The 112288-nt window shown below is 65.9% G+C and carries 108 protein-coding genes (1 of these 108 cut by a window edge); 56 read left to right on the top strand and 52 right to left on the bottom strand.

The annotated features are described in order from the left end of the window. The 3 genes from ACT3HL_RS09575 to ACT3HL_RS09565 all read right to left on the bottom strand — a co-directional run. Positions 1–970, bottom strand: partial view of a tripartite tricarboxylate transporter permease gene (locus tag ACT3HL_RS09575; protein ID WP_445086608.1) — the 5' portion only. Its footprint begins 551 nt before the window's first position; only the first 970 of its 1521 coding nucleotides appear in the window; it begins with the start codon at positions 968–970; its stop codon lies beyond the left edge, outside the window. Between the two features lies 1 nt (position 971). After that, a complete protein-coding gene (locus tag ACT3HL_RS09570; RefSeq protein WP_445086607.1) occupies positions 972–1301 on the bottom strand; it encodes a hypothetical protein in 330 nt (109 codons plus the stop codon). A gap of 267 nt (positions 1302–1568) precedes the next feature. After that, positions 1569–2603 (bottom strand): tripartite tricarboxylate transporter substrate-binding protein, encoded by a 1035-nt coding sequence (locus ACT3HL_RS09565; RefSeq protein WP_445086606.1) that lies wholly within the window; start codon positions 2601–2603, stop codon positions 1569–1571. Between the two features lie 315 nt (positions 2604–2918). On the opposite strand from ACT3HL_RS09565, the gene ACT3HL_RS09560 reads away from it, so the two are divergent. Beyond that, positions 2919–3773, top strand: coding sequence for an MBL fold metallo-hydrolase (locus ACT3HL_RS09560; protein WP_445086605.1), 855 nt, complete (start codon positions 2919–2921; stop codon positions 3771–3773). Positions 3774–4695: 922 nt separating this feature from the next. Here ACT3HL_RS09560 and ACT3HL_RS09555 read toward each other — a convergent pair. The 3 genes from ACT3HL_RS09555 to ACT3HL_RS09545 are packed head-to-tail and all read right to left on the bottom strand — an operon-like array spanning position 4696 to position 6729. After that, positions 4696–5715, bottom strand: coding sequence for an FAD-dependent oxidoreductase (locus ACT3HL_RS09555; protein ID WP_445086604.1), 1020 nt, complete (start codon positions 5713–5715; stop codon positions 4696–4698). Positions 5716–5768: 53 nt separating this feature from the next. Then, on the bottom strand, positions 5769–6266 hold the full coding sequence (locus ACT3HL_RS09550) for a hypothetical protein (protein ID WP_445086603.1): 498 nt from the start codon (positions 6264–6266) through the stop codon (positions 5769–5771). A 43-nt stretch (positions 6267–6309) separates the two neighbouring features. Next, positions 6310–6729, bottom strand: a complete 420-nt coding sequence (locus ACT3HL_RS09545) for a hypothetical protein (protein ID WP_445086602.1) — start codon at positions 6727–6729, stop codon at positions 6310–6312. Between the two features lie 159 nt (positions 6730–6888). Here ACT3HL_RS09545 and ACT3HL_RS09540 point away from each other — a divergent pair, with 159 nt between their 5' ends. Together ACT3HL_RS09540 and ACT3HL_RS09535 are read left to right on the top strand one after the other, a co-directional pair. Continuing rightward, entirely contained in the window at positions 6889–7158 is a 270-nt protein-coding gene (locus ACT3HL_RS09540) for a hypothetical protein (protein WP_445086601.1), read from the top strand. A 94-nt stretch (positions 7159–7252) separates the two neighbouring features. Further along, positions 7253–7936 carry a haloacid dehalogenase type II gene (locus ACT3HL_RS09535; RefSeq protein WP_445086600.1) on the top strand — a complete coding sequence of 228 codons (684 nt, stop codon included), beginning with the start codon at positions 7253–7255 and terminating at the stop codon, positions 7934–7936. Positions 7937–7962: 26 nt separating this feature from the next. On the opposite strand, the gene ACT3HL_RS09530 is transcribed toward ACT3HL_RS09535, so the two are convergent. From ACT3HL_RS09530 to ACT3HL_RS09520, 3 genes are read right to left on the bottom strand one after another with little or no spacing between them, the layout of a single operon-like run. Then, positions 7963–8571 (bottom strand): hypothetical protein, encoded by a 609-nt coding sequence (locus tag ACT3HL_RS09530; protein WP_445086599.1) that lies wholly within the window; start codon positions 8569–8571, stop codon positions 7963–7965. Beyond that, positions 8564–9700: a DUF3179 domain-containing (seleno)protein gene (locus ACT3HL_RS09525; RefSeq protein ID WP_445086598.1), complete on the bottom strand. Its 1137-nt coding sequence runs from the start codon at positions 9698–9700 to the stop codon at positions 8564–8566. Before ACT3HL_RS09525 ends, ACT3HL_RS09530 begins: the two co-directional genes overlap by 8 nt. Before the next feature lie 60 nt (positions 9701–9760). Next, positions 9761–11305 (bottom strand): ATP-binding protein, encoded by a 1545-nt coding sequence (locus tag ACT3HL_RS09520; protein ID WP_445086597.1) that lies wholly within the window; start codon positions 11303–11305, stop codon positions 9761–9763. A gap of 350 nt (positions 11306–11655) precedes the next feature. Between ACT3HL_RS09520 and ACT3HL_RS09515 the strand changes: the two genes are divergently transcribed. The 3 genes from ACT3HL_RS09515 to ACT3HL_RS09505 all read left to right on the top strand — a co-directional run bounded on the left by ACT3HL_RS09515 (position 11656) and on the right by ACT3HL_RS09505 (position 14016). After that, positions 11656–11901, top strand: a complete 246-nt coding sequence (locus tag ACT3HL_RS09515; protein ID WP_445086596.1) for a glutaredoxin domain-containing protein — start codon at positions 11656–11658, stop codon at positions 11899–11901. Between the two features lie 87 nt (positions 11902–11988). Beyond that, positions 11989–13272 carry a methyl-accepting chemotaxis protein gene (locus ACT3HL_RS09510; protein WP_445086595.1) on the top strand — a complete coding sequence of 428 codons (1284 nt, stop codon included), beginning with the start codon at positions 11989–11991 and terminating at the stop codon, positions 13270–13272. A gap of 15 nt (positions 13273–13287) precedes the next feature. Further along, positions 13288–14016 (top strand): NAD(P)H-hydrate epimerase, encoded by a 729-nt coding sequence (locus tag ACT3HL_RS09505; RefSeq protein WP_445086594.1) that lies wholly within the window; start codon positions 13288–13290, stop codon positions 14014–14016. Positions 14017–14050: 34 nt separating this feature from the next. Here ACT3HL_RS09505 and ACT3HL_RS09500 read toward each other — a convergent pair whose 3' ends face one another. The 3 genes from ACT3HL_RS09500 to ACT3HL_RS09490 all read right to left on the bottom strand — a co-directional run bounded on the left by ACT3HL_RS09500 (position 14051) and on the right by ACT3HL_RS09490 (position 16099). Further along, complete coding sequence (locus ACT3HL_RS09500; protein WP_445086593.1) at positions 14051–14803, bottom strand: carboxymuconolactone decarboxylase family protein; 753 nt, start codon at positions 14801–14803, stop codon at positions 14051–14053. A gap of 256 nt (positions 14804–15059) precedes the next feature. Next, a complete protein-coding gene (locus tag ACT3HL_RS09495) occupies positions 15060–15551 on the bottom strand; it encodes a redoxin domain-containing protein (RefSeq protein WP_445086592.1) in 492 nt (163 codons plus the stop codon). Positions 15552–15706: 155 nt separating this feature from the next. Beyond that, positions 15707–16099 (bottom strand): winged helix-turn-helix transcriptional regulator, encoded by a 393-nt coding sequence (locus ACT3HL_RS09490; RefSeq protein ID WP_445086591.1) that lies wholly within the window; start codon positions 16097–16099, stop codon positions 15707–15709. An 832-nt stretch (positions 16100–16931) separates the two neighbouring features. On the opposite strand from ACT3HL_RS09490, the gene ACT3HL_RS09485 reads away from it, so the two are divergent. Both ACT3HL_RS09485 and ACT3HL_RS09480 read left to right on the top strand, forming a co-directional pair. Beyond that, positions 16932–17570, top strand: coding sequence for a TetR family transcriptional regulator C-terminal domain-containing protein (locus ACT3HL_RS09485; protein ID WP_445086590.1), 639 nt, complete (start codon positions 16932–16934; stop codon positions 17568–17570). Further along, entirely contained in the window at positions 17567–19033 is a 1467-nt protein-coding gene (locus ACT3HL_RS09480) for an MATE family efflux transporter (protein ID WP_445086589.1), read from the top strand. The genes ACT3HL_RS09485 and ACT3HL_RS09480 overlap by 4 nt, the downstream gene beginning before the upstream one ends. Positions 19034–19095: 62 nt before the next feature. Here the strand turns inward: ACT3HL_RS09480 and ACT3HL_RS09475 are convergent, their stop codons facing one another. Then, positions 19096–19335, bottom strand: coding sequence for a DUF7120 family protein (locus tag ACT3HL_RS09475; RefSeq protein WP_445086588.1), 240 nt, complete (start codon positions 19333–19335; stop codon positions 19096–19098). A 155-nt stretch (positions 19336–19490) separates the two neighbouring features. On the opposite strand from ACT3HL_RS09475, the gene ACT3HL_RS09470 reads away from it, so the two are divergent. The 6 genes from ACT3HL_RS09470 to ACT3HL_RS09445 all read left to right on the top strand — a co-directional run bounded on the left by ACT3HL_RS09470 (position 19491) and on the right by ACT3HL_RS09445 (position 24710). After that, complete coding sequence (locus ACT3HL_RS09470; protein ID WP_445086587.1) at positions 19491–20537, top strand: thiamine pyrophosphate-dependent enzyme; 1047 nt, start codon at positions 19491–19493, stop codon at positions 20535–20537. After that, positions 20537–21556: a pyruvate dehydrogenase complex E1 component subunit beta gene (locus tag ACT3HL_RS09465; RefSeq protein ID WP_445086586.1), complete on the top strand. Its 1020-nt coding sequence runs from the start codon at positions 20537–20539 to the stop codon at positions 21554–21556. Before ACT3HL_RS09470 ends, ACT3HL_RS09465 begins: the two co-directional genes overlap by 1 nt. A gap of 4 nt (positions 21557–21560) precedes the next feature. Beyond that, a complete protein-coding gene (locus ACT3HL_RS09460; protein ID WP_445086585.1) occupies positions 21561–21833 on the top strand; it encodes a biotin/lipoyl-containing protein in 273 nt (90 codons plus the stop codon). A 20-nt stretch (positions 21834–21853) separates the two neighbouring features. Beyond that, a complete protein-coding gene (locus ACT3HL_RS09455) occupies positions 21854–22561 on the top strand; it encodes a 2-oxo acid dehydrogenase subunit E2 (RefSeq protein WP_445086584.1) in 708 nt (235 codons plus the stop codon). A 310-nt stretch (positions 22562–22871) separates the two neighbouring features. Then, the gene (locus tag ACT3HL_RS09450) at positions 22872–23306 is read left to right on the top strand and encodes a type IV pilin (protein WP_445086583.1); all 435 of its coding nucleotides are present in this window, start codon (positions 22872–22874) and stop codon (positions 23304–23306) included. A gap of 237 nt (positions 23307–23543) precedes the next feature. Beyond that, positions 23544–24710: an MFS transporter gene (locus ACT3HL_RS09445; protein WP_445086769.1), complete on the top strand. Its 1167-nt coding sequence runs from the start codon at positions 23544–23546 to the stop codon at positions 24708–24710. 41 nt (positions 24711–24751) lie between these two features. Here ACT3HL_RS09445 and ACT3HL_RS09440 read toward each other — a convergent pair whose 3' ends face one another. Further along, a complete protein-coding gene (locus tag ACT3HL_RS09440; protein ID WP_445086582.1) occupies positions 24752–25393 on the bottom strand; it encodes a helix-turn-helix domain-containing protein in 642 nt (213 codons plus the stop codon). A 122-nt stretch (positions 25394–25515) separates the two neighbouring features. Here ACT3HL_RS09440 and ACT3HL_RS09435 point away from each other — a divergent pair, with 122 nt between their 5' ends. Further along, the gene (locus ACT3HL_RS09435; RefSeq protein WP_445086581.1) at positions 25516–26388 is read left to right on the top strand and encodes a halocyanin domain-containing protein; all 873 of its coding nucleotides are present in this window, start codon (positions 25516–25518) and stop codon (positions 26386–26388) included. Positions 26389–26561: 173 nt separating this feature from the next. On the opposite strand, the gene ACT3HL_RS09430 is transcribed toward ACT3HL_RS09435, so the two are convergent. Continuing rightward, a complete protein-coding gene (locus ACT3HL_RS09430; RefSeq protein WP_445086580.1) occupies positions 26562–26930 on the bottom strand; it encodes a DUF7342 family protein in 369 nt (122 codons plus the stop codon). A gap of 201 nt (positions 26931–27131) precedes the next feature. Here ACT3HL_RS09430 and ACT3HL_RS09425 point away from each other — a divergent pair, with 201 nt between their 5' ends. Continuing rightward, positions 27132–28286, top strand: coding sequence for a multicopper oxidase domain-containing protein (locus ACT3HL_RS09425; protein ID WP_445086579.1), 1155 nt, complete (start codon positions 27132–27134; stop codon positions 28284–28286). 62 nt (positions 28287–28348) lie between these two features. Here the strand turns inward: ACT3HL_RS09425 and ACT3HL_RS09420 are convergent, their stop codons facing one another. Beyond that, the gene (locus tag ACT3HL_RS09420) at positions 28349–28651 is read right to left on the bottom strand and encodes a HalOD1 output domain-containing protein (protein ID WP_445086578.1); all 303 of its coding nucleotides are present in this window, start codon (positions 28649–28651) and stop codon (positions 28349–28351) included. Positions 28652–28810: 159 nt separating this feature from the next. Between ACT3HL_RS09420 and ACT3HL_RS09415 the strand changes: the two genes are divergently transcribed. The 4 genes from ACT3HL_RS09415 to ACT3HL_RS09400 all read left to right on the top strand — a co-directional run bounded on the left by ACT3HL_RS09415 (position 28811) and on the right by ACT3HL_RS09400 (position 31499). After that, the gene (locus tag ACT3HL_RS09415; RefSeq protein WP_445086577.1) at positions 28811–29071 is read left to right on the top strand and encodes a DUF2249 domain-containing protein; all 261 of its coding nucleotides are present in this window, start codon (positions 28811–28813) and stop codon (positions 29069–29071) included. Positions 29072–29172: 101 nt separating this feature from the next. Further along, complete coding sequence (nirK, locus tag ACT3HL_RS09410) at positions 29173–30249, top strand: copper-containing nitrite reductase (RefSeq protein ID WP_445086576.1); 1077 nt, start codon at positions 29173–29175, stop codon at positions 30247–30249. 115 nt (positions 30250–30364) lie between these two features. After that, complete coding sequence (locus tag ACT3HL_RS09405; protein WP_445086575.1) at positions 30365–31066, top strand: DUF2071 domain-containing protein; 702 nt, start codon at positions 30365–30367, stop codon at positions 31064–31066. 1 nt (position 31067) lies between these two features. Then, positions 31068–31499, top strand: a complete 432-nt coding sequence (locus tag ACT3HL_RS09400; RefSeq protein ID WP_445086574.1) for a DCC1-like thiol-disulfide oxidoreductase family protein — start codon at positions 31068–31070, stop codon at positions 31497–31499. Here ACT3HL_RS09400 and ACT3HL_RS09395 read toward each other — a convergent pair. Next, positions 31496–31798 (bottom strand): cupin domain-containing protein, encoded by a 303-nt coding sequence (locus tag ACT3HL_RS09395; RefSeq protein ID WP_445086573.1) that lies wholly within the window; start codon positions 31796–31798, stop codon positions 31496–31498. The genes ACT3HL_RS09400 and ACT3HL_RS09395 overlap by 4 nt on opposite strands. An 88-nt stretch (positions 31799–31886) precedes the next feature. Here ACT3HL_RS09395 and ACT3HL_RS09390 point away from each other — a divergent pair, with 88 nt between their 5' ends. Next, positions 31887–33305: a hypothetical protein gene (locus ACT3HL_RS09390; protein ID WP_445086572.1), complete on the top strand. Its 1419-nt coding sequence runs from the start codon at positions 31887–31889 to the stop codon at positions 33303–33305. 175 nt (positions 33306–33480) lie between these two features. Here ACT3HL_RS09390 and ACT3HL_RS09385 read toward each other — a convergent pair whose 3' ends face one another. The 4 genes from ACT3HL_RS09385 to ACT3HL_RS09370 all read right to left on the bottom strand — a co-directional run bounded on the left by ACT3HL_RS09385 (position 33481) and on the right by ACT3HL_RS09370 (position 38465). Then, positions 33481–35457 carry a TRAP transporter fused permease subunit gene (locus ACT3HL_RS09385; RefSeq protein WP_445086571.1) on the bottom strand — a complete coding sequence of 659 codons (1977 nt, stop codon included), beginning with the start codon at positions 35455–35457 and terminating at the stop codon, positions 33481–33483. A gap of 27 nt (positions 35458–35484) precedes the next feature. Next, positions 35485–36627 carry a TAXI family TRAP transporter solute-binding subunit gene (locus ACT3HL_RS09380; RefSeq protein ID WP_445086570.1) on the bottom strand — a complete coding sequence of 381 codons (1143 nt, stop codon included), beginning with the start codon at positions 36625–36627 and terminating at the stop codon, positions 35485–35487. 100 nt (positions 36628–36727) lie between these two features. Continuing rightward, positions 36728–37585, bottom strand: coding sequence for an MBL fold metallo-hydrolase (locus ACT3HL_RS09375; protein WP_445086569.1), 858 nt, complete (start codon positions 37583–37585; stop codon positions 36728–36730). 109 nt (positions 37586–37694) lie between these two features. After that, on the bottom strand, positions 37695–38465 hold the full coding sequence (locus ACT3HL_RS09370; RefSeq protein ID WP_445086568.1) for an IclR family transcriptional regulator domain-containing protein: 771 nt from the start codon (positions 38463–38465) through the stop codon (positions 37695–37697). Between the two features lie 489 nt (positions 38466–38954). Between ACT3HL_RS09370 and ACT3HL_RS09365 the strand changes: the two genes are divergently transcribed. The 3 genes from ACT3HL_RS09365 (at position 38955) to ACT3HL_RS09355 (ending at position 42549) form a co-directional block, all read left to right on the top strand. Further along, positions 38955–39752: an SDR family oxidoreductase gene (locus ACT3HL_RS09365; protein WP_445086567.1), complete on the top strand. Its 798-nt coding sequence runs from the start codon at positions 38955–38957 to the stop codon at positions 39750–39752. Between the two features lie 55 nt (positions 39753–39807). Beyond that, a complete protein-coding gene (locus ACT3HL_RS09360) occupies positions 39808–41304 on the top strand; it encodes a potassium transporter TrkG (RefSeq protein ID WP_445086566.1) in 1497 nt (498 codons plus the stop codon). Between the two features lie 120 nt (positions 41305–41424). Next, positions 41425–42549: an MFS transporter gene (locus tag ACT3HL_RS09355; protein WP_445086768.1), complete on the top strand. Its 1125-nt coding sequence runs from the start codon at positions 41425–41427 to the stop codon at positions 42547–42549. Between the two features lie 126 nt (positions 42550–42675). Here the strand turns inward: ACT3HL_RS09355 and ACT3HL_RS09350 are convergent, their stop codons facing one another. Continuing rightward, positions 42676–43083 (bottom strand): desampylase, encoded by a 408-nt coding sequence (locus ACT3HL_RS09350; RefSeq protein WP_445086565.1) that lies wholly within the window; start codon positions 43081–43083, stop codon positions 42676–42678. 6 nt (positions 43084–43089) lie between these two features. Next, positions 43090–43488 carry a rhodanese-like domain-containing protein gene (locus tag ACT3HL_RS09345; RefSeq protein ID WP_445086564.1) on the bottom strand — a complete coding sequence of 133 codons (399 nt, stop codon included), beginning with the start codon at positions 43486–43488 and terminating at the stop codon, positions 43090–43092. Positions 43489–43576: 88 nt separating this feature from the next. Between ACT3HL_RS09345 and ACT3HL_RS09340 the strand changes: the two genes are divergently transcribed. Beyond that, on the top strand, positions 43577–44062 hold the full coding sequence (locus ACT3HL_RS09340) for a dihydrofolate reductase (protein WP_445086563.1): 486 nt from the start codon (positions 43577–43579) through the stop codon (positions 44060–44062). Between the two features lie 85 nt (positions 44063–44147). After that, entirely contained in the window at positions 44148–44696 is a 549-nt protein-coding gene (msrA, locus tag ACT3HL_RS09335) for a peptide-methionine (S)-S-oxide reductase MsrA (RefSeq protein ID WP_445086562.1), read from the top strand. A 12-nt stretch (positions 44697–44708) separates the two neighbouring features. On the opposite strand, the gene ACT3HL_RS09330 is transcribed toward msrA, so the two are convergent. The 8 genes from ACT3HL_RS09330 to ACT3HL_RS09295 form a co-directional block, all read right to left on the bottom strand. Then, positions 44709–45755 (bottom strand): ATP-binding protein, encoded by a 1047-nt coding sequence (locus ACT3HL_RS09330; RefSeq protein WP_445086561.1) that lies wholly within the window; start codon positions 45753–45755, stop codon positions 44709–44711. A 160-nt stretch (positions 45756–45915) separates the two neighbouring features. Continuing rightward, complete coding sequence (locus tag ACT3HL_RS09325; RefSeq protein ID WP_445086560.1) at positions 45916–47262, bottom strand: glutamate-5-semialdehyde dehydrogenase; 1347 nt, start codon at positions 47260–47262, stop codon at positions 45916–45918. Then, a complete protein-coding gene (gene proB / locus ACT3HL_RS09320) occupies positions 47262–48089 on the bottom strand; it encodes a glutamate 5-kinase (RefSeq protein WP_445086559.1) in 828 nt (275 codons plus the stop codon). Before proB ends, ACT3HL_RS09325 begins: the two co-directional genes overlap by 1 nt. Beyond that, positions 48086–48871, bottom strand: coding sequence for a pyrroline-5-carboxylate reductase (proC, locus tag ACT3HL_RS09315; RefSeq protein WP_445086558.1), 786 nt, complete (start codon positions 48869–48871; stop codon positions 48086–48088). The genes proB and proC overlap by 4 nt, the downstream gene beginning before the upstream one ends. Positions 48872–48949: 78 nt before the next feature. After that, positions 48950–49843 carry a HEAT repeat domain-containing protein gene (locus ACT3HL_RS09310; RefSeq protein ID WP_445086557.1) on the bottom strand — a complete coding sequence of 298 codons (894 nt, stop codon included), beginning with the start codon at positions 49841–49843 and terminating at the stop codon, positions 48950–48952. A 26-nt stretch (positions 49844–49869) separates the two neighbouring features. Beyond that, on the bottom strand, positions 49870–50088 hold the full coding sequence (locus tag ACT3HL_RS09305; protein ID WP_445086556.1) for a YgaP-like transmembrane domain: 219 nt from the start codon (positions 50086–50088) through the stop codon (positions 49870–49872). 222 nt (positions 50089–50310) lie between these two features. Next, a complete protein-coding gene (locus ACT3HL_RS09300) occupies positions 50311–51321 on the bottom strand; it encodes a DUF7544 domain-containing protein (RefSeq protein WP_445086555.1) in 1011 nt (336 codons plus the stop codon). A gap of 414 nt (positions 51322–51735) precedes the next feature. After that, positions 51736–52962 (bottom strand): CARDB domain-containing protein, encoded by a 1227-nt coding sequence (locus ACT3HL_RS09295; RefSeq protein ID WP_445086554.1) that lies wholly within the window; start codon positions 52960–52962, stop codon positions 51736–51738. 242 nt (positions 52963–53204) lie between these two features. Here ACT3HL_RS09295 and ACT3HL_RS09290 point away from each other — a divergent pair, with 242 nt between their 5' ends. Continuing rightward, entirely contained in the window at positions 53205–54467 is a 1263-nt protein-coding gene (locus tag ACT3HL_RS09290; protein ID WP_445086553.1) for a DUF4397 domain-containing protein, read from the top strand. Between the two features lie 28 nt (positions 54468–54495). On the opposite strand, the gene ACT3HL_RS09285 is transcribed toward ACT3HL_RS09290, so the two are convergent. Beyond that, the gene (locus ACT3HL_RS09285) at positions 54496–54675 is read right to left on the bottom strand and encodes a DUF7511 domain-containing protein (protein WP_445086552.1); all 180 of its coding nucleotides are present in this window, start codon (positions 54673–54675) and stop codon (positions 54496–54498) included. A gap of 311 nt (positions 54676–54986) precedes the next feature. On the opposite strand from ACT3HL_RS09285, the gene ACT3HL_RS09280 reads away from it, so the two are divergent. The 3 genes from ACT3HL_RS09280 (at position 54987) to ACT3HL_RS09270 (ending at position 58628) form a co-directional block, all read left to right on the top strand. Further along, positions 54987–55265 (top strand): winged helix DNA-binding protein, encoded by a 279-nt coding sequence (locus tag ACT3HL_RS09280; RefSeq protein ID WP_445086551.1) that lies wholly within the window; start codon positions 54987–54989, stop codon positions 55263–55265. A 2-nt stretch (positions 55266–55267) separates the two neighbouring features. Further along, positions 55268–56677, top strand: coding sequence for a hypothetical protein (locus ACT3HL_RS09275; protein ID WP_445086550.1), 1410 nt, complete (start codon positions 55268–55270; stop codon positions 56675–56677). Between the two features lie 88 nt (positions 56678–56765). Then, positions 56766–58628: a DUF6541 family protein gene (locus tag ACT3HL_RS09270; protein WP_445086549.1), complete on the top strand. Its 1863-nt coding sequence runs from the start codon at positions 56766–56768 to the stop codon at positions 58626–58628. A 104-nt stretch (positions 58629–58732) separates the two neighbouring features. On the opposite strand, the gene ACT3HL_RS09265 is transcribed toward ACT3HL_RS09270, so the two are convergent. After that, positions 58733–58945, bottom strand: a complete 213-nt coding sequence (locus ACT3HL_RS09265; RefSeq protein ID WP_445086548.1) for a hypothetical protein — start codon at positions 58943–58945, stop codon at positions 58733–58735. A 9-nt stretch (positions 58946–58954) separates the two neighbouring features. Continuing rightward, positions 58955–60760 (bottom strand): right-handed parallel beta-helix repeat-containing protein, encoded by a 1806-nt coding sequence (locus tag ACT3HL_RS09260; protein ID WP_445086547.1) that lies wholly within the window; start codon positions 60758–60760, stop codon positions 58955–58957. A 502-nt stretch (positions 60761–61262) separates the two neighbouring features. On the opposite strand from ACT3HL_RS09260, the gene ACT3HL_RS09255 reads away from it, so the two are divergent. Beyond that, positions 61263–62732 (top strand): oligosaccharide flippase family protein, encoded by a 1470-nt coding sequence (locus tag ACT3HL_RS09255; protein WP_445086546.1) that lies wholly within the window; start codon positions 61263–61265, stop codon positions 62730–62732. Positions 62733–62777: 45 nt separating this feature from the next. On the opposite strand, the gene ACT3HL_RS09250 is transcribed toward ACT3HL_RS09255, so the two are convergent. Then, a complete protein-coding gene (locus ACT3HL_RS09250) occupies positions 62778–63929 on the bottom strand; it encodes a glycosyltransferase (RefSeq protein ID WP_445086545.1) in 1152 nt (383 codons plus the stop codon). Between the two features lie 111 nt (positions 63930–64040). On the opposite strand from ACT3HL_RS09250, the gene ACT3HL_RS09245 reads away from it, so the two are divergent. Further along, positions 64041–64550, top strand: coding sequence for a DapH/DapD/GlmU-related protein (locus ACT3HL_RS09245; protein WP_445086544.1), 510 nt, complete (start codon positions 64041–64043; stop codon positions 64548–64550). Here the strand turns inward: ACT3HL_RS09245 and ACT3HL_RS09240 are convergent. Beyond that, positions 64538–65575, bottom strand: coding sequence for a Gfo/Idh/MocA family oxidoreductase (locus ACT3HL_RS09240; RefSeq protein WP_445086543.1), 1038 nt, complete (start codon positions 65573–65575; stop codon positions 64538–64540). The two genes, ACT3HL_RS09245 and ACT3HL_RS09240, sit on opposite strands and share 13 nt — an antisense overlap. 282 nt (positions 65576–65857) lie before the next feature. Further along, on the bottom strand, positions 65858–66955 hold the full coding sequence (locus tag ACT3HL_RS09235; protein WP_445086542.1) for an aminotransferase class I/II-fold pyridoxal phosphate-dependent enzyme: 1098 nt from the start codon (positions 66953–66955) through the stop codon (positions 65858–65860). 190 nt (positions 66956–67145) lie between these two features. Here ACT3HL_RS09235 and aglF point away from each other — a divergent pair, with 190 nt between their 5' ends. The 3 genes from aglF (at position 67146) to ACT3HL_RS09220 (ending at position 68407) form a co-directional block, all read left to right on the top strand. Further along, positions 67146–67883, top strand: coding sequence for a UTP--glucose-1-phosphate uridylyltransferase AglF (aglF, locus tag ACT3HL_RS09230; RefSeq protein WP_445086541.1), 738 nt, complete (start codon positions 67146–67148; stop codon positions 67881–67883). A gap of 63 nt (positions 67884–67946) precedes the next feature. Next, complete coding sequence (locus ACT3HL_RS09225; RefSeq protein ID WP_445086540.1) at positions 67947–68240, top strand: HalOD1 output domain-containing protein; 294 nt, start codon at positions 67947–67949, stop codon at positions 68238–68240. A gap of 44 nt (positions 68241–68284) precedes the next feature. Continuing rightward, entirely contained in the window at positions 68285–68407 is a 123-nt protein-coding gene (locus ACT3HL_RS09220; RefSeq protein ID WP_445086539.1) for a hypothetical protein, read from the top strand. 177 nt (positions 68408–68584) lie between these two features. Here the strand turns inward: ACT3HL_RS09220 and ACT3HL_RS09215 are convergent, their stop codons facing one another. Together ACT3HL_RS09215 and ACT3HL_RS09210 are read right to left on the bottom strand one after the other, a co-directional pair. Beyond that, complete coding sequence (locus ACT3HL_RS09215; protein WP_445086538.1) at positions 68585–68866, bottom strand: helix-turn-helix domain-containing protein; 282 nt, start codon at positions 68864–68866, stop codon at positions 68585–68587. A gap of 6 nt (positions 68867–68872) precedes the next feature. After that, complete coding sequence (locus ACT3HL_RS09210) at positions 68873–69391, bottom strand: DUF7344 domain-containing protein (protein WP_445086537.1); 519 nt, start codon at positions 69389–69391, stop codon at positions 68873–68875. Positions 69392–69739: 348 nt separating this feature from the next. On the opposite strand from ACT3HL_RS09210, the gene ACT3HL_RS09205 reads away from it, so the two are divergent. The 4 genes from ACT3HL_RS09205 (at position 69740) to ACT3HL_RS09190 (ending at position 73550) form a co-directional block, all read left to right on the top strand. Continuing rightward, the gene (locus ACT3HL_RS09205; protein WP_445086536.1) at positions 69740–70735 is read left to right on the top strand and encodes a DUF1616 domain-containing protein; all 996 of its coding nucleotides are present in this window, start codon (positions 69740–69742) and stop codon (positions 70733–70735) included. 2 nt (positions 70736–70737) lie between these two features. Next, positions 70738–71319: a metal-dependent hydrolase gene (locus tag ACT3HL_RS09200; RefSeq protein ID WP_445086535.1), complete on the top strand. Its 582-nt coding sequence runs from the start codon at positions 70738–70740 to the stop codon at positions 71317–71319. A 165-nt stretch (positions 71320–71484) separates the two neighbouring features. Beyond that, complete coding sequence (locus ACT3HL_RS09195) at positions 71485–72570, top strand: aminotransferase class I/II-fold pyridoxal phosphate-dependent enzyme (protein WP_445086534.1); 1086 nt, start codon at positions 71485–71487, stop codon at positions 72568–72570. Continuing rightward, a complete protein-coding gene (locus tag ACT3HL_RS09190) occupies positions 72567–73550 on the top strand; it encodes a Gfo/Idh/MocA family oxidoreductase (protein ID WP_445086533.1) in 984 nt (327 codons plus the stop codon). Before ACT3HL_RS09195 ends, ACT3HL_RS09190 begins: the two co-directional genes overlap by 4 nt. 94 nt (positions 73551–73644) lie before the next feature. On the opposite strand, the gene ACT3HL_RS09185 is transcribed toward ACT3HL_RS09190, so the two are convergent. The 3 genes from ACT3HL_RS09185 to ACT3HL_RS09175 all read right to left on the bottom strand — a co-directional run bounded on the left by ACT3HL_RS09185 (position 73645) and on the right by ACT3HL_RS09175 (position 79583). Further along, positions 73645–76488 carry a PKD domain-containing protein gene (locus tag ACT3HL_RS09185; protein WP_445086532.1) on the bottom strand — a complete coding sequence of 948 codons (2844 nt, stop codon included), beginning with the start codon at positions 76486–76488 and terminating at the stop codon, positions 73645–73647. 441 nt (positions 76489–76929) lie between these two features. Further along, a complete protein-coding gene (locus tag ACT3HL_RS09180) occupies positions 76930–77925 on the bottom strand; it encodes a GNAT family N-acetyltransferase (RefSeq protein WP_445086531.1) in 996 nt (331 codons plus the stop codon). Beyond that, positions 77922–79583 (bottom strand): alkaline phosphatase family protein, encoded by a 1662-nt coding sequence (locus ACT3HL_RS09175; protein WP_445086530.1) that lies wholly within the window; start codon positions 79581–79583, stop codon positions 77922–77924. Before ACT3HL_RS09175 ends, ACT3HL_RS09180 begins: the two co-directional genes overlap by 4 nt. A 522-nt stretch (positions 79584–80105) precedes the next feature. Between ACT3HL_RS09175 and ACT3HL_RS09170 the strand changes: the two genes are divergently transcribed. From ACT3HL_RS09170 to ACT3HL_RS09155, 4 genes are read left to right on the top strand one after another with little or no spacing between them, the layout of a single operon-like run. Beyond that, positions 80106–80708 carry a DapH/DapD/GlmU-related protein gene (locus ACT3HL_RS09170; RefSeq protein WP_445086529.1) on the top strand — a complete coding sequence of 201 codons (603 nt, stop codon included), beginning with the start codon at positions 80106–80108 and terminating at the stop codon, positions 80706–80708. Then, a complete protein-coding gene (locus tag ACT3HL_RS09165) occupies positions 80705–82153 on the top strand; it encodes a nucleotide sugar dehydrogenase (RefSeq protein ID WP_445086528.1) in 1449 nt (482 codons plus the stop codon). The genes ACT3HL_RS09170 and ACT3HL_RS09165 overlap by 4 nt, the downstream gene beginning before the upstream one ends. Beyond that, entirely contained in the window at positions 82150–83295 is a 1146-nt protein-coding gene (locus ACT3HL_RS09160; RefSeq protein ID WP_445086527.1) for a DUF354 domain-containing protein, read from the top strand. The genes ACT3HL_RS09165 and ACT3HL_RS09160 overlap by 4 nt, the downstream gene beginning before the upstream one ends. Next, the gene (locus tag ACT3HL_RS09155) at positions 83288–84241 is read left to right on the top strand and encodes a polysaccharide deacetylase family protein (RefSeq protein WP_445086526.1); all 954 of its coding nucleotides are present in this window, start codon (positions 83288–83290) and stop codon (positions 84239–84241) included. Before ACT3HL_RS09160 ends, ACT3HL_RS09155 begins: the two co-directional genes overlap by 8 nt. Here ACT3HL_RS09155 and ACT3HL_RS09150 read toward each other — a convergent pair. After that, a complete protein-coding gene (locus ACT3HL_RS09150) occupies positions 84220–84477 on the bottom strand; it encodes a DUF5789 family protein (RefSeq protein ID WP_445086525.1) in 258 nt (85 codons plus the stop codon). The two genes, ACT3HL_RS09155 and ACT3HL_RS09150, sit on opposite strands and share 22 nt — an antisense overlap. Before the next feature lie 214 nt (positions 84478–84691). Here ACT3HL_RS09150 and ACT3HL_RS09145 point away from each other — a divergent pair, with 214 nt between their 5' ends. The 4 genes from ACT3HL_RS09145 (at position 84692) to ACT3HL_RS09130 (ending at position 89191) form a co-directional block, all read left to right on the top strand. Next, positions 84692–85711, top strand: coding sequence for a GNAT family N-acetyltransferase (locus ACT3HL_RS09145; RefSeq protein ID WP_445086524.1), 1020 nt, complete (start codon positions 84692–84694; stop codon positions 85709–85711). A gap of 3 nt (positions 85712–85714) precedes the next feature. Continuing rightward, positions 85715–86638 carry a glycosyltransferase gene (locus tag ACT3HL_RS09140; protein ID WP_445086523.1) on the top strand — a complete coding sequence of 308 codons (924 nt, stop codon included), beginning with the start codon at positions 85715–85717 and terminating at the stop codon, positions 86636–86638. 430 nt (positions 86639–87068) lie between these two features. After that, positions 87069–88088, top strand: coding sequence for an NAD-dependent epimerase/dehydratase family protein (locus tag ACT3HL_RS09135; protein WP_445086522.1), 1020 nt, complete (start codon positions 87069–87071; stop codon positions 88086–88088). After that, on the top strand, positions 88085–89191 hold the full coding sequence (locus tag ACT3HL_RS09130; protein ID WP_445086521.1) for a DegT/DnrJ/EryC1/StrS family aminotransferase: 1107 nt from the start codon (positions 88085–88087) through the stop codon (positions 89189–89191). The genes ACT3HL_RS09135 and ACT3HL_RS09130 overlap by 4 nt, the downstream gene beginning before the upstream one ends. Before the next feature lie 60 nt (positions 89192–89251). Here ACT3HL_RS09130 and ACT3HL_RS09125 read toward each other — a convergent pair whose 3' ends face one another. After that, positions 89252–90229 carry a hypothetical protein gene (locus tag ACT3HL_RS09125; RefSeq protein WP_445086520.1) on the bottom strand — a complete coding sequence of 326 codons (978 nt, stop codon included), beginning with the start codon at positions 90227–90229 and terminating at the stop codon, positions 89252–89254. 554 nt (positions 90230–90783) lie between these two features. Here ACT3HL_RS09125 and ACT3HL_RS09120 point away from each other — a divergent pair. Together ACT3HL_RS09120 and glmS are read left to right on the top strand one after the other, a co-directional pair. Further along, complete coding sequence (locus tag ACT3HL_RS09120; RefSeq protein ID WP_445086519.1) at positions 90784–91353, top strand: DUF7344 domain-containing protein; 570 nt, start codon at positions 90784–90786, stop codon at positions 91351–91353. Between the two features lie 612 nt (positions 91354–91965). Next, complete coding sequence (gene glmS / locus ACT3HL_RS09115; protein WP_445086518.1) at positions 91966–93822, top strand: glutamine--fructose-6-phosphate transaminase (isomerizing); 1857 nt, start codon at positions 91966–91968, stop codon at positions 93820–93822. Between the two features lie 21 nt (positions 93823–93843). On the opposite strand, the gene ACT3HL_RS09110 is transcribed toward glmS, so the two are convergent. Both ACT3HL_RS09110 and ACT3HL_RS09105 read right to left on the bottom strand, forming a co-directional pair. Then, entirely contained in the window at positions 93844–94065 is a 222-nt protein-coding gene (locus ACT3HL_RS09110; RefSeq protein WP_445086517.1) for a DUF7563 family protein, read from the bottom strand. A gap of 267 nt (positions 94066–94332) precedes the next feature. Then, positions 94333–94611, bottom strand: coding sequence for a HalOD1 output domain-containing protein (locus ACT3HL_RS09105; RefSeq protein ID WP_445086516.1), 279 nt, complete (start codon positions 94609–94611; stop codon positions 94333–94335). Between the two features lie 387 nt (positions 94612–94998). Here ACT3HL_RS09105 and ACT3HL_RS09100 point away from each other — a divergent pair, with 387 nt between their 5' ends. Further along, on the top strand, positions 94999–95346 hold the full coding sequence (locus tag ACT3HL_RS09100; protein ID WP_445086515.1) for a DUF7344 domain-containing protein: 348 nt from the start codon (positions 94999–95001) through the stop codon (positions 95344–95346). Between the two features lie 326 nt (positions 95347–95672). Here the strand turns inward: ACT3HL_RS09100 and ACT3HL_RS09095 are convergent, their stop codons facing one another. The 3 genes from ACT3HL_RS09095 to ACT3HL_RS09085 form a co-directional block, all read right to left on the bottom strand. After that, positions 95673–97775, bottom strand: coding sequence for an FAD-dependent monooxygenase (locus ACT3HL_RS09095; RefSeq protein WP_445086514.1), 2103 nt, complete (start codon positions 97773–97775; stop codon positions 95673–95675). 86 nt (positions 97776–97861) lie between these two features. Beyond that, positions 97862–99343 (bottom strand): sodium:solute symporter family transporter, encoded by a 1482-nt coding sequence (locus ACT3HL_RS09090; protein ID WP_445086513.1) that lies wholly within the window; start codon positions 99341–99343, stop codon positions 97862–97864. Further along, the gene (locus tag ACT3HL_RS09085) at positions 99343–99639 is read right to left on the bottom strand and encodes a hypothetical protein (protein ID WP_445086512.1); all 297 of its coding nucleotides are present in this window, start codon (positions 99637–99639) and stop codon (positions 99343–99345) included. The genes ACT3HL_RS09090 and ACT3HL_RS09085 overlap by 1 nt, the downstream gene beginning before the upstream one ends. Before the next feature lie 256 nt (positions 99640–99895). On the opposite strand from ACT3HL_RS09085, the gene ACT3HL_RS09080 reads away from it, so the two are divergent. Further along, positions 99896–101602, top strand: a complete 1707-nt coding sequence (locus ACT3HL_RS09080; protein ID WP_445086511.1) for an AMP-binding protein — start codon at positions 99896–99898, stop codon at positions 101600–101602. Between the two features lie 386 nt (positions 101603–101988). Beyond that, on the top strand, positions 101989–102753 hold the full coding sequence (locus tag ACT3HL_RS09075; protein WP_445086510.1) for an IclR family transcriptional regulator domain-containing protein: 765 nt from the start codon (positions 101989–101991) through the stop codon (positions 102751–102753). A 95-nt stretch (positions 102754–102848) separates the two neighbouring features. Here ACT3HL_RS09075 and ACT3HL_RS09070 read toward each other — a convergent pair whose 3' ends face one another. Beyond that, positions 102849–103664, bottom strand: a complete 816-nt coding sequence (locus ACT3HL_RS09070; RefSeq protein ID WP_445086509.1) for an IclR family transcriptional regulator domain-containing protein — start codon at positions 103662–103664, stop codon at positions 102849–102851. 386 nt (positions 103665–104050) lie between these two features. Further along, complete coding sequence (locus ACT3HL_RS09065; protein WP_445086508.1) at positions 104051–105298, bottom strand: allantoate amidohydrolase; 1248 nt, start codon at positions 105296–105298, stop codon at positions 104051–104053. Positions 105299–105433: 135 nt separating this feature from the next. Here ACT3HL_RS09065 and ACT3HL_RS09060 point away from each other — a divergent pair, with 135 nt between their 5' ends. Genes ACT3HL_RS09060 through ACT3HL_RS09045 form a run of 4 tightly spaced genes read left to right on the top strand, consistent with a single transcriptional unit; the run spans position 105434 to position 111161 of the window. Continuing rightward, entirely contained in the window at positions 105434–107101 is a 1668-nt protein-coding gene (locus ACT3HL_RS09060; RefSeq protein WP_445086507.1) for an ABC transporter substrate-binding protein, read from the top strand. 12 nt (positions 107102–107113) lie between these two features. Further along, entirely contained in the window at positions 107114–108073 is a 960-nt protein-coding gene (locus tag ACT3HL_RS09055; RefSeq protein WP_445086506.1) for an ABC transporter permease subunit, read from the top strand. Then, positions 108073–108984 carry an ABC transporter permease subunit gene (locus ACT3HL_RS09050; protein ID WP_445086505.1) on the top strand — a complete coding sequence of 304 codons (912 nt, stop codon included), beginning with the start codon at positions 108073–108075 and terminating at the stop codon, positions 108982–108984. The genes ACT3HL_RS09055 and ACT3HL_RS09050 overlap by 1 nt, the downstream gene beginning before the upstream one ends. Then, a complete protein-coding gene (locus tag ACT3HL_RS09045) occupies positions 108981–111161 on the top strand; it encodes a dipeptide ABC transporter ATP-binding protein (protein ID WP_445086504.1) in 2181 nt (726 codons plus the stop codon). Before ACT3HL_RS09050 ends, ACT3HL_RS09045 begins: the two co-directional genes overlap by 4 nt. A 176-nt stretch (positions 111162–111337) precedes the next feature. Here ACT3HL_RS09045 and ACT3HL_RS09040 read toward each other — a convergent pair whose 3' ends face one another. Then, positions 111338–112027 (bottom strand): DUF1028 domain-containing protein, encoded by a 690-nt coding sequence (locus ACT3HL_RS09040; RefSeq protein ID WP_445086503.1) that lies wholly within the window; start codon positions 112025–112027, stop codon positions 111338–111340. Positions 112028–112288 lie beyond the last annotated feature (261 nt).

The following is a 112288-nucleotide window of genomic DNA, read 5'->3' as shown; positions in this document are numbered from 1 at the left end:
TCAGGGTCGCCGCTGTCGCGGCGTTATTCGAGGTTTCAGCGGAGATGAGCCCTTCGATGGCACCCGTCCCGAACTGATCTCCATTTTTGCTAACCGTCCGCCCGATGTAGTAGGAGACGAAGTTCGAGATGATCGACCCGGCACCGGGAACGATTCCGATGATAATGCCGATCGCAGCAGAGCGCACCACGTCCAAGGGACGCCGAAGCGTCTCGACGATACCCCCGTTCAACTCGCCCAGCCGCGTTTTGAACGTGCTGATCTCGGGGGATCCTTCGGCTTCGATGCTCCCGCCTTGGTAGATCAACATCAGTACCTCGCTGATGGCGAACAGCCCTACGATCAGCGGAACGATCGGAATCCCGCCCTCGAGGTAACTGTTATCGAACGTGAACCGGGCTGTTCCCCTGACAGGGCTGTATCCGATAACCGCCAGCAGTAGACCGATGACCGCGCCGATCAGTCCCTTCAGCATCGATCCACGCGAGATGAGGACGAGGATGACGACGCCGAACAAGCCGATCGCGAAGATGATGGCCGGGCCGATACGCAGCGCGAGCTGGGCGAATGGCGGGGCGATCAAGAGGAGCGCGAGCGCGCTCAACAGTCCGCCAATCACGGAGGACGCGAGTATGACACCGAGCGCGAGCACCCCATCGCCCTGTTTCGTGAGCGGATACCCGTCGAACGTCGTGACCGTCGAGGACGGGTCACCGGGCGTGTTTATCAACACCGCGGTGACTGACCCCCCGTAGACTCCTGCGGGATACACTGCGGTGAGCATTACCACAGCGGGCAGTGGGTCCATCGCGATCGTCAGCGGGAAGAGCAACACGATGGCGATCACCGGACCGAGGCCCGGAATCGCCCCGAAAATGAAACCGAACAGGACGCCGAAGAGAATGAAGACCAATACGCTCGGCTGGAGTATCTGTGCCAACGCCTCGAGGAGATACGCAGTCGTCGCCATATCAGAACAGGTCCAAGGGCATCTCGATGATGACGACGAACACGAGATACACGAATCCAACTAACAGCGCGGTACTTGTGGCAATGGCTCTCCTGTCGCGCACCCCGAGGGCGTACACTGCGGCTGGATAGATCACGACGACGGCGGCGAGGACGTTCAGCGTGGCTATCGCGAAGAACCCGACAGTAACGACACCGGTAATCGCCAGTCTCTTTGCCCGCTCACCGACAGAGAACCGGCTCTCGGCTCCTTTTAGGTGTTCAGTGACTTTGTCGTCGACGTCACCGAACAGATCGGGTCGATAAAACGTCGTCACGACTTCTTTGATCACGAGCGCCGCCGCGATCGGGATGCCGATCCGAATAACGGTCAGCGGGAATATCCGCGGCGTTTCGGGAAAGCCACCCGCGATTCCGCGTAGATACAGCAGTGACAACAGTGCCACGATCGCCGAAAGCACTGACCCATACGTCGTGATCTCTCCCTCGATACGGCTCAGGTGTTTTTCTAGGCTGCTCAGCCGTTGATACAATCCAATACGGTGTTTCATTGTTTGCTGGAAGTTCGTGCGGTCAAAATCGAATCCGAACGCGGGTGGTTACGAGTACTGTTCGAAGAAGTCGACTAACTCCGGAATATACGACTCGATTTCCGGGAGGATGTCCTGTAACTGCTGTTCGACCTCGTCGCCGACGGTCGGATCGGGATACGCGCCGAGGTCGACCATATCGCTTCGCCACTCCTCTCCGTCCAGCACCGTTTGGAGGCCGCCTTCGAGCGTGTCTTGCACGTCGGACGGGAGCTCCGGTGGGCCCATAAGTCCCTTGACGACGTCCAAGCGGACCGGATCGTCGATCAGGTCCGGGTGCTCCGTGATGAACATCGACGTCTGGATGTCGATATCGAGGTTCTCCTCGTAGAATGAGATCAAGTCCTCTCTCGGTTCCGAGAGGATACCGATCGGCTTTGTCCGCTGCTCGGCGAAGTTCGAGGCGGTCGTCCCGAACGTGTTCACCGCGGCGTCGACTCGGCCGGCCTGCGCCTCGAGAGCGAGCTGTTCTCCCCCGCCGACGATGACCGGGTCGAGGTCGATACCGAACTCATCGCGAATCTGGAGGAACGGGATTGCCGCCGGCGCTGCCGGACTCGCGACCGCAATCGTGAGCGACCCCTCCTCCTGGCCCAGTTCGACGAGGTCAGCCAGCGATTCCACGTCGGAATCGTACCCGGTCATCAGCGTGAACGGGATCTGCGAGTACCGGGCCAAGAACGTGAATCCGAACGGGTCATAATCGAACGGGGGGAGCACCTGCGGGTGCGTGTACAGCAACGGGTAAAAGAACGATGCGAGGGAGTACCCGTCGGGATCGACATCACCGGCGAACTCCTGATACAGGACCGCTCCTCCGGCCTCGGGTTGGTTAGTCGCCGCCAGCGAACCGCCGAGTGCCTCCTGCAGGTGTTCGATCAGGATTCTCGTCTCCAAGTCGGTCCCACCGCCTTCGGTAAACGGAATACTCACTTCGATGCTTCCCGAGGGGTATTCGTCGCTCCCCGACGTGAGGCTCGAACACCCGGCGACGCTCGCCAGTCCAGCCGTTGTCGACGCGGCGAGGAATCCGCGGCGTGGCATACTATATCCTGACATAGGATATGAGATGGTTAATATACAACGTTATAAATTTTACTCATAATACAGACGCCGACGGATGTACTAACAGATAATACCAGTACGCGAACGCGTCACTGTCGGGCCGAGCTCCGTCTGGCGAGACAGACATACGGTTGCTGTCGTGAACGAAACGAATGCTGTGAATCCGCACAACTGCGCGCGGCAGATGCTGGTGGTAATTAAGGGAAAGAGTATAATTAAATATCTGGTTTGCAAGAGTCGATACCGTATGCAAGGTCCGAACAGTAACTGGGCTCGCTGTCTCGGTGAGGACGTATGAACGTGACACTGTTGGGGACGGGCACGCCGCTCCCCCATCCGGAACGCGCCGGAACGGGGCTGCTCGTCGAGATGGGCGACGCGGCGCTCCTCTTCGATTGCGGGCCCAAATCGATCGACCGAATCCTCGATATGGACGTCTCGCTCGCGGATATCGAACACCTGTTTTTCACACACCACCACATCGACCACAACAGCTCCTTTTTCAATTTCCTCATTATGGGGTGGATGCTGGGCCGCGACCGGCTGACCGTTGCCGGTCCCGACGGGACGGAATCGCTGCTCGAGGCGTTCTTCGAGGTCTACGACGAGGACATCCGCTACAAGGAACGCGTGACAGACCAGTCGGTCGAGAACATCGAGAACACGGCGTTCGAACTCGTTTCGGAGGGGTTCTCATACGAAACAGCCGACTGGACCGTGGAGGCTATGGAGGTCGATCACTCGATCGAAACGTACGCCTACCGCGTGACTGACCGCGAGACCGACAACACCGTCGTGTTCGCCCCCGATTCCGGGTACTACCCCCCACTCGCGGAGTTCACTGCCGGCGCGGACGTGTTGATCCACGATTCGATGGTCGCCTCGCCGTTGGATCCGATTCCGGACTCAGAGGTACTGGCGGAGTACAGCGATCGATATCCACTCGGAGAGTCCGATTGGGAGGTGTTTCGACAGACGCACAGCACCCCCCGCGAGGCGGGCAAAATCGCGGCGCAAGCCGGCGTGGACACCCTCGTTCTCACCCACATTATGCAGTTGCGAGACACCGATCGAATGAAAGCCGAGGCGGAAGCGGAGTTCGACGGCAACGTCATCGTCGGGTCGGACGGAATGACACTCCCCCACTGACACCGGTTTCGGTCCCCACGCTGGGGCGTTGCAACCGATCCGATATCGATACAGCCTGACGCGTCACTATTTCGCTCGATAATACGTGGAAGACAGAGGAGAGTTTTATAAACAGCGGAGTAGTGATCTGTGTATAGAATAGATTATTAATCTCCGATACTATAAATTCAATAATAATAACTAATATATTACTTAACAGGATAAATCGGAAAATGCGTCAAAAATATCGGGTGATGGGGCCCTAACTCAGAATAATTCCATTATTGATTGATATTAAATTAAAAATTCATAAATTATAAGCTATTATCTAATTAGGCATACTTCGGCTGAACTCCACCTCGACGGCCGCGAAGTGCCGCAAGACCGATTCCGGCACGGTTGTGTAATCCGCTCGCAGAGCGGGGGACCCGTTAACACCTTCCGCTGCGTCCCACGAGTATGGATTCCCCAGCGTCGACGTCGCGCTCCACAGTACCGCCCGAGATGCGAACGCTCCCACCGAGCGCTAAGCAATTGTAGCGTTTGCAACTGATTGCACATCCGACCGCACGACGTCGTGCGGTCGAGTGTTCAAAGACTTGCAAACGCTACTATAGTCGTCAAAACGCTCGAATACGATGGGGATCTCACGCAGTCGCAACTCGCCGAGGCGACACGACTCCCGGCTCGGACAGTCCAAGACGCGCTGTCGGAATTGGGGGTCCGAGACCTCGTGACGTCTCAGATCTCCTTTAGCGAAACCAGAAAACGAATCTACTCTCTCGCGCGTCCGGAGCACGGCGATCGGTGCCGTGGTAGATGTCCCGCGTACGCGTTCGATCGAACACCGTCGTGTGCCCGAGGCGTCAAGGCGTGCGAGCGGGACTCAGTACCGGACGGGGATACGCACCGTGCGTGGTGCTAGTATGTGATGACTCCGCCGTCACTCGTAGGTGTGGAAATCAACCGCCTGCTCGAGGAGTTCGTCGGGAATTCCGGGAACCGATTCGGAACGGACGGGACCCGCATCCGCGATCGCGTCCGGGTCTCGGGGAAAGTCCCGGAGAGAAAAGTGGATCGAGATTCCGGCTTTCGCCCCGTCCGCGAGCGCGATCGGGACCTGATTGTGGCCGGGAGTCAGGTCACCCACTGCGTACACGCCGTCGGCGGTGGTCTGCCCGTGGTCTTCGACGACGACTGAGCCGTCGTCGTTTATTTCACAGCCGAGCTCCCGAGCGAGTCCGTTGTTGTACTCGGCCCCGTACATCGCGAAGCCGCCCCGGTACTCGCGTACGGTTCCGTCATCGAACTCGATGGCCTTCAGCCAGCCGTCCTCACCGTTTTGGATCCCGGAGACCTCCTCGCGAATCACGTCGATCGGATGGACCCCCAGCATCTGCGTCGTGTCGTCGCTCCACTCGGGCTCGGCCCCGCGAGTGAGCAGGTCGACCTCGTCAGTGAAATTTAGCATAATCGCGGCGACGTGGGCGGCGCTCTCGGCGTGTCCCATCACGTACACCGATTCGTCGACGAACATATGCGCGTCGCAGTGAAGGCAGTAGTGGAGTCCGCGTCCCGTCCGGGGGAGCGGTGGGTCCGGCCGAACGTCGTTGAATCCGGTAGCGAGAACGACGCACTCCGCGCGGTAGTTCGCGTTGTTGCCGTGAAGGATGATCCCCCCGTCGCCGCTGCGCTGACACGACGTGAGCATATCCCGGTGGACGTCGCAGCCGTATTCCCCGAGCTGGTCTTTCCCGACACCGAGGAGTTCGTTACCGCTCGTCTCCTCCCGGACGCCGATGAGGTTGTGGACCTCCTGCATCATCGCTGCCCTTCCACCGCCTCTATCGACCAGCGCGGTCCGATGCCCGAGTCGCGTGCTGTACAGCGCGGCTGTCTGTCCGGCGGGTCCGCCGCCAACGACGACTACTTCGTACGCTTCGGTCGGGAGTTCGTCCGCCATAGCGCGGCCGTCGCTCCCCAGCGAAAAAAGCGTATCCCTCGTGGTCTCGGGAGTCAGCGCTTCCGGTACAGCGCGCCCAGTACACCGATCAGGACGATCTCGGCGGCTTTCGACGCTGCCGCCCATCGATCGGTGGCAAGGTGGGTGAGGACGTTTTCGACGGGTGAGAGCCCGTGAAAGAGCGGTTCTCGGCCCGGAAGAAACCCGCCGTGACCGGTGAAGTGCCAGGCGAAGTAGCCGAGGAGGTACACGGCGGCGACCGCGACGCCCGCGACGTAGTAGGGCCGTCGGTTCGGTGCGTTTCGACTCAGCGAGAGACCGACCGAGAGCACGGTGCCCGAAAGCACGAACGCGAGCGGCCGCGGGTCGAAGACGAGGGCCTCCGGAGCCGTGTTCAGGATCTCGAACAGCCCGAGCAGCCCGTACTCGGGGTGAAGCAGGTGCAGGCCGGCGACTATGCCGGTCAGTAGCGCACCCCCATACAGCAGTGCGCGCGGCGGTGATTCCCCGTCTCCGTTCGCCGCCTCCGACGGGCCGTCAATCGGACTCATTTTTCCCTCCGCGCGAAGCCCCTTACTGTGCTCGGGTGATGCGTCACTGGCGCCCGTCCTCTGTCATCGAGCCGCGGCGCGTCATAATCGCTCCGCTGAAGAGCATCAGCACGGCGAGGGCGACCATTCCCGCGTCCCATCCCATACTCGCCGTCGGGCTTTGTGCACCCATCCCGCTCGTCATTCCCATCCCGGAACCGTCGTCGACCATCCCCGTTCCGAGCAACGCTTGGTTGAGCAGCATCACCGCGGCGTACACGATCATCAGCGGACCGCTGGCGCGTCCGAGACGTCCGAACCCCTCCGTGAGCAGGAGCCCTCCGTGAACGATCACGACGACCCCGAGCACCCCCATCAGCCACCCGCTCGTCGTCGGCCTCGACGCCATCGAGGCGCTCCACACCGAGTAGGCTCCCGAGATGAACGCGATCGCAGCGGCGTAGTGGCGCGTCCCCCGATTCATCTCGTCCCCCGACGACCCGGCCCTCGACGTCTCCGCGTGTCCCTGTGACTACTCGTCATTGTGGAGTAGTTCGTCCACGGTTATTTAAACCTCACCCGGTCGTGTGCCACTGGCTCTCTCACGGTATAGTTTGATTCTCCGACCGCCCCATCTTCGGATATGGGCAACACCGAAACGCGGTCGCCGACGCCCCCGAGAGAGGACGTGATCCCGGGGTCGTACGCCGTCCACGTGGGCGAGGATCGGGTCCACGTCTGGGAGTTCCGAGTGACGGCGTCAGACCGAGACGGCGCGTGGTCCCACTGTGAGATGCTCGCACACGAGAGCGGCCCGTTCCTGTCGCTGGAGTACGCGGAGTTCACTCCGGCCGGCGACGAGGGATACTGGGTGTACTGTCGCAGTTACGAATGTAACTTCGACTGCGAATAGCGGCCCGTCCGTTCCCACGAGCCGATGTCTGACGTTCCGGTGGCGGCAGCGGCACACCCGATAGTTATGATCCCGGCAGTCGTTCCCTACGCCGATGACCTTCGATCCCGAACGCGTTACGACACTCACCTTCGATTCGTACAGTACGCTCGTCGATGTGGACGCGGCCGAGCGGGCGCTCGCGGACACGGTCGCCGATCCCGAACCCGTCTCGAAGCTCTGGCGCGCGCGCTCGATCGAGTATACCTTCGTCGCGAACCACATCGACGCGTATCAGCCGTTCTACGAGATGAACCGGGCCGCGATCCAGTACGCGCTGGAGGCGCACGACGCCGACGTGTCGGCGTCCGAGCGCGACGAGATCCTCGCCGTGTACCACGAACTCGACGTCTTCGACGACGTCCGCGAGGGGATCGAGCGCCTCCGCGCGGGCGGCTACGACTGCTACGTCGTCTCGAACGGGAACCCGGAGATGCTGTCGTCGATGATCGAACACGCCGACATCGGCGATCTCATCGAAGACGCGATCAGCGCCGCGGAGGTGCGGACGTTCAAACCCGACGCCGAGATCTACCGCCACGCCGCCGCTCGAACCGGGACGCCGATCGACGAGATAGCGCACGTCACCGCCGGCTGGTTCGACGTCCTCGGGGCGAAACACGCCGGTATGCAGGGCGTGTGGGTCGACCGGAAGGGAACGCCGAAAGAGCCCTTCGGCGGCGCTCCACACCTGACCGTCGAGACGTTCCACGACCTCGCGGAGGCCCTCGACGTCTGATCCGCCGTGTGACCGTTTTCCGCCGTCTACAGTAGCGTCGGGTCCACCTTCCGACCGATCAGCAACAGGCTCCCGACGAGCAGCACGAACGCGACGGGTATCAGGAGCCGAAACACGGTGACGGCCGTGGCGCTGGCCTGAATGCCGACTACGAGGAGGATCGTCGGTCCGCAACACGCCGCGCCGGAGAGCAGTCCCGGCACTCCAGCGAGCACGCCGGTCGAACTCTCCAGCCCGCAGGCTTTGGGCTGGACGAGCCCCAGATACGTGAGTGCCACGTTCGCCCCGACGAGCACCCCGAGGAGCAGCGCGATCAGCGCGTTGAGCGGCGAAAACAGGTACGTCACCGGACCGACTGTGACGATGGCGATGGCGTCGAACCGGAAGAAGCCAAGCGACGCGAACATTCGCGATAGCTCGTCTGCGGTTCTGACGGTGAGTCCGCGTCCGCCCGCCGCCGCCACCGTCAGATCGCCGACCGTCGCGAGATAGACCGCGACGTAACCCATAGCCGCCGCCAGAAAGATGAGCCGCGTGTCCCATCGCTCGCTGGCCGCACCGAGCGCGTTTACCGCGCGTCTCGCGGTCCCGTCGTCGGTTCTCTCTGCACCATCGAGGCGGACACGTTCAGGCATACAGTCTCGTATCGGGGTAGAAGCCGCTCCAGGCGAACCACATCGCGTCGAACGCGAGCGTCCGATCCAGCGGGAGCGCGTCCGGGCGGTGGACCTCGCCCGTGTCTGCCACGACCTGATCGTCGCGGTACTCGAACGCTCGCTGGTCCGGGTTCTCGAAGACGTAGCCCGTGTCGAGGGCCGAGTCGTACGCCGCGATCACGGGCGTCTCTCCGAGCGTCCCCGAGAGGACCCCGGCGTCCCGGAGTTCGTCCTTCGAGAAGGCGACCGCGCCCTCCGGGGTTCGCGCGCCGAGCACAACGGCCTTGGGCCGGAGCTGTTCGTCCTCGGACAGGGCGGGGAACATCGGGGGCGATCCCGGGTCGTAGTACCCCCTTCGGGGGTTGTAGGCGCCGTAGGGGTCTCGATCGTAATTCTTCGCGAACCCCGTCTCCCGCGAGAGCACCCGCGTCTCGGGATGTCGGTTCGACCACCGCTCCCAAGTGGTCCAGACCACCCGAAATTCACGGAGTGATCGGATCGGCGGGTCCTCGTTCCACGCGCCGGGCATCGCGGTCGCGAGCACCTGCGACCACCACGTCTCCGTGGAGCGGTCGTACATAATCAGGTTGTTGTTCACCAGGCGACCGGAGACCCCGAACGTCGTCTCGCCCCGCTCGAATCCCATCGCCGTCCCGGTGAGGGGACAGTAGGTCACGCTCACGGGGGTCCCGTCGACGACGTCGTTACAGATCTCGTGGTGGACGAGGATCGACTGCGGGTACGCCTTCGTTTCTGCCCCCGTCGCGAGCCCGAACACCGGATCCCCCGGGTCGAGACGCTCGGCGGCGACGTCCGGCGGTACGAACCGCGGATCGTCGATCGACGGGATACCGTCTTTCGGCGGGCCGCCGGATACTGACTGATCCCTGAGCGACGGCGGATCCGCGGGGAGCGGGAGCCGATCACTCCTCGTGGGAGGCCCCGTCTGCCCCCGATCCGCCGCCGTCGCAGAGCGCGGACTGTTGCTCGCGGTGTCGTCCTCGGTCGCGGCCTCGGACCCCGGCGCCGGGCCGCCGCCGACGCAGCCCGACAGCGCGGCGGCTCCGACACCGGCGAGGACGGCTCTCCGTGTTACGGAACGGCGCATACCTGAACAAACGTCGCGGACGGGCAAAAGCGCGCCCTAACCGATCCGTAACCTCGACAGTCACTCCCGCCGCAGCGGGCTCGGTACGTCGAGCTCGCCCAGCGTCCAGTACGAGACGCCGAGGACGGCCCCCCAGACGGCGTGAGCGAGGAACCCGGCCGGCGAGAGCGTCGGGATCGCGGTCGGGACGCCCGACAGCGTCAGCCAGACCGGCATAACGATTCCCGCCGCGACGAGCCAGAGGAACGCCCCCCAACCGATTCCGAGGAGCCCCGACCGGATCGGGTCAGCGGCGATCTCCGCGAGTCGTGGCACGTTGATCGCGGCCCCAAACAGCAGTCCGAAGACGGCGCTGTGAAAGAGGTGCGTTATCCATCCGATCACCGGGCTCTGGATTCCGTACAGCGATCCGACGACCGGAAGCAGCCCGGTGAAAAAGTGGTAGAACCCGCCCATCGCGACACCGCCCAGCAGCCCGCCCGTAATCGCGTGCTCGAGACCGGGGAACGAGATTCCGATCGTTTCGGCGGTCACCTCCCCTCGACCGCTCCGCGGGAGCACCACCGTCACGCTCGTTCCCGTCTCGCGTCCGTCATCGCCGTCTCGAACGTGAATCTGCCCGCCGAACTGGACGACGAGCAGGCGGACGATCTGGAGGCCGAACCCCGCGGCGGGGTCGTCGAACTCTGGGAACTCGCCACGCTCGACGACCGCCCGCTGTCGCGTCGGCAGCCCGGGACCGTCGTCGGTGACCGATACCTCTACGGTGTGTGGCATCCCGCGGACGTGAACGTCGACCTCTCCCCCCGATCCGTGCGTCGCGGCGTTGCCGAGCAGTTCGCGAACGACGACGGCTAGCCGGTCGTCGGCCGGCACTTCGGCGCCGTCGATATCGGTGGTGAGACTGACGACCGTCTCGGTATCGGACTCGAAGCGCCGTCGTTCCTCGCGGACGATCCGCTCTACGTCGACGCGCTTCGATCGGTCCTCCGAACGCGCAATCGTCCCGACCTCGCCGACCGACGAATCGATCCGCTGGACCGCTCGGCGTATCGCCGACACCGACTCCGGCCGTACGTCGCCCTCGGTGTCGAGTAACTCGGCGTGCCCGCCGATGATCGCGATGGCGTTCAGCACGTCGTGTTTGAGTAGCCGGTGGACCAGAAGCGCGCGGTTCGCCGCGCGCCGGAGTTCCTGCCGTTGCTGGTGGGCTTTGCCGCTACGCATTCCGGTCAGCGTTCCGCCCACCGCGCCGCCGAGGAGGACGTTCGCGACGAGTATCGACGTGCCGTTACCGAAGCCCAGCGTCTCGCCCCGGAGGAACTGATCGAGGGCGGTAATCGCGAAGACGACCGCCATCGCCGCGACCCCCAGAACGTGCCAGCGGGCGATGGTGTTCACGTACGTGGCGGTGAACGGACCGATCGCGAGCGCGACGCCGTACACCGCCAGCGACAGCCCCACGAGGAGCGGGAGCAATCCAACGAGCAGAAACGGGAGCGCCGCATCGATCACGAGGGCCTCGGCGACGAACAGCCGCGTGATCGCGAACCCGGTGAGCGCGATCACGAGACCGCCGGGGCGTATGCGTCGGTTGTCGTTCATCGTGTGGCGGTTAGCGACACGTCGATATCGTCGAGTGCCTGGAGGACCGATTCGCGGGTCGCAGCTCGCGTCTCCCTACATATCGCGGGCACCGTCCGGTGTCGTCTGTCATCGTGCCGGGTTGATGGGGGCTCCTAATAAAATCCCGAGAGGATTTGTGAACGCGACGCATTGCAGTCGTGGTCCTCGGGTGCTCGTACGCGGGAGTGGACTGCTCGCGTGGCCCCGTTGGTCCGGCCCCCCGGACGAAACAGGCGGGTCCGTCGATGAGCGGGCCGACGGCAGACTGTGTAATCGGATTACACACCAGACGTACAATTAATATCCATACGAACCGTCGGTGAAACACAATGTCAGAACTCACACTGTACGACAGGCGGGACTGTCCGTACTCAGAACGCGTTCGCGACAAACTCGATCAACTGGGACTGGACTACGACGAGACCGTCGTTTCCGACAAACACACCGACCGGGAGGAGCTGTACGAACTGACTGGACAGCGCGGGGTCCCGGTGCTGTTCGATCCGACACTCGAGTCGGGATGGCTCGCCGACAGCGACGAGATCGTCTCACACCTCGAGCGGACGCACGGGTAAGCCCCGCGTGTCGCGTATGTTCCCACCGCACGAGATGAACGTTTCAACCCACCCCGCCCGGCGCGGGCCGCGGCCGACCGGACTGAGATGAACACCGCAACTCCCACGCACCCGAACCGAGCCGAGTTCGAGGCGCTCCTCCCCCAAGAACGGGAGCGGATGACCGATTTCGCGGCCGAGTCGATCCCCGCGGACCTCGTGGCCGCGAGCGAGTGTACCGAGGCGCAGCTCGCAGACCTTGCGCACACGTATCTCGCAGACGTGTTGCCGCGGGGCACAGACGAGACTGTGGCCGAGTTCGTCCGCGTCTGTGGCGAACTGGAGGTCACCGAGGAGACTCTCGACTCGCTGCTCGCCGAGCTACAGTCGTCTCTCCTCTCCGTCTTCGGCCGACGGGAGGCGTCTTCGGTTCCGCAACTGGCCCGAGCGACCGGACGGGACATCGCAGCGATCAGCGCCGAATTCGTCCGCGCCGACGGCGCCCTCGCAGCCGAGGCCGTGTCCGGTCACGGTGGCGGGGTCGCCCCCCGCGACGGCTATTCGGTGGTTCAGCCGGAGTCCGTCACCGAGATACACGATCGAACGCAGCGGGTAACGACGCGGTCGACCGAGATCGAGTCGCTCACCGAACAGCAGTCGTCGAACATGGACGAACTGAGCGCGGAGGTCGGAGACGTCAGCGCGGCCGTCGAGGAGATCGCCGCCTCGACCGACGAGATCAACGACCAGAGCGACGATGCGGCGTCGCTCGCGGCGGAGGGCTGCGAGCGGGCACGCGCGCTGGAAGAGCGGATCGACGAGGTACACGCGCGGGCGGCCCGGGTGTCCGAGGCGCTCGACGTCCTCGTCGCGCACGTCGGCGAGATCGACAGCTTCGTCGACACGATCGACGAGATCGCCGATCAGACGAATATGCTCGCGCTGAACGCGTCAATCGAGGCGGCCCGCGTCGACGGCGGTGACGGGTTCGCCGTCGTCGCCGACGAGGTGAAATCGCTGGCGGAGGACAGCCAGCGCGAAGCCGCGCGGATCCGCGAACTGGTCGAGACGATCTCCGAAGCGACCTCGCGGGTGAAAACCGACGTCGAGGGCGTGTCCGAGCGGACGGAAGTCGGCCGGCGCGCGGTCGCCGAATCGGTCGATACGTTCGAGGAGATCGAGGCGATCAACGCGGGGCTCTCCGCGAGCATCGACGAGATCGCCACCGCGACGGGTCAGCAGGCACAGAGCACCGAGGAGCTCGCGATGATGTCCGACGAGGCGAGCCGGAAGGCGGGGATGATCCTCGAGGAGGTCAATCAGATCCGGGACAGCAACCGGGAGCTGCTGGAAACGCTCGAAGAGTCGTTGGTGGCGGACGCGGACCGATGAGCCGAGTCGAGACAGATGTCTAAAGCGCTATTTCGGACCGCACCGGGCGTCCGCGTCCCCGCCGTGACCGCCGATGAGATGCGCGCTGTCGACCGCGTCGCGACCGACGAGGTCGGAGTCACGCTGCTTCAGATGATGGAGAACGCGGGGCGGGTCCTCGCCGACCACGTCCACGAGATGGGCGGCGAGTCAGCGGTAGTCGTCGCCGGCAACGGCGGTAACGGGGGTGGGGGCCTCGCCTGCGCTCGGCACCTCGCAAACCACGGCGTCGACGTGGAGGTCGTATTGGATCGTGCCCCAGAACGCCTGAGAGACGCGGCCGCCCATCAGTACCACACGCTCGAAGAGATGGGTCTCCCCACGCGAGTCGGCGGCGACGCGCTGGCTGCGTCGCGCGACGCTTCAGTCGTGGTCGACTCGCTCGTCGGATACGGGCTCCGCGGCGACGTGCGAGCGCCCGCGCGAGAACTGATCGAACGGATGAACCGACTGCGCGCTCCGACGGTGTCTCTCGACGTCCCCTCGGGGACCGACGCGACGACCGGAGACGCCCGCGGTGCTACCGTCGACCCCGACAGGGTGGTGACGCTCGCCCTCCCGAAAACGGGGCTCGTGCCGTACGATGGAGCGCTGTTTCTCGGAGACATCGGCGTCCCACGAACGGTGTACGACCGGCTCGACATCGAGTACGAACCGCCGTTCGGGTCACAGCAGTGGGTCGCGCTCCGCTCGGAGACGTCGTAACCGGTCCGATACCGGCAGCGGGGCGTCAGTCGGCCTACTCGCCGCTGGGTCCCGCGTCCAGTTGCAGGCCGCTCGTCCACGCGTTGTTCTTCTGGAATATCTCGATCGCTTGGAGCGCCTCGAACAGCTGCTCGTCCGTCTCGCCGAGTTCCTCGAGCGTCTCGCGCCGAGTACGAGTCGAGTAGTCGGCGTCGTTGGTGATCGAGACCGCGAGCGCGACGTACTCGGCGGTTCGACGGTCCAGTTCCCCTTCCAAGACGGTCACCCGTTCGCGGTTCCAGATCGTCTCGAGATACGCCTCGTCGTTCGCCATCACGCGGTAGTAGTCGGGGAGTCGGCCGAGGCGCGCTTCGATCTCACCGAGTAGCGGCACCTCGTCGGCGGACTCCTTCGGGAACGGCATCGCCGGACTGTCGCCGAGAACCGCCTCCTCGAAGGCGTTGATCCCGTTGACGTGGCTGACCACCCCGGCGAGTCCGACGAGTTCGGGGTCGCTCGCGTGAAACATCTCTTTCAGCACCGTCACGTGCGCGCCGATGCAGTACGAGCAATTGTTCGTCATCGAGACCGCGACCGCGAGCGTCTCTTTCAGCTCGCGACGCAGTTCGTCCGTCAGCATCACGGTCAAGTGCTCGGTCCCCATCTGCGCCAGCAACGGCGGGTAATGCGCCGCGGCCTTGACGTACGGCGTCATCTCGGGCGCCTGTGTGTACTGCCGGACCCGCTTGTCGAGTGCTGCGACTTCGTCGGCGTACGCCTCCTTCTCTAGTAGATCAACGATCGCCATAGACTGGGATATTCGTCCGAATTAATGAAGGTATGTGATCACACACCGCGGCACGATGGCCTTCCAGAGCGGGACCGAGACGGAATCCGACCTGAACCCTCGGCGTACGCTTACCCTACTGCTCGGAGACGACACTCGGCGCCGAGGCCTGTGGAGGTCGTCTTCCGGTACGTCATAGTCCTCGAAGCAGCGATGCTCTGGATCAACGTCTTACACGGATGAGGGACGAGCCGGTACGGCCCGGTCCGTTCACTCCCTACGTCTCGATGGTCCTGAGCGCCTCTTCGATCTCGATCCAGTCCGGTTGCTCCCCCGGATCATCCGCACTCCACGCGTAGCGGATCACCCTGTCGGTATCGACGAGAAAGACCGATCGCTTCGCGATACGCCGATGGCTTTTGAACTCCTCGTAGAGCGCGTCGTACGATTCGGCGACGCTTCCGTCGCTATCGGAGAGGAGGGTGTATCCGAGCCCCTCTTTCTCCGCGAACGCCCGGTGGCTGAACGAGCGGTCGCTCGAGATTCCGAACACGGTGAGCGACTCGTCGATGTCGAACCACGCGAGATCGTGCAGATCACACAAGTGCTCGGTACACTGCGGGTGAAAATCGAACAGGTAGAAATTAATGAGAACCGGGCCGTTCGCGAGCTCATCGGTCAGCTGGTACCGTTCGATCTCTCTTCCGTCCTCGTCCGCGGACGTACCGGGAAGCGTGAAGTCGGGTGCGATTGTCCCATTCGCTAGCATTCCTACCTATACCGTGGTAATTGATCAGTATTTAACTATTGTGTTCGTCTCACACGGCCTCGGTGAGGGATGGGGTGCCGATCTCCGAGAGGTACGAGTGAGCGCCGGCGATCACAACGCGTTCCGCGCAGAAACCAGTCGCGTCGGTCTCGCGCTCAGGACTGTGCGACGCTCTCGTCTGTCGGCTCCGTCAGATGTTCGAGCCCCCAGTCTCGCATCTCGTATATCACCGGCTTGAGCGACCGTCCGTGCTCCGTGAGCGAGTACTGTACCCGGAACGGCTTTTCGCTGACGACCTCACGGTTTATCAGGTGGTTCTCTTCGAGGTCGTCGAGGCTCTCAGAGAGAACTTTACTCGATATACCGTCGACGTCGGCTTTGAGTTCGTTGAACCCGCTGGGCCCGTGTTCGAGGAGTCGGTGGAGGATCACTGGGTGCCACTTCTTGCAGATGAGCGACGACGTAGTCGTTACCGGACACCAGTCCTCGCCGGCACACCACACTTCGAGCTGTCCGACTGCGTCTGGCTGCTGTGAACCGTCTCCCATACCCGAAGCACAGCCCCCGTCGGCATAATAGTTACCCATCGAAATTAAGTTACGTAATGAAACTTGACTTCCCTCAATCCGACGGGGCAGGCTGGGTCACGGCTCTCTCGCCGGTTTCGGGTTCGGTGAGCGGACGACGTCGAGCGTACCGGTCACTCCCCCGTCGTTGTGTCCACTCCGAGGCATTACACGGATAGTTACGTAATGGTAACTGCGTTACGGATACCATACCAATCCGTATTATATAAATATTAATAGATATATGTGTAACGTATGATTTATCGGACTATTCGTTATATTATTAAATAAAGTATTTAAAATATGCTCCTTCTAATATCATGTTCTACGAGAGAAGAAGACAATATATTATTTTTATATCAATTTGGACGAAGTACGTACGTCCCTCCCGCTTTCCACCGAATAGATACGGGCTATCGCAACTCCCATTGGAGCTCATACAGCCGAATATGACGACAATACAACGAGACGCCGACCGTGGAACCGACCACGACACATCCGACGCAGGTTTCGTCATACGCACACTATCGGCTCCTTTCGGGCGTGGAACGGGCTTTCTGACCGACACGCGCACGACCTCGTCCGCGATCGCGTCCACCCGATGCACCACGATGCCGCGGAGATCAAACGACGGCTGAGTGAATTAGAGACTGACCTCCGCGAAACCGGTTCGATCGAGTAAGCGGCTCGGTGTGTTTCGATCCGCCCGGGCGCTGCTTAATGGGCAGTGCCAACTGGGAACACTCTCGGCAGCGATCCGAACCGCTTTTGACTGACCAGACAGTCAGTACGAACAACGATTGGAACTCACCGAATGACCAACGCTCCGACAGACATCCTCCACGCGACTCACAGCGCCCTTCGAAAAAACGGCTACGCGGAGCTGACGATGCAGGACATCGCTGACGAGACCGACCTGAGTAAGGCCTCGATCCACTACCACTACGACTGCAAACACGACCTGCTCGTGGCGTTCTTAGACCACCTCTACGAGCGGTTCACGGCGCGCATCGAAGACCCGGACGGCGAGTCGCCGTCCGAGCGGCTCCGGTCGCTCGTCGACACGGTCGTGACGGATCGTCCCGAGAACTCCGCGTTTCAGACGGCGCTCTTGGAGATCAAAGCCCAGTCCCCCTACGACGACGCGTTCCGCGAGCGACTCCGCCGGTTCGACGACACGTTCGCCGCTGCCGCTCGGGAAATCGTCGCCGAGGGCGTCGCCGAGGGTGCGTTCCGCGACGACGTCGACCCCGACGCCGTGGCGTCGTTTCTCACCACGTACGTCAACGGGGCGCAGGTGCGGTACGTGAGCGTCGGTCACCCGCTGGAAGTCTCGGCCGCCGAGGTGCACGCCTACATCGACGAGACGGTGCTCGCCGAGAGCGACCCCGCCCCCGGAGAATCGGCCACCCCGCCCCCTGAACGAGCGGACACGGGGGGCTCGAGCGAATGAGACTGCGTGAGAGAGCCGCCTCGCTGTTCAAGGGTCCAGCGGAGCTGAATCTGACCAGCGGCGGCATCGGGAAACCGCTCTTTTACCTCTCGTTGCCGATCGTCATCACGAACCTCCTGCAGACGGCGTACAACCTCGCGGACACGTTCTGGCTCGGGCAGTTCAGCACGGAGGCGCTCGCGGCGATCAGTTTCGCGTTCCCGATGGTATTTCTCCTGATCTCGCTCGGGATGGGCCTCTCGGTCGCCGGCAGCGTGCTGGTCGCCCAGCACATCGGCGCCGGCGAGGAGTCCGAAGCCGAGTACGCGGCCTCCCAGACCGTCGCGTTCGCGACGCTCGGGTCGATACTGCTCGGGGTGTTCGGGTACTTCGCCGTCGGTCCGTTCATCGCCTTTCTGGGCGCCTCGCCGGAGGTGCTACCGCTCGCGACGGGTTACATGCAGGTGATCGCCGCGGGGATGCCGTTCATGTTCGGCTTCTTCGTCTTCGTCGCGCTGATGCGCGGCTACGGCGACACCGTCACGCCGATGCTCGTGATGTTCGGGTCGGTCGTGCTGAACATCGCGATGGACCCGATCCTCATCTTCGGGTTCGACGGGAATCCCCTCTTCGGGATGCTCGGGCTTCGCGGGGTCGAAGCGTCGCTTCTGGCCTCGACCGGCTACACGGGGTCGGGGATCACCGGCGCCGCGATCGCGACGGTGTTCTCCCGCGCGCTCGCGTTCGTCGTCGGTATCGCGGTGATGCTGCAGGGCGTTCGCGGCGTGATGATCCATCCGAGCCAGATGCGCCCCGACTTCACGTACCTCCGTCGGCTGCTCGACATCGGCCTTCCGGCGTCCGTCGAGCTCACCGGGCGCGCGCTCTCGGTGAATCTGCTGTTACTCGTCGTCGGGATGTTCCCGACCACGGTCGTCGCCGCCTTCGGGATCGGCGTCCGCGTCTTCTCGGTGATCTTCCTACCGGCGATCGCGGTCGCTCGCGGCGTCGAGACGATGACCGGGCAGAACATCGGCGCCGGAAAGCCGGACCGCGCGGGGACGGCCGCGGACTTCGCCGCGAAGGCGATGTTCGTCATCCTCACGGCGCTGGGCGTCGTCGCCCTGCTCGCTGCGGGACCGATCGTGGCCATCTTCACGAACGACCCCGAGGTCATCAGCGCGGGCAGGAGCTTCCTCCGGTGGGTCGCGCCGTCGTTCGGATTCATCGGTGTCCTCCGCGCCTACTCGGGGAGTTTCCGCGGGGCGGGCAAGACGCTCACCGCCGCCGCCATTTCGGTGGTGATGCTGGGGTTCATCCGGATCCCCGTGGCATACTTCGCGTCGCTCGATCTGGGCTCGACGGGAATCTGGCTGGCGTTTCCCATCTCGAACGTCGCGGGCGCGCTCATCGCTTACGCGTGGTACCGGCGGGGGACTTGGCGGACGGGCTCGGTTCGGCGACCGACGCCGGCCGACGACTGATCGCGGCGAGCGCTCAGTGTGGCGATCCCGTTTCCGAAATACTCTGGCGCGGACCGGCCGGCTTAGAGTCGGTCGTCGTCGATGCCGCCGGGGTCTGACGCCGTATCGAAGAGGTTGTTCTCCGCGCCCTCCATAAAGTCGTCGCCGGGTTCGCTCTCGTCGACGACGTCGACGTTGTAGGCGTCGATGCCCATACTGAGGAGCTCTTCGACCGCCTGTTCCTGGGTGACGAACTCCTCGTCGACTAGCTGTTCGAACTCAGTCAGCAGTTCGTCGGGGAGCGTCACTTCAACGATTGGCATTATGGCGGGGGTTCGTCCTCAGGGTACTTGAGTTGCGGGTTCCGTGAAGGAGCTACAGACAGTTGCGACAATTCCGGTGACAACAACCGCCCAACCATACGCGAGTATCCTGTGCATCCGTAATTATAATACGTGTTAAACCGTTGATTCTCACGATGTCACTCGTTAGCGAACCCACACTAAAAGAGCTGTACGGGAATATGGTGACCGCCCGCCACTACGAAGAGCGGTTGCAAGAGGAGTACCTCGAAGGAAAACAGCCCGCCTTCGACATCTCCGCGGGGCCGATCCCCGGCGAGTTGCACCTCGCCGCGGGACACGAGGCGGCCGCGGTTGGCGTCTGTCAGCACCTCCGCGACGACGACGCGGTTACCGCGACCCACCGCCCGCACCACGTCGCGATCGCGAAGGGAGTCGACCTCAAGCGGATGACCGCGGAGATATTCGGCCGCTCGAGCGGCCTCGGAAAGGGGAAGGGCGGACACATGCACCTGTTCGATCCCGAGGTGCGGTTCGCGTGCAGCGGGATCATCGCCGAGGGCTGCCCGCCGGCCGTCGGGGCGGGCCTCGCCGCGAAGAAGCGAAACGAAGACAGCGTCGCCGTCTCGTACCTCGGCGAGGGCGCGATCGACCAGGGCGCGTTCCTCGAGTCGCTGAACTTCGCGGCGGTGTTCGACCTGCCGGTGGTGTTCGTCATCGAGGACAACGACTGGGCGATCAGTATGCCGAAAGACCGCGTGACAGACGTCGAGAACGGTGCCAAGCGCGCAGACGGCTTCGAGATGCCGGGCGTCCGCGTCGACCACGACGACGCCCTCGAGTTGTACGAGGTCGCCGGGGAGGCGATCGGCCGCGCCCGCGACCGCAACGGGCCGACGGTCATCGAGATACAGGTACATCGGCGGATGGGACACTTTATGGGCGACCCGGAGACGTATCGGCCCGAGGAAGATCAGACGGCCGCCGCCGAACGCGACTCGATCGCCCGCTTGGAAGCGGATATGCGATCGGCCGGCATCGCGGACGAGACGATCGAGGAACTGCGCGACGACGCCCACGCGCGCGTCGAGGAGGCCATCGAGTGGGCCAAAGACCAGCCGGAGCCGGAGCCGGAGGCGGCGTACGAGGACATGTTCGTGAACCCGCCGAGCGGGGTAACCGACAGCGAGCCGGACGTCGAGGTCGCCGGGGGTGACGAGTGATGTCCGAGGAGGCGGGCGCGTCCACCCGCGAGCTGACGATGAGTCGAGCGATGGTCTCGGCCATCGCACACGAGATGCGCGAGAACGACGAGGTGTTCTACATGGGCGAGGACGTCGCCGACTACGGCGGCATCTTCGATTCGACGCAGGGCCTCCGCGAGGAGTTCGGCTACGACCGCGTGATGGACGTCCCGATCAGCGAGACGGCCTACTTGGGTGCGGCGGTCGGGGCCGCCCAAGTCGGAATGCGTCCCATCGCCGAGTTGATGTTCGTGGACTTCTTCGGCGTCGCGATGGACCAGATCTACAACCAGATGGCCAAAAACACCTACATGAGCGGCGGCAACGTCCCGGTGCCGATGGTGCTCACCGCCGCGGTCGGCGGGACGTACAACGACGCCGCCCAGCACTCCCAGACGCTCTATGGGACGTTCGCCCACATTCCCGGGCTGAAGGTGGTCGTGCCGTCGACGGCGTACGAGGCGAAGGGACTGATGCACAACGCCATCCGCGACGACGACCCGGTGCTGTACATGTTCCACAAGCGGCTGATGGGCATCGGGTGGCTCCCCGCACCCGAGGGACCGAAGACGCCGGTCCCGGAGACGGACTACACGATCCCGTTCGGCAGCGCCGACGTCAAGCGCGACGGCGAGGACGTCACGATCGTCACGCTCGGCCTCCACGTCCACCGCGCGCTCGACGCCGCGGAGACGCTCGCCGGCGAGGGGATCAGCGCCGAGGTCATCGACCTGCGGTCGCTCGTCCCGCTCGACACCGAGACGATCGTCGACTCCGTGCAGAAGACGGGGAACCTCGTCGTCGTCGACGAGGATTACCGCTCATACGGTGTGACCGGCGAGATCGTCGCGAGCGTCGCAGACGAGGCGCTCGAAGCCCTCGACTCCGTCGAGCGGGTCGCGCTGCCGGACGTGCCGATCCCGTACTCGCGGCCGCTCGAAAACGAGGTCGTCCCGGACGCCGACGACATCGCCGCCGCGGTCAAACGGACACAGTGACACGATGAGCCAGCAAAACGACCGCGTCGCGGTGACAATCGAGGAGTGGCCCGACGATGTCGACAGCGACGAGGGCGTCGTCGTCAACTGGTTCGTCTCGGAGGGAACCAACGTCGACGACGGCGAGAGCCTCTGTGAGGTACAGATCGAGAAAGTCAGCCTCGACGTGTACGCACCGGCCGGCGGCACGCTCGCGGAGATCGTCTGCGAGGAGGACGACGAGTTCGCGCGCGGCGAAACCATCGCGTGGATCGCCCCGGACGAGGCCGATGCGTGACACACCCCCCACCGAGACAGATGAGTGAGAACGACCCCGCAGCGCGGACCGTCAGCGAGGAGCGATCGCTGACGCCGATGCGAAAGACGATTGCGAGCCGCTTGACAGAGAGCTATCAGCAGGCGGTCCACGTGACGATCAACCGAACGATCGACGCGGAACCGCTCCTGGCCGCCGCCGACGCGGCCGGCGAAGCCGACGGCGAGGCCGACCCCTCACTGACCGACGTGTTGCTGTGTGCGCTCTCCGACACGCTGGCGGCTCACCCGGCGTTCAACGCCACGTTCGAGGACGGGACGCACCGGCTCTTCGAGGAGCACAACGTCGGCATCGCGGTCACGGTCGAGGACGGATTGGTCACACCGGTCCTCGCGGACCTCGGCTCGAAGTCGCTCGCCGAGGTCGCTACCGAGCGCCGGCGGTTGACCGAGCGGGTCCAACGCGGGGAGTACACGATGAGTCTGTTCCGCAACGGGACGTTCACCGTCTCGAATCTCGGACCGCTCGGTGTCGACTCCTTTGACCCGATCATCAACCCCCCGGAGGTCGCGATTCTCGGCCTCGGACGGACCCGAGAACGCGCCGTCGACGCCGACGGCGACGTCGCGTTTCGGCGCCACTTGACCCTCAGTCTGAGTTTCGATCACCGCATCGTCGACGGCGCCGACGCGGCCCGGTTTCTGGACACGCTCGCCGACAACGTCGCCGCCGCGGACGCGTACGTGTGAGAGCCAGCGGTGCACCGTCGTTGAGAGGTTGACGGAGTGGTCCAAACGCTGGCACCGGCGTCTCTCTTTCCGTTGCACCGGAACAGAAATGTATGTTAGCGAATAACTCTGGTTTCATTTTCTCGTTTGATAACGGTGATGGCGAGATGGTCGAAAGATCGTCGATGTAATGAACGGGTGAATCTCCTGCCTGATGCGCAGATCCCTCTTTGTCACCCCGTTTCGAGAGTTCGAAATTCTCAACAGTGATATTTAAGTCAATAATCTTATATAATTTGCGCTCAAATCTCTAATTAGAGGCCAAAAAACGATGAACATCAAACACTTATTCACAGAAGAACGGGCGGTCAGTCCAGTTATCGGCGTCATCCTGATGGTGGCGATTACCGTCATCCTCGCGGCCGTCATCGGGACGTTCGTGCTCAATCTCGGACAGGGGATCCAGCAGACGTCGCCGCAGGCGACGTTCGATATCAACACGACCGATCTGACGAACGGGGACAACGCGACGATCACGCACGCGAGTGGGGACTCCATCGAGGCGGCGAACCTGTACGTGAGCGGTGACGTCAGCCACAGCGGTGATTCCGTGACGTCGCTCGCAGGCAGTGGGCTCGGTGACGGCACCGTGAGCGCCGGCGATAGCTTCGAGGTGGACGCCAGTGGGTCCAGCGGGACGATTCGGGTCACGTGGCAGTCGGACGACGGCAGTAGCTCCTCGACGCTCCGGACGTTCGAGTACTAAGCCGACGCCCGACCTTCGCGAATTTCTCTTCGTCTTCACAGACTCGATTCAGCGCGGTCGGCCCTCGCGAGGAGTGAGCAGCGCGCTCGCCGGTCCAAGGCGGTGATCCCGCTACCGGCTCGAGACGCATCGTATTGTATATCCCACCGGCCGTCGCACGGTGAGGCAATGACGGAACGCGGCCGACGCGCGGAGGGGTCGGACGAGCGGGCGGCCGAAAGCGATCGCCCCGCTTGGATGACCTACGGACTCGTCGGCGGCGCGAGCCTCATCTCCACGGGGCTGGCGGCCTACGAGATCGTTCCGGCGAGCGTCACGCCGGTGATCCGCGAGTCGCTCGGCATCGGGTCGACCCTCGCGGGGTTCCTCGTCGGCACGATGTTCGGGGTCGCCGTCGTCGCGAGCCTCCCCGCTGGCGCGGTCCTCGATCGGACGGACTCGCGGCGGATGATGGCGCTTGCCGTCCTCGCGCTGTTCGTGGCTGGCGTCTGGGGATGGGCCGCGGGCCGACGCGGGAGCTTCTGGTCGGTGATCGCCTCGCGGGCGGTCGGCGGCGTCGCCTACGTCGTCGTCTGGAACGCCGGCATCGACATCGTGAGTCGGGCCGCCAGCGACGCGAACCGCGCGACGGCCGTCGGCGTCTTCACGGCGAGCGGGCCGGTGGGGTTCGCGATCGGGCAGGGGACGGGCCCGCTCGTCGCCGCGCGGTACGGCTGGCCGGCGATCTTCCTCGCGTTCACCGGAGTCGCGCTCGTCGGACTGCTCGTGTTCTGGCCGACGAGCCGCGGACTCGGCGGCGCGCGCGGTGACGCACCGACACTCGGAGAGTTCGGTACGGTTCTTCGCAACCGGACCGTCTGGTTGGTCGGGACCCTCGGCTTCCTCGGCTACGCGCTGTATCTGTTCATCAACAGCTGGGGGTCGTCGTATCTCACCGAGGAGATCGGACTCTCGCTGGCGGCGAGCGGGCTGGTGGTCGCCGTCTTCCCCGCCGTCGGCGTGGTCTCGCGAGTCAGCAGCGGGCTGCTTTCGGACCGCGTCTTCGGCGGTCGACGCCAGCCCGTCCTGCTGGGCTCGTTCGTCCTCACGGCGCCGCTCGTGTTCGCGTTCACGTCGATCGGAACCGTTCCGGTTCTGATCGCCGTGTTGCTCCTCTCGGGCTTCGCGATTCAGCTCACGCTCGGACTGTCCTTCACGTACGTCCGGGAAGTCGTCGATCCCCGCGTGGCAGCGACCGGAGTCGCGTTCCAGACGAGCGTCGGACTGGCCGGCGGGTTCCTCTCACCGATCGCCGGCGGGGCCGTCGTCGACGCGGCGGGCTTCGACGTGGCGTTCCTGCTGGCCGGCGCGCTCGCGGCGTGCGGTATCGCACTCGCGTGGCGAGCGCCCGAGCCGATGACGTGAGCGAGAGGACGTGGGGCCTCAGCGCCGGCAGCGCGACGGTCTCATTCCAGCCCTCTGCCGTCGCGGGTCACGAACTCCTTGATCACCTTCCCCTCCGCGCGGTGGAGCTTCTCGCTCGTCGTCGATTTGGCGCGGCCGATCGCCTCGGCCAGCTCCGTGAGCGTGCACGTTCGCGGCGTGTCGTAGTAGCCGCGCTCGATCGCCTCCTCCAACAGCTCGTACTGCTCGTCCGTCAGCAGCGACTGGGTGTCGACCGACTGCGTGATCGACACGAGATCGAAGGGGATTCCGAACTGCTCTAAGAGCTCGCCGAGCTCCGAGAGCTTCTTCCGGGGGGCGGTCAGTTCGACCGTCACCTCGCCGTCGACGATCGTGATCGGCAGTTCTAGGGGAATTCCCGCCTCGCTGAGCGAGCGGATCAAGAGCGGTTCGGTCGTCTCGAACTGCACGAGCGCGCGCTCGGGCTGGGCTTCGAGGACCGTCACGGAGACGACCGAGTCGTAGCCGTCGATCGTCGTCACGATCGGCTCGATGTCGGCGGCCGCGATCTCGACGAGTCCGACGCCGGTCTCCTCGGCCGGCATCGCGGCGAGGACCCTGAATTCCGCCGCGGGATACTGTCTCGATAGCGCCGAGACCCACACCTGTTCGGGGAGTTCCAATGAGAGTGTCGCCCGTGGCATCGTATCGATCACGTCTCGGCGCCCCGAGACCAAAGTACCCGCGAATATGTTCGCCCCGTGGCGACGATTCAGGAACGGTCAGTCCCCGTTTTCACCCCGCCAGCCGTCTCGCCGAGTGTACGATGACTCCGACAACGCCCGCGACGACGACGCAGACGGACCCGACGGGACGAGCGGATTCCGACGCGCCAGCGACGGCAGTCGACGGCGACCCATCCGTCGGGACGGGAGAAACGAACGGCGGAACGGGCGCGACGAGCGCCGAGACAAGCACAACAGACGTCGGGAAAAACGCAACGAGTGACGCCGAGACGGGGCCGAGCCACGCCGCGGCGGCCGCCGGACTCTCCCGGCGCGCCGCGATCCGAGCGATCGGCGGCGGCGTCGCGGCTGCCGCGGCACTGGGAAGCGCGTCGGCGAGCGCGACCGCGCAGTCCGACGGGGCAGATCTGGAATCGTGGTTCGAGAACACGTCGAACTTCGACGGGGTCGTCGATCGGACCGACGGCGACGCTGTGGCCGTCGACGTCGGCGCCGACGCCAACGGCGGCGCGTTCGGGTTCGGTCCGGCCGCGGTCCGAGTCACGCCGGGAACGACGGTCACGTGGTCGTGGACGGGTGACGGCGGCTCTCACGACGTCGTCGACACCGACGGCGCCTTCCAGTCGGATCTCGTCGGGGAGGCCGGCCACACGTTCGAACACACCTTCGAGACCGAGGGAACGTACACGTACTCGTGCACGCCGCACGAGACGATGGGGATGAAGGGAGCGGTCGTCGTCGGGGAGAGCGAGCCGGGCGAGAGCGCCGACGGCGGGTCCGGTGGCGGCTCAGAGCGAGTCGCGGCCCCGTTCGGCGACGACGGCGCGCGCGAACTCGGCGGGCTCGCACTCGGGGGCGTGTTCGGTCTCGCGCTCGCCTCGCCCGGACTCTTCGGGGCGTTCCTGTGGCTGCGGGAGCGCTCGGGAGCGGACAACGAGCCCCGCAGTGAGTGAGATACCAGCGTTTGCACCTGTTCGCGCATCCCATCGCACGCAGTCGTACGATCGAATGTGCAACGGCGTGCAAACGCGGCGATAGGGACAGCGGGCGACACTGCGTATCGACCCGAACCCTCACTCGCGACGAGTCATCATCGCGGTACGTCCTCACTCGCGACGAGTCCGCCTCATTCGCGCCCGGTCTCCGAGCGGACCTCGCCCCACAACTCGGAGAGCTGCTCCGCGGCCGATCGGCTGGGCGGCGTGATACTGAGCTCGAGCCCGTCGGCGGAGTTCCGGACGACGATCTCCTCGAAGTCCAGCGAATACCGGATCGACTCGCCGCTCTCGTGCTTCCGCAACAGACCCGCCTCGACCATCTCCTCGAGCTTCTGGTACGCCGTCGACCGGGGGACATCGCAGGCCTCGGCGACCGCTGTCGCCGTCATCGGACGGTCGAGGGCCCGTATCACGTCACGGCACGGCTCTCTCGTGAGCGCGCCGAACACCGCTTCGGGGTCCGTTTCGAACGCGTCGACGAGTGGATTGGTTGACATCGGTTCGTGTGGGCTCCGTTCGGTGGCGCTGTGAGAGAATCTGATTCGGTCGACTGTAAGGCTTCGTACTCTCCGTGTCGTCTCGGTGAGGTGTATGTCCGTCTCGTAGGACCGCAATTCCCCGAACATATTCGTCCACCTCCGACCGGACTGGAACGACGGGTCCCTTATACGGGACTGCTCCTCCCAGAACCGAGTGTAATGACTGACTACGTAGGCGCACCCGGTTCGACGATGTCCCGCCGCGAGTTCCTCGCAGCCACCGGCGGTGCGGGGATTCTCGGGCTCGCGGGGTGTACGGCGCCGACGAACGACCGCACGCCGGCGTCGCTCAGAGGGGAAACCGGTACCGCCGCGGCACAGAACGCGTCGCTGCCGTCGACGAGCCCGCCGGAGGTGGTGAACGTCGACGAACAGGGCGGATCGGTGACGCTGCAGTCCGCGCCGGCGCGGCACGCGGCCCACCCGCTCGACTCGATGGGGGGACCGGTCGAACTCCCGCAGGTGTGGGCGTTCGCCGCCGACGATGGCGACCCGAGCGTTCCGGGGCCGATCCTCCGGACGACCGAGGGCGAGGATATGGAGGTGACGCTCGACAACACCGAGGGGAAGCGACCGCACACGCTGCACTTCCACGGCGTCCGCAAGGCGTGGAAGGACGACGGCGTCCCGACGACGACGGGGATCCGGGTCGATCCCGGCGAGGAACACACCTACACCATCCCGGCGAACGTCCCCGGGACACACCTGTATCACTGCCACTACCAGACGCACAGACACATCGAGATGGGGATGTACGGCATCTTCCGAGTCGATCCGAAGGGGTACGAGCCCGCCGACCGGGAGTACTTCATGACCGTCAAAGACTGGGACTCACGGCTCTCGCGGATGTCCGCCGGCGAGGACGTGAGCTACGACCCGCAGAACCGCAGGCCCGACGTGTTCACCGTCAACGGTAAGAGCGCGCCGCGGACGCTGCACCCCGAGGACGGCTCGCCGATCATCGTCAGCGAGGGTGATCGGGTGCGGCTCCACTTGGCCAACAACGGCTACATGAGCCACCCAATCCACATCCACAACCACCGGTTCGAGCGCGTCGAGAAGGACGGCGGCGCCATCCCGGAGGCCGCGCGCCACGAGATGGACATCACGAACATCGCGCCCGCCGAACGGCACACGATCGAGTTCACCGCGGACGCCGAGCCGGGAATCTACCTGCTGCACTGCCACAAGGTCAACCACGTGATGAACGGGGGCTTTTACCCCGGCGGAATGCTCGGCGGCGTCGTCTACGAGAGCGTGATGGATACGGACATCTTCAAACAGCTGATGGAGTACGCCGGCTACGAGCCGTGAGCGGGAGCGAACGCTGAAGCAGCGAGCGGTGCGACGGCCGGAGTGGTACGTTGCGGTCGAAATCAGCGTGAACGCTCGGACGAACGCCCGCCGTCGACGTCGACGGCGACGTTGACGGTTGCGCCGTCGATCCAGACGTGGTACCCGGCGACGGAGAGCGAGACGGAGTACAGGTCGCCGTTTCTGAGGAGCGAATCCAGCGCGTCGGCGTCGACGTACTCGTTCAACGGGCGGTCGAGCGCCTCCTCCCAGTTCGCGTACCGGTCCTCGAAGACGGCGATCGATTCGACGATGGCGACACTCGGCGGCGTCCGCGACCACTGGTATTGGCGCTGTACCCGTCGGCGTTCGCTGGCACTGCTCATACGCAGCCAACGGGACACCCGCTTATCACTAACCTCCGGTTAATACGGTATCCACGGCTGATCACTCGGGCGTCGCTTTCGGGCCGTCGGAGAGACGACCCCGTGAAGAGAACATATTCGGCGTCGGTTACGTACTGATTACGCCCGTCTCCACCACGTATGGACCCCGAACGGTATCTCGCGGAGCTCGGTCTCGCAGAGGACAGGGCGGTTGACTTCCTCGACGCGCGCGAACTCCCGCCGCCGGAACCGCTGCAGCGGACCATGAATCGACTTGCGGAGCTCGACGAATCGACGGTATTCATGCAGTTGAACGACCGGGTCCCGCAGTTACTGTTCCCGAAACTCGACGAACGGGACATCGCCCACAAGACGCTCGAGACGGACGACGGCGTCATCACCGCGATGTGGCGGGACTGATCGTCCGTCTGAATATGTTCGGTCGGTGTTCGCCGGCGGAGTAATCGCCGACCGCTTATACGGTGCGTGGATGCGTCCGTCCAACTGGAGGATGAAGGTAGATGCTCGCTACGACACGACGACGGACGCTTCAGGCCCTCGGTATCGGGGGCGCCGCATCGCTCGCCGGCTGCGCCGCGAGCGCGCCGACGGCTGACCAATCGACGGCGACGGACCCCCCCGAACAGGTGTCGACGCCGAAGCCGGTCGACGTCGACCGGATCGCCGCCGACCCAACCGATATCCCCGAGCCGATCGATCGCGACGCGCCCGCGGAGGTGGACGTGACGCTCCGCTCCGAGGAGGTGACCGCGGAGGTCGAATCGGGTGTCACCTTCACGTACATGACCTACGACGGCCAAGTCCCCGGCCCGTTCATCCGGGTTCGACAGGGCGATACGGTGAATCTGACCTTCGAGAACGCGGCGTCGAACTCGCTGCCGCACAACGTCGACTTCCACGCGGTCGCCGGCCCGGGCGGCGGCGCGGAGGCCACCACGACCGCCCCCGGCGAGACGGCGGAACTCCGGTTCCGAGCGACGTACCCCGGCGCGTACATCTACCACTGCGCCGTGGCGAATCTGGATATGCACATCAGCGCCGGGATGTTCGGTATCATCCTCGTCGAACCGCCCGAGGGGATGCCCGCGGTCGACGAGGAGATCTACCTCGGCCAGCACGAACTCTACACGGACCGGGCCGCCGGTGAGGACGGCCACCACGGGTTCGATATGGCGTCGATGCGGGCCGAGGACCCGACCTACGTCCTGATGAACGGCGAGAAGTACGCGTGGACGCCCGCCGGTCGAGGCCCCGCTGCGACGGTCGGCACCGACGAGACCGTGCGAGTCTTCTTCGTCGACGGCGGTCCGAACCTCGCGAGCAGCTTCCACCCGATCGGGAGCGTCTGGGAGGAACTCTACCCCGACGGATCGCTCAGCATGGACCCGCAGACGCACATTCAGACGCGCGAGGTCCCACCGGGGAGCACCGCGATCGCGACGATGAACTCCCCGGTCCCCGGCGACTTCAAACTGGTCGATCACTCCCTCTCGCGGGTCGCACGGAAGGGCTGTATGGCCGTCGTCCGAGCGGAGGGCGACGAGCGCCCCGAGATCTTCGATCCCGAGCCGGCGTGAGCCGCCTCGAACCGGCGGGGGGACTCCCCGCCTCTCGACTGCTCCGCCGCGTCCGTACCGGGGAGGCAGTTCTCCCCGGCCGAACGTTCTTCTGTCCACCGCCCCGAGAGACCGTATGGTGGTCCCCCTTGAGATGGGCTGGCGACACCTGCTTTTCGAGAGCTGGCCGGTCGATTCCGACCTGATAGACGCACACCTCCCCGAGGCGCTGTCTCCCGACGAGTACGACGGGTCGGCGTGGCTCTCGGTCGTGCCCTTCACCAACGTGTCCGTCCGTCCGAGCGGCCTTCCCGAGCGCGTCGGCGTCCGGCTGCCGGAGATCAACGTCCGAACGTACGTCGCCCGCGACGGCGTCCCGGGCGTCTACTTCTTCAGTCTGGACGCGCAGGGGCTCTCGAGCGTCGTGGGCGCGCGGCTGTTCCATCACCTCCCCTACTACTACGCGCGGATCACGCTGGAGCGGGCCGACGGTCGCGTGGCGTTCAGCAGTCGTCGACGGCACCCCGGCGCGCGCCCCGCTCACTACGAGGCCACCTACCGGCCGGCCGGTGAACCGTTCGACGCACGCTCGGACCCGCTGGCCACGTTCCTCCTCGAGCGCTACCGGTTCTACACCGAGGCCCCGGACGGATCGATCCGCTACGCCGACGTGCGCCACGACCCTTGGACGCTGTACCCGGCCGAGGCGCGCGTCGAGACCGAGACGCTGCTGCGTTCGGACGGCTTTCGACGGCCGGACTCGGAGCCGGTGACGTACTACAGCCCGGGACTCGACGTCGTCGCGTCCCGGAGCCATCGACTGAGCGGGGCTGGCTGAGATGGCCGATGACCGAGACGAGGGCGTCCGGGCACCCGACGGTCCCGTCGTGCTCTTCGACGGCGTCTGCAACCTCTGTAACGGCGCCGTCGCGTTCCTGCTCTCCCGCGACCGAACGGGTCGACTGCGCTTCGCCTCGCTGCAGTCTGCGGCCGGACGAGCGCTGCGATCCCGTCACGGCCTCCCGACCGAAGGCGTCGAAACGATCGTTCTCGTCGACGGCGAGCGGGCGTACACGAAATCCGACGCGGTGATCCGGATCGCAGAGCTGCTCGGCTGGCCGTACCGTCTCCTGTCCCTCGCCCGACCCGTTCCCCGGTCGGTCCGCGATCGGATCTACGAGTTCGTCGCCGACAACCGGTATGAGTGGTTCGGTCGAAAAGACCGGTGTATGGTCCCCGACGAGGACGTCAGCGACCGGTTCCTTTCCTAGCGCTCCGCCCGCTGTGCCAACACGAGAAGCACCGTGCTCGCCTTCCTCGCGACGGGCGAAATCTCCCGCTCGCCGTCGAATCTGACGACGTCACCGGCCGCGAGAGCGTGCGGCTCGCCGTCGAGTTCGAGGTCGAGCGCGCCGGAAATGAGGTACAGCACGATATCGCGTCCGGGGTGCGTGTGCGGGTCGACGCGCTCGTCGGCCTCGAGCGTCAACCGGACGGTCTTCGGCTCCGACTCGGGGAACACGTTCGCGTGGGGGGCGCCATCCAGCGACGGAAGGTGCTCGCGTTGCATCGTCGGAGAGACGAGAGCGGCTGGAGTAACCCTGACTGCGAACATATTCGGGCCTACACGGAGGGTGCTCCCGGCGTAATCGACCTGTATGAGCGCGATACCGACCGACATCGACACGGAGACACAACCCCCGATGGCGATCCCGCTTCGGCACTTCGTCGTCGGGCTCGGCTTTCTCATCGCTGGTGCCGTCCTCGGCGTGCTCTCGCCGCTGGGGGTGCTCCCCGGCCAGTCGGACCTCGCACACGTCCACCTCCTCCTCGTCGGCTGGGTGTGCGTCACCATTATGGGCGCGATGACACAGTTCGTGCCCGTCTGGTCGGGCACGACGCTCCACTCGCGTCGGCTCGCGAGCGCGCAGCTATGGGCGGTGGGGGCCGGACTCGTTGGACTCGTCGGCTGCTTTCTCGGCGGACGGTACGCGTTGCTGCCGGCTTTCGGGGCGGTTTTGCTCGTCGGTTTCTGGCTCTTCGCGTACAACGCGGGACGGACGCTCCTCGGCGTCCGCCCGTGGGACGTGACCGAGCGTCACTTCGCGCTCGCGCTCGGCTTCTTTCTCCTCGTGACGCTGTTCGGGCTCGTCCTCGCGGTGGGATACACGCGGCCGGTCCTCGCCGCCGTCCCGGCAGAGATCAGCCGGAGCGCGCTCCGGGGATCGCACGCGACCCTCGCGGTGTTCGGAGCGGTGCTGACGACGGTGTTCGGCGCCCTCTACCAGCTCGGAACGATGTTCACTCAATCGGAGCTCCACGGAGTCGACCACGCGCTGCGGCGCGTCGAGGAGGTCGGCTACCCGGCCGGTGTCCTCGTTCTCGCCCTCGGGAGGTTATTCGAGAGCGCGGCGGTCGCCCGCGCCGGCGGCCTCCTGACAGCGCTCTGCGTCGCCGCGGTGGGACTCATTCTCGCCCGCCGACTCGTCGAAACCGCGGTCCCGTGGAACCCCATGCTCCGCCGTTACGCCGTCGGGGCGGCGGCGATGCTCGCGTGGTCGCTCTTGACAGTCCCCGCGTGGATCGCGGACCCGCTCGCCTCGACGGCGACGTTCGGCGCGCCGGCCGCCGTCCACCTCCTGCTCGTCGGCGTCGTCGGCTTCGTCGTCGCCGGGACGCTGTATCACGTCGTCCCGTTCATCGTTTGGGTCCACCGCTACAGCGACCGGTTAGGGCTAGAGGCGGTGCCGATGATCGACGACCTCTATGACGACCGACTGGCGCGGATCGACCTCGCGGCGCTCTCGGTCGGCGGGGTGCTGCTCGTTCTCGCGGAGGCGCTCCCGGCGGCGGACGGCGCCGGCGGTGCAGTGGGCGGGTACGGAGCGACGGCGTTCCTCGTGGGCGGTCTGCTCACCGCGGTCGGGTTCGCCGTGTTCGCGCTCAATCTCGGTGTGACGATCCGCCGACACGGCCCGGAGTCACCGGGGGACGAGACGGCTTCGGACGCTGCCGCCCGTCCGGGCCACGCCGACGAGACGGCCGCCACGGACCGATCGACCCGGCCGCAAGAGTGAGTCTACTATAACAAAATAATACCGTTTCCAAATACAAATTATAAGATATATTTATAAAAATGAATGGTGGTTTGTAAATCACTGAGATACAGCGCTAAGTCATCAAATAGAGTCTATTTGTATTCACTTATCATATTCCAATGTTATATTTAAGATATAATTCAATAATACATTGTCACGTGATATCTAGCTTCTCTCTGCCGAAGATCGACGCACGCGAGGAGTACACGAGCATCCCGACGAACAGGGTTGCGGCGGCGATCCGAACGGGAGTGACTGCGACGAATCCGATGACGACGAACAGCGCGAGTGAGAGGCCACGCGCCGGGAGCGAGATGTCTTCGGATCCGCTGAACCCGGTGAGGCCGACGACGAGCGCGAGCACCGCGACGACGAGGAACGCCGCCGTCGGGAGCGTCGTCGCGAGGTCCCACTGGAGGAGTTGGGGATTCAACACGAACATGAACGGAATCACGTACGTCGGTGCGCCGAGGATCAGCGCCTCCTTGGCGGTCTCGACGAAGTCCGTCTTCGAGATGCTCATCGCGACGGTGACGGCGAGGGCGACCGGCGGCGTCAGCGCAGAGAGGAGCGCGAAGTAGAAGATGTAGAAGTGCGCCGCCATCTCCGTCACTCCAGCCTGCACCAGAACGGGCGCGAGGATGGTCGCCACGAGGATGTACGCCGCGGGCGTCGGCATCCCTAATCCCAGCAGGAGGCTCACGACCATCGCGATGGCCAGGATGAGGACGAAGCTCCCCCCGGCGAGATCGACCATCTCGAAGGCGATCCGCTGTGCCAGCCCCGTCACGCTGAAGATGTTGATGACGATGCCCAGCGAGGCCAAGATCGCGAGGAAGGGCGCGAGGTTCTCGCCGCCGGCGCGGAGGCCGGACACGGTCTCTTGGGCGAACGCCCGCACCTCACCGGTGAGTACCTGGTACGCACCGCGCGCGACCACGGCGGAGGCGATGGTGTACAGACCGGCCGCGAGCGGCCCGAACTGTTCGATGATCAGCACGTAGATCAACACGAGGACCGGAACGACGTACTGCAGCCCTCGGAGGAGGAACGCCCACCCCGACTGCTCGGAGACGTCGACGTCGAGGCGGTCGGCCATCGGACTGTCCGCGTCGACGTCGGATTCGCCCTCGGCGTCGTACCAGCCGTTCCCGACGACGGTGAAGTGGACGCCGATCGCGGTCCCGACGTAGAACAGCAGCGCCGGGATCACGCCGGCGATAGCGATCTCGGCGAACGGGACGCCGAGGATGTCCGCCATCAGGAACGCCGCGGTCCCCATGATCGGCGGGAGGATCTGGCCGCCGGTACTCGCGACCGACTCCGTCGCGGCGGCGAACCGGGCGGGAACGCCGTGCTCTTTCATCAGCGGGATGGTGAACGATCCGGTCGTCGCGACGTTCGACGCCGCAGAGCCCATCATCGTCCCCATGAACATACTGGTGACGACCGCGGCCTGCGCGACGCCGCTCCGCGAGTAGCGCTTGATGTAATTTCCGACCTCGACGAGGTAGTCGAACCCGCCGTACCCCTCGATGAGGCCCGCGAAGACGATGAAGATAGCGATCCACGTCGCGCCCACCTGGAGCAGGAAGCCGTAGATGCCGTTGAGCGAGATCGTCTGCCGGCGGACGATCTCTTCGAGGCCCAGCCCTCCGTGCTGGAGGACGCCCGGGAAGTGCGATCCGAGCAGCCCGTACAGGAGCGTTCCGACGACCACGAGCCCGAGCACCGTCCCGTACTTCCTGAACGTCGCGTCGGTCACGACGTAGACGAGCGTCCCGCCGACGAGGAGGTCCATCTCGGAGTAGACGAGGAGCCGTCCCTGTTCGAGCCACCGCGTGTACGACACGTGCACGTACGCTGTCGCCGCGAGCATCACGACGCCCAAGAGGACACACAGCGCCACATTCAGCCGGGACCACACGGAACTCCCGCGCCGGTCGAGCAGTTCGCTCGCGTGCATGAAATAGTACGCTGCGAGCCCGACACCGAGCACGACGTTCGCGTGCTGGCGCTGCGGCAGTACCGAATCGTACGCGTAGAGGATCACCCACAGGGCCAGCACGATCGCGAGGACTCCGGAGACCGGGGTGAGTATCCGATCGGAGATCGTTTCGTTGTCTATCATGTCTGGTAGGGTCTGCGTGGTCTTCGCTTAGAGCGATCCCGCGGTGTACTCGTCGCTCCACACGTCGATCTCCTCGAGGAACTCGACCGCTCCCGGGTGTACGGGGACTTCCGTCGTCATGTTTCGAGTGAACCACGACTCGTCAGCCCAGACCTCGTAGGCTGCGTGTGTCTCGCCGAGGGCGTCGGTGTTCTCCCACGCCGTTTTGAGAAGCGTGTACACCGCGTCGGCGGGGACCGCATCAGAGGTCCAAAGCACGTAGTTCGCCGACACCATCGGTGTCGTATCGCCGTCGGCGGCGAACTCGTCGACGTTATCCAGCCGCGATTTCTCGACGTCGTCGACGGGCGTCATCGGGTCGTCTTCGATCGCTTGCAGCGTCGAGTCCTGATACGAGAGCATCCGGACGTCGTTCTGTGAGAGCGTCTGCTGCATAAACCCGGGCGTGACGTAGTTCGACAGCGTGGGACCGCCGACCGCGGCGACGCGGCCCGCCGAGAGGAGGTCAGAGAGCTGATTGACGCCTGAGTTCTCGATCTCCAGTGCGTCCATACTCATCCCTTTCTGTAGGGCCAACTCCCACACGTCCCAGTAGGAGGCGCCCGATGGTCCCGGGGCGAACGACGCCCCCTCGAGGTCGCCGAAGTGCTCCACGTCGGAGTCGACCCCGACGAATCCGCCGAGTAAGATGAAATAAAAGGAGGGAAGCTGCAACAGCGTCTGTGACTTCTCGACCTGACTGAACGTCCCCTCGTTGTTCTTCGCGCGGGTCCCGACGAGCGTCGTGCCGAACCCGAGATCGGACGCGCCGGTCACGACCGAGGCGACCGACTGTCCGCTCGTTCCGGACGCGATGTTGATCGTGAGATCGGAGTTGTCCTGGATGACCGACGTCATCGCGTTCCCCATCCCGAACGCGAGCGAGTTCGAGGGCCCCGACGTGAACGATAGCTCTGCACCGCCGCTACCTGACGAGCCCGCCGATCCGGTCGAGCCGCCGGCGGTCGTATCGCTGTCCCCGTCGCCGCCGGTTTCCGAGCCTCCGCTGTCTCCCCCGAGACACCCTGCCGCAGCCCCGATCGCGCCGAGGGCCGCGGTTCCGAGGAACTGTCGCCGGGTCGAGTTCGAGTACCGACTCTCTGTCACGCTGCTATTGCGGTCACTTGGCATAGCTTGCTCAAGCAATTCGTCTTACCTTATTTATTACTTTTGTTCAGGGACGATAGTGTGTGTCCAGTGGCCCCGTTCCTCTCGAACCACTGCCGAGTCGTCACCCGGAGTACGGGACCTCGATCGAGAGGCCGTCCTCGGCGACGAGCACCCTCCCGTCGAACGCCGCCTGTGCGTGTTGTTTCACTCGTTCGACGTCGAGATAGGGCGTCAGATGCGTCAGTACGAGGGTGTCAGCGTTCGCGTCCGTCGCGATCTCCCCGCACTGCTCCGGCGTGCAGTGGACCTCGCCCAGTCGATCGAGATACCCCTCGTCGGGGTCGAAGAACTGCTCCCACGTGGGTTTGTCTTCGGGGGGCTCTGTCAGCATCGGGCCGAGACAGCAGTCGTGCAACAGGACGTCTGCGCCCGCGGCGAACTCCGGCAGACCGTCGACCGGCGCGGTGTCGCCCGTGAACACGAACGAATCGCCGGTGTGCACGTCGTCGAGGCGGTAACCGTACGTCTCGATCGAGTGATCGACCGGCAACGCCGAGACGCGGCAGTCGCCGAGGCGGACGGAGAACTCCTCGTCGACGGTGACGGTCTCGATCTCCGTGACGCCGTCCGTCGAGCGACCCAGCGATTCCCGATACTCGAAATCCGTCTCGTAGACCTGATACATGGCGTCGACCAAGTCCGAAGTCCCCTCGGGACCGTACACCGTGAGCGTCTCTCGGCCGAGGACCCAACTGGAGATCGCAAAGTGGAAGAACGACGCGTTGTGGTCCATGTGTTGGTGGGTGAACAACACCGTGGTGATCTCCTTGGGGTTGATGCCCTCCTCGAGGAGGCCCTCCACGGCGTTCGGTCCGCAATCGATCAGCACGAGTTCGTCGCCGGTCTCGACGACGAGCGACGTGCCACTCCGCGTCGGGTCGGGGATAGGGCTCCCCGATCCCAGTATCGTCACATCCATATCTGCCGGTTCACCTCACCATATATAATGGTTTTGGACCATCCGAGTGCGGTCGGTCGGTAGCGGTACGTTCGAACGGTTCGAACCACGAGCTGTCGGCGGCTCGCAGTCACAGCGGCGAGGAAAGCTGCAGTTCGATCTCGTTTCTCGCGCCGGTGACCGACTGCGGGAGCTCCTCGGTGAGGCGGTCGCCGCGGAACCGGTGTGCGGGCCCGGAGATACCGATCGACCCCACCGGCGACCCATCCAGCAGGACCGGGGACGCGATCGCGTTCCCGCCGTCGAGGTGTTCGCCTCTATTGAGTGCGAAACCCCGTTCGCGAGTCCGTTCGAGCGCTTCGAACAGTTCGCTTCGAGACGTGATGGTCCGGTCAGTGTAGGCGGGGAGGCCGTTCTTCGCGAGGATCCCCCGCACCGCCTCGACCGGGAGGTGTGCCAGAATCGCTTTGCCGGCCGCGATCGCGTGTGGAAGTCGTCGCGCGCCGAGGTCCCCGTAAGCTTGGATCGCGTTCTCCCCGCGCGCGTTACAAATGAAATAGACGAACCCGTCCTCCAGCGTCGCGACCCACGCGGCCTCTCCCGTTTCCCTCGCAACGTCGTCGATAACCGGTTGGGCGACTCGGATCAGCGGCGATTGGTTTCGAACGGACATCCCCGTCGTCAGAAACCGCAGGCTGAGCCGGTACTTCCCGTCCTCTTTGATGACGTAGCCCAGCCGCTGGAGCGCGCCGAGGTGGTTGTGGACGGTGCTTGCCGCCAGTCCGACGCTGTCGGCGAGCTCGGTCACCGTCGTCTCGCCCTGCTCTTCGATAGATTCGATCACTTCGAACGCCGTCTGCGTCGTTTTTGACCACTGTTTGGGGAGCCCGGTTTCGTCCATAGGAGTTCTGTGGGTCGCTCGTACATAAAATCAATCCGGTTCCGCACCCGACTGGTTCCGCTCCAAATAACAGAGGTACGGTTGTTATTATTTCCCGATACGGTCCGCCTCACTCACGTCTCGGTTCCCGCAGCCAGTACGATACCGACTTCGAGACGACGCCAACACTGTCAGCTCTCGTCAGCGGATAGCTCTGCCACCGCATTGATTCGACTGTTTCGAATTTACGGAACTACTGTATTTATACTATATATAACAAAATTATATAATTTATACTACTATATCTTTTAAACCCAAAATGACGTATTCAATCGGGATTTATTCACGAATACAGCGATAGTAAAAAGCAAATTAAATTTTATATTTAATAAAGAATATCACAGATGAAGTGCGTTCCTTCGATCTCGGATGCGTGCGGATACGCCGCATCCGGGCCCGACCGAATCGGGGCTATCAACGCTTTTGTCTCCGCCCCACGACCGACGCCGTATGGATCTGGGACTCGCCGGCGACGCGGCACTGGTGACGGCATCGAGCAGCGGGCTCGGAAAGGCCTCCGCCCGGGCGCTCGCCGCCGAGGGGGCGAACGTGGTCCTGAACGGACGCGACGAGGACCGACTCGCGGCGGCCGTCGCGGACGTTCGCGCGGACGTGGCCGCTGACGCGACCGTCGTCGGACACGCGGCCGACCTGACAGATCCGGACGCGATCGAATCCCTCGTCCGGCGGCCGGTCGAGGAGTTCGGCGGTCTCGATCATCTCGTCACCTCCGCCGGGGGACCTCCCGCGAAGCCGTTTCTCGAAACGACCGACGAGGAGTGGTACGAGGCGTTCGACCTCCTCGTGATGAGCGTGGTCCGGGCGGTTCGAGCGGCCGAACCGCACCTCCGCGCCGACGGCGGCGGGACCATCGTGACGATCACCTCGCGGAGCGTCAAGGAGGCGTTAGACGACCTCGTTCTCTCGAACGCGGTGCGGATGGGCGTGATCGGCCTCGAGAAGACGCTCTCGAAGGAGCTCGCACCGGAGGTCCGCGCCAACGCCGTGCTCCCGGGGACGCACGAGACGCCGCGGGTCGCTGCGGTCGTCGAGGACGGCGTCGAACGCGGCAAGTACGACTCATACGAGGACGGCCTCGACGAGTTGGCCGGGGGGATTCCCGCCGGCCGTCTCGGCGATCCGATGGAACTGGGGCGGACCGTCGCCTACCTCTCCTCGCCCAAATCGGACTACATCTCCGGGGCCGCCCTCTCCATCGACGGCGGCGAGGGCGCGTCTAATCTATGACTCGAGGCAGTCCCGCTGTGAGCGGTATCGAACACACTGACGGCGGGGTCGAACCGTGACTGCACTCGTCGACTGGCGTGTGAGCGTCGGGCTCGTCGGCACGATCCTCAAGTGGCTGTGGATCCCGCTCGTGCTTCCGCTGGCCCTCGCGATCTACGACGGAACCGCGGTGATTCCGTTTCTGGTCCCGATGCTCGGCAGCGCAGTCCTCGGTGCGGCCCTCGAACGCCTCCCCGACAGCCGGGAGCTGCAGGCTCGCGAGGCGTTTCTGATGGTGGCCTGCACGTGGCTGGGAATCGCACTCGTCGGGGCGGTCCCGTTTGTCCTCGCCGGAACGGGGACGATCGCCGAGCCGGTAAACGCGCTCTTCGAGAGTATGAGCGGCATTACGACGACCGGCGCGACCGTCGTCGTCGACTTCGAGCGACACTCGCGGGCGATCCACCTGTGGCGCTCGACGCTGCAGTGGCTGGGCGGCCTCGGTATCCTCGTGCTGGCGACGGCCGTGCTGTCTCAGCTCTCGGTCGGGGGCGCGAAGCTGATGGAGACCGAGACGCAGACGCGGGACGTCAACAAGCTCACGCCGCGGATCACGGAGACAGCGGCGCTGTTGTGGAAGCTCTACATCGGGCTGACCGGCGCGATGATCGCGGTTCTCGTCACGCTCGGACTCGTCGGCCTCGCGCCGGAGATGACGCCGTACGATGCGGTCGCCCACGCCTTCACCGCGGTCTCGACGAGCGGGTTCTCGCCCCGCGGCGACAGCATCGCGGCCTTCTCGCCGGCGGTGCAGTGGGCCGTCATCCCGTTTATGGCGCTCGGCGCGACGAGCTTCGTCCTCCTGTACTTCGTGCTGCAGGGCGACTTCGACCGGTTGCGCGAGAGCGACGAATTCCGGTTCTACGTCGGGACACTCGGCGTCTTCAGCGCTGCCGTGGCCGCGGTGCTTCTCACGAGCGCGTCGCCGACGTTCACCGCGGAGGAGACGGTCCGCCACTCGGTCTTTCAGGTGGTCTCGATCGTCACGACGACGGGCTATGCGAGCGTCGACTTCGACCTCTGGTCGCCGGCGGCCAAGCACCTCCTCTTCGTGTCGATGTTCATCGGCGGGATGGCCGGCAGCACCACCTGTTCGATCAAGGCCTTCCGGTGGCTCGTCGTGATCAAGGCGTTCCGACGCGACCTCTTCGTCGCGACGACGCCGAGCGCGGTCCGCCCGGTCAGGCTGAGCGGCCGCGTCGTCGACGAGGAGACGGTGCGGGACATCTACGCGTACACGCTGGTGAGCCTCGTATTCTTCATTCTCGGGACCGTCTTCGTCGTCATCGACGCCTCGCGGGCCTCGGTCACCGTCACCGAGTTCGAGGCGATGAGCGCCGTCTCGGCGACGTTCTTCAACGTCGGACCCGCCTTCGGGATCGCCGGCCCGCTCGCGAGCTACGAGTCGTTCCCCGCGTCGACGAAAGTCGTGATGGCGCTCCTGATGTGGATCGGCCGCATCGAGATCATTCCCGTGCTCGTGCTGTTGTTGCCGTCGTACTGGCGGTCGTAGTCGCCGCCCCTGCGACCGTCGCTCGATTCGCGCGTCGAAATCGGAAATCACGTTACTGTCCGGTCCCGAGCACGCGACGTGACCACCTCGACGGCCGAGACGAGAGGGTACGCACGGCGGATGCTGGTGACGGTCTCGCTGGGATGGGCCGTCCTCCAGACCGGCCGCTACCTCCTCTCGCCGCTGCTTCCGACGATCATCGCCGATCTCGCCATCACGGAGGCGACCGCCGGAATCGCGCTGGCGGTCTTTCAGGGCTCGTACGCGATCGTCCAGTACCCGAGCGGGGAGTACTCCGACCGCTGGAACCGAACGACGCTCATCGTCCCCGGACTGCTCATCCTCGCCGTGGGGTACGCGCTGTTCGGCGTCACGACCGGGCTGGCGACGTTCCTCCTCGCGGCGACGGTCGTCGGCGTCGGGAAAGGGCTCTTCTCGATCCCATCGCGGGCGCTCCTCTCGGACCTGTTCACGGAGAACCGCGGCCGCGCCCTCGGTATCTACGCGGCCGGCACCGACGCCGGCGGCCTCGTCGCCTCTGGGGTGTCGGTCCTCGCGCTGACGTACTTCACCTGGCGGACGCCGTTTTTCCCCGTCGCGATCGCGCTGGGCGTCCTCACCGTCGCGTACGCCGCGACGACGCGCGAGGGCTACCACGTCGGCAGTACGGCGCTCGACGTCCGCGGGACCGTCGGTCGACTCGTCGAGAGCTCTCAGCAGCGGGAGACGCTCGTCGCGTTCGCCCTGTTTTACTTCATGGTCGGCGGCGTGATCAACTTCGTTCCGACGTATCTCGCGCAGGCGAAGGGGTTCTCCGAGGGCCTCGCCGGGCTGACGTTCGCCATCCTCTTCGCGGTCGGATTCGTGGTCAAGCCGGCGGCCGGCACGCTCGGCGATCGGTTCTCCCGTCGCGGCATCGCCGTCTCGGGGATGCTCGTCGCCGCCGCCTCGCTCCTCGCGCTGGTGGCGTTCTCGTCGAACGCCGCGATCTGGCTCGCGGTGGCGGTCTTCTCGCTCGGCTACAAGGCGGGCTTTCCCCTCGCGGACGTGATTATCCTCGACGGCGCGCCCGACGACGATATGGGAGCGGATCTCGGCGCGGCGCGGGCGCTCTTTCTCAGCGCGAACGCGATCGGTCCCGCGTACGTCGGCGTCGTCGCCACCTACGCGAGTTACGACCTCGCGTTCGGCGGGCTCGTGGCCTGTCTCGTCGTCGCGTCCGGCCTGCTTCTCTGGAGTGCCTGAGGCCGGCCTGCGTCTCTGGAGTGCCTGATACTGACGGTTCTCGTCTCGTACCGTTGAGCGCCCATCCCGTTGGCGGTGCTCACCGGTACACAGCGAGAACGATCAGTGTGAGAGCGTTCCCGTCCGCTATTCGAGAGCGACGACTTCCGGTTCGAACCCCTCTCCGCGCCACCGCCACGACCCGAGGAACGGGCGGCCGCCGAGCGCGCAGATCGCATAGGAGTAGTCCGTCCACGTCGCCTCGGCGGCGTCCGTCTCGCTCGGGGCCGGCGGACCGGCGGGGTGGCTGTGATAGAAGCCGACGACGTCGAGACCGTCTGCGTCGACGCGGTCCAGCACTCCGAGCAGCTCCGCGGGGTCCATCGCATACCGGATCTCTGGCGCGTCGGCGGCGTTGGCGATGGGACGGAGCTCGGTGACTCGGCTCTCCTCGTCGCCGTATTCGCCGATGAGCACACCGCAGACCTCCTCGCTACCGCCCTCGACCCCGCGACTGACGAGGTCGTCGTACGCGTCCCTGCGGAGCGTGAGCACGGTCGATCACGCGTCCGCGTCGCTGGAGTGGTCGTTCTCCTCGGGGCCGTCGGCGCCACTCGTCTCGCCGGTATCGCCGCCCGCTCCCGACTCCAAGTCGTACGTCCACGCGTTGTATCCGCCGGCCATGCTCTTGACCGACTGCCCCTCGGAGACGCCCTCGTAGCTCTCGATGAGCCGCGCCGCCTGTATCGAGGACTGTCCGACCGGACAGGCGACGACGACATCCTCGCCCCACTCGATCTCGTCGACGCGGCGGGGGAGTTCGTGCATCGGCACGTTCTCCGCGCCGGGGATGTGGCCGGCCTCGAACGCCGGCGGCGAGCGGATGTCGATGACCTGGACGCGCTCGCCCGCGTCGAGTTTGCGCTTGACCGCCTCGGGGCTGATCTCTTCGATCGTCATTCCCCCGGATCTACCCCCTCCCGGGACAAACTCATTTCGGAGTCGGAGAGGCGCCCGTTTTTGTGCTGTCGGTGCGTACGCTCGGGCGATGGAACTCGTCTCCGTAGCCGCCGTCCCCGACAACCTCGTCATCGGCAGCGACGGCGAACTCCCGTGGGAGCGCATTCCGGCGGACAAACGACAGTACCGCGACCGCGTCGCGGACGCGGTCGTCGTCCTCGGGCGACAGACGTTCGAGTCGATGCGGGAGGATCTGCCGGGGCGACACCAGATCGTCCTGAGCCGCAGCGAGCGCGAGTACGACGTCGAATCGGCCTCGCCCGCGGTGAGCGTCGAAGACGCCGTCGACGCCGCCGAATCGCTCGGCGCGGACACGGTCTACGTGCTCGGCGGGGCCGCGATCTACGAGCTCTTTCAGCCCCACCTCGACCGGATGCTCCTGAGCCGCGTCCCCGGCGAGTATGAGGGCGACGTCCGCTACCCCGAGTGGGACGACGACGAGTGGGAACTGGCGTCGTCCTCGGCGGAACCGGGGTTCACGCTCGAAGAGTGGATCAGGCGGCCGGCGGCGTGACCGCGGCGAGTCTCGCTGCAGCGACGGACCGTGCCAGCGACGAGTCCCGCGTCAGCTACATACGATTCGGTCCCCTATCACCGCTATGACGACCGAGACAGCGACGTTCGGCGGCGGGTGCTTCTGGTGTACGGAGGCGGCGATGAAAGAGCTCGCGGGCGTCCAGCGGGTCACCTCCGGCTACGCCGGCGGCGACACCGAGAATCCCACCTATCGGGAGGTGTGCTCTGAGACCACCGGCCACGCGGAGGTCGTTGAAGTCGAGTACGATCCCGACGTGATCGGGTACGCCGACCTGCTCGAGGTGTTCTTCGCGACGCACGACCCCACGCAGCTGAATCGGCAGGGGCCGGACGTGGGGTCGCAGTACCGCTCGATCGTCCTCTACCACGACGACGAGCAGCGGCACCTCGTCGAGAAGTACGTCGAGGCCCTCGCGGAGGCGTACGACGACGACGTCGTGACCGAGATCGAACCCCTCGGGCGGTTCTGGCCCGCCGAGGAGTACCACCAGGACTACTTCGAGAAGAACCCCGCGGACGCCTACTGCCGGATGCACGCCCAGCCGAAGATCGAGAAGGTGCGAGAGCGGTTCGCAGAGCTAGTCCGGTCCGGGACCGCGACGTCCGACTGATTCGAGCCGTGATCACGGCCTCGGGAGGCGGATGCGGACGCTGTTGCCGCCGAAGTCGCTCTCGCCGAAGGTGAGTTCGCCGCCGTAGCTCTCGGCGGCCCACTTCACGAGCCACAGGCCCAGTCCGCTCCCGTGCTGGGTCTGCGTGGCCTCCAGATCGCCGGTCAGGATGGCCCGTTCGTCCGCGGGGATCCGGGGGGCGTCGTCGTCGATTCGGATCTCGGCCCATCCCTCGTCGAACGTCCGGACGATGGCGCGGACGATCGGCGCCGGCGCGGGGTTGTGCTCGATCGCGTTCTCCACCACGCTGTTGATCGCCGACCGGAGGTGGCGGTTTCCCCGCACTCGCATCGCTCCGGGGAGGTCAGTGTCGATATCAGCTCGCGGCGTCCGCTGTCGGTGTTCTTCGACGACCGCTTCGACGAGCGGGACGCTGTCGACCACGTCGGCGACGTCGGTGTCCGAGAGGACAGCGTCGATCTCACCCGCCTCTCGGGCCAGCGACGAGAGGCTGTCGGCGGCCCGCTCGATGGTCGCCGCGGCGCCGGTCCACTCGCCTGACTGCTCGGGAAGCTGCTCGAGGAGGCGACCGGTGTGTCCGATGATGAGGTTCGACTCGTTCCGCAGGTTGTGTCGGAGGACGCGGTTGAGCACCTGCAGGCGGTGTTGCTGGCGAGTGAGGTCGGTGATGTCCGTGTAGACGGCGAAGCCGTCGACCGACCTGTCGTCGCGGGAATACGGGATGCCGCGATAGAGGAACTCCCGGAGCCCGGTGTCGGTCTCGCGCTTCACCCGCTGGTAGTTGATCTCGCCCACTCCCGTCTGCTGATCGAGGCGCTCGGCCTCCCCGAGCAGCCACTCGGGGACGATCCAGTCGTTGAGCGACTCGCCGCGGATGGCCGTGACCTCGTAGCCGAAGCTGTCGACGAACGCCCGGTTGGCGTCCCGGACGAGGGGCTCGCCGTCCACCAGCTCGAACTCGACGACCGCGTCGTGGACGTGCTCGATGAGGTGTTCGTAGGGGCTCTCGGCGTCCGATTTCGGATCCCGGTGCGGCATCTACATCGCACAATCGTCCCTGTCTGAATTATACTTTCCGGGAGGATATCACGAATGAGTACAGGAATCGCACGATTTTTGGAGATAGATTGGATAATATTCTGGCACCCAGCGAAATCCGTGAGAGAATCAAATTTCGGGAGCGGTCCCTCTGCGACCGCTACTCTCCGGCGAGTCGCCCGGGGATCCACTCGCCCTCGAAGTCCTGATGGAGGTACGGTTTCGCGCCCTCGCCGGCGTAGGTCGCGACGAGCTGTCCGTCGCCCTCGAGGTGGTATTTGTACGTCGTCAGCCCCTCCAGCCCGACGGGCCCGCGGGCGTGCGTCTTGCCGGTGCTGATCCCGACCTCCGCGCCCAGCCCGAAGCGGTAGCCGTCGGCGAAGCGCGTCGACGCGTTGTGGAAGACGCTCGCGGCGTCGACGCTCCGCATGAATTTCTCGGCGCGGTCGGCGGTCTCGGTGACGATCGACTCGGTGTGCTTCGAGCCGAACGTGTTGACGTGGTCGATGGCGTCCGCGAGCGAGTCGACGACTTTGACCGCGAGGATCAGATCGCCGTACTCCGTCGACCAGTCGGCCTCGCTCGCGGCGTTCATATCGGTGATCGCCCGAGCGCGCTCGTCGCCGCGGAGCTCGACGTCCGCCTCGCGGTAGCGATCGGCGAGCGCGGGGAGGAGTTCCTCGGCGACGGACTCATGGACGAGCAGCGTCTCCACGGCGTTGCAGACCGCGGGGTACTGGACCTTCGCGTCGAACGCGATATCCGACGCCATCTCGAGTTCGGCGTCGAGATCGACGTAGACGTGGCAGATCCCCTCCGTGTGCCCGAGGACCGGGATGCTCGTGTTGTCCTGCACGTATTCGACGAACGCCGAACTCCCGCGGGGCATCAGCAGGTCGACGGCGTCGTCGCGCGTGAGCAGCGTCTCAACGTCCTCGCGGGCCTCGATGAGCGCCGCCCAGCCGTCGGGGACCGCACCGGCCGCGGCCTCGCGGATCACGTCGTAGAGGATGCGGTTGGACTCGGCCGCCTCGCTGCCGCCCTTGAGGATGACGGCGTTGCCGGATTTGAGGCTGAGCGCGGCGATCTGGACGAGCGCGTCGGGCCGCGACTCGAACACGGTGCCCAGGACGCCGATCGGGACCGACAGCTTGTACAGTTCGAGATCCTCATCGAGTCGGCGGGCCGCGAGCGTCCGGCCGAGGGGGTCCGCTTGGCCGGCGACGCTTCGGACCATCTCGGCGATATCGCGTAGCTTCGACTCCGAGAGCTTCAGCCGGTCGACGAACGCCTGCGTGTACTCGCCGGCCTCCAGCATCGCTTCGGCCTCCTCGACGTCGACCGCGTTGGCCTCGAGGATCGCCTCGCTCTCGGCCTCGATGGCGTCGGCGATCGCGTGCAGGGCGTCGTTTCGCGTCTCCTCAGAGAGGTTCGCGAGTTCCAGCGCCGCGGACTGTGCCTCTGTGATCTTCGTCTCGGTCGATCGTTCGGTGGTGGGTTCGGTCATTAGTGATCGTTGATGGGGGTGAAGATGGTTCCGACGGGTCGTCCCGTCGCGACCTTTTCGAGGACGTCCGCCTCGGTCGAGCGGGCGATGATCGCCGGGATCCCGTGTTCGCTCGCGGTGCGTGCGCCCTGGACCTTCGTGCGGATCCCGCCGAAGGTGTCGTTCGCGCTCGTCTCGACGATCCGCTCGACCTCGTCGTAGTTGCGTCCGACCGCTTCGATCAGTTCGGCGTCCGGGTCCCGCTTGGGGTTGCCGGTGTAGACGCCGCCGACGTCAGTCAGCGTGACGAGCAAGTCGGCGTCGACGCCGAGCGCGATCGACGCCGAGATCATGTCGTTGTCGCCGATCCGGATCTCCTCGGTCGCGACGGCGTCGTTCTCGTTGACGATCGGGACGACGCCCCACTCGAACAGGGTCTCGACCGTGTTCTTGAAGTTCGTGAACCGGTCTGAGTCCTCGAGGTCGTGTTGTGTCACGAGGATCTGTGCGACGGTCAGCCCGTAGCGCTCGAAGCTCTCGGTGTATCGCCGCATCAGGTGGCTCTGGCCGATCGTCGAGAGCGCCTGCGACTCCTCGACGGTGTCGCTCGGCGAAAAGCCGACGCGTCCCTTTCCGGCCCCGACAGCCCCGGACGAGACGAGGACGACGTCCTTGCCGCGCTCGATGAGGTCGGCGATGTCGTCGACGAGTTTGTCGAGTTTCCCGTCGTCGAGGTTCGAAGCGTCGTCGGTGAGCGAGTTGGTGCCGGCCTTGACGACGACGCGCCCGGCGTCGGCCGCCAGCTTCCGCGCTCGGTCGACGTCCTCGCTGGCGACGGACCCGCTCATCGGCTGGCGGCCTCTTCGGCGTCCGTCGCCAGCTCCGCCGAGCGCCGGCTCGCGGCGCTCAGCGCATCGCCGACCACGTCCTCGACGTCGCTGTCCCACAGGACTTCCATCCCCTCGATCGTGGTCCCGTTCGGCGAGCAGACCGCCTCGATCAGGTCGTCGATCTCCTCGTCGGATCGAAGCACCGTCTCGGCGGCCCCCTTGAACGTCTGCGCGGCGAGGACCGTCGCGTCCTCGGGGTCCAACCCCTCCGCGACGGCGCGCTTCTGCATCGCGCCGAGGAGGTAGAACACGAACGCGGGGCCGCTGCCGTTCAGCGCGGTCGCGACGTCCATCAGGCCCTCGTCGATCTCGACGAACTCGCCGAGGTCCGAGAGCATCTGTTCGACGTCCTCGTCCGGCTCGTCCCACGCCACGGCCGCCGCCATATTCCGTGTCTCCGCGGCGAGGTTCGGCATCACCCGGACCACCGTCGCGTCGGTTCCGGCCTCGACGACGTCCGTCGAGACGCCCGCGGCGATCGTGACGAGCGTCTGCTCGGCGCCGAGCTCGAGGTCGTCGAGCACCAGCGGGACGATGTCGGGCTTCACCGCGACGACGACGACGTCGGAGTCTTCGACGTCCGCGATGTCGGTCGTCGTTCGGTCGCTGTACGCCTCGACGGCCTCGAAGGCGTCGGGGTTCACGTCGTACGCCGTGATCCGGTAGTTACCGGCCTGTGAGAGCCCCTTGATCAGGGCGCCCCCCATATGTCCGCAGCCGATCACGCTGACGTCTATCATCTTGTGTTGCTATAGGTCGGGCCGTCGATATACGAACTTTGGTTTCCGATTGTGCGCGCCGGGGTGGAGACGCCGGGTTCACCGAGCTCTAGTGAGCGCCTCGACCGCGTCCGCGGCCGCCTCTCGCACTTGCGAGTCCGAATCCGCGACCGCTCGATCCCGCAGCGCGGACACGGCGTCGGTCGCGTCGACGACGCCCAGCGCCCCCGCGGCCTCCGTCCGGACGAGGGCGTACTCGTCGTCGAGGGCGTCACGCAGGGCGTCGGTCTCACGGACGAGGTCCGGCCGTCCCTGACCGAACTCATAGAGCGCGAACGCGGCGTGGTACCGCACGCGGCGATGGGAGTCGGACGCCAAGCGGTCGGCCGCGAGTGAGACCAGACGAGGCGTCTCGTCCGGATAGTGGCCCCGGATCGGCGGGTACTCCTCGGCGATATTCGCGAGCGCCGCCGCACCAGCTCGACGCAGCGTGTCGCTCTCGGATGCGGTGAGTTCGGCGAGCCTCTCGACGTGCCCGTCTGCGAGAATGACCACCGACGCGAGCGCCCATCCGACCTCTCTGAACGCGGTGTAGGCCGCCGCATCCGGGTCGAATTCCGGATACCGCCGCTCGTGAGCGGCGACGAGTTCCGGGACCGCCTCCGAGGGATCGAGCTCCCCCGTCACCGCGAGCGACGCGACGGCGAAGGCGACGGCGCGAGGCTGGAATACTTCCCCCTCGGGGCCCGCTTCGACGGTCAGCCGCGCCGGCTCCGAGAGCAGTTCCACGTCCCGCTGGAGCCGCTGAATCCCCTCGAGACCCGGAGAGACGTCTCGGCCTGCAAGCGCGAGGAGTCCGAGTGCGGTCGCCGCCCGTCCCTGCGCCGCTCTCGACGAGTCAGTGAGGGACGCACAGACCGCTTCGACGTCGACGGTTGCCGGCGAACGCCGAGCGGATTCGACCAGCTGGCGTGTCCGGTCTGCCCCGTTCATATCAATAGATCAACTGTATCCCCGCGTCACCGGACCTCGCAGGTGTCGACGCCGAGAAGCGAGTAGAGCCCGCAGCGCCCCGTCACTCCCGTCGCGAGAAGGACGAGCGCGACCACCCCGAGCACCGGTGAGAGGACCGGCGGCGCCGAGACGGCGTTAGCGAGGATCCCAAGCGAGACGAGTCCCGCGATGGCTCCCAGAGCGATTCGAACGACGCTGTCGTTTCGACCGACGTTCTGTTCCATACCCGAGTATTGGTCCGTCCCGACAAAACTGTTCCCGTCGATTGCAACGGCTGGGAGTCGGGAGTATTCACACACTACTTGAATAGTTTCTCAAAATGATAATCGTATTCTTGTACCGGGTCTCGAGAAGTGATTAAAGGTAGAAATACAGCGCCCTCTAACTGTTGAATCCGATAATAGAGATGAATTTATGAATCTACAAAATAATACGAAGAATTCTAACTACTCTCGGACCGCCTGCCGTCGATCCGAAATCACGTCGAACGCCGCCTCGGTGTCGCCGAGGACGAACAGCGCGTAGTAGCGCAGATAGGTCTGTACCGGGACGGAGATGAACAGCCCGGCGACGAACATCGCGATCACGAACAGGAGGATCGCGACGGCGATGACGGCCCAGCCGGCGATCTCGGCCACCGAGAGGAGGCCGATACCGACGACCCCGACGACGCCGAGCGGGATCGCGACCACGATCGCCGCCAGCGCGGTCGCGATGCTCGCGAGGATCCCGGCCGCGATCTGCAGTACAAGTCCCAACACGGCGTAGACTGCGTACTGCTTCCACTGGCCGGTCATCACGGACCAGAAGCGACGCCACGCCGAGAGGAGAGTCCGGTCCTCGGCGATCATCACGGGGACGACGAACATCGTGGTGAAGCCGTCGACGAGGCCGCTCACCGCCACCACGAGGATGACCACGGGAACAGCGAGAAACAGCAGTCCGACCGAGAAGCCGCCGTCGCCGAAGACGATCGGAGCCAGCACCGCGAGCGCGATCCCGCTCACGAGCGCGAGCGTGAGCAGACCCAGAATCACCCGGAAGACGAACAGCCGCCCGCCCTGCCGCCATCGCTCGCTCCAGTAGCGCCGCAGCGCGACCGATTCGCGGCGGAGTGACTCCACGAAGACGAACTCCATCACTGATCCCACGAACATAAAGCCGAACACGATCACGGCGATGACCCCGAATATGAGGCCGATTACCGCGAGCTCTGCGCCGCCGGGGAGGACCATCTCCGGCGAGGGGGCTCCCGGCCCGCCCGGGGGCGTCGGGACGTCGGACCCGGTCCCGCTTGGCGCGCCGCCCGAGAACTGAAACGGCGAGAACCCTCCGCCCGCGCCGACGAAGAGCATCACGAGCGCCAGTTTCGCCCACCGGCGGAGGTCGAACGGCCAGAGGAACGCCCGCGTCGCGTCGATCGCGTCGTCGATCGCGTCGACGGCGTAGAGGCTCATCGTCGCCCCCCTCGGCGTCGCCTCGGATGGCGGCCGGAACTCGGCCGACGGCACCGACTGCGTCCGGACACCGGCGGGTGGCCGCGGCACTCACTGTGCGACGGTTTCGGGGGGAGGAAACCAATCAGGGACATCGTCTGCGAACGATCACACCAGATCGGCATAATAGTTTGGAGTCTGTGACTGTTTGTGTACCGCCCCGGCTGTTCAGCGGAGTGCTTCCCTCTTACGGAGATACATCGACGTGGCGTTCGGTCCGGAGAAAAATAAGATACACATATATAATATCAAAATTAAATATTAAGAACATAATAGTTTCTCTGTGGATTTAAATAACTTTATCGAGGGTAAAACTATTTTCTATCATCTCAAATATTAGAGATTACATAGATACAATATTAATTCTATTATCTATCACAGGCCTAATCGAGTGACGACGACGGCACCCGCAAGTGCTGCCGCGACGGCGACGGACACGCCGAGTGGTGGCATCCACTGGCGGGGCTCCGCCGGGGAGGTCGGAGGCTCCGTGGTCGCGTCGATGGACGTCGTCGGAGTGGGCGTCGGCCCTGTCGGGGTCTCAGTCGACGTCGGGACCGGGGTCGGCTCCGCGACCGTCACGATCCGCGAGGTGTGACTCTCGTTGGTCGAGACCGTCAGATTCAGTTCCCCGGTGACGTCGTCGCGAGTTCGGTACTGAAGTTCGATCCCGGTCGATTCGTTCGGAGCCAGTTTGATCCGCTCCTCGTCGATGAAGTGCCCGTCAACGGCGAGTTGGACGGGCGAACGCTCTGCGATGTCGCCGACGTTGGCGACGTCGACGGTCACCGTCAACAACTCGCCCGCCCGCACCGAGCCGTCGACATCGATCTCCCGGATCACCAGTTCGGATTCGGGTTCGGCGAATCGAACCGACTCGCGCGCGACGTCGTCGGAGGTGTTCGCCGAGACCGTCCATGGCCCCGCCTGGTCGACGGACGTGTTGTAGACGACGGCGACGGTCTTCGTTCGGTCCTCGGGAAGTTCGATGATCGTCTCGTTGACCGTGTGACCGTCGAGCGTGAACCAGACGAGTTTCTCGCCGAGCGCGCGGCCGGTGTTCTCGACGGTCGCATTCATCCGCAGCGGATCGCCGGCGGTGATCGGTCCATCGACGTCCAGTTCGACGATCTCGAAGTTGGGATGCGCGTCGCTGTTGCTCCCGGCTGTCGAGCGTCGGTCGCGCTGACTGGTGGTCGGCGGCGGTTCGATGGTGACCGTTCGCTCGACCGTGTCGTCGGCGGTGTTGACCCGCAGGGTCCAGTCTTTGCTGTCGCGACTCTTACTCACGTAAGTGAGCAGGACGGACTTCGTCTCTCCGGGGTCCAACTCGACGTCCGCGTAGTCTTTGTCGTACTGGTCGAGATTGAACCACACCTCGGTTTCGCCGCTCACGGTGCCGGTGTTCGTGACTTCGACGGTGACCTCGATGGTCTCGCCGGCGGTGATGGGGGTGTTCGTCCTCACGTCTGTCACCTCGAAGACCGCCCGGTCCACGGGTTCGCCGTCCGTTTGCGCGACGGCCAGCGCTGGTATCCCGGCCGCGACGACCGCGAGCGCGAGTGTGATTACGAGCAGTGTCGATCGGTGTAACTCACCCATACTTCCGTTTGGGCGGTCGTACCGCAAAAGTATACATTCGTTATCTGATATATGGTCTGTCTACGCTCGGCGCAGTGGAGAGTATGAGCGGCTTACGACCCCCCGCGCAGTCTCGTGATTCAACGAGTATGGTCGGCTGATACACCGTCATATGAAACGTATATGAACGTTACCCAACAATATAGAGCTATTCGTTCACACGTGGGAAATAACGACTTACGTGCCCCAGCCGAGGACCCGGTATGGTGCGAAAGCGTCTCAGGAGACGGCGGTTCGTCGGGTTACTCACCGCGACAGCGGCAGTCGGACTCGCCGGCTGCAACGGGGAACAGGGAACTGGAACGGACGGGACCGCGGATACCCCGACCGGCGGCGACGACGAACCGACGGCGGAACCGACGCCGGATGACGAGGCCGAGGACTCGTTCGTGCGCGTGGTGCACGCGGTACCGGACGCGCCGAACGTGGACATCCTCGTCGACGGCGAGCCCGTCCTCGAGGACGTCGCGTTCAGGACCGTCAGCGACTACCTGTCGATCACGGCTGCGAGCCACACCGTGCAGATCCGAGTGGCGGAGGGCGCGGACGACGAGACGGCCACGGACGAGGCGACCGATGCCCCAGACGACACCGGAGCGGAGGGTGACGAGACTGCGACCGAGGCGGCGGCCACAGCGGACGCAGCGAACGACACCGAAACCGGGACGTCCGCCGACGAGACCGGGGCGGCCGAGGAGGGGACGGGGACACCGACCGACGACGGGGGTTCGGTGCTCTTCGACGAGGAGGTGACGATCCCCGCCGGCACGTCGATCACGGTCGTCGCTCTCGGCGAACTCGCCGCCGACACCGTCGACGTTCGCCTCTTCGAGGACGATGCCACGGCCGGCGAAGACGACGCGACGGCTGCGGAGGATGAGACGACGGAAGCGGAGGACGACGCGACGGTTGCGGAGACGGAGACCGCCACCGGTGAGCAGACGGACGACGGGGACGACTCCCGGCTCAGAGTTCTGCACGCCTCGCCCGACGCACCCAACGTGGACGTCGCGCTCAGCGGGGAAGAGGCCCCGTTCGTCTCCGACGTCGCGTTCGGCGACGCGAGCGAGTACGCCTCGCTGCCGGCGGGTGCGGCGACTGTCGACGTCCGGGCCGCCGGTGAGACCGACGTGGTCGCCTCCGCGGACGTCGACCTCGCCGCGCAGACGCCGTACACGGCGTTCGCGATGGGCTATCTCCGTCCCGACGAGGCCGACACGGACGCGGCGTTCGGTCTCACGCTCGCGACGGATACGAGCGGCGCTGAGTCGCCCGGTAGCTCCGAGACCACGACCGACGACGAGGTGGCGACAGAGGAGGAGACGGCAACGGAGGCCGCTACGACGGCCGAAGCCACGGAGGCCGACGACGCCACGGAAACAGAGACCGACGCGACCACGGCGACGTCGACTCCGGCACCGGTCGGCACGGAAACGGAAGCCGGCACACCGGCAGCCGGCGAATAGCTCGTCGGCTCGGCGTTCCGACCCTCGACTACCGGCAGGTCGACAGCGCGGCGTACGATCCCTCCTGGGCGGTGATCCACGCCGTCGCTCGCCGCTCTGCGGGCGGGTCGACGGGGTGAATCGTACACTCGGCGGGTCGGTTCTTGTATTCGACGACCGTCGCGCGGAGCGGACCGAGGCCCTCGCTTACGTCCCCTTCGACAGACATTTCGACTTCCGCTCCGGGACCAGCGGAGGTTGTAATTCTCTCCCTACGACCCGTAAAACGGAGACTAACGGGTGTTGGTGCCGTCCGCGGTCGGTCGATCCCTAGCGATACGATAGACGTGGTTGCGGTTTGTTTCGGGTTATTACCGTTTACAAAAGTATGCTTGTAATACCTTGCCGCGTTGGTCGACACGGACGTCAGCCTCCCGCCGAGAGCCCCCCGTACCCAGTGCGCTGTCAACGATCGGGGACACACGATACATATCGATAGCAAGTGTATACCAAAGGTCGTACTGGGAGAACCCCCCTTCGATGTCACCACAGTGGGATACCATCGGGTTCGTCATCGCCTCGAAGTACCGCTTGGCAGTGCTCTCGGTCCTCGAGGACGGACCGGCGACGACGACGGAGATCGCCGACACCAAGGACCTCTCTCCGTCGCACGTCTCGCGGGCGCTCGGGCGCCTCCGGACCCGGTCGCTGGTCGAGCTGACGGTTCCCGAAGAGCAGCGAAAGAACCGGCGGTACGACCTCACAGACGAGGGCTCGCGGGCGTGGGAAAAGATTCAGCGGGCGGGGCTCGCGAGCTGACGATGGCGGACGCAGGCGGCCCCGACAGGCGAGCCTTTCTCGCGAAAGCGGCGGCCACCGTTGGGATCGCGGCCCTCGCCGGGTGCGGCGGGATCTTCGAGGGCGAGGGCCCCGAGCGCCCGCCCGAGTCTCCGACCGACGAGGCGCCTCCGGAAACGTCCGGCTCCCCCACGACGCCGTCGCCGTTCGACGGCCGGATCGACCTGACGGAGTACGGGGCCGATCCCTCCGGGGCGGAACCGATCGGAGACGCCATCGAATCGGCCGTGACAGACGGGCAACTGCTGTATCTGCCGCCCGGCGAGTACCGCGTCGACAGAGAGATCCAGATCACCGGGCTCGATCGGTTCGGCATCGTCGGCGAGGACGCGACGATCGTTCCGGGGGATTCCCTCGGAAGCACGCTGATACTCCTCAGGACCGGTCGCGGCGGTGCGCTGCACCTCGAGAATCTGCGCTTCGATTTCACCGCCGACGGGACGAGCGTCCGGGCCATCGACGCCCGCGCCCCCGACGGGCTGGTGCTTCGCGACGTCTCGGTCGCCGGAACGCTCCAGGGCGGACGCGGCCCGGTGCGCGTTGACGTGACTGACCCGGACGGTACGGGGCTCGTCGAACGCCTCGATCTGCCAGACGGCTCCGTCTCGGGGACGCGGGTCACGGGCTGTTACGTCGGCGACGAGAATCAGGGGAACATCACCTTTCGCGACTGCCGCATCGAGGCGTTCTCCGACAACGGCCTGTACGCGGACCCGACCGCCGGTCGGATGACCGTCGAGGGCGGGTACTACGCCAACAGCGGAATCTCGAACGTCCGGGTCCGGGCGGGATCCGTCGTCAGAAACGTCCACGTCCGGTGTGACGACTCGTCCCACGACTTCGACAACATGCGCGGGATCAGGCTCACGAACTACCGCCCCAAGCCCGAGGCGGCGCCCGCGATCGTCGAAAACTGCCGCATCGAGATGATGGAGGTGAGCTACAGCGAGGGCGGGATACTGCTCACGTCGGACCTCCCCGCGGCCCGCGTCCGCAACACGACGGTCCGAATCGACGCCGACCGCGTGCAGGGGATCTGGGCGAAGTCGCCGCACGACGAGCTCGACATCGAGGATTCGAATATCCGGTTAGACTGCGAGAACGTCACGATCACCGGGGACTCCAACGGCGGCACGGCGATCCAGATCGACGGCCGCGACGGGAGCGTCCTCGACGGCCTCGACGTGACACAGACCGCCGCGGACCGCGACGGCATCTCGCTCCAGCGGTCTACCGAGAACGTCCTCCGCGACTCCGTGCTGAACGTCGGCGGCGATCCGATCGTCCTCCGGGAGGCCACGCTGGAGACGATCGACGTCAACGTCGGACCCGATCTCATCGAGCGCGAGACGCTCAAGAGCGAGGACGAATGACCGGAAGCCGACCCATAACAAAGCGGGCTCTCCGGGAACGCGGGATAACTGCCGCCCGTCACCGGGGCGGAGTCGACCACCTGTCACAATGACCTCAGACACTGACGAACGACTCCCGGAGAAAGCGGCGCTGACGCTCGGGTTCACCTCGCTTGCGGTCAGTATCGCCCTCGCGTTTCGGACGCTCCCGTCCGGGTACGAACTCTCCCTCTACGGCTCGACGCCGGTCGGGTTCTGGGTCGGCGTCGCCGTCGCTCTCGTGGTGGCTGTCGCCGTGGTCCTCCGCGAGGGCGAGCCGTCTCGCGTCCGCGATTCGGCGTTCGGGCTGCTGACGCTCGCGTCGCTGTCGGTCATCGCGCTACCGGTGCTTCGCTCGTATCATTACTACGGCTCCGGCGACGCGCTGAGTCACCTCGGGTGGGCGCGCGAGATACAGACAGGGGTGATACAACCGGGATCGATCGTCTACCCCGGCGTTCATCTCCTGTCGGTTCAGTTCGCCGAACTCGCGGGTCTCCCGGTCCGCCTGACGCTCCAACTGCTGGTGTTGGTCGTGCTCCCGCTCGTGTTCGTGGCCTCGTTCGTCGCCTGCGCGTACTACTTCACGAACCGGCCGCGAACGGCCGCCTTCGCGGCGGTCCTCGCGGTGATGTTCGTCCCGATCAACAACGTCAGCGTCCACCCGGTCGTTCACCCGTCGAGCCAGGCGATTCTCCTGCTCCCGGCGGTCCTGTTCGCCCTGCTCTTGTTCCTCGACTCGCGCGCCGAGGGCTTCCCGCTGACCACGCCGACGGGGGCGCTGCTGGCGCTCGTCTCGGCCGGATACGTGTTCGTTCACCCGCAGGAGGCGATGACGTACCTGTCGATGCTCGTCGGAATCGCGCTCCTCCAGTTCCTCGTCCGTCGGTACCGGCGCGAGCATCCGATCACCTCCGTGCGACCGGTGTACGCGCACACGGTCCTCGTCGGCGCGCTCTTTCTCGTCTGGACGCAACTGCACGACCGAGCGCGCGGGCGGTTCGCCTTCGTGATCGAGAGCCTGCTGTCCCAGCGCCCTGAGGTGCTGACCGAGACCAGTTCCCGCGGGGCCTCCCTCGTCGATCTCGGCGGGAGCCTCCTCGAGCTGTATCTGAAACTCTTCTCAGTGACGACGCTCGTGATGATCCTCGCGGGGGCGCTCGTCGCCGCGTTGCTTTTGGGCCGGATCGACCCGTCGAAACGGCGGCGAAACACGTTCATCGGGATCCTGACCGCCGCGCTCGTGTTCCCCACGATCGGGTTCGTCCTGATCTTCCTCGCCCAGCAGGGCGATCACTACTTCCGGTTCCACGGGTTCATTATGGTGACCGTGAGCCTCCTCGCCGCGGTCGAAATAACGTCGATCGCCGATCGGCTCCGGGGAGCGGCGGGCGCGCTCGGGGACCGCGGATTTCGGGACCGGGCGGACGCGTTCGGGGACGCGTCCACCCGATCGCGCGTCTGGGCGGGACTGACGGCCGTGTTCATCGTGCTGCTCGCGCTCCAGCTCGTCGTCGTCCATCCCTCGCCGTACATCTATCAGCCGAACGGGCAGGTGACGGAGACGGAGATGAACGGGTACGACATCGCGATTCAGTACCACGACGGGGAGACGTCGTTCACCGGCGTTCGGGCGGATCCCAGTCGATACCTCGACGCGCACTTCGGGACCCGGACGGCCGAATCGATAGGGTTCCCGGGGTACGAGTCCGACGTCCCCCAAGAGGTATTCAACACGAACGTGACGTCGCACTACGAGACCGATCGGTACCTCGTCGTCACGGAGAAAGACCGGCGGCGCGAGGTCGAACTCTACGAGGAGTTCCGGTACCGAGCCGCCGGCTTCGAGGCGCTTGAGTCGGAGCCGGGCGCGAACCGGATCCAAGACAACGGCGGATTCACGCTCTATCGACTCCTCGGCAGCGACGCGTGATTGGGGCGAGGGGGAGGGCAGCGGCGACGGACGGAGGCAACGGGCCTCGGAAGCCGCGACTGACCGGGGCTGACGCCCCCTCTCAGTCGGCCGGTAAGCGCTTCCTACCGGTGTTCAAGCGGATCGCACATCGTCCCCGCGGACGCGACGATGTACGCCTCCCGATCGAACGCGTCCTCGTCGGAGGGGACCAACACGAACCGGTCGCCGTCGCGGTAGGTGACCCGGTGGGACTCCCACTCCGCGAGGTCGTATCCGAGGTCGTGTTTCGGGTCCGGGTCCGCGGCTAGCCGTTCCCACTTATCGGGCGATCGCATTCCGACACCTCACTCGTGGTCCATCGTTACCGCGGCGGAGCCGTCGACCTCGATCTCGACGATCCGGCCCGTGTAGCGGTAGCCATCGATTCCCTTGCCGAGGACGCCGTCGACCTCGTCGCCGTCGACGACGTCGTCGAGGCTGTCGAAACGGTTCCCCTGCGGAGCGGTGCTGATCGACGCGTCGCGCGTCACCTCGCCGGTGACCCGGAAGGTGTAGGCGGCGACCGTCTCGGCGGCGGTGCCGTCGAAGATGACCGTCTTCTGTCTGCTGTCGTCGGATCCGGACCCGTCCGAGCCGTCCGAGCCGTCCGCATCGGAAGACTCGTCGTCGCCCGTCCCTCCGGCAGCGAGGAGGTCGTCGGCGCTCACTTCCGTGCCGTCGGCGTACAGCGTCATCGCGTCGACGTCGCCGCTGGCGGAGAACGACGCCATCGAGCCCTCGTACTGGAAGGCGTCCCCGCTGGCTCCGCCACCGCCCGTGGCGCCCGTGGCGGTCCACGTGCCGTCGTCGTTCTCTGTCACCTCGTCCGCGGGTGCGCCCGTGTCGGCGCTGTACTGCGAGCGGTCGTACAGCCCCGTGATCTCGCCGGTCGCCGTGAACTCGTACTGGACGCCGTCGGAGTTCTCGGTGACGATCACCAGTTCGGTGCCGCCGGTGCCGACGTCAGTGTCGCTCTCGTCGGTGCTGCTATCGCTGTTGTCGCCGGTGTCGGTGCTGTTGTCGCCGGTATCGGTGCTGTTGTCGCCGGTGGTACTGTCACCAGTGTTGCTGTCGTCGGTGCCGCCGGACGTCCCGTCGTTCTGGGGGTCGTCGCCGGTCGGGACCGGACAGTCGTCGCCGACGCAGACGCCCTCAAAGTGCGAGGGGTACTCCAGGTTCCCTTCGCCCGAGATCGAGAGGTTGTTCGCCGTCCACCCGTCGGCTGCGCTCCCCTTCTCGAGGACCGCGTCCGTGCCCGTGTTGTTCCGGATGAGCGTGTCCGTGATCGAACCGGTCCCGCCCTCCGCGCCGTGGTGAAGGACGATCGGACCGCCCGCTCCCTCGTAGGAGTGGATGATCTCGCAGTTCTCGATCGCGAGGTCGTCGCCGGCTTCGCGGATGCGGATGCCCCGCATGTTGATCGCACTGCCGGAGTAGATGTGGGGCGCCTGCTTGTCGTTCAGCACGAGGCAGTTGCGCGCGACGCTCTCGCTGGATCCGAGTCGGATGCCCGTGATGTTGTTGTTGCGGACGAAACAGCTGTCGACGATCACTTGGCCGTCACTACCCTTGCCGGGCGAGCTCGCGTAGATCCCGTTGTTCGAGAAGTTGGCGATGTAACAGTTCTTGATCTCGACCACGCCGGCGTGGTCCGAGGGGGTGTAAAAGCCGATGGCGTTACCGGGGTCTGCGACCCCGTCCGGGAGGTTGAAGTTGTCGATGAGGACGTGGCCGTCCGAGCCCGCCTGCAGTCGGAAGCGGGCCTCCTCGCCGCGGGAGAGCTCGGCCGCCCCCCGGAGCGTGATGTTTCGGACCTCGACGACGCCGCCGTCGGCCTCGATGGTCTCGCGGTACTCGCCGACCTCGTTCGTGAAGATGACTTCGCCCATCCCGACGACCGCGGCGTTCCGGTGGCTGCCGCCGAGCCCGGAGCCGTGATACTCGTACTCGCCTTCCGGGATGCGTACCTCGACGCCGCTCTCGAAGTACTGTTCGAGGTAGTCGTCGATGACGTCGCCCTCGCTGAGCCCCTGCTCCCCGAGGTCGACGACGGTGTCCGCGTTCACGGACTGCGCGGTTTGGGCCACCGTACTCCCTGTTATGGACGCCATACCGACTGCCCCGCCGAGGAGCTTGAGGTACGTGCGTCGAGCGAAACCTGAACTGCCGTCGTTGGTACCGTTATGGCCATTCGCCATACCAGGGTAGAGAGCGATTACCGTAAAGAGCATTTTTGTGGGTTCACTCGACGAACCAGTAGGTACACCGTACTTACGTAGGGGATACGTAACGGATGGGTATGCGTTGCTTGTCGATGGTTGTCCGATGCCTGTCTCAACCCGGTATTTTCCGACTACTCGATTCTCGCGCGCTGGGAAGAGCGCTATTTACTCCATAATTGAGACGGCCGGGAGTATGCATTCCATAATTGGGATGGTGTTGTCACGTACACGCAGTGAAGCCGGGTATTCCCCTCCTAATCGGGAGTAGACGTGCGGGTTCGCCCCTCGAAAACGAACCAGGCGAGTACGGCCAGTATAACAAACCGGCGCTGAGCGGGAGAGTGCGCTGAATGAGTCGCGAACGCTCGTCACCGCGTCGATCGCCCCGATAATGTCGCTCACCGACCGGATCGTCACCGGGGTGAAGGCGACGCTCGGAGCCAACATCGTCTACTCCGCGGCGAACGGCGTGTTGATGATCGTGCTGGCGCGCTTTCTCCTCACGCCCGATGAGTTCGGGCTGCTGCACTACGCGCTGTCGATCATCGCCTCCGTCGCGATTCTCGGAGCCGTCGGCATCCCGTCGGCAGCGGCCCGATACGTCACCGAGTTCGCCGAGACGTCGCCGGAGCGGGTCCGGTACGTCGTTCGGTTCAGCCTCGCGGTCGTCGTCGGTCTGTCTGTCGGTGTGGGGCTGATCCTCGCGCTCGCGAGCCCCGCGATAGCGACGGCGCTCGACGAGCCGGCGCTCGCCCCCCTGCTGCTCCTCGGGCTGGGGTACGTCGTCTCGAGGGCGCTGGAGACGACGTTCAACCGACTGTTTCAGGCCGTCAACCGCGTCGACTGGAGCGCCCGGCTCAAGGCCGTCTCCGGCGTCACCAGACTGGTCGGGGCGGTTGCCCTCGTACTCGCTGGCTTCGGCGCGGTCGGGGCCTTGGCGGGCTACATCGTCGGCTTCGGTCTGGCTGCGGCCGTCGGCGCGGTCGTGTTCTACCGCGTCGGCTATCGGCCGTTCCCGCCGTCTAACGTCATCGAACCGGGCCTTCGCCGCCGAATCCTAGAGTACAGTGTCCCGCTGACGGCGACGAGGGGCGCAGGCGTCCTGACCAAGCGGGTCGACACCCTGCTCGTCGGGTTCTTCATCGGACCGGCGGCCGTCGGCTACTACACGATCGCGAAGCAGGTCTCCGAGTTCGGGTCGATCCCGGCGCAGTCGCTCGGGTACACGATATCGCCGACCGTCGGCGAACAGTACGCCGGCGAAGATCTCTCCCGCGCCCGGCGCGTCTACGAAACCTCGCTGCGCTATGTGCTGCTGTTGTACGTGCCGGGAATGGTCGGGCTGATTCTCGTCGCCGAACCGGTCGTCGCACAGCTCTTCGGCTCGGCGTACGACGGCGCAGCGCCCGTGCTTCAGGTGATGGCCGGATTCATGCTCGTGAACGCGGTCAATCAGGTGACGAGCGACGGGCTGGACTTCCTCGGGCGCGCCCGATCGCGCGCGATCGCGAAGGTGGCGACCGGGATCGCCAACTTCCTGTTGAACCTGCTTTTGATTCCGATGATCGGCGTTGTCGGCGCGGCGGTCGCCACGGTGGTGACGTTCCTCTGCTACACGCTCGCGAACGTCTACGTCATCCACGACGAGCTCGCGTTGGATCTGCGGTCGCTCGGGCGGTTGCTGGTGGCGGTGACGGCCATCGCGGTCGTGATGGGGATCACTGTCAGGATGCTTTTGCCGCTGGTCTCCGGGCTCGTGTCGCTGCTTCTCGTTGTCGGGGTCGGCGTCGCTGTCTGGGGCGTGCTCGCGACGCTGGGCGGGTTACTCGACGTCGACCGCGTCCGGCTGATATTCACGTGAGCCCGCGTCCGGCTGATATTCACGTGAGCCCGCGCCCGCCGGAGATCACTCCTCGAAGCGCTGCTCTCTGTCGGCGTTCTCTTCGATGTCGAACACCATCGCGAGGAGCATCGAGAGCCAGCCGAGGGCGACGAGCAGCGCGCTCGCGGTCCACTCCGAAGTGCCCCCGGGATCCCCGGCGCCCCGGTCGCGTCCGACGGCGGACCGGACGAGCGACACCGTCCCGGCGGCGGAGGCGACGCCCCCCAGCCCGTACAGCAGTGCGAGCGGGTGGAACCGCCGGACCAAGTACTTCGCGCGGAGCCGCCACAGGAAGTCCCGCAGGAGCATCTGCGAGACGCGTGGGATGTAGCTGCGGTATCTGATGCTGCTCTCCTCGTCTCCGTAGTTGGCCCGCTGCGGGACGTCACCCACGCGCTGTTCGGCCACGTTCAGCCGCACGAGGAGGTCGTTGCAGTAGCCGTAGTCCTCGTACATCCGGTCGACCTCGATCGACTCGAGCGCCTCCCGGGAGATGGCGGTGTACCCGTTCTGCGGGTCCATCGTCCGCCAGTAGCCGCTCGCGACCTTCGTGAGAAACGTGAGGACCCAGTTGCCGAAGAGCCGCCACGACGACATCTCGCGGCGGTGCTCGCGGTTCAGGAGCCGGTTCCCCTTCGCGTAGTCGACCTCGCCCGCGACGATCGGATCGAGGTACCGGTGCAGTTCCTCCGGGCGCATCTGTCCGTCGCCGCCCATCACGGCGACGATGTCGATCTCGTCGGCCAGCGCGCGCTGATAACCCGTCTTGATGGCCCCGCCGACGCCCCTGTTTTCCTCGTGTCGGATCGGACGGATCCGCTCGTCGAAGACGGTCGCGTGATTGTGCGCGCCGTCGCTGCGGGAGGGCGCGTGCGCGACGCCCGCCGCTTCGGGGACGCCGTCGCGTTCCGCTCGCCCGTCGGTACTGACGACGCCGCCGTCGCCGCGGTGCGCGGTGTGTCGCCTCGGGGGGGTCGCCTCGCGCGAGTCCCGTTCGCGTTCGGCGTTGACGCGGGCGGCGGCCGATTTGATTTCCGCCCATGTGCTGTCCGTCGAGCAATCGTCGATCACGTACGCGCGGTCGACGAACGGCGGGAGGGTCTCGATCACCTCACCGACGAACCCCGCTTCGTTGTACGCCGGGATGACGACGCCGACGACGTTGTCTTTGTACATTCTGGATCTGTCTGGTCCTCTCTCTCGGCGACCTATCGTTATGCTCTTTCAACGAACCTCCGACGCCGTAACGGGTGCATACCTTAGTGGACGTCCGTGGGTCGGTGGGGTATGGACACCGGTACTACGGAACTGCCGCGCGTGATCGAGAACTGCGAGATCGGCGCGGGAACGGAGATCGCCCCTTTCACCGTTCTCGACGACTGCACGTTCGGCCGCGACTGCCGGGTGTGGCGGTTCGTCAACTGCTACGGCGCGGCGTTCGGCGACGAGGTGATGATCGGCTCGTTCGCGGAGATCCAATCGGACGTCGTCGTCGGCGACCGCACCCGGATCCAATCGCACGCCTTCGTCCCCTCGCTCACGGAGATCGGCGACGACGTGTTCGTCAGCCACGGGGCCGCGTTCGTCAACGACGTCTACCCGCCGAGCGGCGACGAGGAACTGTGGGAGGAGACCGTGATCGACGACGGCGCCGTGATCGGGACGAACGCCACCCTCCTGCCGGTCGAGGTCGGTGAGAACGCCTTGGTGGGCGCCGGCGCGGTCGTCACCGACGACGTTCCCCCGGGTGCGATCGTGGCCGGCAACCCCGCGGAAGTCGTCGACTACCGGGACTGATCGAACCGCACCCGTCCCGGCGTCTCGGCCAAGGCGGGGCCCTCCACGCGGACCGTCTCGTTGCGGTCGCTCGACCGCTCGGCGAGTTCGAGGAGTTCCACCGTGTAGGCGCCGACACTCCCCGGCGCGCTGAGGGTCGTCTCGCCTCGACAGGCAGCCACGAACTCTTCTACCTCCGCGCGCAGCGGCTCCGCGTGCTCCGTCTCGTAGACCTGCTTTCCCTCCTCGCGAGCGCTGAGCGCGCCGTCGCGCTCGACGATCCGACTGTCGTACAGTTCCAGCACCGTGTCCTCGAGGTAGTCGATGTAGGCGGACTTCTCGGAACCGACGACGACGAGGTCCCGGCGCTTTCCGAACACCGGGACCTGCCAGGACTCGTTGATCACGCTCGTGGCGTTTTCGTACTCCATGACGATCGTGGCGGTCTCGTCGATCCCCTCGCGGACGACCGAGTCCATCGAGCAGTAGAGCCACTCGGGTCGGTCCTCGAGCAGGTAGTTGGAGATGTCGACGTCGTGGACCGCGAGCGAGTAGAGGGTCCCGGTCGTCGCCCGCGGCGCCCGAAAGGAAAAGCGGTTCGTCGCGAGGTACTTGACGCGGCCGAGCTCTCCCCGGTCGATCCGCTGTTTCAGATCGCACAGCGCCGGGTGGTGTCTGAAGATGTGCCCGACCGCGAGCGTTCGACCCGCCTCGTTCGCGGTCGAGACGATGTCCCACGCCTCGGTCGGGTCCAGCGCCAGCGGTTTCTCGACGAGCACGTCGACACCGTCTCCGAGCAGTCGGGTCGCGATCTCGTGGTGGGTCGTCGACGGCGTCGAGACCGTGGCCGCGTCGACGCCGAGATCCGCGAGCCGCTCGTAGTCCGTCGCCGCGCGGACGCCGTAACTCTCCGCGAGCTCTCTCACCCGCGACTCGTCGACGTCGCAGAGGACGACCTCGTCGATCTCGCCCTCGGCTTTCAGCTCCGCGGCGATGCGGGCGTGATTGCTTCCCCAGTAGCCAGTCCCGATGACGGCGTACTTCATTCGCGGGGTCTCCGGATCGCCGTGGGTTGCGGTTCGCGAGCGGTCAGAACTGTCGGTGTACTGCGGTCTGCCATCATTCCGAAGCACCTGCCGACCGGTGATTGTAATAGAGACAGTACCGCACGCGGACCGGCGATCGACCGGATAGGGACCGTTTACGCGGCTCCCGCGGCGCACAATCGGCGTCCGCCTCGCCCCGTCATTATGATTGTTCTCACGTGTTACCGGTGAGCGTCCATCCCGTTGGCGGCGCTCACCGGTACGAGACGAGAACAATCGTTATCAGCCGTAGTACGCCGCGATCGACTCGCAGACGTGGTCGATCTCCTCGTCGGTGATCCGCGGATGCATCGGCAGCGAGAGGATCCGATCGCACAGCCGCTCGGTCTCCGGCAGCCGCGGCGCGTCGACGCGCGCTTCGATTGCCGGATGCCGGTGCGCGGGCGTGGCGTAGTGGATCCCCGTTCCGATCCCGTCACGCTCCAAGCGCGTTCTCAGCGCGTCGCGGTCTGGCGCCTGTATCACGTAGAGGTGAAAGACGTGATCGGACGCCTCGGGAACGAACGGCGTCGTCACCGCACCGACGTCCGAGAGCCGCTCCGTGTACCGCTGCGCGGCGTCGCTTCGGGCCGCGTTCCAGTCTCGGATCCGAGCGAGCTGTCGCAGCCCGACCGCGGCGTTCGTCTCGTCCATTCGGTAGTTGAGTCCGACCCGCCGGTGCGTCCCCTCGTCGTCGCGGCCGTGGTTCCGGAGCATCCGCATCCGACGCGCCAGCTCGGGGTCGTCGGTCGTCGCCATCCCCCCGTCGCCGCCGACGGTCATGTTCTTCGAGGGGTAGAAGCTGAACGCGCCGGCGTCGCCGGCGGCCCCGGCGGTGTCGTCCCCACGCGCGGCGAAGTGCGCCTGACAGGCGTCCTCCAGCACGAACAGGTCGTGTCCGTCGGCGACCTCGCGGATCCCGTCCATCTCGGCCATTCCGCCGTAGATGTGGACGGGGACGACGGCGGCGGGGCTGTCGGCGGACTCGACGGCCGCTTCGAGCGCCTCCGCGTCCATCGTGTACGTCAGGGGGTCGACGTCGACGAAGACCGGCGTCGCTCCCAGCTCGAGGACGGGGCTGGCGCTCGCGAAGAACGTGTGACCCGGGACGAACACCTCGTCGCCCTCGCCGACGCCGGCGGCCTGTAGCGCGAGCAGGAGCGCGGCTGTCCCGCTGGACACCCCGACGGCGTGTTCGACGCCGCACTCGGCGGCGAACTCGTCCTCGAAGCGCTCCAGCACCGGCCCCTTCACGAACCGGCCGCCCTCGAGGACCGCGACCACGTCGTCGATCGTTTCGTCGGCGATTCGGATATCGGTGAACTCGACGGTGTCGACCATCGTCTTCGGCTCCAGTCTCTCGTAGATTGTAATGCATCGACTGCGACCGTAACGCGGTGGCTACCGTCCGTCAGCGAGTCACCGCCGCGGTGTCGATGTCGACGTATCCGGCGTCCCGACAGGGATGTGGCGGCGACAGCGATGCCGAAACCGGGGCATAACAAAACGCTGGGAACGCCCCGATGCGACCATGCAAGCAGTAGTGCTCGCTGCCGGTAAGGGGACCCGACTCCGCCCGCTGACCGAAGACAAGCCGAAGGGGCTCGTCGAGATCGACGGACGGCCGATACTGACGCACTGTTTCGAACAGCTCGCGGACCTCGGAGCCGAGGAGTTGCTCGTCGTGGTGGGGTATCGCGCCGAAGACATCATCGACCACTACGGCGACGCCTTCGAAGGCGTTCCCATCCGGTACGCCCACCAGGAGCGACAGCTCGGTCTCGCCCACGCGCTGAACACCGTCGAGGACCTCGTGACCGACGATTTCATGTTGATGCTGGGTGACAACGTCTTCCGGGCTAACGTCGAAGACGTCGTCCGTCGGCAGCGCGAGAGCCGCGTCGACGCCGCGTTCCTCGTCGAGGAGGTCCCCGAGGAGGAGGCGTCCAGATACGGCGTCTGCAACACGAACGACTACGGGAAGATCACCGAGGTCGTCGAGAAGCCCGAGGAGCCGCCGACGAATCTCGTGATGACCGGATTCTACACGTTTTCGCCGGCGATCTTCCACGCGACCCGGCTCGTACAGCCGTCGGACCGGGGCGAGTACGAGCTCTCGGACGCGATCGACCTGCTCATCCAGTCCGGGCGGACCATCGACGCCGTCGAACTCGACGGCTGGCGGATCGACGTCGGCTACCCCGAAGACCGCGAGGAAGCAGAGCGGCGTCTGCAGAACGCCGTCGAGCGCACAGCGTCACACGTGTGACACGTGTCAGACAAATCGGGAAAGTATATATGATTGCTCTCTTTACGACCTGATGAACTTGGGATGAATCAAGCTCAACCACACTGCGCCTCATACGGTACGTCGTCGACAGAGACCCACACGTTTCAGTTCTCGCCCGAGCGGGAGACTGTCGTCGTAGACGTCGTCGAGGCGGTCGCAGCGGTCGCCTCAGTCGAACCGATGCAGTTCGAGCCACGCCTGCACGAAGCGATTGATCCGGACGCGCTGACGCGGTGTATCCACTCGGGGGGTCCCGACGTGAGCGTCTCATTCACCCTCGGAGCGTACGACGTTACTGTCCGCGGTGGCGGAGAGATCGTCATCGAAGAATCCTGATCGGCGACATCTTTATTACCATCTTGTTGTAACTTAGACACTGGATGTCTGAATGGTTCACCGACGAGGAGATGGAACGGATCGACCGGTTCGCACAGTCGTCGCGGTATGCGCGCGACCCGACGATGTTGTTACCCGAAGAGGAACCGGACGACGACGAGGACTGATCGCGGACCTCGTCCGTCGTGGGGGACTCGATCCATCCCGCTCCGAGTCGCTAACCGCTGGCACGCTGCGCTGAGCGAACAGTCGAGCCCGAAACGCTGCGCGTCACGTACGCCGTCTGATGGGATGCGTCGCTTTTCAACCACTCGCTTTTCCGCTCTCCGCCGCGTTCGGTGGACTCACTCGTCGAGGAGCCCCTGCTGGTCGATCTCCCTCCAGAGGTCCTCGCCGAGTTCGGTGATGCCGTACACGCGCCCCTTGCGGCGGTCCTCCGAGACGAGCAGGTCGACGAACCCGCGGTCGCGCAGGCTGGTCAGCGCGTGCGAGACCGCGGCGATACCGATGTCCTCGTCCTCGGCGATCTGCGACGGCGTCGCCGGTCCCTCCGCGAGTCGCGACAGCACCGCGATACGGTACTGCGAGCTGATTACGAAGCCGATGTGGTCCCATGTGTCTGTCATCGATTCTTACTCGTTTTCGATCGGGATCCGCGCGCCGTTGGCCGCCGCTCGCTCGGCGTAGACGTAGTGCGCCCCCGCGACGATCACGAGGCCGGAAAGCACCAGCAACCCGACGTACAGGGGGGTGAGAAACGGGACGTCGACGACGGCCGAGAGCCCGTAGACGGCGAATCCGACGGTCGCGACGACCGCGTAGATCCGCGGCCAGTCGATCTCTTCGCGGTCCTCCTCGAAGTACTGGGCGAGTTCGTCGACGTGGCGGGTGGGATACACCATCCCGCTGTCGGAGTCGTAGTCGACGACCCCCGCATCGGCCAGTTTCGGAATGTGTGTTTGATACAGCGATACGTACGTTCGCTTCCGTTGCTGTGCTGAGAGTTCGTCGGCCGGGAGATCGTTTTCCGCCGCGGCGAGCTCCTCGGCGAGATCGCTCAGTTCGACCCCGTCGCGGCGGCGTTGCAACCGTCTGAGAACGAACCGCCTACGGCCGTTGCTCAACAGATCGAACGCGGTGTCCTGCGGCAACGTTTGGGTCTCGTGGGGTGACATTAGAATCTTGGAGCGATCGATAGTAGCGGTACACGCTTCCGGAGGTATCCGCTTTGTTAGGTGTTCGTTATGCCGTTCTGGCGGGTGACGGACGCTCGGTAGCAGGGTCATTACTTTGCCCGCGTACCAGTGAGGCACTTCGTATGCAACGGTTCTTCTACCGATTGCTTGGGGGATTGTGTGCTCGCGACCGCCGCGTCGAGTCTGTCTCCGTGAGTCGTGATACCGAGACCGCTCCCGCGACCCGGCAGAGCGGATATCGAACGATCTGTGTGAGCGCTCGTCCTTGGGGCCGGCGGGGTCCCGCGGAGGGAGACGTCGCCAATGGGGTCTGACGGGGCCCGCTTGAGCGTCGATCACACCGCGGTCGTCGCCATCCCGTTCGACCTGCTCGCCGCCGGCGTGCTCTCCGGCGCGGCGTTTCTGCTCGTCACGCTCGGGATCAGCGGTCCGCTCCGCGTCGTCGCGGGGGCGGTGCTGCTGTGGTTCCTCCCGGGATACGTCACCGTTGCGGCGCTGTTTCCGCGGCGCGGCACCGGGGCCGCCGAGAGCGAGTCCGGCGGCGAGCGCCTCTCGCTTCGATCGCGGGCCCTCCTCGCGGTCGCGACGAGTCTGGCGCTGTCGATCGTCGCCGGACTCGCGCTCGGGACCGTCGCCGCCGGATTCACCCCGGACCTCGTGCTGTACGCAACGATCGGCTACGTCGCTGCCGTCGGCCTGCTCGCGTCGGTCCGGCGCTATCAGGTGCCCCGTCGGGAACGGTTCTCGCTCCCGGTCGAGACGTGGGTCGACGAGGCGCTCGCGGCGGGGACGACCGGATCGCGCGTCAACCGCGCGCTCACTCTCGGGCTGATCTGTAGCGTGCTGGTAGCCGTCGGCGCGTTCGGTTTCGCGGTCGGCGCGGAGACGCCCGGGCAGACGTACACCGACTTCCACCTCGTGACGAGCGACGACGACGGCGGGTACGTCTCGACGGGCTATCCGGACGAGCTGAACGAGAGCGACCCCGCGACGCTGTCGTGGGGGATTCGTAACGCCGAAGCGACCGACACGGAGTACACAGTCGTCGTCGAGCTCGAACGCGTCGTCGAGAGCGGGGGCGAGATGCGTGTCATCGAGTCGGACGAGCTCAACCGGACGTCGGTGTCGACGGCCGCGGGCGAGCGCGCCGTGCGGACCCACACGGTCCGCCCGACGCTCGTCGGCGAGAACCTCCGGCTGGGATTCTATCTCTATCGGGGTGACGCGCCCGACCGCGCCGGCGCGGAAACGGCGTATCGTCACCTTCACCTGTGGGTGACGGTTACGCCCACACCGTAACGATGTGGCCCTGGGAACACGCGGCGGTCGCCTACCTCGCCTACTCCGCGGTGGTACACGCGCTCCGGCGCCGCTCCCCGACGGGACCCGAGGCGATCGCCATCGCGGTCGGGTCCGTGTTCCCGGACCTGATCGACAAACCCCTCGCGTGGGAGTTCGAGGTCTTCGGCGCCGGGTACGGTGTCGCTCACTCCGTCTTCTTCGCCGTCCCCATGGCCGTCGGCGTCGCCGCCCTCGCGCGACGACGCGAACGGGCGGCCGTCGGTGCCGCGTTCGCGGTCGGCTACCTACTGCACCTCCCGGCCGACCTCTTCGTCGGGTACGTCACCGAGGGCCGCGTCCCGTTCGCCCGCGTCCTCTGGCCGCTCCGCTCGGTCGAGACGTCGTACGACGGTGGGTTCTCCGGCACGCTCGTCGACTACCTCGGCGGCTACCTCGGGTCGATTCTCTCCGGCGACGTCGGAACCCCCGTGGCCGTCGGCCTCGGCGCGCTCGGGCTCTGTGTGCTGGTGTGGCTCATCGACGGCGCGCCGGGCGTCCGGGGCGCCCTCGTCGCGGTCCGAGACATCGTGGCGGGGAGGTGAGCGACTCGGCGACCGAAGGCGCCGGATACCCGCCTAACGCGACCATAACAAAGCCCCGTTCGGTGCAGTACGTCGTTGATCACCGGACATGAATATGCGCGTATCCCCCGCACGACCCGAAGCCCTTCGAACCGGCCAGAACTGCGCTGAGACGCCGCTCCAGCCATGAGTATTCCGATCGCCTCGCCCGACATCGGCCTCGGTGGACTGACCCGCGTGATCGAGTCCGTCGAGAGCGGGCGGCTGGCCGATGGACCGGCGGTCCGCGCGTTCGAGTCGGCGTTCGCCGACCACTGCGGGACCGCCCACGCCGTCGCGACGTCTAACGGGACGACAGCGCTTCACGCCGCGCTCCACGGGCTGGGCATCGGACCCGGCGACCGCGTCGTCACGACGCCGTTCTCGTTCGTCGCGACGGCCAACGCGGTGCGGCTCTGCGGCGCCGAGCCCGTCTTCGCCGACGTCGACCCCGAGACGCTCAACGTCGACCCCGGCGCCGTGCGCGACGCCGTCGAGGCCCGCGACGGCGACGTCAGCGCGATTCTCCCCGTCCACCTCTACGGGCTCCCCGCGAGGATGGACGGGCTCCGCTCGATCGCCGACGAGCACGACGTCCCGCTGATCGAGGACGCGGCGCAGGCCCACGGCGCGACCCTCAGCGGGGAGCCGGTCGGCTCGCTCGGCGACGCCGCCTGTTTCTCCTTCTACCCGACGAAGAACATGACGACAGGCGAGGGCGGCATCGTCGTCACCGACGATCGGACGGTCGCAGACCGCGTCGCCCGCTTCGTCAACCACGGACGGACGGGCCCGAACGACCACGCGTCGGTCGGGCACAACTTCCGGCTCACCAGTCTCGGCGCGGCGATCGGCCGGGAGCAACTCGGTCGGCTCGAGGACTTCATCGCGGTGCGCCGGCGAAACGCGGCGGCGTACGACGAGGTTCTGACCGATCACCCGGCGATCGACGCGCCGCCGGATCCGGACGGCGCCCGGCACGCGTACCACCAGTACACGGTCCAGTGTGCAGAGCGCGACGCGCTCCGGCGGCACCTCGCGGACGCCGGCGTCGACGCCGGGATCTACTACCCGACGCCGATCCACCGCCAGCCGGCGTACGCGGACGTCGAGGTCGACGCGCCGGTCGCCGAGCGTGCCGCCGATCGGGTGCTCTCGATACCGGTACACCCGGACCTGAGCCGTGACGACGTCGAAAGCGTCTGCGCGGCGCTCGCGGGGTTCGACCCATGACGGTCGACGTCGGCGTGCTCGGCGTCGGGAGTATGGGTCGACACCACGCCAGAGTGTACCACGAACTGACCGACGCGCGCCTCGTCGGCGTCGCCGACGCCGACCCCGAAACCGCGCGGTCGGTCGCCGAGCAGTACGACACGGCGGCGTTGTCGACGGCCGCCCTGCTGGACCGCGCCGACGCGGTGTCGATCGCCGTTCCCAGCGAGTACCACTGCGAGATCGGGACGGCGGCGCTCGAGGCGGGCGTGCACGCGCTCGTCGAGAAACCCATCGCGTCGACGCTCACGGACGCGAACGCGCTGCTCGATGCGGCGGCGGAAAGCGACGCGCTGCTTCAGGTGGGACACATCGAGCGGTTCAACCCCGCCGTCTTGGCCGTCGAGGAGTTCGTCGACGACCTCGACATCGTGGGCGTCGAGGCGAGGCGCCTCGGCCCGCCGGTCGAGGACGGCAGACAGGTCGACCCCGACATCGTGTTGGACCTGATGATCCACGACATCGACATCGTCCGTTCGCTGATCGACTCGGCGGTGGCGACGGTCCACGCGGCCGGCAGTCCCGGGGGCGGCTACGTGAGTTCGTCGCTGCAGTTCGAGAACGACGTCGTCGGCTCGCTCACCGCGAGCCGGGTGACACAGCGGAAGGTGCGAGAGCTCACGATCACCGCCCGGGAGTGCTTCGTCACGGTCGATTACATCGACCGGACCGTGTGGATCGACCGTCGGAACAGGCCCTCCTACCTCACAGATAACGGCGATCTGCGCTACCGGAGCGAACGGGTCGTCGAACAGCCGACGGTGGACAACGGCGAACCCCTGAAAAAGGAACTCGCCGCCTTCCTCGGGGCCGTAGAAAACGGGACCGACCCCGTGGTCAATGGCGCCGACGGGCTGGCGGCGCTCTCGCTCGCCTCGCGGATTCGCGACGCGACGCGCCGGACGGTCGATAGCGTTCCGACGTCAGTTACGCAGGACTGAGTTACAGCGGTCAGTGTCCGTATTCAGTTCACATCGCTTAGCGCCGCTCATCCGCGTTGCGAATACCTGTCAGGCTCTCGAATGCGACGTGACCTCACTCGCGGGCGACGCGTCGAGACAGAAGCAGAGCGGTGGCAAGCACCGCGAGGAACGCCGGCAGGGATCCGAACCCGTCGGTGGTCTGCGTCGTCTCCGTCAGTTCGTCCGCCGTGGTGGCGTTCGCGTCGTCGCCGACGGTGACCTGTGCGTTCCGGTCGCCGACAGAGAGGGTGTACGTGCCCGGCGACTCGAAGCGCTGCGCGAGTCTGAGTCGGACCTCCTCGCCCGGCGGGATACGCACGGTCTCGACCTGTGAGACGGAGCCGGCCACGGCGAGTTCTGCGCGGTACTCGCCGGGCGTTCCGCCCTCGTTCCGCACGGTGGCAACGACGACCGCTTGCGCGCCGGCCTCGATCCGGTCCCGACGGAGGTCCAGCGACGCGACGCGGAGGTCGGCGGCCGCCGACCGGACGGTCGCGGTCGCGGTGACGTTACCGGCCCCGATCCGGACGGGCCCCTCCTCGGAGACGTTCGCGATCACGGTCTCGGTGACGTTCGCCCCCGGCGGGACCGTCGGCGTGATCGCCGCGCGCTCCTCGCCGTCGATCGTCACCGGAATCTCCTCGGAGCCGCTCGAAGTGCCGGTGTTCCGCACGGTGACGTTGATCGCGAAGGGTTCGCCGACAACCGCCGGAGACGGCTCAACGGCGCTGACCGACAGGTTCGCCTCCTCGGGGTCATCCGCGCCCTCGGCTCCGGTATCGTTCGATCCGGCGCCGTTCGAGCCACCACCGCCACCGCCCCCACCGCTACTCGGGGCGCCGCCGGAACTGCCGCCGGGAGCGCCGCTGCCTCCGTCGTTGCCGTCCTCGCCGTCGTTGCCGTCCTCGCCGTCATTGCCGTCCTCGCCGTCGTTGCCGTCGTTCCCACTGCCTTGGTCGTCGCCGTTCTGATTGTCTCCATCACCGTTGCTCTCGTTCGCGAGCACGGTGATCGTGACGTTGCTGGTGGCCGTTTCCCCGCCGTTGCCGGTGACCGTGAGGACGGCTTCATACTCGCCGGGGGTCCCGTAGACGCGCTCTGCGGTGACGTTGTCGACGGTCGCCGTCGATCCAGCCGAGTCGGTGTCGTCGGTCGAGTCGGTGTCGTCGGTCGAGTTGGTGTCGTCGGTCGAGTTGGTGTCGTCAGTCGAGTTGGTGTCGTCGGTGCTGTTTCCGCTCGCGCCGCCGTCGAACGTCCACTCGTGGGCCGTAACGTCCCCGGTCGACCCGCTCGCGTCGAAGGTCACGGTCTCGTTAACGGCCACCGGCGGCTCCGGCGTCGTCTCGATGACCGCGGTCAGCGACGGCGTCACGGTGACTGTCGCTTCCGCGGTCTCCGAACGCCCCTCGTCGTCGGTCACTGTCACCGACACCGTGTGCTCGCTCGCGTCCGCGAAGGCGACGTCCAGCGTCGACCCGTTCGATCCGCCAACGACCTCGCCGTCGACGCGCCACTCGTACGCGGTGACGTTCCCGGTCGACCCGCTCGCGTCGAAGGTCACCGATTCGTTGACGGCGACGGGCGAGCCGGGGGATTCGACGGCCGCCGACAGCGACTCCGCGACGGTGAGCGTCGCGTTCGCCTCGTCGCTCCGGCCGACGGCGTCCGTCACGACGACGCTGACGGTGTGCGTCCCGGCGGACTCGAAAGTGTGCTCGCGGCTCGATTCGTTGCCCCCGACCGCCTCCCCGTCGACGTACCACTCGAACGTCGCGGGCGGGTCGTCGACGGTGCTTTCGGTCGCGTTCAGCGGGGTCGGCACGCCGGTTCTCGCCTCGCCGCTGACGTTCACCGCGGCGGTCGGCGGTTCGCCGTCGCCGACCGAGACGGTGACGTTCGCCGTCCCGGTCTCGTTCGCGCTGTCGACGGCGGTCACCGACACGGTGTGTTCTCCGGCCGTCGCGAAGGCGTGTTCGAGTGTCGGGCCGTCGGTGACGACCGCTTCCCCGTCGTCGCCGGGCAGGTCCCAGCGGTACTCCTCGATCGGGCGGACAGACTCGGTCGCTCCGGCGTCGAAGGTCACCGTCTCGTTGACGCCCGCGGTCGTCGAACTCGCCGCGATGGAGGCGTCGGGGACCGGGCCGCTCTCGCAGTCTCCGGACCAGATCAAGAGCGGGTCGCGCAGGCTGTCGAGCGGCGCTCGATCGAAGCCGTCCTCGGTCGCGTCGATCAGCTGCCACTCGGTGATCACGCCGTCTTCGATCGGCACGCTGGGTTCGAGCGTGGCCTCCTCGTTGAAGCGCGGATCGATGCGGATCACCGACTCGTCGTCGATCCCCTCGAACGCAGCCCCGTCGGTTCGGTTGTCCGACCAGACCCAGTGGAGTTCACTCTCGGTATCGTTGTGGACGAACCGGTCGGTCTGCTCCGCGTAGTCGTCGTCCTCGATGGTCCACTCGCCGTCGGCCGGGAGCCCGGACACCTCGAAGGAGGCGACGCCGCCGTACGTGCCGTTCACGCCCTCGGGCGGGAGGCGGTCGTGGACGATAACGAGGCTGGTCCCGTTCGGCCCCTCGTGAAACAGGAGGATACTCGTATCGTCTCGCTGGTACTCGACGGTCCCCTCGGAGCTGTACGTGTACCCGTACGGCTCGGTGTCCGGCGATCGGTAGGCGTAGAAGTCCTCGATGCCCTCGTCCGTCTCGACCGGATCGACGACCCGGCACTGCCCGCCCTGCTCGACCGCGACGTCGCCGTGTTCGTCTGCGGCGGCGATCCCGGCGAAAAGCGGGGTGACGACGAGCGCGACGACGACGAAGACAGCGACGGCAGCGACGAGACCGGCCGCGACGCCACCCGCGCGGATCGTCCCCGGCGCCCACCGCCGTGGCTCGTCCCCGGACCTGCGTTCGATCATCGGCCTCTGGGCCGGCGTTCGCTTATGACGTGATACACTCCTCCGGGTGTTTCCGGCGCCGGACAGGCTCCGGCGGACGTCGGGGATCCCGGAACGGCTGAGAACGACCGTGGGTCGATAGACGACGATACCTCCGTGGAGGAGCGATTACGCCGGAGATATCGGGGGTGACGAGCGTTCGAACTGTGCGTGCGGTGCCTACTCGTGGAGGTGGTCGTGGTAAACATTGTCTGATTCCCGTCTCGCGACCGCGGGGGAACTCGTAGCCGACAGACGCCCGTCGGAGGGTTTTGTTATACTCAGCGAAACACCCAGTACGAAATGACAAAGTCATAGTATAAAATATAAAATGGTTAGTATACTCTGTCAAACGCTTCGTGTCATATACCAAACGTAGAGTACCTAGCAGTAAACAACCAGTTTCTGGTAGTAGGACGGGGGTTACCGGAGCCGTCGGTACGCCTCCGCGACGAGGTTCATCCCCAGTCCGCTCCGCTCCAGTTCGTAGTAGGTAGCGACCTCGGGCGCGAATTTGGCCTTGTAGCCGCAGAGCCGCTGGTCGTTGGCGCCGACCAGATCGTACCGGTCACAGCCTCGCTCGATCCCCCGTCGGATCGCGTGCCAGTCGAGCAGGTCTTGGGCGGGCACAGACGACTCGAAGTCGACGACGCTCTGCCAGCGGTAGACCGCCTCGTCGTCGACGAGAGCGATCATCCCGCCGACGAACTCGCCGTCGACGGTGCAGACGTGCGATTCGATCCCCTCGCCGAGCGCCCGGTCGAGGTCGCCGACGAACGACGGCGTCACGCCGTAAGCGACGTCCTGTTCCGCGTGACGCTTCTGTGCGTTCTGCACGACCCGGCGCATTCCGTCGCGACCGCCCCGGCTGATCTCGAAGTCACCGTCGTCGGTGTTCCGCACGTTCGATCGGAGGTCGCTGCTCGCGTCGGCGAGTATCTCCTCTGGCTCGCGGTTCAGGTCGACGTGATACGTGTACCGCGGCGTCGGGTCGAAGCCGTCCCACAGGAACGGGCGCGGATCGTCGTACGCCGGGGGGGTTCGGACGTTGACGTACCGGGGGCCGATCACCTCGTCGGCGTAGGCGACGACGCTCTCGACGAACCGGCTGTGGGTCTTCTCCCGCTTGCGCTGCTTGGCGTTGGTGTTCCAGAGGAACACCGGTCCGAGATAGCTGATCTTCCGCCCCGGCGGGGGCGAGAACGCCGCGGCCACCGGGCCTTTCCGGAGCTCGAAGAGCGGCAGCAGCCCGACCGGTTCTTGGCCTTTGAACCCGACGAGCGGATGCAGGGTCGTCCCGGTGTGAGACGCGAACACCTCGAGCGCCCCGTGTCGGTGAAACGGCGTCGCGTCGGTCGTCCGATCCAAGAGCGCGTTCCACTCGGCGGCGTCGGCCGGCGTCCGAACGTCGATGCTCATTCCAAGTACCCGAGATCGGAGAGTCGCTTCTCGACACCCGCGTCGTCGGTCTCGACGCTTTCGCCGCGGTAGGGCGGGTACGAGATCGTCTCCGGCGAGTCGAGAAACGGCAGCACCTCCCCGTCCATTCGATCGCTCACGGGGACGCCGAGCGTCGCGAGCACGGTCGGGGCCACGTCGTACAAGTGGGCGCCCTCGATCTCCTCCGGGTCGATGGAGGGGCCGACAATGCCGATCACGCCGTGCAGTTTGTGGCTCCACGACTCCCGCGGCGTCCCGAAGGTCGACTCGCGTATCGCCGCCGAGACGAACTGGTCGAACGCCGCCGGGACCAAGACGATGTCCGGCGCCTCCTCGAGGAACGGTCCGTGATACACCTCCTCGCGCGGGAGGACGGCGTCGAAGGCCGGCTCGCCGTCCGGCGTGCGGAGGGTCTCGAACAGCTCGATGAGCTCCGCGCGGACGGTCTCGTACGCCGACGGTTGTACCGTTCCCTCCGGCTCCCGTCCGGCGACGTTGAGTCGGACGCCGAGCTCGATTCGGTCGCGCATATACGCGGTCGAGGCGGGGAAATCGACGTGCTCGCTCGCGGCCGCGACGAGGTCCGGCGGAACCACGCGCAACACGGCCTCATCGAGGTGGAGGCGGCTGAGCACCGCGCCGATCCGCTGACTGGTGATCCCGACGCTCGCCGCCGCCTCGAGGGCAGTCTCGATCGCCGAGCGTCCGCTCGGCCCGTCGGCAGACGATCCGTCGGCGTCCCCGCCCGTCGCGTCGGTGCCGTCGCCTGTGTTTCGCAGCTCCCGGGTCGCGATATCCGACCACGACGGCTTCTCGGCGTCGGTCGACGTTTCGACGAACCCGCGCTCGCGGAGGCGGACGTTCGGGCGGACCTCGTACCCGCCGACCGGACCGATCCCGTGATCGCTCACGATCACGACGTGCTCGGGGTCGCAGACGTCGAGTATCGCCTCGACCTCCGCGTCGATGGCGGCGTAGACGCGGTCGGGGGCGTCGGTCTCGGGGAACTCGTGGAAGACCGTGTCGCTCTGTTGGAACTGGAGGAACGCGAGGTCCGGCGCTTCGCGGTCGAGGAGGTACCGGAACGCCGCGCCGCGCATCTCGATGAGCTCCTCGTAGCCCTCGATGCGCTCCTCTCGGGTGGCGCCTTCCCGCAGCTGTCGGTTGTAGAGTCGATAGCCGCCGATGGCCGCTCGGACCTCTTCGAGGAGCCCCGGCGGGTGACACTCGGGATCAGCCGGGGCGGTGTAGCCGGGGATCAGGGCCCCCTCGAACGCCGCCGGCGGGTGCGTCACCGGCGCGTTCACCACGACGCTCGTGAGCCCCTGCGCCGAGCACAGATCCCAGAGCGTCCGCTCTCTGACGTTGGTCGAGTTCACGACGTCCCAGTCGTACCCGTCGAACCGGAGAAAGCCGTACACCCCGTGCTTTCCGGGGTTGACACCGGTGTAGATCGACGGCCACGCGCTCGGGGTCCAGGGCGGAAGCTGCGATTCGAGGGGCCCGGTCGCGCCCGCCGAAAGGAGCGACTCGATCGTGTCCGCGGTACCCGGAGCTAGCCGAGACAGTACGTCTCGGCTGAGCGCGTCGATCCCGATCACCAGCGTTCGAGGGCCGCCGGCGGATGTGTCGGACATACGAGTACCCTCCTGAGTAGACCGGCTTTGTTACCCTCTCAGTATCCCGAGAAACCACCGGCTGCCGGGCGAGAGCCGGCGATCACATCCGGAGGTGCGCGGAACGGCACCGCACCCGGTTCCGGACCGGTCGGTGAGAAAGTGTTGCATAACAAAGTACAACTCGGGAAATGGTCACCTCACGGTCCGACCGCGTAGGCCGTCCGTCGCGGTCGCGTCGTCCATCCGCCGCCACATATCGCCGGCCGTGGTCGACGCTGACGGACAGCCGATATCGCGACCGTCGGACAGCCGAGAACGACACGCGAGACGCGGCAACGACACGCGAAAGGCGGCCACGACACCCAAGAGGCGACAACGAGATGCGAAAGGAGGCAACGACGCTCGGAATGCCGCAAGCGCGACGCGCGGTACACGGACACACGAAGGTATGAGAACGAACATTCAGCGATCGAGAGACGCGACGAGAACCGCAGCGGACGCCGGGGCGATCCCCGTCCCGGACGCGGAGGACCGATTCAGATGACCGAGCCGAGAGCGGACGCGCCCTCGGTCTCGGTGGGGCGGGACTGCCGGATCGACGACGGAGTGCGGATCGCTCCCGGCGACGACCCGGAGCGACCGACGTCCATCGGCGACGGGGCGAGAGTCCGCTCGGGGACGGTGATCTACCCGGACGTCCGGATCGGCGAGAACTTCACCACCGGACACGACGCGATCGTCCGCGAGCGGACGTGGATCGGCGACGACGTTCTGGTCGGCACCAAGACGGTGATCGACGGAACGACCACGATCGGCGACCGGACGAGCCTCCAGACCGGCGTGTACGTCCCGACCGAAACGTCGATCGGTGACGACGTGTTCGTCGGCCCGTGCGCCGTGTTGACTAACGACCCCTACCCGGTCCGGACCGACGTCGAACTGGCCGGGCCGGAGCTGCGAGATGGCGCCACCGTCGGCGCGAACGCGACGCTTTTGCCCGGCGTGGCGGTCGGGGAGGGCGCGTTCGTGGCGGCCGGCGCGGTCGTCACGGAGGACGTTCCCGCGCGGACGCTCGCGATCGGCGCACCGGCGCAACACCGAGAACTCCCGCCCGAAATCGCGGCGCCGAACGACCTCTCATGAACGGACTCTACGACGCCGACAGCCCGCCAGAGGAACAGCGCGAGGCGTTGACCGGCGGGGACGTCCCCGTCGCGGTCTACGGCCTCGGAAAGATGGGGCTCCCGGTCGCGGCCGTGCTGGCGGACGTCACCGGCGCCGTCGTCGGCGCTGACATCGACCCGGCGGTGGTGGACGCGATCAACGACGGCGAGTGTCCCGTCTCCGGCGAGCCGGGGCTCCCGGCGCTCGTCGGCGACGCCGTCGGCTCCGGCGCGCTGCGAGCGGTCGCCGACCCGCGGCTCGCGGCCGCGGAGGCGGCGGTCCACGTCGTCGTCGTCCCGACGCTGTTGACCGAGGACGACGAGCCGGACCTCTCGGCGCTGGAGGCGGTGCTCGGCGACGTCGCGACGGGGCTTGCCCCCGGCGACGTCGTCTGCGTGGAGTCGACGGTGCCGCCGCGGACGTGCGCCGACGTCGTCGACCCGTGGCTGGCCGCCAGGAGCGGCCTGTCGACGAGCGACTTCGGCGTCGCGTTCTGCCCCGAGCGCACGCTCAGCGGCCGGGCGCTGACGGACATCCGGGAGGCGTACCCGAAAGTCGTCGGCGGCGTCGACGACGAGAGCACTCGCGTCGCGGCGCTGCTCTACGACGAGGTGACCGAGAACGACGTGATCGCCCTCCCGGACGCGACGACGGCGGAGGCGACGAAGGTGTTCAGCGGCGTCTACCGCGACGTGAACATCGCGCTGGCGAACGAGTTCGCCCGGTACGCCGACGTACTGGGGATCGACGTCAGAGACGCGATCGAGGCCGCCAACAGCCAGCCGCACGCGCGGATCCTCTCGCCGGGGGCGGGCGTCGGCGGGCACTGCATCCCCGTCTACCCGTATTTCCTGCTGTCGGCGTTCGACGTCCATAGTCCGCTGACCAGGGTCGCGCGCGCGGTGAACGACTCGATGCCGGCGTTCACCGTCGACCTCGCTCGCGACGCGCTGGACGACGCCGGAACGCCGACCGAGGACGCGACGGTGCTCCTGCTCGGAACCACGTACCGACCCGGCGTCGCCGAGACGCGCAACAGCCCCGCGCTGCCGATCGCGGAGGGGCTATCCCGGTACGGTGCGGACGTCTACTGCCACGATCCGGTCGTCGACGGTCCCGAACGGATCGCCGCCGAGCCGGTCACGCTGGATCGGGGCCTCGCTCTCGATCCGGACGCGGTCGTCGTGGTCACGCCGCACGAGGAGTTCACGACGCTGGCGTGGGACCGCGTCGCGCCGACGGTCGTGATCGACTGTCAGGACGCGGTAGACCTCGACGGCACCGACCACGCGGCCTACACGATCGGCCGCCCGCGCCGGCGCGTCGAGGAGGCTCGCGGCAGCGACGCGGGAACGGCGGAGCGAGCGCGCGCGACGACCGACGGCGGGGCGGACCCCGAACCGGGAGACCGAGCGGAGCGATGAGCCGCGTCCACTTCGACGTCACTCACCCGGCGCACGTCCACCTCTTTCGGCACGCGATCTACGAGCTCGTCGACCGCGGCCACGCCGTCGCGGTGACCTCCCGCGAGAAGGAGCTCACGACGGACCTGCTCGACGCCTACGGCATCGACCACACGGTGCTGTCGCGGAAGGGCACCCGGACAATCGAGCTGGTCCCGGAGTGGCTGCTGCGCGACGTTCGGACGGTTCGGTACGCACGGCGGTTCGACCCCGACGTCGTCGTGAGCCGGCTCAGCCCCACCGCCGTCCACGCGGCGGCGATGGTCGGCGCCGGGGCGGTCGTCTTCCACGATCACGAGGGAACGAACCGGTTGGCGAACGCGCTCGCGCCGTTCACCGACCGGGTCTGCACGCCGGCGACGTTCGACGGCGACTTCGGCGCACCTCACGACCGGCACGAGGGGCTGCAGGAGCTGGCGTACCTCCATCCCGACCGATTCGACCCTGATCGAGACCGCCTCCGCGACCACGGCGTCGACCCCGATGAGCCGTACGCCGTCCTCCGGTTCGTGGAGATGGGAGCCCACCACGACGTCGGGCTGAAGGGCCTCTCGACCGCCGCGAAGCGGCGCCTCGTCGACGAACTCTCCGCGCACGCGACGGTGTACGTCTCGACGGAGGGGAGTGACGACTCGACCGGTGGCGACGAGACCGAGCGCCCCGCCGAGGCGATCCCGGTGCCGCCGGCGGCGATGCACGACCTGCTGAGCGAGGCCGCCCTGTTCGTCACCGACTCGAACACGATGGCGACGGAGGCGGGACTGCTCGGCACGCCGACGATCCGTTCGGGCGCGTACGCCGACACCGACGACTTCAGCAACTTCGCCGCGCTCGCGGACGCCGGGCTCGTCGAGTCGATCGCCGACGAGGACGCCGCCGTGGACCGCGCGGTCGAACTGCTGACCGACACGGCCTCCGAGACCCGGTGGCGGCGTCGCCGGGAGGCGTATCTCGACGGTAAACCCGACCTCACGGCGTACATCGTCGACACCGTACTCGACGTGGCCGACGACCGGTCCGGCGGTCGGGACCGCGAGCGGGGACGGTCGGGCGTGCGCCGGTGGCCGAGCGCGCTTCTGCGGGGGGAGAGCGCCGATGGCTAACCGCGACTGCCCGAGCCGACGCCCGGAGGTCGACGCCGACGCCCGGCGCGCGCGCCAGGTCCCGGGCGACCACGACTTCGCGCTCTGTCTGACCCACGACGTCGACCGTCCCTACAAGACGTACCAAGCCCCGTACTACGCGGTGACAGAGCGCGACCCCTCGCATCTCGCGTCGCTGCTACCGGGGCGGAATCCCTACTGGTCGTTCGGGCGTATCAAGGCGATCGAGTCGGACCTCGGCGTCCGCTCGGCGTTCTACTTCCTCGACGAGCAGTCGCTTTTCACGGACCGACCGCGCCGGGAGCTGCTCGACCCGAACGCGTGGATGCTGTACGCCGGTCGGTACGAGATCACCGACCCACAGATCGTCGACCTCGTCCGCGACCTCGACGCCGGCGGGTGGGAGATCGGACTGCACGGGTCGTACGAATCGTACGCGGACCGCGATCGGCTCCGCGCCGAGAAACGGGCGGTCGAGTCCGTCCTCGGTCGCGAGGTGCGCGGGATCCGACAGCACCACCTCAACCTACAGGTGCCGGACACGTGGGCACACCAGGCGGCCATCGGACTCTCCTACGACACCTCGCTCGGCTCCTCGACGGACTACGGATTCCAGTACGGATACGGCGTCCGCCGGCCCTTCGACGACGCGTTCGTCGCCTTCCCGCTCACGGCGATGGAGATCGCGCTGCCGATCGAGTCCGACCCCGAACGGGCGTGGGACGTCTGCGAATCGCTACTCCGGGAGGCTCGCGAGAACGCCGCCGTGATGTCCGTCCTGTGGCACCCGCGGTTCTTCTGTGAGGACACGCCCGCGTACGGGCCGATCTATCGGCGGCTGATCGAGCGCGCGCTCGAACTGGACGCGTGGGTCGGACCGCCTGGGGAGCTATACGACACGCTCGATCACGCCGATCCGCTCGATCACGCGTCCCCTTCCGACTGATACGGTTCGCCGACGGCCTCGCGCGGGAGCGTGTTGTGGAGTTCGGACTCGAGATCGCCGGCCGAGCGGAACGTCTCGCTGGTGGACTTCTCGATCGTCTCTCCGAGGTTCACCTGTCCGTCCGCCAACGTGAGCGTGACGTGCTCGACTGCCGCCGACGCGTCGGATCGATCGATGGGGTATTCGAGTTCTTCGAGCACGGTGGCGACATCTCTGAGTTTGATTTCTCGGTCCATAGTCCCACTACGACGTCGAGCTATGTAACGTTTGCACGTCATTGCACGCCCGATCGCACGACCGCGTGCGACCGGACGCGCAAACCGTTGCAAACGCAACGATATGTCGATCGGGACGTCCGTCCCGATCCGGACGGGACGCGGCGGCGGCACCGGCGACAACCGGGGGGACGTCCCCCCGATATGCGCGGCCTAACAAAGCCCCCGAGGCTGGATGACCGAACCGATGCAACTCGAACGGCTCTCCGTCTCGGAGTGGGCCGACGCACTCCCGAACAGCGGAATCGACGTGTTTCACTTCCCGGAGGCGCTGGAGGTACTCGACGAACACACGGCGGGGTCGATGGAACTGCTCGGCGGATTCAAGGGCGACCGACCGACGGCCCTGCTCCCGGTGTTCGTCCGTGACCCGCCCGTCGGGCGCGTCGTGACCTCGCCACCGCCGGGGATGGGCGTCCCCCGCCTCGGCCCGATCGTGATGCCGGCCAGCCCGAAGCGACGCAAACAGGAGCGAGTGAACCAGACGTTCGCCGATCTCGTCGTCGAGGAACTCGACCTCGACGCCCCGACGACGCTGTTTTCGATGACCTGCCATCCGCAGTTTCGAGACCCCCGGCCGTACCGCTGGGCGGATTTCGACGTCGGGACGCGCTTCACCTACCGGCTCGATTTGGCGGACAACACCCCCGACGACGTGCTCGGTGGGGCCAGCAAGAGCCTCCGACGCGAGATCAGCGACGCGCGCGACCTCGACGTTCGCATCGAGCGGGAGGGGCAGTCGTCGCTGCGTCGGATCTTCGAGGAGACGAGCGCGCGGTACGCCGAACAGGGGGAGTCGTTCCAGCAGACGTGGCCGTACGTTCGGGATCTGTTCGAGGCGCTCGGCGATCGCGCCCGAGTGTACGTCGCCAGAGGGGCGGACGGCTCGTTTCTCACCGGCGTCACTGTGCTCTACTCGCCGGAGGACGCGTACTTCTGGCAGGGCGGCAGCCGGACCGTCTACGAGGGCGTCGCGGTCAACAGCGTACTGCACCTCCGCGTCATCGAGGACATCGTCGCGGATCCGCCGACGGACTCCGTGCACTCGTATGACCTCCACGGGGCCAACACCGAGCGTCTCTGCCGGTACAAGAGCAAATTCGGCGGCGAACTCGTCCCGTACCACGTCGTCGACACCGGGGGGTACCGGATGACCCTCGCGACGGAGCTCTACGAGCGGTTCCTCCGGCGGTGACCGATGCGGATACTCAGTCTCGTCACCAACGGGCGGTCGGTGTTCTATCGACAGCAGCGCGCCGGCCTCCGCGAGCGCGGCCACGAGGTCGACACGCTGGCGGTTCCCGGCTACGCGACGTCGGGCGATCGCTCGTGGACGGCGTACGCTCGCTACTACCCCCGCGTCGTCGCCGCCGCGTTCGACGGGTACGATCTCGTCCACGCGAACTACGGGCTCACCGCGCCGCCCGCGGTGCTTCAGCCGGCGCTTCCGGTGGTCCTCACGCTGTGGGGGAGCGACGTGCTCGGGCGGTACGGACGGGTCTCGCGGTACTGCGCGCGGTTCGCCGAGGAGGTCGTCGTGATGTCCGAGGAGATGGCCGCGCGGATCGACCGCCCGTGCCACGTGATCCCGCACGGGATCGACCTCGACCTGTTCCGGCCGCTGCCGCAGGCCGCCGCCCGGCGGGAGGTCGGCTGGGACGAGGACGTCCACCACGTGCTGTTCCCGTACGACCCGTCTCGACCGGTCAAGAACTTCGAGCGCGCGGCGCGGGTCGTCGACTTAGCGCGGGCGCGGACCGACGAGCCGATCGAACTCCAGACGGCCGGCGGCCTCGATCACGACCGCATCCCGCTGTATATGAACGCGGCCGACGCGATGCTTCTCACGTCGGTTCGGGAGGGCTCCCCGAACACGGTGAAAGAGGCGATGGCGTGTAACCTCCCGGTCGTCGCCACCGACGTTGGCGACCTGTCCGACCGACTCGCCGACGTCGCCCACTCGGCCGTCGAGACGACCGACGGCGACCTCGCTGCCGCCCTGTGTGAAACGCTCGCATCGGGAGCGCGTTCGGACGGGCGAGAAGCGATCGCGGATATCGGCCTGCAGACGCAGCTCGATCGCATCGAACGCGTGTTCTCGCTGGCGCTTGATTGGGTATGAAATTGAACGCGCGATCGCCTCTCGTATGACATCACGGAACTCACGATGCACCGATATGTTCCTTAATAATTGTGATGAATTACGCGGCGCCCGATTGTGCTTAAATGACAGTAAATTGATACTCTTCGCGACAGAATTGGACGATCATACAATACATCCCACCACCCGTGACCGCCGTGGTCGCGACTTACTTCTCGATCGACCGTGCGCCGTCGGCGGGTAATTGGTCCTCGGAGCGTGGCCAGGGCTCTCATCCCCGGTGTGTGGACACTGCGGGATCCAACAGGCTGTTTATCACTTCGGGTGAAATCCCATACGGACACCGACAGCCTCACACGCCCGCCTAACGAGCGGCCTACCACTATCAATACGGATATGTTTCGGGCTAAGCGCTGGCTTACAAAGTCCCGACGGGTGCCGGTGGGAGTGTATGAACGAACCCTCCCCACCGACCGCAGCGTGGTCCGGACAGACGGTGCTCGTCACGGGCGGCGCCGGCTTCATCGGTAGTCACCTCGCGGCCGCGTTGGTCCCCGGAAACGAGGTCCGGGTGCTCGACGACTGCTCGACCGGCGACGCGTCGAGAGTGCCGGACGGGGCCGAGTTCATTCGGGGAGACGTGACCGACGGGGAGACGCTGTCGCGCGCGATGACGGGCGTCGATACGGTGTTCCACCAAGCCGCCGTCGTCAGCGTGGACCGCTCGATCGAAGCGCCCGCGGAGTCCCACCGCGTGAACGTCGGCGGGACGCGAGCGGTCCTCGAACGCGCCCGGGCGGAGGACGCGCGCGTCGTGATCGCGTCGAGCGCCGCCGTCTACGGAACCCCCTCTGAACTCCCCGTCTCGGAGACGTGTCCCACGGACCCGCAGTCGCCCTACGGCGCCGACAAACTGGCCGCGGACGCGTACGCGAGCGTCTACGCGAACGTGTACGACCTGCGGGTCGTGCCGCTGCGGTACTTCAACGTCTACGGCCCCGGCCAGCGCGGCCCCTACAGCGGCGTCGTCGACGCGTTCCTCGAACGCGCGTTCGCCGACGAACCGCTCTCGGTCCACGGGGACGGCGAGCAGACGCGGGATTTCGTCCACGTCTTCGACGTCGTGCGGGCGAATCTCGCCGCCGCCGAGACGCCGTACACCGGCGTCCCGTTCAACGTCGGCACCGGCGAGTCGGTGACGATCCGCGAACTCGCAGATATCGTTCGCGAGGCGGTGGGGACCGACGCCGGCGTGCGCTACGAAAACGAGCGCCCCGGCGACGTCAGACACAGCAGGGCGTCGACGAAACGCGCCCGCGACCGACTCGGGTTCCGCTCGCGGATCCCCCTCGAGGCGGGGATCGACCACCTCGTGTCGCACCGTCGGGAGGGAGAACGGGCCCCGCTCGACCGCGAGCGGACCCCGCGCGATCGGGTGTCCACGGACGGCTCGGGACCCGCCCGAGAATGAGACTCAGTGCCACTCCGGCGCACCCGTCGTTCAGGCTCCGGTGGCTCTTCGACCCGCGCGCACGCGAGATCCCCTGGCTCGACGACGACGAGTGGCTTCCCGCGGGCGAGCGCGAGCTGTACAGTTGGGCAAAGCAAGGACTCAGGGCGGTGTTCGACCGCCTCGAACCCGGATCGACGGTGTTGCTTCCGGCGTACGTCCCCGGCGGCGTGACGTGGGCCGCGCTGGATGCCGGGCTCGACGTCAGATACTATCCGGTCAATTCGGATCTCACGCTTTCGGTCTCGGCGATCGCCGACCGGATTCGCGCGGTCGATCCGTCGGTGGTGCAGTTCATCCACTACTTCGGGTTCGTCGACGACGGCTTCGACGCGCTCGTGTCGGTGGCCCGCGCGCACGACGCCCTCGTGATCGAGGACTGCGCGCGCGGGCTCTTCGGTCGCGACCGCTCGGGACGGCTGCTCGGGACAGCCGGCGACGTCGCGCTGTTCTGTCCGCACAAGACGCTGCCCGTCCCCGAGGGCGGAATCCTCGTCTCACGGATCGGCGCCCTCCCGGACCCCGGCGAGATCCACGGCGGGTGGCGCGCTGCGCCCCGGCACATCGGTCGATCGCTACTCGCTCGGACGCCGATCGACGCCGCCGACGAACCGCGGATCGACCAGACCGGATACGGCCTCGAATCCGTCGCCCCGCCGCGGCGACTGTCGGCACCGGGACCGCTCACCTACCGCGGGCTGGCCCGCTGTCGGCCCGCAACCGTTCGATCGGTGCGCGGGGGTCGCTATCGGGCGCTTCGCGAACTGCTTCGGGACGCGGACCGACTGACCGTCCTCTCGGAGCCGCTGTACGACGGCGCGTGCCCGTTCGGCGTCGTCGGCGCGACCGACTCCGCGGCCGAGCGAAACGAGATCTTTCACGAGTTCCGACGGGCCGGGCTCCCGTGCGAAGTGCTCACGTGGCCGCCGGTGTACCGCCACCGACACGTCCGCGCGTTTCGGGGGGCGGAGGCGCTCAGATCCCGGCTACTCGTGTTCCCGACGCATCAGCAACTGTCGCCGTCGGCGATCGGCGAGATGGCGGCCGTCGTCACCGACGGGTAGGAACGAGCGTGTGGTGCGCGTCATCAATCCACAGACACTAGTGTCGGGCCTCCGGCCGGCCTACGTCGTCGCTTCGAGGAACGACGCGATGTCGGGATGACGACGGAGCCGTGCCGGAAGCGTGCCACCGTGATCGACGAACGCGGCCGCGGCGTCGCGAAGCGCCACCCAGCGGGAGTGCCGGCGGAACACCAACACCGGGATCGCCTCGACGTCGAGGAGCTTCGCGATCGCCAGTCGGTTTCGGCCGTCCGCGAAGAGTAACTCCCCGTCCCGGCCGACGTCGACGGCGATCTCGTCGTTGATCACGTGCGCGGCGACCGTCGCACGCCGCCGCTCAATCGGGTCTTTGACGCCCGATTCGAGGAGCGCTCGCTGACTGAGAAAGCCGTGTTCGCGGATCGTCTCGTACAGTTGATCGAGGTGGTCACAGCGGCGCCGAAACGCCGACGGCGACGCGCACCCCCAGCGCTCGTTTCCGCGCTCGATCTCGGCGGTGATCCGCCGGAAGAACGCGGTCTCCTCCCAGTCGACGCCGTCCTCGAAACGCCGCTGGAAGGCACAGAAGACGTCGGTGTCGCGAAACCGGAGGCCGTATCGGTCCCAGTCGCCGTCGGCGACGACACCGACTCGCCGAAACCGCGAGCGGTTCGACGGCTCCGAGATCCGGACGATGCGGTCGGGATCGACCCAACTGACTCGGTACGGGTCGATCGGGGCCGGATGCCGGCGGTTGTACCGGAGCCGGGCGCCGCGGACGTACGCGTCGGCGTACACTGACCGACAGAACAGCAGCTGTCGTTCCAACTGCGGGTAGTTCTCGTGGAGGATCCGTCCCGCGCGTCGCACCGTCGAATCGAACCACGATCCGACACCGTCGCCGTCGTCCGGCGGCGCGTCGCGTTGGGGCGGCATCCCCCGCGGCATCGGGACCGGCTCAGTTGGCGCGTCTCCCGAGCGGTCGTCCGACGAAGTGCCGTCGGTGACGCTCGTCGAGTCGGTACTGAACTCGGCCGTGGAGGGTTCTCGAGAGCACATACTCACGTTTCGGTGGAGACCGGCATTCTCCGGAGAAACGAGCGAGACGTGGTTTGTATTGTTCCGGCTACCGTCGGTAGCGACCGCATTCTCTCTCGCGGGGCGATTCAACCGCCGCGGCGAGCGTTGGCTGTCGCTGCGGGGAGTTTTTGATGGTCCTTACGGTCGTTCCCGGGCGTCGAGCGCCTCAGGACCGTCTACTGTCGCCCCGGGTAGCTACTCGATACCGCCACCGGAGCGGTCAAAAAGTCAGGTGGTTTTAATATTCTCCTTCTGGATAGTGTGTGTGTCACTGGGAGAACACCACGGGGGTAGGTTCGGATTCACGCCGGCTGCGGCGGCGGACCGCTCGTAACACAGGACCAAACGGATCATATGCGACCATTTACCATCGAAATTCGGCCATCGTCGGACGGTATCACACCGGAGAACTCGCGGGAACCGGCGGAGAGATCCCTTCGAACCCCGAGTGACGTCTCTCCCGGATCGTGTATAGCCACATCAATACCCATCGGGGCCATCGCCCGTCAGCCACCGCTGTCACCAGATTACACATGAGCATTTCCAGAACCGAAGCCGAGCCCGAAGTCGACCGCCCAACCGTCGAATCGTCGTCAGACAGCTCGACAACCGATGAGTCAGCCCCGAAGCCGTCGTTGGACGTGATCTTCGACGTCCTGCGAAACCGCCGTCGCCGTCTCGTGTTGCAGGCGATCGAAGACCGAGACGGATCGACGACGCTCAGCGAGCTCGCAGAGCACATCGGGGGCATCGAAAACGGGAAATCGCCCACGGCGCTCAACGCACAGGAGCGAAAGCGCGTCTACGTCGGCCTGTATCAGTGCCATCTCCCCAAGATGCACGACGCGGGGGCCATTGAATTCGACAAGGACCGCGGCACGGTCGAACGCGGTGAGATCGCAGAGCAGTATCACGAGTTTCTCGAACGCGAGGTCGATGTCGCCTCCGAGTGGCCCAAGTACTACGTCGCGGTCGCGGGCGGATCCGTCCTCGTGTATCTCGGCGCGCTCTCGCTCGGACTGTCGACGCCGGTCGTTCCCCTCGCGTCGCTCGTGCTCATCGGCGCGCTCTCGACGTACCACTGGATCGATCGGCCGGACTGACGGCGGATCACAGACGCGGCGCGACCGCCGACCTGCCCGATGAGCGGCCCCGAAGACCCCGCACGACGCTGATCGGATCCGTCCCTCACGACGCGCGCGACGGCCGACCCACCGCGTTCGATCGACTGAAAACGCAACAGGGCCAAATCCGAGGAACTCGCAACCATCCGACGACCGTTCCGACCGTACCGGACAACGATCCGACTACTGTCCCGACGGCACCGCGCAAGTATCTGACGCCGTCTCGATCGCACGCGCAACCGACAGACCACCGTCCGGACTGCACCCCACAACCAACAGACTACCGTCCCGACCACACGCACAACCAACAGACTACCGTTCGGATCGCACCACACAACAAACAGACTACCGTCTCGACTGCATTTCGTACGCATCCGGCAGCGAATACCGCGGGCGCGGCGGGGAGATCGCAGCGGCCACCTAACGACCCCCCGTGTCGGTTGATTCCTCATAACAAAGCCCCGAAAACCGCTGGATACAGGCGGCCGTCCGGCCCCGTCCGGAACGGCGATTTCAAGTGATGTATCCCCAGACGAGACCCGTACGTTCGCGACCGAGTCGCATCGACGCCGGTTGCGGGAGGCAGTGAATATGTGTGGCATCATCGCGCGCGCCGGTATCGGAGACGCGCTCGAGGAGTTGGTAGTCGGCCTGCAGAACTTGGAGTACCGCGGCTACGACTCCGCCGGCGTCGCGGTTCGGCGCGCCGACGGACCGATCACCGTGTGCAAACGGGAGGGCGAAACCGACGCGCTCGAGGCCGCGCTGTCGGGGCGAGCGCTCCCCGGCGGAACCGGGATCGGCCACACCCGGTGGAGCACACACGGCGCCCCCTCGGACGCCAACGCGCATCCGCACACCGACGACTCGGGCCGGGTCGCCGTCGTCCACAACGGAATCATCCGGAACCACGAGTCGCTCCGACGGGAGCTTCGGGAGGCCGGCCACCGGTTCAGGAGCGAGACGGACACAGAGGTGGTTCCGCACCTCGTCGCGGCCGCGCTCGACGACGGTGCCGATCCCGAATCCGCGTTTCGTGCCGCGGTCGCGCGACTCGAAGGGAGCTACGCGCTCGCGATGATCGTCGACGAGGACGACGCCGTCTACGCGACCCGCCGCGGGTCGCCTTTGGTGTTGGGGCTGGGTACGGACGCGAACTACCTCGCGAGCGACGTCCCGGCGTTCCTCGAGTTCACGGACCGCGTGGTGTATCTCGAGGACGACGACGTCGTCGTCCTCGAGGGGAACACCTACCGGATCACCGACGTCGACGGCACCCCGGTCGACCGACCGATCGAGACGGTCGAGTGGGACGCGAGCGACGCGCGCAAGGGCGTGTACAACCACTTTATGCGGAAGGAGATCGACGAGCAGCCGGTCTCGCTCCGGCAGACCCTCGAGGGGCGGATCGACGGCGACCGAAGCGAGCTGACGGCGTTCCCGCCGGGATCGCTCTCGGACGTCGACGACGTCGTGTTCGTTGCCTGTGGGACCTCCTACCACGCGGCGATGTACGGCAGCACGCTGCTCCGTCGACGCGGGGTCCCCGCGACCGCCCTCCGCGCCAACGAGTTCGCCCACGATCCGATGCCGGTCTCCGAGCGGACGCTCGTGATCGCCGTCACGCAGAGCGGCGAGACGGCCGACACGCTCGCCTCGCTTCGCGTCGCGAACGACCTCTCGGCCCGAACGCTCGCCGTCACGAACGTGGTCGGTTCGAGCGCCGCACGCGGGGCGGACGAGGCGCTGTTCATCCGCGCGGGCCCCGAGATCGGCGTCGCCGCGACGAAGACGTTCTCCTCACAGGTCGCTGCGCTCGCCCTGCTCGCCGATCGGATCGCCGCCGACGGCGGGGGGGCCGACGCCTACGGGGACGAAACTGCCGGCGTCGGAGATCACGGCGGCGCATACGATCCCGACAGCGTCCGCAGCGATCTCGAGTCGCTACCGACAGCCGTCGAGACGGTCGTGAACGACGCGGGGGCGGCGCGACTCGCCACGCAGTTTGCGGACGCGGAGTCGTACTTCTTCATCGGCCGAGGCGTCGGCTACCCGGTCGCACTGGAGGGCGCGCTGAAGTTCAAAGAGATAACCTACGAGCACGCCGAGGGGTTCGCGGCCGGCGAACTGAAACACGGTCCGCTGGCGCTCGTGACGCCGGCGACAGTCGTCATCGCGGTGTTCACCGGTCGCAACGACGAACTGACGCTGCATAACGTTCGAGAAGCCCAGAGCCGCGGCGCACCGGTCGTCGGCGTCGGGCCCGCGTCGGCGACGACACTGCGCGAGACGGTCGACGAGTACCTCCCGTTCCCGCGGACGGACCCGAACCTCGCGGGGATCCCCGCGAACGTCCACCTCCAGTTGCTCGCGTATCACGCAGCGGAGATCCGCGACCGGGCGATCGACAAGCCGCGGAACTTGGCCAAGAGCGTCACGGTCGAGTAACCGAAATCGAGTGCCCCCGCCTCACGACGATCCGGAGTGCCACTGGACGCCGACGTCGTCGCCGCCGTCGCTCCGTATCGCCGCCTCGCCCACCGCCAACTGGGTGCGGGTGAGGCAGTTGATACACCCGTGAACGGTGTTTTCTACCCCGAAGACGCGGACGAACTGTTTGCTGACCGCCGATCCGCAGCGTTCACACCGCCGATTCGAGCTCGTGTCTGTCGTGCCGGTCCGATCTGACATACACTCCCCGATGGGACAAGACCGTCTTGGTTATTCAGCGGATAAACAGGTATGGAATCCATCACGAATCGGCGTCGCCGTGCCACCGAGACCCGATTCGTTTTCCGTGCGGGTACGGGGGATCAAACGAGGATAACGACCAGGTAACGAAGGGGGTAGCACGCGTTCTCACAGACGCCCGGACCCGACGAGTGCCCCCCCACCCCCTTCACTGGCCCCCACACGCTACGTCGGGTCGACGGGCGATTTTTCAGACGCCGAGCACCGTCAGAGCGTGCGCTCGGCGTCTATCGGCTCGATACTCACAGTCCCGTTTCCGCGAACGGTCACTGCGTGCTCGGCATACGTGAACGACACCGCAGTCGAACTCGTCGCCGCCGACTCCCCCGCACAGAGCGCGTCGAGGGCGTCGGTATCGACCGCGTCGCGCAGCGGCGGCAGCGACGTCGGTTCTCGGTTCGTGGCCGCGCTCACTACCTCCACGACCGCGACAGAGGGGGGAACCTCCTCCCAGTCGAACTGGTGGTCGGCTCCTCTGCGACTCATCGACGGGCTCCACTCGGTGTCAAAGTCCACTGAGGGCTGTCACTCATCACGTGTCTACACAGAGGAGCTGATCACTCTTCGGCGTTCCGATTCGCGCGCGATCCCCCTCCCGTGGAATTCGACTGCTATAGACCGTTAACAGGCTGTTAATACCGCGACGTGTGCGATACGGGCTGGCGTTTCGGAGGCTCGGGGCGAATTAATACCCGCGCAACCGCGTTTCCAAAACGGGAGACGATCGGTACGTTCCTCCTACTAATGACCCCGTCGACAGAAGCATCTCACAACCAAAATGGCATCTCCCACGGACACACGCAGTCCGAATCGAGGACCAGACAGCACTCTCGGGCGGGATGGGGCGTCGTCCGTCGGCTACGTGGGGCAGCGATGAGTTCGGATTCCGACGGACTGCGAACGACCGAGGCGCTGAAGCTGCTGGCCAGCGACGAGCGTCGACGGCTCCTTCGAGAACTGCACGAACGCGACGGCGACCGGATCTCGATTCACCGGACTGATACCCTCGAAACGCTCTCCGGCGACGAGAGCGATTCGCCGAGCGCCGGCGATCCACGCAGCGTCGAGCGCCTCGAGATCGAACTCTATCACAACCACCTCCCCCGGTTGGCGGACGTCGACGTCATCACGTGGGACCGAGAGGCGGATACGGTCGCCCCTGGACCCGCGTTTGAGGATCTCCGCCCCCTCGTGGCGTGGTTCGTCGAGAACGACGAGTGACTATTTGCCGGAGTGACGGTCGATGGGCTGTCGCCTGTTAAGCAAGTATACTTGCGTTTGCAAGTCTGTACACACTCGACCGCACGACGTCGTGCGGTCGGATGTGCAATCAGTTGCAAACGCTACTATAGCAAGCGCCTCTTCTTCCGTGGGGTAACACCGTAGTACAAGTAATAGAACAGTTAATTAACATTTATCCTAAAGAAACATATATTGAAAAACGGGATTGGATCCGCCCATTAAATGGTTCATTCCGATATCCCATCAATACTCCCAAAAAACCATACTCAATAATATCATTCTGATTTTCTTATGGTATATTTCTATTATTTACCTCCGTCAGTGATCTCTCGCGGGAACACACACAGGTCGGCACGGCCGGTCGACACGAGCGTGTTCACCTTATCCACGGACGTCGTGGGTACCGTCGCGAGCGTCGGGACGTCCGTTTCGTTTCGGATATCGTCGCTGAAGTCGCTCGGCCCCTTCTGGGCGACGTGACGGTCCTCGGATGTGACGTCAACGGGAGCGACGACGTCACAGCCGGTTGCGGCGAGTCGGTCGACGACATCGAAGGCGACGTCGAGTGAGAGCCCGGCGGCGTCCCGGTCGGCTACCGGAACCGAGACGCCGAGCGGCAGTTCCGACGGCCACGCGTCGGCGACTGATTCCACGATCGACAGCGCGTGCTGCCGCGGTGCCGCTGAGGGTCCGTCCCACTGGGTGAGGCACGCGCCGAGATGCGTCTCCGGACCGCTGTCGAGGTGCAGATACTCGAAGCCGGCGTCAGCGCTCCGGCGGGCGGCCTCGGCGAAGTCGTCGGCGACGGCGGCCCGGTCGTCGGCGGTCATCGACTGGATGCGGAACCGATCGGGGCGAACGGGGTACTCACTACTGAGCCGCGGCGCCCACGTCGACTCGCGGGCGGTCAGTCCCCCGTTTCGGAGAGATTTCGGCTCACGAGCGGCGTTTGGTCCCGCGTGATGCAGGCGTACACCGGCGACGATCTCGTCAGCGACGGATGCGACGGCGTCTCCCCAAACGTCGGCCTGCTCATCCGTGTAGAGGCCGGGAGTCCCGGCTGTGGGGCGGGCCTCCGGTGCCACGGCGAGCGGTTCGGTGAGGAGCAGCCCAGGTTCGTCTGTGGCCGCCGCCGAGAACGCCGCCCGTTGTGCGCTCGAAGGCACTCCGTCCACCGCCGAGTACGTCGGGTCCAGCGACCGGACGAACCGATTCGCGAACACGACGTCGCCCAGTCGGACCGGCTGATACGCCGGCGACCGCACCGTCGATTCCCCCGGCGTCGCCGCTGCGAACCACTCGTCGAACCCGCCGATAAACGAGGGATCGCGTCGCTTCAGACTCCCGTAGGTGAGCCGACCGCTGCGCGTGAGGTGGTGGACGGCGAACTGCCGCGGCGGGAGGTCGTAGTACCGTCTAACGTCCTCGAAGTGGATGCGGCTCCGCTCGGCGGCCGACAGGAGGTTCTCCGTGAACGGCTTCCGAGCGGCCTCGTACGCCGGGAGGGCGTCTTCGACGGTCTCGTGTTCCTCGAACGCGTTCATCAGCCCGATCGCATCCTCCATCGCGAGGGTCGTTCCGGACCCGATGGAGTAGTGGGCGGTGTGGGCGGCGTCGCCGAGGAGCGCCATATTCTCGTGGTGCCAGTGCTCGTTCGTGATCGTCTCGAACGTCCGCCACTGGTCCTGTTGGGAGAGCAGCGAGTGCCCGCCGAGATGCTCGGCGAACACGTCTTCGAGATACTCGAGGTACTCGCTCTCGGAGGCGTCGGCGAGTCCGGACCGCTCCCACGTCTCCGCGTCGCAGTCGATGATGAACGTGCTCGTCGGACTCGGGTACGTGTGCGCACACCAGATCCCGTCATCGTTCTCGACGAAGATGTGCGTGAGCGCGTCGAAGTCCTGTTCGGTCCCGAACCACGAGAAGCGCGCCTCGCCCTCGAGGATCTCGGTGCCGAACTCCGCCGCGTACGCGTCGCGGGCGCGACTGTGGATCCCGTCGGCGATCAGACAGAGGTCCGAGTCGCCGGCGACCGACTGCACGTCTGTGATCTCGGTGTCGAACCGGAGATCGACGCCGACCTCCCGGCACCGGTCCTGCAGCACGCGGAGGAGGTCCGTCCGCATCATACTTGCGAAGGTGTTTCCGCCGCAGCGATACGCGTGGCCGTCGAATCGGATGTCGAAGGGGTCCCAGCGCTCGAACGCGTCGACGATCGCCTCGTGGGACGGGGTGTCCGCCTCCGCGAGGTTCGAGATGGTTCGGTCGGGGAAGACGATTCCCCAGCCGTACGTTACGTCCGGCGGGTTCCGCTCGTAGACGGTGACGTCCCAGTCGGGATGCGTCTTCTTCAGCAGAAGGCTCGCATACAGTCCCCCGGGGCCGCCGCCGATAGTGTTGACGTTCATATCTCAGTTGTTGGTATCCGCAGACCGCGGGCCGATTGCGTCGTTCCGAGTACTGATGAGTCGGTCGTCGATGGTCGAGTGAGCAGTTACCAGATATTCTCAAAGAGCCGTTCGTACTGTTCGACCTTATCTTTGGGGGGTTTCTCCGTGGCGTAGGCGACGATGACCATCAGGACGATCTGGGTCACCACCAGCGGGACGAACGGCAGGAACCCGAACGTGAGGCTGTTCGGGAGAACTCCGAGCTCGAACGCCCAGATGCCGACGAAGCCCCAGATGAGCCCCGCGTACGCCGCGTACTTGTTCGAGCGCCGCCAGTAGAACGCCGAACAGATCGGGAAGAACATCAGCCCGTAGCCGGAGAACGCGAACGTCGCGGTGTCAACGATGCTGTCTCGCGTCACCATCGCGCCGACGAAGGCGGCGAGGAAGATCGCGACGAGGAACCCGCGCGTGTAGTACACTTCGCGGTATTCGCTGATAGTAAAGAACTCCTTGAGCACGTCCTCGGTGAAGAACGTGCTCAACGTGAGTACTTGCCCGTCGAGGCTGGACATCAGCGCCGCGAGGATCCCCGCGAGCGCGAAACCGACTACCCAGACCGGCAGGAACTCACTGACCAGCGTTGGGAGGACGAAGTCGGGGTTCGCCAGTTCGGGGAACTGTGCCAGTCCCCAGAATCCGAGCAGTACGGCGGGCGTCCAGACAACGATGACGGCAATCGGATACAGGACCGCCGTCTGCTGGAGGTTCTTGACGGATCGAGCCGTCATATATCGCACGAACAGGTGGGGGAACATAAACGCGCCAAAGGCGACGATGAGCCCCTGTGAGAGCCACGGTCGGGGCTGGAACGGTGGGATGCCACCGCGGTTCAAGAGGATCCCGTCGTTGAGCTGAGCAACGGCGGCAGTCGCGCTCTCGAACCCTCCGATTCGAGTGGGTACCCAGAGGAACATCGCGAGCAGGAAGGCAATGAAGACCGCCCCTTGGAAGGCGTTCGTCCAGCCCGTCCCGCGCATTCCGCCCTGATAGACGTAGCCCCCGACGACGACGAGGACGATGGCCGCACCGAGCCAGTACGGCACGATCCCGTTCGTGAGCGACTCGAAGACGATCCCCCCGCCCTGCACGCCAACGAGGATGTAGGGGACGGTCCAAATCGAGAACATCACCATCGCCAAGACCCCGAGGTACGTGGCGTCCCATCGGTGATTGATGATCTGTGCGGGCGTGATGTGACCGAACTCCTTTCCCACCATCCAGATGCGGTAGCCGATCGTCATCAGGAAGACCGGGAACAGGAAGGCAAAGAGCACGACGAAGAAGCCGAACGCGCCCGCACCCGCACCGTATGCCAGTCCGGGCGCGCCGATCATCACTACCGCCGTCATATTCGTCGCGAACAGCGCGGCCAGCAGAATGATCGTACTGAACGATCGATCCGCCATCAGGTAGTCCTCGCGCGACGTCCCGGTCGCGCGTGCAGCGAGGTGACCGACGCCGAGGACGATCAGGAGGTAGACGAGCGTGATGCCGACGATCAGAAGGTTCGATCCCGCCACCATCAGTGCTCACCCCCGTCGGCCGCGGCGGAGTCGGTCGCACCGCCGTCTTCCACTGTCGCTTCGTGCTCCGCCGGCGGTTCGGGGGCCACGAGGTACATCACCGCGAGAATCCCCGTCCCGACCAGCAGATACGCGACGTCGTATGCGATCTGTACCGGAATCCAACCGAAGATCAGTGCCTGTGAGTTCATCAGCCCGAAGAGTTCGCTCTGATGGAGCGCGACCATCGCCAAGACTGCCCCAAGCAACGCGAGGCGGACCGGCCGCTTCGGTGTCCAAAAGCTATCGCCAATCATAGTGTGATATCGATACCCACGTTTGGAATAGGAGTACTTGAATCTATCTATAAAATACGTTACCGATCCGTCGTCGAAACACTGTCGCGTTCTGCTGGCTGGTACTGGTTGGTCTCACTATGTCCCGGTGAGCGCCCACCCCGCTGACGGCGTTCCCCGGTCCGAGACGAGAACGAACAGTACGACACGTCGGTATCCACACCGATCGGGACACTATAGATTTATCAGGCTGCACCAGATACGTGACGCTGTATCAATGACCGCAGGCGAGTCTATCGACACGGCATCGTTAGCCGGTTACGTGCCCTTTGAGGAGGATCGAAAGCGAGCGTACGTTGAGGCGGGCTACTGGAAGGAAACGACGTTCCACGAGGTACTCGATCGCCACGCCGAGGAGGCACCCGACCGACCCGCGCTGGTCGGTCCAGACCGTGAGTACACGTACGCGGAACTGGCGCACAACACGCGACAGATCGCCGCGTATCTGGCGGGGGAACTCGGTCTCCGACCGAACGAGCGCGTGGTTTTCCAGCTCCCGAACTGCACGGAGTTCCTCGAGGCGTTCCTCGCCTGTGCGCGGATCGGCGTCGTCCCGGTAATGGTCCTTCCGCGACACCGGGAGGCCGAGGCGAACCACGTGGTCGAACTGACCGACGCCCGCGCGTACGTGACCGATCACGACCGGTATCCCGGGGGATTCGATTTCGTCGACCTCGCGAGAGACGTCCGGTCCTCGTACGACTCGCTCGAGCACGTGATCGCGGTCACCGACGACGACACGTCGACCGTCGACGGGTGTGTGACGTTCGACACGATGCGCGACGACCAGTGGATCGAGGCCGCCGGCGACACCGTCGAGTCGGTCGATGTCGACCCTGCGGAACCGGGTGTGATGCTTTTGTCGGGGGGAACGACGGGGCTGCCGAAAGCGATCCCCCGGACGCACAACGACTACCTGTTCCAGTGGGAGCGTATGGCTGACGTCGCCGGCGTCGACACCGAATGGGTGGCGTTTCCCAGCGTTCCCATCGGTCACAACGCATCGCTGAACTGTATCGTCGGGGCCGCGCTGTGGCGCGGGGCAACGGTGGCCGTCGAGCCGATCCTCAAACCAGCGGACCTGATGGCGTTCATCGAACGCGTCGGCGGGAGTTACACGTTGCCGATGCCGACGCAGATCCTCGACATACTCGATCACCCGGACGTCGACGAGTACGATCTCTCGTCGCTGGAGGTACTCGTAAGCGGGGGGCAGAAAGTCCCTCCGGCGGTCGTCGAACAGTCTGTCGAACGCTGGGACGTCGGCTTCTGTAACATCTTTGGGATGGCCGAGGGACCGCTGATCTGTTCGCGCCCCGACGACGACCTCGAGATCCAAGCCCACACGGTTGGGCGTCCGATCGCGCCGGAGGCCGACGAGGTCCGTATCGTCGGTCCGGACCGCGAGAACGACCTCGAACCCGGGGAGGCGGGCGAACTCGCGGTCCGCGGTCCCGGCTTTTTCACCGGGTACTTCCGAAACGAGGAGGAGAACGCCGAGAACTTCTCCGAATCGGGCTGGTTTTTCACCGAAGACGTGCTCGCGCGGCGATCCGACGGCAATCTTGAGGTGTATGGCCGGATGAAAGACACCATCATTCGCGGGGGAGAAAACATCTACGCGCCGGGCGTCGAGGACGAACTCATCGAGCACCCGAAGATCTCGAACGTCGCCGTCGTCGGGGTTCCGGACGACCGGCTCGGCGAGCGGCCCGCCGCCGTCGTCGAACTGGCAGACGGCGTCGATTCGCTCTCGATCGAGGAGCTGTCGTCGTTCCTCGACGCTCGGGGAATCGCCGTGTTCAAACGGCCGGAACGGCTGGCAATCCTCCCCTCGCTGCCGCGGACCGAGGTCGGCAAAATCGAAAAGAAGGCGCTCGAGGACAGAATCGTCGAACTGATCGAGGACGCCGACGGGGCGTAATCAGACCACCCGTTCGGCCTGTCGATCGACTTGTGTTGCTGAATCGTCCCGATAGCCACCGGTCTTTCTCGGAAGCCGCCGCGACCACGTCCGAGAGCGGGGCCTCTCTAGAGCGGTCATCCTCCATATGATGCAACTGTACTCGACAGTGAGTCGGTGTGAAACGTCTCCAAAATACACCCCTAATGTGCACATTTATACTTTCAAAATCAACGGTGAAGTAGTCTTTTGGTGAGTTTGTGATTGAATATCAAATTTAAACTCTCATACTATTAATTCCGCGACACGGAACGTACGGGATTCAATCCGGGACAATGATGATCAATTGGATAGGCGTTGCACGAGGCGGAACTCATTTGTCGATAGCTTTCATACCACTCGGCAGCATGCAACAGCCCACCGGTGACACGATCAAATCCGACGAAACGCTCCTCGAGATACTGGAGGCGCTGTACGAACTCGACGTGCCGACGCTGACCTCGATCGCAGACCAGGTCGGCGTCTCGAAGAGTACTGTCCACCGACACTTGGAGACGCTTCGGACCCAGCGCTTCGTTTCTAAGCAGAACGACCAGTACGTCTTGGGGCTGGAATTCCTCCGTTTTGGCGGCGCGGCCCGTGAGCGCTATCCGTTTCACCGACAGTCGAAGTCGATCGTCCAACAGGTGGCCCACCAGACCGGCGAGTTCGTCGGTTTTCTAGTCGAAGAACAGGGCGTCGGGACGTTCATATACTGTGAGATGGGGCCCGAAGGCGTCCCCTCGGACGCGAAGGTCGGTCAGAATCTGCTGTTGAACCAGTCGGCATCGGGGAAGGCGATCCTCGCGCATCTCCCCGAGGACAGGCGGACGGCTATTCTCGACGAGTACGGGCTCCCACCGCGAACGCAGCAGACGCTCACCGAAAGAGAGGCGCTCCTCGAAGACCTCGAAGGCATCCGAGAGCGCGGATACGCATACGCCCACGAGGAGTACACGGACGGGCTCCGGGCCATCGCGGCTCCCGCGTTCGACGCCGAGGACGAGGTGATCGGCAGCCTCGTCGTCGCCGGGCCGATCCATCGAATGCGGGGCGAACGCTTCGAATCGGACCTCCCAGAGCTCGTCACCGGGGCTGTAAAGGAATTCGAGCTCACTGTCTCCTATGCCTGACCGGGTGTCGGATGGCGGGCCGCCGTGGACCGCCCTCGGGGACGTTTGAAATAACGCGTGTACGTCCGTTATGTTTCTCGGGAAACGCGCTCTCGTCAGCTGAACGTCGGGAAATCGTCGTCGGTCTCGTGCATATTGATGTTGACCTCGATGACGTTCGCGGTGTTGACGACCTGTTCGATGATCGCCTCGTGATACTCCGAGCGCTTCATTCGGCGGACCGGCCCCGAGACGCTGATCGATCCGAGAACGCGACCGTGGCGGTTGGTCACGGGCGCGCCGATGGCCTGCAGCCCAGCGATCTCCTCTTCATCGTTGAGCGAGTACCCCCGTTCACGTACCGTCTCCAGCTCCGCGAACAGCGCGTCCCGATCAGTGATCGTCGAGTCGGTCTTCGCCGGGAGGCCGTACTGGTCGACGATCCACTCGACGCGTTCCCGAGGGAGATGCGCGAGGATCGCCTTCCCCGTCGCCGAGAAGTGGAGGTAATCCGCCTGCTGGAGCTTGTTCACTTGGTAGTCGCTGCCGACGGCCTTCTCGCCGCTGACCTTGTAGAGGTTCACGCCCAGTCCGTGCTGCTCGGTCGCGAGGTGAGCGAACTCGCCGGTCTTCTCCGCCAGCTCTTCGAGTTCCGGCTTGCCGATCCGAAAGAGCGCGTTCTGATATCGAACGTACTCGCCGACGAGCAGGAACTGCAGCGACAGGCGGTAGGTGTCGCCCTCTTTGATCACGAACTTCTCCTCGCGCAGCGTGCTGAGGTAGTTGTACGCGACGCTCTTCGAGATTCCCAGCGCGTCCGAGAGCTCCGTCACGCCCGCGCCGTCGAGTTCCTCGAGCGCGCGTATCACGTCGAACGCGCGGGAGACCGTCTTGAGGGTTCGCGGCGAACCGGTCGTCCGATCGTTCGTCATACCGGTAGCTGGCGTGGGGCCCACATAGATGTTTGTATTTCACGAACGCCACCTCGGTGAGCCTCGTGTCACTCGCATCCGAACCGGGCGAGAGCTGCGGTGCTTGGGGAATTGATCGCTCTGCGATCCGTCGCGGCGTCTGATATGTCCGGAAATGACCCGACAGACGTATTGAAACGTGTGTTTCAGTGCCGTTCACATAGAGAGAATCCGTATGCGCAGCGGTTGCTCGACGGACGGTGTGATGGGCGTCGCTGGAGACGGGCAACGCACGATACGTGCTCGGCGAGTGGGAGAAGGACGTCGACGGCGAGGTAACGGCGGGGCGACGGCGAGGTAACGGCGGCGGGGCGACGGCGACGTGGCTGGTCGGTCGAGAGGCGGAACTACTCGGTGGCCAGTTCGGCGAGCGCGCCGGCGAGGACGCGGGTGGCGTCCGCGCAGTCCTCCCAGTCGGTCCACTCGCGCGGGTTGTGCGAGATGCCGTCGCGGGACGGGGCAAAGAGGAGCGCGGCGTCGGTCACGCCCGCGACGTGCATCGTGTCGTGGCCCGCACCGGAGTGTAGATCAAGCGTGTCCAGATCGGCCGCAGCGCCGGCGTCGTGGAGGGCGGCGCGACACCGCTCGCTCATCTCGATCGGGGCGCGGTCCCACGGGTGTTCCAACGTCGCCTCGACGGGACGGTCCGCGGCGATTCTGTCGAGGCTCGACCGCGCCTCGTCGATCACGTGCGAGATCGAGTCGTAATCGACGTCGCGGACGTCGAGCGTGAGTGAGACGGAGCCGGGGATCACGTTGGGCGCGTTCGGCGCCACGTCGAGTTTGCCGACCGTCGCGACGGCCGTCTCGGAGACCGCACACCGCTCGTTCACTGCCTCCTCGACGGCGAGGACGAACTCACTCGCGGCCGCGAGCGCGTCCGACCGCTCTCCCATGAGGGTCGAGCCGGCGTGGTCGGCCTCGCCGACGATGTCGATCTGACAGCGCGAGAGACCGACGATGCTCGTGACCACGCCGGCCGGCGACCCGGCGGTTTCGAGCCGCTCGGACTGTTCGACGTGGAGTTCGATCCACGAGTCCCACTCGGCGGCGTCGGCTCGTCCCTCACCGCGGTACCCGATGTCCGCCAGCGCGTCGCCCAGCGGAACGCCGTCGACATCCTCGATCTCGAGCGCGTCCGCGACGTCGATCTCTCCGGACGCGACCGCGGAGCCGATGAGCCCGCCGTCGAACCGCTGGCCCTCCTCCTCGGTGAAGGAGACGACCTCGATCGGGCGGGTTGGCTCGAGGCCGGCCTCCTGCATCGCGCGCACGCTCTCGAGCCCCGCGTAGACGCCGAGCGGACCGTCGAAGATCCCACCCTCGGGGACGGAGTCGAGGTGGCTTCCCGTCGCGACGGCCGCGGCGTTCGGGTCTGCGGTCTCGGGAATCCAGCGGCCGACGATGTTGCCGACTGTGTCGATCGCGACCGTGAGCCCGGCGTCGCGGAGCCGCTCACAGAGAAACTCCCGCGCCCGCCGATCCGCCTCGCTGCCGGTGAGAACCGTCCGCCCGCGACCCTCGTCGGTGGGGACGGCGCCGAACTCCGCTGTCGACTCGATGTCGCTGCGGAGTCGCTCCTGATTGATGTGCATAGCGCGTACGCCTCGAGTTTGACGTCATCCTATTTTACCTTACCGGCTATGTGCGGCTGATCCTGACGATTTTCGAGACGACGTTCCGCCCACCACCAAAAGTTTTATATAATAACGGTCTCTCTGAGGAGCTATATGCAAGAGAATGGCAAGGGGTCGGACCCGACTACGAGCAGCGGCAGCACGTCGATTCGGGACCGGATCGGTCGTCGGACGTTCCTCGGCGCGGCGGCGACGACGGGTGCGACGGCGCTGGCGGGCTGTACCGGCGGCGACTCCGACGGATCGGGATCGGAAGACTCCAGCGGATCTAGCGGCGGCGACACCGGGACCGACGCCGGCTCGGCCGGAACGGGGCAGCACGGCGGCACGCTTCAGTGGGGTGGCGCCGTCCCGGTGCAGGGGCTCGATCCCCACATCGACACCTCGGCCGCGTCCAAGCGCGTCCTGGAGAACATCTACGAGGAGGTCGTCGCGCTGCAGGACGACTACTCGATCGAACCCCACCTCGCGACGTCCTTCGAGCAGTCCGAAGATAACACGCTCTTGACGTTCGAGCTCCGCGAGGACGTCACGTTCCACAACGGCAAGGAGATGACGTCCGAGGACGTCCTTGCGACCTACGAGCGTGTCCAGAACGGCGACTTCCTCGCGACGGGCTTTTTCGACTTCGTCGAGGAGCTCCGCGCGCCCGACGACTACACCTTCGAGATCAAACTCACCCAGCCGTTCGCCCCCTTCCTCGCGAAGATGGCGACGGCCGAGCTGTCGGTGATGCCCGCCGAGGAGGCCCAGAAGGACATAGTCGAAGAGCCGATCGGCACCGGCCCGTACAAGTTCGAGAGCCGCGAGATCGAGACCTCGTTCACGATGGTCCGCAACGAGGACTACTGGGGCGCCTCCGACGAGGACGGGCCCTTCATCGACACCGTCGTCAAAAGCGAGATACCTGACTCCAGCGTCCGCCTGCAGTCGTTCCTCGCCGGCGAGTACGACTTTATCAACGGCGTCGCACCGAAGGACGTCTCGCGTGTCGAGCAGGCCCCCGACGTCCGCTTCGAGTCGCAGTTCCCCAAGTCGCTGGTCTACCTTGGGATGAACTGCGACGTCGAACCGTTCGACAACAAGGACGCGCGCCTCGCGCTGGATTACGCCATCGATAAGGAAAAAGTCGCGGAGGCCGCGCTCTACGGCACGGGACAGACAACCGCGTCCCCGGCCGCGCCCGAAAGTCCGTGGGTCCACCCCGACCTCGGCCCGCGCGAGCGCGACCTCGAGAAGGTGCAGGAGCACCTCGATGCCGCGGGGATGTCCGATGGGTTCTCGGCGACGTTCAAGATCCCGCAGTCGTACCCGACGCAGGTGCAGGCCGCGGAAGTCATCGCCGACGACGCCGCCGACGCGGGGATCGACCTCGACATCCAGCAGATCACGTGGAACACGTGGCTCTCGGACGTCTACACCGATCGCAACTTCCAGGCGACGACGAGTTCCTACCTCGCGCTGTGGTACCCAGACGTGTCGTTCTACAAGTTCCTGCACCCCGACGGCGCGTTCTTCTTCACGAACTGGACCAACGACGAGTACAACTCGCTCGTCGAGGAGGCCCGCACGATCTACGACGACGACGCGCGTGCCGACCTGTACCACCAGGCGACGGAGATCCTCCACGAGGAGCGCGCCGGCCACATGTTCCTGTGGTGGCAGCCCAGCCTGTACGGCGCGGCCACCCAGTACAAGGGCGACATCGGCGCGCCGGACGGCTCGACGCTTCAGTTCGCCGATAACTACCTCGATCGGTAATCGACCGAGACGATGTCGATGTACAACTACGTGCTGCGGCGCGTCGGGTTTATGGCGGTGACGCTGTTCTTAGTGACGCTTATCACGTTCGCCGTCACCAACGTCCTCCCCGGCGACGTCGCGCTCCTCATCTTGGGCCCGAACGCCACGGAGCAGTCGCTCGAGGCGTTACAGACGCAACTGGGGCTCAACCGACCGCTGTACATCCAGTACATCGACTGGGTGATCGGACTCCTGCAGGGGAACATGGGCGAGTCGCTCCGGTTCGGTGATCCCGTCGCGACGCTCATCGCCCAGCGACTGCCGCGGTCGCTGCTTCTGGCCGTCAGCGCGACGATCGTCGCCGTCGTGCTCTCGATTCCGCTCGGCGTCTACGCGGCGGTCAACCAGAACGAGGCGCCCGACGTGACCGCGTCGATGTTCGCCTTCGTCGGCATCTCGATGCCGATATTCCTCTGGGGGCTGGTGTTCATCCTGATATTCGCGGTCTGGTTCGGGCTCTTCCCGACCGGCGGGTACACCTCCCCGACCGAGGACCTCGTGGGGTCGCTACAGCGGCTCGTCCTGCCCGCCGGCGCGATGGGTTTCGCGCTGACGGCCTACATCATGCGGATGACCCGCTCGTCGATGATCGAGGTCCTCAGCGCGGAGTACATCAACCTCGCGCGTGCGAAGGGGATGAGCCAGCGCGTCGTCGTCCTCCGACACGCGCTCAGAAACGCGATCATCCCGGTCATCACCGTCATCGCGTTCCAGTTCAGCTACGCCTTCGGCGGCGTCGTCGTGCTCGAAGAGGTGTTCTTCTGGCCGGGGATCGGCCGACTGACGCTGACGGCGATCCAGAGCCGCGACATCCCGCTGATTCAGGGCTGCATCATCGTGGTCGCACTGATATACATGATATCGAACTTCGCCGCGGACCTGCTGTACGCTTACTTCGATCCGCGGATCCGATACGGCGGTGAGGAGTGATGGCCGCAGAGCAACCGAGCGCCGAGGAGACGCGGCGTGGGAGGTTCGCCCTCTCCGAGTCGCAGAAGGAGCGCGTCCTCGCGTTCGCCCGGAAGTTCCGGCGAAACACGAAGGCGATGATCGGGCTGACGATCGTACTCTCGCTCGTCCTCGTCGCGGTGTTCGCGCCCTTCATCGCGCCGTACGACTACGACTCGACGAGCGTCGAAGACCGGACCGCCGCGCCGTCGCTCGAGCACCCGTTCGGCACCGACGACCTCGGCCGCGACATCTTCAGCCGCGTCGTGCTCGGCAGTCGGATCTCGCTGTACGTCGGATTCGGCGCCATCTCCGGCGCGCTCGCGGTCGGCGCGGTGATCGGGGTCGTCGCGGGCTACGCCGGCGGGCTGACCGACGAGGTGCTGATGCGGGTGATGGACGCCGCGATGGCGTTCCCGCCGGTGTTACTGGCGCTGACGCTCCTAGTCGTGCTGGGGCCGGAGCTTCGGAACGTCGTCATCGCGCTGGCGTTCGTCTACACGCCGTACATCGCCCGCGTCTCGCGGAGCGCGGCGCTGGCCGAGCGCAACGAGGCCTACGTCGAGTCGGCGGTCGCCCGCGGCGAGAGCGACACGCGGATCATCTTCAGCGAGGTGTTCCCGAACTGTATGGCGCCCATCCTCGTCCAGGGATCGCTCAACGTTTCGTTCGCCATCCTGGCGGAGGCGAGCCTGTCGTTCCTCGGGCTGGGGGCGCAGCCGCCGCGGCCGTCGTGGGGGCTGATGATCGACACCGGGCGCGGATTCATGGAGACGGCCCCGTGGATGCTGCTGTTCCCGGCGCTCGCGGTCGGTATCGCCGTCGTCGGATTCAACATGCTCGGTGACGGCCTCCGCGACGTCCTCGATCCGAAAGTGGAGGCGATAGAATGAGCGCACACCGCACCGAAAACGCCGACAGCCCCGACAGCGTCGAGGGAGCGGACGCAGAGGCACCCCTCCTCGACGTGCGCGGGCTGCGGACCGAGTTCCGCACCGAGACCGGCTCCGTCGTCGCCTCGAACGACGTGTCGTTCTCCGTGGACCGCGGCGAGACGATGGGCCTCGTCGGCGAGTCGGGGGCGGGAAAGTCCGTCACCGCGCGCTCGATTATGCGCCTCATCGACTCGCCCGGCGAGATCACGGGCGGGGAGGTCGTCTTCGACGGCGAGGACCTGCTCTCGAAGACCGAACGGGAGATGCGCGACATCCGCGGCAACCGCATCGCGATGATCCCGCAGGACCCGATGTCGTCGCTGAACCCGGTGATGACCGTCGGCGAGCAGATCGCAGAGACGATCCGCCGCCATCAGGGCGTCTCCAAGCGGGACGCGCGTCGACTCGCGATCGAGTCGATGGACGACGTCGGCATCCCGGACGCCGAGGACCGCATCGACGACTACCCGCACGAGTTCTCCGGCGGGATGCGCCAGCGCGTCCTCGTCGCCATCGGCTTCTCCTGTGAGCCGGACCTCATCATCGCCGACGAGCCGACGACCGCCCTCGACGTGACGACGCAGGCGAAGATCCTCGACCTGCTCAACGAGATGCAGGAGCGCGAGAACACCGCGGTGCTGATGATCACGCACAACCTCGGCGTCGTCGCGCAGACGTGCGACCACGTCGGCGTGATGTACGCCGGGAACCTCGTGGAGACGGCCGAGCTCGAGGGTCTCTTCGAGCGCCCGCGACACCCCTACACGCGGGCGCTCATCGACTCGATCCCCGAGGTCGACACCGAGTACGACCAGCTCCCGACGCTCGACGGCGCGATGCCCGATCTCACGGAGCTGCCCGCCGGCTGTAACTTCGCGCCCCGGTGTCCCCACGCGACCGACGCGTGCCAGTCCGGCGGCGACCCGTCGCTCGCGGCGGTCGGCGGCGGCTCCTCCCGCGCGGCGTGCATCCACGCCGACGACCTCGACCTCTCGGAGAGTGGCGCCGAGGAAACGGGCGGCGGCAGGGCCGCGATCGACCGCTCCGGCGACCCGCTCTTCGAGGTGCGGAACCTGAAGAAGTACTTCAGCGCCGGCGACGGGATCCTCGGGAACGTCCGCCTCTTGCGGTCGGGCGGGGGGCTCCCGACGCTCGAACGGCGGCACGTCAAGGCCGTCGACGACGTCAGCTTCGATATCTACCCGGGCGAGACCGTCGGCCTCGTCGGCGAGTCCGGGTGCGGGAAATCCACCGTCGCGCGGACCGCCCTGCGCCTGCTCGAACCCACCGACGGCGAGGTGTACTTCGAGGGCCAGCCGATCCAAGACCTCGGCTCCCGCGAGGTCAGGAGCCTCCGCCGCGAGATGCAGATCATCTTCCAAGACCCGCACAGTTCGCTCAACCCGCGGAAGCCCGTCGGCCGAATCATCGGCCGGGCGATGGAGCGCCACGACATCGCGACCGGCGAGGAGAAGCGCGAACGGGTCCGCGACCTGCTCGAACGCGTCGGGCTCTCGCGGGACGCCGCGAGCAAGTACCCCCACGAGTTCTCCGGCGGCCAGCAACAGCGGGTCGCGATCGCGCACGCGCTGGCGGTCGAGCCGAAGCTCATCGTCTGCGACGAGCCGGTGTCGGCCCTCGACGTGAGCGTGCAGGCGCAGATACTCAACCTCCTCAACGAGATCCAAGCGGAGACGAACATCTCGTATCTGTTCATCTCTCACAACATCGGCGTGGTCCGGCACATCTGCGACCGCGTCGCCGTGATGTACCTCGGCAAGATCGCGGAGTTCGGCGACATCGACGACGTGTTCTCCGCGCCGTTTCACCCCTACACCGAGAGTCTGCTCTCGGCGGTCCCGCACGCGAACCCGAACCGTGAGACCGAGCGTATCTTCCTCGAGGGGAGCGTTCCCAGCCCGATCGATCCGCCGTCTGGATGCCCGTTCCAGACCCGCTGTCCGAAGAAGATCGGCGATGTCTGCGAACAGGAGCTCCCGGCGCTCGAGCCCGTCTCCGAGGACGATCACCGCATCGCCTGTCACCTCTCTGTCGAGGAGATGAGCGAGCGCGAGTCGTTCATCGGCTCCGAGAACGCCACGCAGGTCGAGACGACACCGGCCGAGTCCGACTGAAGCTCGCCGGGTTCCGCTTTTCGGCGTTCGTATTTCGCGCGCCTTGGCCTCCGATCCGTTTCCGGCCGTGATCTGACTGTCGTGGCTACCGGCGATGACGGTCTCTGTGCGAGTATTGCGACTGTCGAAGCCGAGACGGGGCCGGTCTGCCGTCACCGGCCCCGCAATAATCGCGATCAGTACTTCACACCGAAGTCGAGAAGCTCCGCCGGGTAGTCGTCGAAGAGCGCGTCCGTCTCGGACCGAACGCGGTCTCTCGCCTCGCGGGCCTCTTCGAGGAGGTCTCGCAGGTCCGCGACCGGCGTCTCCGACAGATCGACGCGGAGGTTGTGATAGAACGCCGGCTCGGGCGCGTGGACGAGCAGCGCGGCGCTCATCTCTCCGCGGTCGTCGCCGCCGGCCGCTTCACCGGCCTCCAGCGCCGATACGAGCCGTTCGGGCATATCCCCGGCTGTGGTCTCGTACGCGTCGGCCGCGGCGTCGACGACGTCGGAGCCGGAGAGGATGTTCCCCGCGACCGTGTAGTCGTCGCCGATGCGGTGACCAGCCCACTCGCTACACTGCTCGCCCGTGAAGGCGAACTCGCTGTCCGCGCTGACGCCGTGGACCTGCCGGTAGGCGGCGTGATCGTCGGCCGCCAACAGCGCCTCGAACGCCTCGTCGATCCGTTCTCCAGCGTCGACGCGCGCGACGGCGTCGCGTCCGTGTTCGGTTCGCGTGAACGCCTGCGTGAGCGCCGCGGCGTTCTCGCTCACGTACGGGCACGTCGCCCCGACAGCGACGATTCCGGTCGTCACTGCGGCACCGAACATATTCGTCTCGAGGTCCCGTGCGGCTATCGAGAACGTCCCGGGTGCGTGTCGCATTAGGTATCGATTGTTCGGCGTGAGTATATATGTGCCCGCCTATCGACCTGCGCGTCGAACGAAGCCTTGGATAGCTTCGAATCCGACCCGTGGTGAGCATTGCTGTGATTAGTATCTCCTCAAACAACAGTTCAGTTTCATATAATTCAAAATTATATAAATAAGATTAAAATATGTTTTGCCGGGCACTGTCTAGTTAGCGTAGATTGAGGAACGAGCAGGTCGTTGAGTATCTTATCCAGAGATGCTCGCAGACCTGCT

The organism is Halobellus sp. GM3 (assembly GCF_052545375.1).
Note: the sequence above shows the minus strand (reverse complement) of the source record. Positions and strands in the feature narration are given on the sequence as shown.

Coding starts and splice junctions, on each gene's coding strand:
- ACT3HL_RS09565 (WP_445086606.1), bottom strand. CDS start 2,603: ATGCCACGCCGCGGATTCCTCGCCGCGTCGACAACGGCTGGACTGGCG.
- ACT3HL_RS09560 (WP_445086605.1), top strand. CDS start 2,919: ATGAACGTGACACTGTTGGGGACGGGCACGCCGCTCCCCCATCCGGAA.
- ACT3HL_RS09555 (WP_445086604.1), bottom strand. CDS start 5,715: ATGGCGGACGAACTCCCGACCGAAGCGTACGAAGTAGTCGTCGTTGGC.
- ACT3HL_RS09550 (WP_445086603.1), bottom strand. CDS start 6,266: ATGAGTCCGATTGACGGCCCGTCGGAGGCGGCGAACGGAGACGGGGAA.
- ACT3HL_RS09545 (WP_445086602.1), bottom strand. CDS start 6,729: ATGAATCGGGGGACGCGCCACTACGCCGCTGCGATCGCGTTCATCTCG.
- ACT3HL_RS09540 (WP_445086601.1), top strand. CDS start 6,889: ATGGGCAACACCGAAACGCGGTCGCCGACGCCCCCGAGAGAGGACGTG.
- ACT3HL_RS09535 (WP_445086600.1), top strand. CDS start 7,253: ATGACCTTCGATCCCGAACGCGTTACGACACTCACCTTCGATTCGTAC.
- ACT3HL_RS09530 (WP_445086599.1), bottom strand. CDS start 8,571: ATGCCTGAACGTGTCCGCCTCGATGGTGCAGAGAGAACCGACGACGGG.
- ACT3HL_RS09525 (WP_445086598.1), bottom strand. CDS start 9,700: ATGCGCCGTTCCGTAACACGGAGAGCCGTCCTCGCCGGTGTCGGAGCC.
- ACT3HL_RS09520 (WP_445086597.1), bottom strand. CDS start 11,305: ATGAACGACAACCGACGCATACGCCCCGGCGGTCTCGTGATCGCGCTC.
- ACT3HL_RS09515 (WP_445086596.1), top strand. CDS start 11,656: ATGTCAGAACTCACACTGTACGACAGGCGGGACTGTCCGTACTCAGAA.
- ACT3HL_RS09510 (WP_445086595.1), top strand. CDS start 11,989: ATGAACACCGCAACTCCCACGCACCCGAACCGAGCCGAGTTCGAGGCG.
- ACT3HL_RS09505 (WP_445086594.1), top strand. CDS start 13,288: ATGTCTAAAGCGCTATTTCGGACCGCACCGGGCGTCCGCGTCCCCGCC.
- ACT3HL_RS09500 (WP_445086593.1), bottom strand. CDS start 14,803: ATGGCGATCGTTGATCTACTAGAGAAGGAGGCGTACGCCGACGAAGTC.
- ACT3HL_RS09495 (WP_445086592.1), bottom strand. CDS start 15,551: ATGCTAGCGAATGGGACAATCGCACCCGACTTCACGCTTCCCGGTACG.
- ACT3HL_RS09490 (WP_445086591.1), bottom strand. CDS start 16,099: ATGGGAGACGGTTCACAGCAGCCAGACGCAGTCGGACAGCTCGAAGTG.
- ACT3HL_RS09485 (WP_445086590.1), top strand. CDS start 16,932: ATGACCAACGCTCCGACAGACATCCTCCACGCGACTCACAGCGCCCTT.
- ACT3HL_RS09480 (WP_445086589.1), top strand. CDS start 17,567: ATGAGACTGCGTGAGAGAGCCGCCTCGCTGTTCAAGGGTCCAGCGGAG.
- ACT3HL_RS09475 (WP_445086588.1), bottom strand. CDS start 19,335: ATGCCAATCGTTGAAGTGACGCTCCCCGACGAACTGCTGACTGAGTTC.
- ACT3HL_RS09470 (WP_445086587.1), top strand. CDS start 19,491: ATGTCACTCGTTAGCGAACCCACACTAAAAGAGCTGTACGGGAATATG.
- ACT3HL_RS09465 (WP_445086586.1), top strand. CDS start 20,537: ATGTCCGAGGAGGCGGGCGCGTCCACCCGCGAGCTGACGATGAGTCGA.
- ACT3HL_RS09460 (WP_445086585.1), top strand. CDS start 21,561: ATGAGCCAGCAAAACGACCGCGTCGCGGTGACAATCGAGGAGTGGCCC.
- ACT3HL_RS09455 (WP_445086584.1), top strand. CDS start 21,854: ATGAGTGAGAACGACCCCGCAGCGCGGACCGTCAGCGAGGAGCGATCG.
- ACT3HL_RS09450 (WP_445086583.1), top strand. CDS start 22,872: ATGAACATCAAACACTTATTCACAGAAGAACGGGCGGTCAGTCCAGTT.
- ACT3HL_RS09445 (WP_445086769.1), top strand. CDS start 23,544: ATGACCTACGGACTCGTCGGCGGCGCGAGCCTCATCTCCACGGGGCTG.
- ACT3HL_RS09440 (WP_445086582.1), bottom strand. CDS start 25,393: ATGCCACGGGCGACACTCTCATTGGAACTCCCCGAACAGGTGTGGGTC.
- ACT3HL_RS09435 (WP_445086581.1), top strand. CDS start 25,516: ATGACTCCGACAACGCCCGCGACGACGACGCAGACGGACCCGACGGGA.
- ACT3HL_RS09430 (WP_445086580.1), bottom strand. CDS start 26,930: ATGTCAACCAATCCACTCGTCGACGCGTTCGAAACGGACCCCGAAGCG.
- ACT3HL_RS09425 (WP_445086579.1), top strand. CDS start 27,132: ATGACTGACTACGTAGGCGCACCCGGTTCGACGATGTCCCGCCGCGAG.
- ACT3HL_RS09420 (WP_445086578.1), bottom strand. CDS start 28,651: ATGAGCAGTGCCAGCGAACGCCGACGGGTACAGCGCCAATACCAGTGG.
- ACT3HL_RS09415 (WP_445086577.1), top strand. CDS start 28,811: ATGGACCCCGAACGGTATCTCGCGGAGCTCGGTCTCGCAGAGGACAGG.
- nirK (WP_445086576.1), top strand. CDS start 29,173: ATGCTCGCTACGACACGACGACGGACGCTTCAGGCCCTCGGTATCGGG.
- ACT3HL_RS09405 (WP_445086575.1), top strand. CDS start 30,365: ATGGTGGTCCCCCTTGAGATGGGCTGGCGACACCTGCTTTTCGAGAGC.
- ACT3HL_RS09400 (WP_445086574.1), top strand. CDS start 31,068: ATGGCCGATGACCGAGACGAGGGCGTCCGGGCACCCGACGGTCCCGTC.
- ACT3HL_RS09395 (WP_445086573.1), bottom strand. CDS start 31,798: ATGCAACGCGAGCACCTTCCGTCGCTGGATGGCGCCCCCCACGCGAAC.
- ACT3HL_RS09390 (WP_445086572.1), top strand. CDS start 31,887: ATGAGCGCGATACCGACCGACATCGACACGGAGACACAACCCCCGATG.
- ACT3HL_RS09385 (WP_445086571.1), bottom strand. CDS start 35,457: ATGATAGACAACGAAACGATCTCCGATCGGATACTCACCCCGGTCTCC.
- ACT3HL_RS09380 (WP_445086570.1), bottom strand. CDS start 36,627: ATGCCAAGTGACCGCAATAGCAGCGTGACAGAGAGTCGGTACTCGAAC.
- ACT3HL_RS09375 (WP_445086569.1), bottom strand. CDS start 37,585: ATGGATGTGACGATACTGGGATCGGGGAGCCCTATCCCCGACCCGACG.
- ACT3HL_RS09370 (WP_445086568.1), bottom strand. CDS start 38,465: ATGGACGAAACCGGGCTCCCCAAACAGTGGTCAAAAACGACGCAGACG.
- ACT3HL_RS09365 (WP_445086567.1), top strand. CDS start 38,955: ATGGATCTGGGACTCGCCGGCGACGCGGCACTGGTGACGGCATCGAGC.
- ACT3HL_RS09355 (WP_445086768.1), top strand. CDS start 41,425: ATGCTGGTGACGGTCTCGCTGGGATGGGCCGTCCTCCAGACCGGCCGC.
- ACT3HL_RS09345 (WP_445086564.1), bottom strand. CDS start 43,488: ATGACGATCGAAGAGATCAGCCCCGAGGCGGTCAAGCGCAAACTCGAC.
- ACT3HL_RS09340 (WP_445086563.1), top strand. CDS start 43,577: ATGGAACTCGTCTCCGTAGCCGCCGTCCCCGACAACCTCGTCATCGGC.
- msrA (WP_445086562.1), top strand. CDS start 44,148: ATGACGACCGAGACAGCGACGTTCGGCGGCGGGTGCTTCTGGTGTACG.
- ACT3HL_RS09330 (WP_445086561.1), bottom strand. CDS start 45,755: ATGCCGCACCGGGATCCGAAATCGGACGCCGAGAGCCCCTACGAACAC.
- ACT3HL_RS09325 (WP_445086560.1), bottom strand. CDS start 47,262: ATGACCGAACCCACCACCGAACGATCGACCGAGACGAAGATCACAGAG.
- proB (WP_445086559.1), bottom strand. CDS start 48,089: ATGAGCGGGTCCGTCGCCAGCGAGGACGTCGACCGAGCGCGGAAGCTG.
- proC (WP_445086558.1), bottom strand. CDS start 48,871: ATGATAGACGTCAGCGTGATCGGCTGCGGACATATGGGGGGCGCCCTG.
- ACT3HL_RS09310 (WP_445086557.1), bottom strand. CDS start 49,843: ATGAACGGGGCAGACCGGACACGCCAGCTGGTCGAATCCGCTCGGCGT.
- ACT3HL_RS09305 (WP_445086556.1), bottom strand. CDS start 50,088: ATGGAACAGAACGTCGGTCGAAACGACAGCGTCGTTCGAATCGCTCTG.
- ACT3HL_RS09300 (WP_445086555.1), bottom strand. CDS start 51,321: ATGAGCCTCTACGCCGTCGACGCGATCGACGACGCGATCGACGCGACG.
- ACT3HL_RS09295 (WP_445086554.1), bottom strand. CDS start 52,962: ATGGGTGAGTTACACCGATCGACACTGCTCGTAATCACACTCGCGCTC.
- ACT3HL_RS09290 (WP_445086553.1), top strand. CDS start 53,205: ATGGTGCGAAAGCGTCTCAGGAGACGGCGGTTCGTCGGGTTACTCACC.
- ACT3HL_RS09285 (WP_445086552.1), bottom strand. CDS start 54,675: ATGTCTGTCGAAGGGGACGTAAGCGAGGGCCTCGGTCCGCTCCGCGCG.
- ACT3HL_RS09280 (WP_445086551.1), top strand. CDS start 54,987: ATGTCACCACAGTGGGATACCATCGGGTTCGTCATCGCCTCGAAGTAC.
- ACT3HL_RS09275 (WP_445086550.1), top strand. CDS start 55,268: ATGGCGGACGCAGGCGGCCCCGACAGGCGAGCCTTTCTCGCGAAAGCG.
- ACT3HL_RS09270 (WP_445086549.1), top strand. CDS start 56,766: ATGACCTCAGACACTGACGAACGACTCCCGGAGAAAGCGGCGCTGACG.
- ACT3HL_RS09265 (WP_445086548.1), bottom strand. CDS start 58,945: ATGCGATCGCCCGATAAGTGGGAACGGCTAGCCGCGGACCCGGACCCG.
- ACT3HL_RS09260 (WP_445086547.1), bottom strand. CDS start 60,760: ATGGCGTCCATAACAGGGAGTACGGTGGCCCAAACCGCGCAGTCCGTG.
- ACT3HL_RS09255 (WP_445086546.1), top strand. CDS start 61,263: ATGTCGCTCACCGACCGGATCGTCACCGGGGTGAAGGCGACGCTCGGA.
- ACT3HL_RS09250 (WP_445086545.1), bottom strand. CDS start 63,929: ATGTACAAAGACAACGTCGTCGGCGTCGTCATCCCGGCGTACAACGAA.
- ACT3HL_RS09245 (WP_445086544.1), top strand. CDS start 64,041: ATGGACACCGGTACTACGGAACTGCCGCGCGTGATCGAGAACTGCGAG.
- ACT3HL_RS09240 (WP_445086543.1), bottom strand. CDS start 65,575: ATGAAGTACGCCGTCATCGGGACTGGCTACTGGGGAAGCAATCACGCC.
- ACT3HL_RS09235 (WP_445086542.1), bottom strand. CDS start 66,955: ATGGTCGACACCGTCGAGTTCACCGATATCCGAATCGCCGACGAAACG.
- aglF (WP_445086541.1), top strand. CDS start 67,146: ATGCAAGCAGTAGTGCTCGCTGCCGGTAAGGGGACCCGACTCCGCCCG.
- ACT3HL_RS09225 (WP_445086540.1), top strand. CDS start 67,947: ATGAATCAAGCTCAACCACACTGCGCCTCATACGGTACGTCGTCGACA.
- ACT3HL_RS09220 (WP_445086539.1), top strand. CDS start 68,285: ATGTCTGAATGGTTCACCGACGAGGAGATGGAACGGATCGACCGGTTC.
- ACT3HL_RS09215 (WP_445086538.1), bottom strand. CDS start 68,866: ATGACAGACACATGGGACCACATCGGCTTCGTAATCAGCTCGCAGTAC.
- ACT3HL_RS09205 (WP_445086536.1), top strand. CDS start 69,740: ATGGGGTCTGACGGGGCCCGCTTGAGCGTCGATCACACCGCGGTCGTC.
- ACT3HL_RS09200 (WP_445086535.1), top strand. CDS start 70,738: ATGTGGCCCTGGGAACACGCGGCGGTCGCCTACCTCGCCTACTCCGCG.
- ACT3HL_RS09195 (WP_445086534.1), top strand. CDS start 71,485: ATGAGTATTCCGATCGCCTCGCCCGACATCGGCCTCGGTGGACTGACC.
- ACT3HL_RS09190 (WP_445086533.1), top strand. CDS start 72,567: ATGACGGTCGACGTCGGCGTGCTCGGCGTCGGGAGTATGGGTCGACAC.
- ACT3HL_RS09185 (WP_445086532.1), bottom strand. CDS start 76,488: ATGATCGAACGCAGGTCCGGGGACGAGCCACGGCGGTGGGCGCCGGGG.
- ACT3HL_RS09180 (WP_445086531.1), bottom strand. CDS start 77,925: ATGAGCATCGACGTTCGGACGCCGGCCGACGCCGCCGAGTGGAACGCG.
- ACT3HL_RS09175 (WP_445086530.1), bottom strand. CDS start 79,583: ATGTCCGACACATCCGCCGGCGGCCCTCGAACGCTGGTGATCGGGATC.
- ACT3HL_RS09170 (WP_445086529.1), top strand. CDS start 80,106: ATGACCGAGCCGAGAGCGGACGCGCCCTCGGTCTCGGTGGGGCGGGAC.
- ACT3HL_RS09165 (WP_445086528.1), top strand. CDS start 80,705: ATGAACGGACTCTACGACGCCGACAGCCCGCCAGAGGAACAGCGCGAG.
- ACT3HL_RS09160 (WP_445086527.1), top strand. CDS start 82,150: ATGAGCCGCGTCCACTTCGACGTCACTCACCCGGCGCACGTCCACCTC.
- ACT3HL_RS09155 (WP_445086526.1), top strand. CDS start 83,288: ATGGCTAACCGCGACTGCCCGAGCCGACGCCCGGAGGTCGACGCCGAC.
- ACT3HL_RS09150 (WP_445086525.1), bottom strand. CDS start 84,477: ATGGACCGAGAAATCAAACTCAGAGATGTCGCCACCGTGCTCGAAGAA.
- ACT3HL_RS09145 (WP_445086524.1), top strand. CDS start 84,692: ATGACCGAACCGATGCAACTCGAACGGCTCTCCGTCTCGGAGTGGGCC.
- ACT3HL_RS09140 (WP_445086523.1), top strand. CDS start 85,715: ATGCGGATACTCAGTCTCGTCACCAACGGGCGGTCGGTGTTCTATCGA.
- ACT3HL_RS09135 (WP_445086522.1), top strand. CDS start 87,069: ATGAACGAACCCTCCCCACCGACCGCAGCGTGGTCCGGACAGACGGTG.
- ACT3HL_RS09130 (WP_445086521.1), top strand. CDS start 88,085: ATGAGACTCAGTGCCACTCCGGCGCACCCGTCGTTCAGGCTCCGGTGG.
- ACT3HL_RS09125 (WP_445086520.1), bottom strand. CDS start 90,229: ATGTGCTCTCGAGAACCCTCCACGGCCGAGTTCAGTACCGACTCGACG.
- ACT3HL_RS09120 (WP_445086519.1), top strand. CDS start 90,784: ATGAGCATTTCCAGAACCGAAGCCGAGCCCGAAGTCGACCGCCCAACC.
- glmS (WP_445086518.1), top strand. CDS start 91,966: ATGTGTGGCATCATCGCGCGCGCCGGTATCGGAGACGCGCTCGAGGAG.
- ACT3HL_RS09110 (WP_445086517.1), bottom strand. CDS start 94,065: ATGTCAGATCGGACCGGCACGACAGACACGAGCTCGAATCGGCGGTGT.
- ACT3HL_RS09105 (WP_445086516.1), bottom strand. CDS start 94,611: ATGAGTCGCAGAGGAGCCGACCACCAGTTCGACTGGGAGGAGGTTCCC.
- ACT3HL_RS09100 (WP_445086515.1), top strand. CDS start 94,999: ATGAGTTCGGATTCCGACGGACTGCGAACGACCGAGGCGCTGAAGCTG.
- ACT3HL_RS09095 (WP_445086514.1), bottom strand. CDS start 97,775: ATGAACGTCAACACTATCGGCGGCGGCCCCGGGGGACTGTATGCGAGC.
- ACT3HL_RS09090 (WP_445086513.1), bottom strand. CDS start 99,343: ATGGTGGCGGGATCGAACCTTCTGATCGTCGGCATCACGCTCGTCTAC.
- ACT3HL_RS09085 (WP_445086512.1), bottom strand. CDS start 99,639: ATGATTGGCGATAGCTTTTGGACACCGAAGCGGCCGGTCCGCCTCGCG.
- ACT3HL_RS09080 (WP_445086511.1), top strand. CDS start 99,896: ATGACCGCAGGCGAGTCTATCGACACGGCATCGTTAGCCGGTTACGTG.
- ACT3HL_RS09075 (WP_445086510.1), top strand. CDS start 101,989: ATGCAACAGCCCACCGGTGACACGATCAAATCCGACGAAACGCTCCTC.
- ACT3HL_RS09070 (WP_445086509.1), bottom strand. CDS start 103,664: ATGACGAACGATCGGACGACCGGTTCGCCGCGAACCCTCAAGACGGTC.
- ACT3HL_RS09065 (WP_445086508.1), bottom strand. CDS start 105,298: ATGCACATCAATCAGGAGCGACTCCGCAGCGACATCGAGTCGACAGCG.
- ACT3HL_RS09060 (WP_445086507.1), top strand. CDS start 105,434: ATGCAAGAGAATGGCAAGGGGTCGGACCCGACTACGAGCAGCGGCAGC.
- ACT3HL_RS09055 (WP_445086506.1), top strand. CDS start 107,114: ATGTCGATGTACAACTACGTGCTGCGGCGCGTCGGGTTTATGGCGGTG.
- ACT3HL_RS09050 (WP_445086505.1), top strand. CDS start 108,073: ATGGCCGCAGAGCAACCGAGCGCCGAGGAGACGCGGCGTGGGAGGTTC.
- ACT3HL_RS09045 (WP_445086504.1), top strand. CDS start 108,981: ATGAGCGCACACCGCACCGAAAACGCCGACAGCCCCGACAGCGTCGAG.
- ACT3HL_RS09040 (WP_445086503.1), bottom strand. CDS start 112,027: ATGCGACACGCACCCGGGACGTTCTCGATAGCCGCACGGGACCTCGAG.